Raw genomic sequence first — 87,700 nt, forward strand, 5'->3', positions numbered from 1 at the left:
GGTGCTGGCCGCCACCGTGGTGACCCACGGCGAGTTGTGCGCGACCGTGCTGGCCGCCGGGCCGCTGTTGCCGGCCGAGGTGGCGACGAAGACACCGGCGTTCGCGGCGTTGAGGAAGGCCAGCTCGACCGGGTCGACGAACGAGTTCCGGGACCCGGAGATCGAGTAGTTGATCACGTCGACGCCGTCCGCGACCGCGTCGTTGATCGCCGCCACCAGGTCGACGGTCGTGCCGCTGCCGCTGCCGCCCTGGTCCCACAGCGCCTTGTAGACGGCCAGCCGGGCGGCCGGCGCCATGCCGGACGCGTCGCCGATGTCCGCGCCGTCGATGGTGACGTCCACGCCGTGGTTGCCGACCGCGGTGCTGGCGGTGTGCGAGCCGTGCCCGTTGTGGTCCCGCGGTGACAGGAACTCCTCCGGGCTGTCCTCGTACATGCCGCCCTCGGTGTAGTACCGGGCGCCGATCAGCTTGTTGTTGCACTTCACGTTGTTCGCCGGGTTGGCGTCCGCGCCGGCCTGGCAGGTGCCGCGCCACTTCGCGTTGATGGCCCGCTGGTCCGGGCGGGGGCTGGGCAGCGCCGCGAACGACGGGTTCTCCGGCCAGACCCCGGTGTCGATGACACCGACGATGACGCCCAGGCCGGCCTTGGCGGAGCCGCCGAACTGCTTCTGCCACACGCCGTTGCGACCGGTCAGGCCGAGCATCTCCGGGGTCGAGACGGTGTCCGCCTTGTGCAGCGTGTTCTTGGACACCGCCAGCACGTCCGGGCTGCGGCGCAGCGTGTCGGCCTCGGCCGCGGACATCCGCGCCGCGTAGCCGCTGAACGCGACGTCGTACTCGTAGACGGTCTCGCCGGCGGTGACGCCGGCCCGCCGCTGCGACTTCTGCCGCTCGCCCCGCAGGTGGGTGCGGTACGCCTTGGCGGCGCTGCTCGCGAGGTCCACCTTTTCCCCGGCGCCGGGCCTGGTGGCCGGGATGCCCGACACACCGCCGGTGTACCCGGCGACCGGCGGCGCCACCAGCTGCACGATGTAGATGTCGGTGGCGGCGGCTGCGGGCCCCGGCGCGGCCACGGCCGGCCCGCTGCCGGTCAGCGCGAGCGCCAGCACCGTGGCGGCGGCTAATGGGGCGGAACGTTTAGCGAACACGGACATCCTCCGATGCGCGTACGGCGGTCACATCGGAGGCAGCCTATTCAAGGCATCGATAACCCGGAAGATGTCGCCCGGATCATCTGTCCCGGGTGAGGATAGGAAAATGCGTACGCTGACCGGAATTGTGACGGCCGGAGTCGAGCCCGGCTGCCTTCTGCTCGACGACTATCTGCTCGTCGGCGGCGACCGCGAGGTGATCCGGGCCGGCGCGCGGCTCGAGGTGACCGGCCGCGTCGTCCCCGACCTGATGACCACCTGCCAGCAGGGCACCCCGTTCGTGGTGGCATCGGCCCGGCCCGTCGCTGATTAGCCGGGCACTTCCGGGGTACATGCCGGTTGTCACTAATTCCGGGAGGTTTCCGATGGCGTTCGAGGACAAAGTCGACAACAAGGCCGAAGAGGTCGGCGGCAAGGTCAAGGAAGGCGTCGGCAAAGCCACCGACGACGAGCGTCTGGAGGGCGAGGGCAAGGCCGACCAGAGCAGCTCGAAGCTCAAGCAGGCCGGCGAGAACATCAAGGACGTCTTCAAGTCCTGACGCCGCATTCGCACGAACTGGAGCGGGCCACCGGGCCCGCTCCAGTTACGTCTTGTCGCTTCTCCGTGCACAAGCGACGATGACGTCATGGGTGATGACAGGCGACGCGGGTCGACCGGCACCTCCGACTCGCCGAGGGCGGGGGTGGACGTCGATGACGGGCCTCCGGGCGCCGGACGGAGCAGCTGGACCGTCGAGCCCTTTTCGGATGATTCGCCCCGTCCGCTGGTTTGATCCTGATCGGGAGCGGCCTGGTCCTGCCCGGGCTGTTTCTCTGCGCGTTCCAGTACGGCGCCGGCCGCCCGGACTGGCGGCTCGGTCTGCTCGTCATGGCGGTCACCCTCGCCGTTCTCCTGGTCGCGCCGATGCTGGTCGTTGCCGGCCTGGCGCGCCGCGGCCCGGACGCACCCCGCCTGACCCCGGAGCGTATCGCCGGGTTGAACCGTCGTGAGCTCCTCCGGGTGACCCGGGATCTCACGGCCGAGGTCGCGCGCCTGATGGGCATCTTCGACGAGGGCCGGCGGGCGGCCGAGTCGGCGGCGCATCCGCTGCTGGCCAGGGAGTTCGCGACGGCCGCCGAGCAGCTGAAGATCCCGCGGGGCGGCGGTGCCGTCGCCTGGGCGGTGCGGACGCAGGTGCAGGCTGTGCGGGCCCGCGCCACTCACCGCCGGCTGCGCCGCCGGCTGCGGGCCGCGCGTGTGGTGTACCGCCTCAACCTGCCGCTGAGCCGGGACGCGTCGATGAATTTCGCGGTCACCGCGGCGGCCGGCCGGATCGACCGGCCGGTGCCGGCACCATCACCGTCGTGACCATCCTGCTCACCGGCCGGCCGGCCGTTCCGCGCCGCAAATGAGATCAGATCCGGGTCGCGCGTTCCACGCGCAACGTGGAGGGAATCCCCGTCCTTCAGGGCGTGGAGGATGTCAATGAAGGTTGTCGACCCTGGCCTCCATGACGTGCATGGTCTCGACCGGGCGGAAGCCGAACCGGCGGTTGGTGGCGATCATGGCGTCGTTGCCGTCGGCGGTCCAGGAATGCAGGTGCCGTACGCCGGGGAAGTGGGCGGTGAGCTGGACGAGGTTGGCGGCCTTGAGGACGGCGCCGAGGCGGTGGCCGCGGTGGGCGCGCAGCACGAACGTGTCGTCCTGCTGGGCGTGCCGGCGGTCCGAGTTGACGAAGATCCGGGTGTAGCCGGCGGGCGTGCCGTCCGGTGCGTACAGCAGGGTCGTGACGATGCCCCAGCCGGCCGCGTCCAGCCGGTCGTCGCCGCTGAGCACCTGGGCTTCGGTGAAGACGGCCGGTTCGTGGTCGCGGTCGCCGATCGGCACATCCCGCTCCATCAGGGTGCGCATCGCGGCGAAACCGGCCGCCGGACCGGGCCGCACCGGGCCGGTCCAGGTCTCCAGCCGGAAGCCGGCGGGAGCGTCGGCGCGCACCGGTGCGGCGGGCAGGCCGAGCAGGTAGCGGCGCTCGGCCAGCTTGCTCTCGAAGCCGCGGGCCAGCGCGAACCGGCCGCCGGGGTGCCCGTCGAGGGTCAGGCCGAGGGGCACGTCGAGTTCGGCGGAGAGGACCCGGCGGTCGTGCGCGCGGGCGACGGCGACGGCGGTCTCGTACAGTGCGGCGCCGGCGCCGCGGCGGCGGTGCTCCGGTGCCACCGCCAGTTCCAGCTCGGCGGTGTGCGCGTTGGCGGTCCGGGGCAGGTTCACGATCAGGCCGCCCAGGCACCGGTCGCCGTCCCACGCGCCGAACGCCCGGCGGTCGACGTTGGCGTTGCCCGCCGCGGTGCGCAGCGAGGTCAGGGTGGACTCGGCGCCGGCCACGGTCGGCTGGTCGCGGCCGGCGACGCAGCCGTCGTGGAAGGCCGCGTACCAGGGGCCGGCTTCGGGGGCGTGGGGGTCGAGCACGCGTACCTGCATCCGGCCATTCTGCTCGTCAGCCCTGCCGCAGCAGCGCCGCCATCTCGGGGAGCTTGAAGAACTCGGCGGTCGCCACCGCGGAGGGGGTGCCGCCGTCCGGGTCGGCGCCCGCCGCGAGCAGCGCCCGCACCGTCCCGGCGTTCTGCCGGAAGACCGCGGCGGAGAGCGCCGACTGTCCGCGATCGTTGATCCGGCCGGGGTCGGCGCCGTGGTCCAGCAGGGCGGCCACGGTGCCGGCATGGTTGTGGTACGCCGCGAGGATCAGCAGCGTGTCGCCCTTGTCGTTGGTCAGGTTCACCGGCAGGCCGGCGGTGACGTGGCCGGCCAGTTCCTCGGTGGCACCGGCGCGAGCCAGGTCGAACATGCGATGGGCGTACGCGATCGCCTCGTCGTCCAGGCCGGTCACGTCAGCGGATCTCGTCGAAGGGCGTCACCGGCAGCGCCCGCTTGTGCCGGGTCGCGGTGTGCAGCGACTCGATCCGCGCCGCCACCTCGGGCGTGACGTCGGCGCCCTCGAGATAGTCGTCGATCTGCTGGTAGCTCACGCCGAGCGCCACCTCGTCGGGCAGGGCCGGGCGGTCGTCCTCCAGGTCGGCGGTCGGCACCTTCTGCCAGGTGCTCGCGGGGGCGCCCAGGTGCTGCAGGAGCGCGGCGCCCTGGCGCTTGGTCAGGCCGGTCAGCGGGGTGACGTCGACCCCGCCGTCGCCGTACTTGGTGAAGAACCCGGTCACCGCCTCGGCGGCGTGGTCGGTGCCGGCCACCAGCAGGTTGAGCTGCCCGGCGATCGCGTACTGGACCACCATGCGCTGGCGGGCCTTGATGTTGCCGCGGACGAAATCGCCGAGGTCGATCGGCACCTCGACCACCACGGCGTCCACGCTCGGCTGGACGTTCACGGTGACGACCCGGTCCGGCCCGATGAACTCGAGCGCGATCTGGGCGTCCTTCTCGTCGGCCTGCGTACCGTGCGGAAGGCGTACCGCAACGAATGTCGACGGCGCTCCCTCGGCCCGCAACTCCTCGGCCGCCAGCTGGCACAACCGGCCGGCCAGCGTGCTGTCCTGGCCGCCGCTGATGCCCAGCACATATCCCGCGGCCGGTGTCGAGCGCAGGTAGTCCTTGAGGAAACCGACCCGCCGCCGGATCTCCGCCGCGGGGTCGATGACCGGGGTGACGCCGAGCTCAGCGATGATCTGCCGTCGTAGGTTCGCCATGCCCGAACTTTACTGAACCGGACGGCCACCGCCCGCTGAAGTAGGCGTTCGCGCGGCGCCCGAACATCAGCGGCACCGCCACCCAGACGCAGAGCACGTGCAGCGTCCGGCTGACCGCGACGAGCGCGCCGGTCAGGTCGGCCCGCCGCGCCGCGTCGACCAGCGAGTTGCCGTCGAGCAGCCAGGTGACGGGGTCGATCACCAGCGACAGCGTCCCGACGACGCCCAGTCCGGCGGCCAGGACCCACCGGGCCCAGTTGCGCCCGGCCCGCATGCGCAGGGCGACGGCCACGACGACCGCGTAGACGGTCAGCCGCAGCGCCACCCCGGCGATGTCGGCGTCGTGCAGGAGCATCTCGGCGCAGCCGGCGGCGAGCGCGCCCATCCAGAGCAGGAAGGAGGTGTGGACCGTGACCGGGCTTCGGAAATGCGTGACAGTCATGCCCACGAGCATTCGCCGGCTGGTCCTGGCTCCCGGACCGGGGGTACGGCTAGCCCTACCCTTCGGCCAGCGCGGCGGCCAGGTCGTCGTAGGTCGGGGCGAGTTCGCGCAGCGTGTTTGCGGCGGCCGCGGTCCGGCCGGCCACCAGGTCGTACTGGAGGCTGCCGGCCAGCCGGGCCTGCCGGTCGGCGATCGCGGCGGCCCGGGTCAGGCCCAGCCCGGCGAGGGCGGTGGCCGCGTCGATCAGGCGGCGCACCCCGACCCGGATCGCGAAGTGGATCAGGTGCCCGTGCACCCGCGGTGCCAGGCCGCCGGCCACCATGGCGGCCAGCTGCTGCACGGCCGCGCCGCCGCCGATCGTGCCGGGCGGCACCGCCAGGTCGTCCCGGCCGCGCAGCCACCCGACCGCGCCGGGCAGCGCGGCCCGCAGCGCCTCCTCGGCGGTGACGTCCCGGACCCGGCGGAAGTCACTGCGCATGGCGTACGAGGCCCGCCGGTATGCGATGGTCTCGGCGCGCCAGGCGGGCAGGAAGTCGGCGACCGGCAGCGTCGCGTACGGGTGCCCGTGCGGGTCGTGGAACCGCACCATGTCGCCGTCCACCCCCAGGACCACCACGAAGTGGTCGGACTCGATCGGCCCGGTCATCCCCGGTATGTGGCGCAGCAGGCCGAACTCGACCGGACCGGCCAGCGCGGTGCCGGCCGAGCGCAGCATCGCCAGGGCCTCGTCGTCGCCGGGTGCACCCTGCCAGCGGCAGGTCCAGCCCAGCAGGGCGATCGCGTCGTCGACGCCGCGGTCGTCCCAGCCGTACGGGTCGAAGAACGGCAACTCTCCGCCGAGCAGGTGGAAGCCGAACGGCGAACCGGTCAGCACCTCGATCACCGACGGCGTGGGCGCGCCGGGGCCGAGCATCATCGCCACCGAGTTGGCGTAACAGTAGGGTCCGGAACCGATGTAGGGCTTCATCCGGCCACCCTCGGCGCTGACACGAGGGGAGGGTCAAGACAGGTCGTCGAGGATCTTTCCGAGCAGTTCCGCGGAGTCGTCCGGCTGGGCGGCCTGGATGATCAGTTCGCCGAACGCGCCGCTGTACGCGTCCACGTCGGACGGGCGTTCGAGGTAGACGGCACTCGTGAGGTGCTCGAGGTAGACGACGTCCGGCAGGTCCGGGTGCGGGAACCGCAGGACCGAGAACGCCCCGCCGGTGCCGGAGTGCCCGCCCGCCGTGAAAGGCAAAATCTGCAGGCGTACGCGATCATGCCCGGCGATCTCCCGGAGTGACCGGATCTGGTCGCGCAGGATGCGCTCGTTGCCGATCGGGCGGCGCAGCACGGCCTCGTCCAGCACCACCCAGAGCAGCGGCGCGTCCGGCCGGTCCAGGATCTGCCGGCGGGCGGCGCGCAGTTCGGCCCGCCGGCCGATCTCGCCGGGACCGTGGTTGCGGCCGAGTTCGATCACCGCCCGGGCGTAGCTCTCGGTCTGCAGCAGGCCGGGCACGAACTGCACCTCGTAGGTGCGGATCTGTTCGGCCGCGCCCTCCAGGTCCAGGTAGTTCTGGAACCAGTCGGGCAGGATGTCGGTGTACGCCTGCCACCAGCCCGGGGTGTTCGCCTCCTCGGCCAGCGCGACCAGGCGGGAGCGTTCCTCCTCGTCCTTCAGCCCGTACAGGCTGAGCAGGTCGACCACGTCGCGGGTCTTGAAGCTGACCCGGCCCAGCTCCATCCGGCTGATCTTGGACTCGGAGCCGCGGATCGCCCAGCCGGCGTTCGCCCGGGTGACGCCGGCCGCCTCGCGCAGCACCCGCAGCCGCGCGCCGAGCTGCACCCGGCGCACGGTCGGCCCGCCGCCGGGCGGCTGTGTCACGGTTGCTGCCCTGCCGGGGTCAGCGTTTCCGGCCGACCGCGGCGAACTGGGCGATCTCGTCGGCGGCGGCCGCGGCTGCGTCGGGGCGCCAGCGGGTGACCGGCACGACTCCCGGCTCGACCAGCTCGAGGCCGTCGAACAGCGCGGCCATCCGTTCCGGGCTGCGCAGGTGGTACTTCAGCGGGACGTTGTCGTTCCACAGCGCGAGATTGTCGGTGATCTCCTTGATCGTGTCCGCGCCGTCGTAAATGGCGAAGTAGCTGCCGGACGGCAGCCGGCTCAGGAACGCGTCGACGATGGCCTTGGCCTCGGCGTCGTCCTCGACGTGGCCGAGCACGCCCATCATCAGCAGCGCCACCGGCTGCGCGAAGTCGAGCGTCTTGCCGGCCCGCTCCAGGATCGCCTCCGGATCGTGCAGGTCGGCGTCGATGTACGTGGTGGTGCCCTGCGAGCTGCTGGTCAGCAGCGCCCGCGCGTGCGCCAGCACCAGCGGGTCGTTGTCCACATAGACGATCTTGGAGTCCGGCGCGATGCGCTGCGCCACCTCGTGCGTGTTGTCCGCGGTGGGCAGGCCGGTGCCGACGTCGAGGAACTGCCGGATCCCCACCTCACCCGCCAGAAAGGCAACGGCCCGGGTCAGGTACGCACGAGACAGCTGAGCGTACAGTCCGACGTGCGGAAACGCGGCCGTCACCTGGTCACCGACGGCCCGGTCGGCGGCAAAGTTGTCCTTGCCGCCGAGCCAGTAGTTCCAGATGCGAGCGGTATGCGGCGTATTGGTGTCCAACGCCGGGCCCTGCGTGGACTCCGACCCCAAGCTCTCCGTCACAACCCGTCCCTCACTCGACCCTGCGGTGGCCGCCAGCATAGCCCCGAAGCCACCGATGATCCATTGAAGACAGTCATCCGGGTGACTTTTGCCTCCCGCCCGGCGGTACGGCGCTCGTCCAGGCCCTTCGACGCGTCAGCTGCCGGCCAGCAGTTTTTCGCTCAGGCGGCAGCAGCACTCGCCTCGCTGCAGGCAGCTCACCGCCTGGTCCCGGCTGAACGCCTGGACGCCGGCCGCCGTCGTGCGGGCCGCCCGGGACGAGGATGCGCCGCTGTCGTAGACCACCTTGCCGTTCACCAGGGTGGTGCTCACCCGCAGGCCGGGCAGGTCGTGGGGGTCGGTGGTCAGCAGGTCGCCGTCCACTATGCAGACGTCGGCCACCCGGCCCTCGGTCAGGGTGCCCTTCCAGGTCTCGGCCCGGTCCTGCCACGCGGGGGTGCTCGTGTAGCTCTCCAGGGCCTCGCGCAACGTGATCCGCTCCGCCTTGCCGGCCACGGCGCCGCCGTCGAACTGGCCCTCGCGCAGCACCGCGCCGGACACGCCCTGCAGCCACGCCGGCGGGGTGACCGGCGCATCCGAGGCGCTGGACACTCGGACGCCCAGGTCCAGAGCCGTCCGGTAGGGCCACTGGTAGTCGACCCGGGCCGGACCGAGGTAGGGGTCGAGCGTACGGCCCAGAAGGTATTTGATCGTGGCATTCATGTTGGCGCCGATGTCGTTGCGCGCCATGGTGCGCAGGGTGCGGACCGGGGTCAGGTCGGCGTGGATCACGTAGTGGCGCAGGCCCGCGCGGCCCTTCGCGGCCAGGTAGCCGGCCACCACGGCGTCGATGGCGGCGTCGCCGGTGGCGTGGGTGCCGACCTGGAAGCCGTGCGCCGCGGCCTTCTTTATCAGGCGGTGCAGGACCGGGATCTCGGTCAGCGGTACGCCGTTCGAGCCGTCCACGTAGGGCTCGTGCAGCCAGGCCGTCTGCGCCGCGGTCGGAATGCCGTCGGCGATCAGTTTGATCTGGCTGACCCGCAGCCAGGCCGGGTCGACGATGCGGGGCGCGCGGAGTTCGGCCAGCACCTGGTCCAGTTCGGCGAGCGTGCGGCCGCCCCGCATCATGATGGTGAAGCGGAGCGGGAGTTCGCCGGCCCGGAACTTCTCCTCGTAGAGGGACAACTGGGCCAGGTCGATGCCGGGGTCGGTGACGCTGGTGATGCCGAGGGCGTGCATGCCGGCCACCGCGGCGTCCATGCCGGCCGAGAGGTCCGCGCGGCTCCACGGCGGGACCACCCCGGCGACCAATGCGGCGGCCGACTCGCGGAACACGCCGGTCGGCTCGCCGGCGGCGTCCTTCTCGATCACGCCGCCGGGTGGCGGAACGGTGTCCCTCGTGACGCCGGCCAGGCGCAGCACCGCGGAGTTGACCGCGACCGCGTGGCCGGAGAAGTCGCCCAGCAGCACGGGATGGTTGCCGGAGACGGCGTCGATGTCGTGGCGGTTCGGTGCGGCGCCGATCCGGTTGTCGTTCCAGCCGCCGCCGCGGACCCAGGCGTCGGGCTGCCCGGCGTCGTCGAAGTGGGCCACCGCCCGGGCGATCAACTGCTGCACCTCGGCGATCGTCGCGCCGTCGACCGGCCAGGACAGGGGTGGGACCGCGGTGCCGTAGGCGGCGAAGTGCACGTGGGAGTCGTTGATGCCGGGCAGCACGGTGCCGCCCGCGGCGTCGACGACCGTGGTGCCGCGGCCGGCCAGCCGGCTTATCTCGCGGTTGGTGCCGACCGCGACGATCCGGCCGTTTCGGACGGCCAGCGCCTGGGCTCGGCGGAACCGGCGGTCCATGGTGAGCACCTTGCCGTTGAGGACGACGGTGTCGGCCGTGCCGCGGGCGTGTGCCGCCCCGGGGATGCCGGTGGTGGCGAGTCCGGCCGCGGCGGCGGTGAGCACGCCACGGCGGCTGATTCGGTTGTTGATCATCAGATCCTCCCTACCGGGTTTATCATTCGTTCGTACCCGAATGACCCCGGTAAGCAGGGACAACAGTGCCGTGGAGGTCGATGGCGATGCCGCCGGAGTCAAGCCGCCGCGTGTTTTCCGGCTATCTCGGCGTGGAGCACGTCCGGGACGACGTGGTGCTGCGCTCGGCCGGGCCGCTGCCGGAACTGGTCTGGCAGGTGCGGCTCGGCGACGTGAAGTGCTGCCTGTTCGACGGCGCCGACGTGGACGTGTCGCCGCACCGGTGGGAGCCGGCCGGCGACGGCATGGTGGTCGGCTACATGGCCCGCGGCGTGGTGCTGGTGACCCAGGACCGGCAGACGGTCGAGGTGCGGGCCGGGCGGATCGTGCTGTACGACGGCGTCACCCGGTACCGGATCCGGTCGGCGGCGCGGCACCGTTTCCTGATCGCCCACGTCCGGGCTTCGGCGCTGCGGCTCCGCCGGGAGAGCCGGGACTCGCTGGTCGCCACCGACCTGTCCGGCTTCCCGGCGGCCACCGCCCTGGCCGGGATGCTCGGCGCACTGGCCGGATCGTCCGGCGAGCCGAACGCGGCGGCCGCGGCGCACCTCGGCGACGCCGTCGTGGCCTGCCTGCACGCCCTGGCCGCCGAGGTGCGCGGGGTCGGCGGCGACCGGTCGGCCGCGCTGTTCGCCGAACTGACCGGCTGGCTGGACGGCAACCTCGCCGATCCGGACCTGTCCGCCGAGCGCCTCGCGGCCGCGAAGTTCCTGTCCGCCCGCTACGTGCGCAAGGTCTTCGCCGACCACGACACGACCGTTTCGGCGTACGTGCGCACCCAGCGCCTGGAACGGATCCGGGACGACCTGCTCGCGCCGTGGAGCGTGCACCTGCCGGTCTCGGCCGTCGCGGCCCGCTGGGGCTTCCCGGACGCCAGCGTGTTTACCAGGGCGTTCACCAGGCAGTTCGGTGCGGCGCCGCAGCGGTTCCGGAGGGCCGCTCGATGACCGGATGCCGCGGCTGCCGGGGGTCGACGGTCTGGTGATAGGCGAGCAGGATCACTTCGCCGTCCGGGCCGCTGCGGGCCAGCCAGTGCGGCTGCGGTAGCGGCTGCCGGCAGATCTCGCACCACCAGCGCCAGGTCGCCTGCCGGTGGGCGGGCCACTCCCGGTGGAACAGCAGGCGCAGGTCCGGGACGACGCGGTCGGGCGCCCAGCGCATGGCGTCGGCGCCGACCGACATGTCGTCGAGCACGTGGTCGAACAGGTCCGGCACGTCTCGCATCCCCTGACTCTGCCGGATCAGCCCTTGACGGCTCCAGAGGTCATGCCCGCGACGATTTGGCGGTTGAAGAACAGGAACATGATCAGCGGCGGGATGGTGATCAGCAGGATGTTCATGAAGAGCAGGTTGTACTGCGTCGAATACGTGCTGGAGAAGTTGTAGAGCGTCAGCTGCACCGTCGCGTTCTGGTCGCCCGGCAGGAAGTACAGCGGGTTCACGAAGTCGTTGAAGACGAACACCGACTGCACCACCACCGACGTGATGATGACCGGGCGCAGCAGCGGCAGCACCACCCGGAAGAACAGGCGCATCGGCCCGGCGCCGTCGATGGTGGCCGCCTCGTCGAGTTCCCGGGGAATCGTCCCGATGAAGGCGCGGAACAACAGCACGCAGAACGACAGCCCGAAGGCCACCTCGATCAGGATCAGCCCGGGCATGGTCCGGAACAACCCCAGTTTCTGCAGCACCCAGATGGTCGGCACCACCGCGGGCGGGATGATCAGCCCGGACAGCACCAGGAAGTTGACCATGCCGGTCCACCAGCCGCGGCGGCGCTGCTGGACGAACGCCACCATGGCACCGAACACCACCATGAGCGCCACGCTGGTCACCGTCAGGATGGTGCTGTTGATGAACGCGATGATCAGCATGTAGTCGCGCGCCTGGACCACGTCGATGAAGTTCTCCACCATCCGGAACTGGGTGGGCCAGGAGAAGTCGAGCAGCGACGCCTGCTGCTGGGTCTTCAAGGCGGTCAGGAGAATGAAGGCGAACGGGACCAGGAACACCACGACCGAGAGCAGGATGGCGAGGGCGCTCAGCCAGTAGGACCGCCTCACATCTCCACCTCCTTGCGATTGAGGAAGCGCGACAGCGGCAGCACGATCGCGGTCACCACGACGAAGAGCACCACGTTCCCGGCCGTGGACAGGCCGTAGAAGCCGGCCTGGTACTGCTTGTAGATCACCGAGGCGATCACGTCCGAGGTGAAGCCGGGACCGCCGCGGGTCATCGCCCAGATCAGGTCGAACGAGCGCAGGCCGCCGATCAGCGACAGGATGACGACGGTGACCGTGGCGGGCCGGGCCAGCGGCAGCACGATGTTGCGGAAACCGGCCCAGGCGCCGGCGCCGTCGACCTTGGCGGCCTCGAAATATTCCTGCGGGATCGACACGATGCCGGCGATGTAGATCAGCGTGGCCAGGCCGACGCCCTTCCACACGTCGACCAGGGCGACCGACAGCAGCGCGTACGACGGATCCGTCAGCCAGCCCGGACCCTCGATGCCGAGCACCGCCAGCGACTGGTTGATCAGGCCCCGTTCCGGGTTCATCAGGATGGTGAAGGTCAGGCCGACGCCGATGGTGCTGACCAGGACCGGGAAGAAGACCACCGAGCGCAGGTAGCCGCGGGCCACGATCTGCGAGGTCAGCAGGATCGCCAGCAGCAGGCCGAGGACGACCTTGAGGCCGGACGTGACCACGGCGTACACCAGCGTGTGCCAGAGGCTGGAGACCAGCGCCGGCTCTCTGAAGAAGGTCACGTAGTTGTCGAAGCCGGTGAACTTCGAGTCGAAGATGCTCCACCGGGTGAGGCTGAAATAGAACGCGGTCAGCGTCGGCACGACGAAGAGCACGCCGTAGATCACGGCGGCCGGCAGGTAGAACCAGTTCGAGTACGGGCTCTTGGCCCGCACCCGGCCCGCGCCGGGCGCGCCGTCGCGCGTCCGGGCGGGCCGCTGTGCGGTGCTGGTGGCCACCTGACCTACCAGCCCTCGAGCCCGAGTTGCTGGGCCTGCTTCTTCACGTCCTCGTCGTACAGCTTGGCGCCGGCGTCCGCCTTACGGATGCCGGAACCGACCTCGACGCAGATCTGCTCGAGCGCCGGGCCCTTGACCGGGGAGAGGAACTCCAGGGCCAGGCTGGAGGCGCCCGAGTCGATGTAGGTCTGCATGTCCTTGACCGCCTGCGGCACCGACGGCGGCAGCGTGCAGCCCTTGACCGCGTACGGGCCGGTCGGCGGGGACGCGGCGGCCTGCGAGGCGCATCCCTCGGGACTGGCGACGAAGGCCAGGAACTTCTTGGCCGCGTCCAGCTTGGCGCCGGTCGTGGTGGACGGGATGTAGACGCCGCCGGAGCTCCACACCGTCAGGCCGTTCTTGGCCGCGTCGGTGCCGGGGATGGCGTACAGCCCGATCTTGTTCTCGGATCCGGGGTTGTCCACGATCAGCTGGCTGAGCAGCGCGGACAGGATCGGGTACTGCGCGCCCTTGCCCTCGGCCAGGTAGCGCAGGCCGTCGGTGAGCTTGGCCGAGGCGAAGTCCTTGTTGGCGTAGCCCGCGTCGTGGACTTCCTGGAGGTGCTGGAAACCGGCCAGGGCAGCGGGGGTGGTCGCGTACTTGGCCTGGTTTTTGGTGTATTTGTCGGCGAACTGCGCGTCGGCGGCCAGCACGTTGTGGAAATCGCCGAGGACGAACAGCTGCGACGTCCAGGTCTCGCCATACGTCTGGATCACCGGGTCGGTGCCGCCCGCCTTGATCTTGGCATTGTTCGCCATGAACTCGGCCCAGGTCTTCGGCACCTGCAGCCCGAGCTTGCTGAAGACGTCGCGGTTGTAGAGGATCGCGCCGGCCATGAAGTTGCCCATCGGCGCCGCGTAGACCTTGCCGTTCGCGGTGACCGTGGTGGCGAAGTTCTTGTCGAGCTGGCCGACCCACGCCTCCTCGCCGACCGCGACCAGGTTCTTCTCCGGCGCCAGGGCCTGGAACAGGGATCCGGTGTTGTACGCGAACAGGTCGGTCATGTCGCCGGTCGACAGCCGGGTCTTGACGATGTTGTCGCCGTCGGTGCCCTGCGGCCGGGTCTCCACGTTCACCGTGATGTTCGGGTTCTTCGCGGTGAAGTCCTTGACCATCTGGTTCGCCGTCTTCACCGTCTCCTGCTGGTTGTCCACCAGGAAGGACAGCGCCACCTTGCCGTCGCCCTCGTCGTCGCTGCTGCCCAGGCTGCCGGCGCTGCAGCCGGCCAGGGCCAGGCAACCCGTGGCCAGTAGGGCGGTCGCTATCTGCCGTGTTCTCATCGGTGACCTCCAGGGGAGAGAGGGGGATTGTTGATCAGCTCCTGCATCTGCTCGGCCGAACCCGGCACCCAGCCACCGGTGATCGACTCGACGAGTTCGGCGGCCGGCCGGTCCAGGAACGGCCGCAGCCGTCCGGCGAGCGTGGCCTCGTCCGCCTCGACGCCGGACTCCCGGGCCGCGTACACGACCCGGTCCCAGCTGGGTTCGTGGTCCATCAGCTGCCGGATCGTGGGCTCCGCGGGCATCAAGACCGGTTGGCCGTACGGGTCCGGCAGCGCCCATTCGTGCCGTCCGTGCCGGACCTCGATGTCCCGGTCGGTGCCGGGCAGCCGCACGGTCGCGGTGGCGCCGACCGGGATGACCGCCTCGACCCGCAGTTCGCCGCCGGCTCGCTGCCAGGAGACCGAGGTTTCGCCGTACGGGGTCAGATGCCGCGCCGCCGCCCGGGTGAGCCGGTGGTCCGGCAGCGGTCGCACCTCGACCAGCTGATATCCGGGCGAACCCGGGGCCAGCCCGGCGACCCGGCGGTGCATCCAGTCGGCCACCGCGCCGAACGCGTAGTGGTTGAACGAGGTCATCTCGCCCGGGTTGATCCGGCCGTCCGGCAGCATGCTGTCCCAGCGCTCCCAGACCGTGGTGGCACCCATCGTCACCGCGTACAGCCAGGACGGGCAGCCGGTCTGCAGCAGCAGCCGGTAGGCCAGGCCGGGCTCGCCCGCGTCGGTCAGCGCGTCGGTCATCAGCGGCGTGCCGACGAAGCCGGTGCTGATCCGGAACCCCGCTCCGCGCACCAGGTCGGCCAGCCGGGCGCCGGCGAGGCGGCGCTGCTCCGGGCCGGGCAGCAGGGCCCACTGCAGGGCCAGGGCGTACGCGGTGGGTGCGTCGCTGAGCACCCGGCCGCCCGGGGTCACGTACTCGCGGGCGAACGCGTCCCGGACCCGGGCGGCCAGGTCGCCGTAATGCCGGGCCTGGTCGGGATCGCCCGCCACCTCGGCGGCCAGCGCGACGATCTCGGCGGAGCGGGCCAGGTGGGCGGTGGCGAGCACGTCCGGGTCGGTCCGGGCGCCGAACGGGTTGTCCGGCGGCGCGGCCGGGTCGAGCCAGTCGCCGAACTGGAACCCGCCCGACCAGAGCAGCCCGTCGCCGGCCAGCGCGGCCATCCGGTCCACCCAGCCGCGCATGCTGGGCAGCTGGCGTTCCAGCAGGTCGCGGTCGCCGGTGCGCTGGTAGAGCACCCAGGGCACGATGGTGGCCGCGTCGCCCCAGGCCGCGGTGGCCGGTCCGGGCCGGCGGATCACGTCCGGGATCACGAACGGGACCGAGCCGTCCTTCTGCTGCTCGGCGGCCAGGTCGGCGAGCCAGTTGCCGAGGAAGCCGGCGCTGTCGAACAGGAAGCTCGCGGTGGGGGAGAAGACCTGGATGTCGCCGGTCCAGCCGAGCCGCTCGTCGCGCTGCGGGCAGTCGGTGGGCACGTCCACGAAGTTGCCGCGCATGCCCCACACGACGTTCTCGTGGAAGCGGTTGAGCAGCTCGTGCGACGAGTCGAACCAGCCGGTCCGGCGCAGGCCGGAGCCGACCACGACGGCCTCGATGTCGGCCGCGTCCAGCGCGGCCAGGCCACTGACCTCGGCGTACCGGAAACCATGGAAGGTCAGCTCGGGCTCCAGCTCGGTCGCCCCGGCGCCGGCCAGGATCCAGGTGTCGGTCGCTTTGGCGGTACGCAACGGGCGCACACCGAGTTCGCCGTCCTCGAGGACTTCGGCGTGCCGGACGGTCACCTGCTGGCCGGCGTGGCCGCCGCGCACCCGCAGCCGGACCCAGCCCACCAGGTTCTGCCCGAAATCGACCAGCGTGCGCCCGGACGGCGAGGTGGTCACCGACAGTGCGGGAAGCACCTCGGTGATCCGGACCGGCGGCCCGTCCGGGGCGACCAGCAGCGCGAGATCGGCGTCGACGACGTCCACAATGTCATCCTCGCCGCTTTCGTGCCGAAAGTCCGTCTGTTGGCCGTCGTAGAGGTCGTCGGCCACGATCGTGCTCTCCCGGGCGGTCCACGAGCCGTCGGTGTTGAGCACGTGCACGCCGCCGCCGGCCGTGGTGACCTCGAGCTGGGCCAGCGCGGCGAGCCGGTCGCCGTAGACGGCCCGCTGCTTCCGGAAGCCGAGCCGGCCGCGGTACCAGCCGTTGCCGAGCAGGATCTCGACCCGGTTGGGGCCGGGCCGCAGCAGCGCGGTCACGTCGTGCGTGCGGTAGCGCAGCCGGTGCCGGTAGGCGGTCCAGCCGGGGGCGAGTTGCTCGTCGCCGACCCGCTCGCCGTTGATCCGGGTGACGTGCAGGCCGTGCGCGGTGACGTACAGGCGGGCCTTGACGACCTCGCCGGGCAGGTCGACGGTGCCGGTCAGGATCGGCGCGGGGCGATCGAGGCCGCCGATCGTGCGCGGGCTGACGAAGCGGGCGGTCCAGTCGGCCGGCCCGAGCAGCCCGGCCTCGACCACGGCGGGTTCGCTCCACGGGCTCCAGGTGCCCGGGTCGCCGGCTCGTACCCGTACGGCCGCAGTCTCTCTGGCCGTGAGCGGCGCACCCGGCCAGGCCACCAGGACCTGCTCGCCGGAGGCGGCAGTGTGCACCTCCGCGATGCCGTCCCGGGTGATCTCGATTTCGTAGCGCGTCTGGCTGTAGTCCTCGGGCGCGGCCGGCACCTGCCACGAGATGCGCGGGGTCGCCGTGCCGATGCCCAGCACGGGCTGGTCGGCCGGATGGTGTTCGAAACGGAGGGCGGTCGGTGCGGCAAGCTCAGGCATGGCACTCCTGTGTGGTGACACTTCGCGTTTCACGGTGCTGAAACGATTCAACAACCGCTCCCAGGCGGGCTGATCACTTGTTTCGGCTTGATGGCGGGGACGTTTCGCCTGACCCGATCCTCTGTTCACCCGCAGGCCAGGACATAGCCCGCAGTGCACCGGAGGTAGCACGAAATTCACCTGGGGCCGTACGGTGTGGCGATGCCGGCCGACGACTACCCGGTCGCGTCGACGCGCACGCTGCTGCACATCGTCGACGGGTCGCTGGCGTTCGCGGGGCACTACCTGCACGAGGACGTGCACCCGATCCACACACACAGCTTCGTCGAGATCGCCCTGGTGATGGGCGGCGCCGGCGCCCAGCGCAGCCTGGCCGGCCGGCAGCAGCTGCGGGTCGGTGACGTGCTGCTGCTGCGGCCCGGTGTCTGGCACGGCTACGAGGACTGCCGCGCGCTCGACCTCTACAACTGCGTCTTCTCGCCGGAACTGCTGCGCCGCGAGCTGGCCTGGACCCGCGCCGACCCGTGGCTGGGTCACCTGCTGTGGACCGGCCCGTACGCCGCCCAGCGCCGCGGCATCCTCACCGGCCACGTGTCCGGCGACGCGTTAGCCGAGTGCGTCGAGCACCTGGACCGGCTGCACGACCTGCGGGCGCAGTCGGCCGAGACCCACCGCGGCGACCTGGTCGGCCGGCTGCTGCTGTTCCTGAGCTGCCTGGCCCGGGAGATCGCCGAACCCGGCGAGCGCTCCGACGCGACCCATCCGGCGGTGCTCGACGGCATGCGGATGATGGAGGAGAAGCCGGCCTACCACTGGACGCTCACCGAACTGGCCACCGAGTTGCACGTGGCGCCCGGCTATCTGGTGCGCCTGTTCAAGTCGGCCACCGGCCTGCCGCCGATGGCCTACCTGTCCCGACATCGCGTCGAACTGGCCGCGGCCCGTCTGCTGCACACCGACCAGCCGATCAACCGGATCGGGGAGTCCGTCGGCTGGCCCGACCAGAACTATTTCGCCCGCCGTTTCAAGTCCCACTACGGACTGTCCGCATCGACCTATCGCGAGCGGTTCACCAAACCGTTGCGCCGCTGAAACGTTGACGACCCCGACCCGCTCGCCTTACGTTGTGGTCCCGGCCACATTTTGGCCCCGGAGTGCGCCGTCCGGCACTTTCGTGGCGGCCGGGCGTAATTCGCATTCCCGCAGGTGAATAGCTGCCGGCGGCGGTGGCCTGCTTCCGCCACCGCCGCCGGGCCAGCCCGTGCGAGCATGTCGGTCATGACGACGGTGGGAATCGTGAGCCCCGGCCACATGGGCGCCGGCCTGGGATCGGCGCTGCGCGCGGGCGGGGCCCGGGTGGTGGCCACGGTCGACGGCCGGTCACCGCGCACCGCGCGCCTGGCCGAGGGTCTCGAACTGCTGCCCGATCTCACCGAGGTGGTGCGTGCGGCCGACGTCGTCCTGTCGGTGACCCCACCCGGCCAGGCGCAGCCCGCCGCGTCGGCGATCGCGGCGGCGGCCCGGGCGGCCGGCACCACTCCGGTGGTGGCCGACCTGAACGCGATCGCGCCGGAGACCATGGCCGAGGTGGCGCGGATCCTCGGCGGACTGCCGGTGGTGGACGGTTCCATCTCCGGCCCGCCGCCGCGTGGTCCGCGCCTGTCCGGTCCGCGCCTGTCCGGTCCGCGCCTGTCCGGTCCGCGCCTGTATCTGTCCGGCCCTTCCGCCGAGGTGGTCGCCGCGCTGCCGTGGGCCGGCCAGGTGGAGCCGATCGTGCTGGGCCCGTCCGTGGGCACGGCCAGCGCGCTGAAGATGTGCACGGCCGGCGTCTACAAGGGCCTGAACGCGCTGCTGACCCAGGCCATGCGAACCGCCGCCCGGCACGGCGTCCTGGACCAGGTGCTGGCCGACCTGGCCCGCAACGACCTGGACGGCTCAGCCGGCGTGGCCCGCGCGGCGACCAAGGCCCACCGCTTCGTCGACGAGATGAAGGAGATATCGGCCACCCAGGCCGGCGCGGGCCTGACCCCCACCCTGTTCGCCGCGCTCGCCGAGGTCTACGCCGAGATAGCCCGCACCGACCTGGCCACGGGCGACCCGGAGACCACCGGCAGCCTCCCACCTGCCGAGGTGGTCGCCCGGCTGTCCCGCCCGTGACCCTTCCGCGGGGCGGTCATGGGGTTTGCCCCGTCAGGTTGGCGCTGAGTTTGAGTTCGTTCTGCAGCACCAGGACTGCGCCGCCGTTCGCGGCTGCGTCGGAGCCGTTGATGGAGGGCACGACTCGCACCGGATGTGCCCGGCGGGCGAAGGTGCGTCGGTCTATCTCGTGCTGGATCACCGCCTGGTAGATCGAGCCTGCGACGGTGAAGCTCGGCCCAGCGAGCACGATCGTGTCCACGTCGAACAGGGTGGACATGGTGACGGCGGCATGACCGAGGTAGCGGGCTGACTGCTCGATCAGGCTCCGGGCGGCGGGTTCACCGGCGTTCGCGGCGGCCGCTATCCGGGCGAACTCGGTGAGGAAGTCACCACCCGTGGGGTCGAGTGCCAGCCGCTGGACCAGTCCGGGTATGGCGATTGCCCGTCTGACCACGGCGGAAGGTCCGGCGTAGTTTTCCAGACAGCCGACGTTGCCGCAGGTGCACTCGTCGCCGTTGACATCGATGGAGATGTGGCCGATTTCGACGCTGTTCGAGGAAGTGCCGCGGTATACCTCTCCGGCCACCACGACGCTGCCGCCGATCCCGGTGGCCATGTAGATGCAGCCGTATGTGCTGGTCGGGTCGACGGCGCCCAGCCAGTATTCGCCGATCGCGGCGGCGGCAGCGTCGTTGTCGAGCAGGACCGGCAGGCCGAGGATCTCCGCGAGCCGTCCCGCGATCGGGTAGTTGAGCCATGCCTCGGTCGGTTGCGGCGTCAACAGCGTCCCGGTGCGTCGATCCTGCGGGCCATAGCCGACCAGGCCGACGCCGAGGACCTTCGCGCGATCCACCGCCGTGGCGGCCAGCAAGGCTTCCACCTGGGCGGCCACCTGGGGTAGCGCCTGGTCCGGCGGCAATACTGCGGGTCCGTGGAACGACGTTCGGGCTACCTGCCGGCCGACCAGGTCGACCACCACGACGACGCAGGTATTGCGTTCCAGCTGAACGCCGACGCTGTAGCGGGCAGCAGGGTTGAGCTGGACGAGCGTGCGTGGCTTGCCGCCCCTCGAGGCGCCGGTGCCGGCCTCGACGACCAGGCCGTCATTCATGAGTTCCCGCACGACCTCGGAGATCGTGGCGCTGGTGAGTCCCGTCGCCGCCGCTAGCTCCACGCGGCTGCTGGCATGTGCGGCTCTGATCACGTCGAGAACCAGGCCACGTGTCTTGGCCCGGCTGGCCCAGATCGGGCTGGTCGCCACGTATCCTCCTCGATCCGGCACTTTGGCAGCCAACCTACTTGGTTCTCCACCCGTATCGGCACCGCGCCGCCAGGCATGTCCATTGACTTTCCTAACTTGCCTAACAAAGATGACGGAATCACTTCCGTCAATATCTGGGCCTGAGGACATGATGAAACGTCATAGAACGCTGTTCGCCGCTGGCGCAGCCGGCGTGCTGGCACTGGGGGGCGTGGCGGGGGCCACTCTGCCCGCAGCGGCGGCTGCCACCGGCTGCGCGGTCACCTACACGGTGCAGAGCCAATGGTCGAACGGTTTCACCGCGAACGTGGCCATCGCCAACCTCGGTTCGGCCGTTACCAGCTGGACGCTGACGTTCGACTTCCCGGACGCGGGCCAGACCGTCACCCAGGGGTGGAGCGCGACGTGGACGCAGTCCGGCGCGCGCGTCTCCGCCGCGAGCATGAGCTGGAACGGCTCGATGAACACCGGAGAGTCGACCACGATCGGGTTTGCCGGCGCGGTGAACGGCAGGAACCCGGTGCCTTCATCGTTCGCGCTCAACGGCACCGCGTGCACCGGCTCGGTGACCACGCCGACCACGAGCCCGACCACGGCCAGTCCGTCACCCACCGTCACCGTCCCGCCGGGCCCGGCCCCTGAGCTCCGGGTGTCCGGAAACAAAATCGTCACGGCGGCCGGGAAGCCCTACCGCCTGCTGGGCGTCTCGCGCTCCGGCAGCGAGTTCGCCTGCGTGCAGGGAAAGGGCCTGTGGGACTCCGGCCCGGTTGATCAGGCCTCCGTCGACGCGATGAAGACCTGGAACATCCACGCGGTCCGGATCCCCTTGAACGAGGAGTGCTGGCTCGGTGTCAACGGCACCCCCAGCGGCGCGGCCTACCAGGAGGGCATCAAGGATTACGTGGACTTGCTGGTCGCCAACGGCATCAATGTGATCCTGGACCTGCACTGGACCTGGGGCGCCTACGCCACCGGGCCGGACTGGCACTGCACGGACGAGCACGCGACCTGCCAGAAGCCAGTGCCGGACGCGCGGTACGCCCCGCAGTTCTGGACCGGTGTCGCCAACGTCTTCAAGGGCAACGACGCGGTGGTGTTCGACCTGTTCAACGAGCCGTACCCGGAGATCGCCAGCGACTGGAACAAGACCGTGGGCTGGCAGTGCCTGCGTGACGGGGGCACCTGCCCTGGCATCTCCTACGAGGTGGCCGGCATGCAGGACCTGGTCGACGCCGTCCGGGCGACCGGCGCGACCAACGTCCTGATGGTCGGTGGACTGGAATGGGCCAACGACATGCGTGAGTGGCTGGCCTATCAGCCGGCCGATCCGCTGAGCAACCTGGCCGCCTCGTGGCACGCGTACAGCTTCAACGCCTGCGCGAGCGAGTCGTGCTGGGACACCCAGATCGCTCCGCTCGCGCAGCAGCTGCCGATCGTTCTCGGCGAATTCGGCCAGGACAACTGCGGCTTCGACTACATGCAACGGTTGGCGGACTGGGCCGACGCGCACTCCATCAGCTATCTGGCCTGGACGTGGAGTCCGTGGGGCTGCAGCACCGGCGCCGTGTTGATCAAGGACTACAGCGGCACGCCCGAACCCGGCATCGGTGAGGGCTACAAGGCCCACCTGCTCACCCAGGACCCGTACGCCTGACGTCCGCCAGCACGTGATCATTTGACGCTGAAACTGGAAGGTAGAGATACGTTGGGTTCCACAGCACGGAAGATCGGGACCGCATTCCTTCTCGGCATGTTGGCGGTGTCCGGATCGATATACGGCGGGACGAGTTCGGCGTCGGCCGACGTGACGGCCCCACTGAATGCTTCTCAGCTTGTTGCGGACATGGGCGTCGGTTGGAATCTCGGCAACTCGCTGGAAGCCAACGCCGATGGAATCCCCAATGAAACCGCATGGGGCAATCCGATCGTCACCCAAGCTTTCATCGACAAGGTCAAGGCCGCTGGTTTCAAGACGATCCGCATACCGGTCGCCTACCTGGGGAACATCGGGCCGGGCCCGGATTACACGATCAGCTCCGCCTGGCTCAACAGGATCGAAGAGGTCGTCAGATACGCGTACAGCCGAGACATGTACGTACTGATCAACATGCATGCAGACGGATACAAAGCCGTCCCAGGTTCCTGGCTGATATGCGATGCCCCCGACCAGGCGACCATCAGGGACAAATATCAGAAGGTCTGGCGGCAGATAGCGACGAAGTTCCAAAGCTACGACGACCATCTGATCCTCGAATCGATGAACGAAAACTTTGACGGGCAGTTCGGCACTCCGACCCAGCCGTGCTACTCGAACATCAACACCTACAACCAGATCTTCGTCGACACCGTCCGGCAGACCGGCGGGAACAACAGTTCAAGGTGGCTGCTCACCCCGGGCTGGAACACGAACATCGATCACACCACAGGCAACTACGGCTACGTGCTCCCCACCGACCAATATCGGTCGCCCACCATCCCCAGCAACGAACAGCGGATCATGATATCCGTTCACTACTACGACCCATGGGACTTCTCCGGAACCGAGGACGGCACCATCACACAATGGGGGCCGAACGCGACCGACCCGGCAAAGACGTCGACCTGGGGGCAGGAAGATTTCCTGGACGGGCAGCTGAAGAAGATGTACGACACTTTCGTCGTGCGAGGTTACCCGGTGTTCGTCGGTGAATACGGATCGATCGACAAGACATCGTTCGACTCATCAAACAACAAGTACCGCGCGGACTTCGCACGAGCGGTGGTAGCCACCGCCAAGAAGTACGGCGCCGCTACCGCTTACTGGGATAACGGCTGGAACGGACAGTACGGCCACGGCCTGTTCAACCGAACCGCCGTCAGCGTGACCCAACAGGGCATCATCGACGCCATCATGAGCGCCAACCCGCCGTCCACCTCACCACCGACCACCGTGCCGCCGTCCACCTCACCACCGACCAGCCCGCCTGCGGGTACCCCCGGCTGCACCGCCACCATCTCCAGCAACGCCTGGACCGGAGGCTTCGTGACCACCGTCAAGGTGGCCGCCGGCACCGCGGCCATGAACAGCTGGACGACGTCCATCACCCTGCCCACCGGCACCGCCATCGCCAACTCCTGGAACGCCCAGGCCACCGGCACAAGCGGCACCGTCCACTTCGCCAACGCCTCATACAACGGCAGGATCCCCGCCGGAGGCACCACCGAATTCGGCTTCCAAGGCACCGGCACACCGCCCACCGGCGCGCCGGCCTGCACCGCCGGCTGACGCTCGGGACGCGTCCGGCCGCGGCGTGGGTCGAGGTGGCCCCGGCTGCGAATCTAGCGGCATTATGCGTGATCGTGCCGGGTGGCCAGTAGTGACCGCAGAGGCGGATCGAATGGGACGTGCGAGGGACGTCCTATGTCGACGGCGGTCGGTACTCTCGGCTCGAACAGGCACGTTCACCTCATGTGGGGAGATCATTGTGCGTCTTCGAACTGTGGTCCTGACCATCACGGCATTCGTGCTCGCCACCATCGCGGCCGTCCTCGCCGGCCCGGGCGCGGCCATGGCCGGTTACACCTGGTCCAACTGAGGCACGAGTAACCCACCGCCCACGTGGTGTTCGGGGCGGTGGGTTGCCCTCTGCTCAGGGCCCGGCATGGATCACGTGATCTTCGACGAAGGCGTACTCACCATCCTGGCCGATCTGGCCTGGACCCGGCTTGACCCGGCCATCGCGGAGTCCTCAAACATTGTCCGAGCGCCAAACGCGTTCGAACTCGGCGCCGGTGGGCCAGCCTTCATCGTCGGCCTCGAAATACCAGACGAACCGCCCCAAGCGTCGAACTCATCGCCTCGAGTCTCATCCCAGCGCCGACGATGGAACCGGGTTGGCACGACGGAGGGTACCGCCGTGCAGCATCCATCTGCCGCGATCGGATTGCAGGCCGTCCCTACTGTCACCCCGTGGATGTGGACTGGAACGCCGAACTCGTCGATCAGCTCGAGTGGCATTGGCAGCATCAGCTCCGCCCTCGGCTGGACGGGTTGACTGATGACGAGTACTACTGGCAGCCCGTGGCGGGCTGCTGGACGCTCAGCCGGCGCGGTCAGAGTTCCGCGCCGATGTCGATCGGCGTCGGTGACTTCACCTTGGATTATGCGGAGCAGCCCCATGGTCGTGAGCCGGTCACCACGATCGCATGGCGGCTGGCGCACATGATCGCCGTTTTCGGGCCGCCGAGCGTGCCGCACTTCGAAGGAACCCGGCTCGAACATCCGAGAGTCGCCTACTCGGGCACCGCTGACGGGGCACTGCGCCAGTTGGATGACGGATATGAAGCATGGATCCGCGATGTCCGCGGTCTCGGTTCAGCAGGACTGGCTGTGCGGCAAGGCGCTCTCTCGCCGCCGGAGTACGCGGACGCCCCGTTGGCGAAGCTCATCATGCATGTGCACCGCGAGGCCATTCATCACGGCGCTGAGGTATCACTGCTCCGAGACCTCTATCTCTGGAAAACAGACCGAGGTATTTCGCGGGCGCCAGTCCAGCCGTCCACCGCGAACTCGCCGACCGGACTTGCATCCACCCCCGACGCGACATGACTCTGCGTCACGGTCTAGACAACGAAGCCCTTCCGGACGTGCCGAGAACAGTGCACCCGATCATGCCAATGTAAGTACAGCCAATCATGCCGAGAACAGTGCACCGGATCCATCCTTCCCCAACGACACGAAATCAGAGCTGTATGTATCACACCTCATTGACGGCCTTTGTTATCCTGAAGTCTGTCCGACCTGAGAGGTTGATTTGAGCCTTGCTCTGAATGTCGCCGCTATTGTCATTTCTTTGTGCGCCGCCGCCTTTTCTGCTTTCTTCGGCCTGCGTCAATTACGGTCGATGCAGAGAGCCAACAGCACAACAGTGGCCATCGAGTTGCTAACCCGAGAGTGCCGCAGCAACGAATTTTTGGACAGTGAGGAATTTGTTCTCTACAAACTGTCGGGCAGCCCTCCCGACGACGGCGTCAACGGCTTGCCGCCTGAGCAGCGTCGTCACGTCAGCCGCATCGGCCTTTTCTTCAGCAGTCTCGGAGCATTGTCGGTCTTCGGTGGAATCGAGACCAGGATGATCGTCAGCCTGGTGCCAACCCGTGCCCGGCGCGCCTGGCTCGCGCTCGAGCCGTACATTATCGCGGAGCGGAGGTTAAGGTCGCCCACGTATCTTTCGTTCTTCGAGCATCTCGTCTGCCTGATTGCGGACGCCGACCCCGCCAAGCACCACGACGGCCTTGGTCTACGCAAGATGGGGTTACCATCCGTAGCACCGAAAACGGAATTCCTGAAAGCCTCATCGGATCCCGCCGATCCGTCGAGAGATCCCGAAAACGCGCGGAATGCAGCACATTAACCTGGCGCAGATCGCGCGATGCTCGACCGGCATAGCCGGTCCGGATCTGCCGCGTACACGTCACCGAGGACTGCGTCGATCTGTAGCGACGCTGCGAGCCACCGAATTGGTATGCCAATTCTTCCGAATTATCCGAATCGGAGCGGCAACTCGTAACGGCTGACGAGCGTTCGAATGCCGCCGTCGCTACGTTGACCAGGCGCACCCCCGACTTCGACATCACCACGGTGCTGGAAACCGGCACCCTCGTAGTAAGCGCGCAAACCGGCGTTGGTGGCCACACAGTCGAGCCGCAGCGCGATGGCATCGTGGGCACGGGCTTGAGCGGCAGTCCACGCCAGAATGGCGCGTCCGGCGCCGGCCGCCCACCGGTTCACCGCCATGCGGTGGACGTATCCGGCTTTCCCGGCGCGATCGGCCCACAGCTGATCAGCCCAGTCCAGCGTTACCGTGCCCGCCGTCCGACCGTCGATACGCACCAGCCAGGTTTCTCCACGTCCAAGGGATGGCTTCACCCACTCGGGATCGAATGCATCTGGCCATTGGCGGATCCCGGATCTCACTAGCCACGCCGCGGCCTCATCCGCAGCCGAGAACCGGAAGATCATCAGCATGTCGACAAACGGCCAAACCCGCAGCGCCGGACACTCCGAGTCGGGCGTCCGCGCCAGAATCACCGCCGCAGCGGGCAACGGCATGACCGTGTCACCTTCGGAATACTTGAACCGCCACCCGCGCGTGGCGATGAGATCCAGCAGATGCAGGGCGCGTCAGGCCGACGGCATTTCATTTCCGCGACACGCGCGCTGATGCGCGCCCATGGCGGATCGCGCTGGCTGTTGTTCAGGCGAGCTGGCGAGTTGCGACGTATGGGTCGTCGACCAACGCGGAGTTGCCGGGCAATGGTCCCGTCAGCCGGTGAACGCGGTCATCCGGATCGACACGAGAACGCCGGGCAGTTCGACGCCGAGCTTGGCGACGTAGCGTGATGGCGGTGTGCTGGGGAACCAGGTCGCGTACTCCTCGTTCATGCCCGCGAAGTCGGCCGGGTTGGCGAGGAGGACACCGACCTCGACAATGTCCTCCCATGCTGCGCCCGCTGCCCGGAGGACGGCGCGGCAGTTGGCCAGCGCCTGCCGTGTCTGTTCCTGGATCGTCGGTCCGGCGAGCTGACCGCGCCCTACCCGTCACGCTTCTTTGGTGAGGGCGGAGCGCGGTCAAGTTAGTCTTTGATGGAGTCGCGGCCACGCTGAACGAGCGGGGGGTCGGCCGGAAAGACCACTGAGGGGTCTTTGTCCTCGTAGTCGAATTGGTTCAGGAAGAAGCGCATCGCGTTGATGCGAGCCCGCTTCTTGTCGTTGCTCTTGATCGAGGTCCACGGGGCGTGATCGGTGTCCGTGTGCTCGATCATGGTTTCCTTGGCCGTGGTGTAGTCGTCCCATCGGTCAAGGGATTCGATGTCCATGGGTGAGAGTTTCCATCGGCGGACCGGATCGATTTGCCGGATCGCGAACCGGGTGCGCTGTTCGGACTGGGCGACCGAGAACCACAACTTGGTCAGGGAGAAGCCGCTTTCTATCAGCATGTTTTCGAACAGGGGTGCTTGCCGGAGGAAGATCTGGTAGTCGGGGTCGCTCACGAAGCCCATCACCCGCTCCACCCCGGCCCGGTTGTACCAGGACCGGTCGAAAAAAACGATTTCTCCCGCGGTGGGAAGTTGGGCGACGTACCGGTGGAAGTACCACTGGCCCAGTTCGGTCTCCGTCGGCTTCGTGAGGGCGACGACCCGAGCGGCACGGGGGTTGAGGTGTTCCATGAACCGCTTGATGGTGCCGCCTTTGCCGGCGGCGTCGCGACCCTCGAACAGGATCACGTGCTTGGTGCCGGTGTCCTGCACGCAGTTCTGGAATTTCAGCAGCTCGATCTGCAGCTCATATTTCTCCTGTTCGTAGAGGTCGCGATCGAGCCGCTCCTGGTAGGGGTAGTCCTCGCGCCAGGTCTCCACCGGGTTGCCCCCGGGGTCGATCAGGTCGGGGTCGGACAGGTGTTCGTCGTGCCGGACGCTGTAGCCGTCCTGCAACAGCTGTTCGAGGTACTCGCGGAAGCCTCCGGATATCACCCTTCGAGTATCGGCCCCACGTGCCGGCGCCGCTGGGGTCCGCGGCCATCGCCCGGATGCACTCGCGTCAACTTGAGGTGAACATCGGCCGTTGGCCGCGCCGTTGTGCTCCGGACCCTGGAGGTACGGCGCCGCTGCCGCGCCTCGGCACGGGAGCGGCGCCGTCGATGCGCAACTACGCCCGCACGCAGGTCGTTCCGGCGGCGTCTGCGGTCAGCGGGGGTGAAGCCGTGGGTGAGGTCTGCGCTGCCGTTGCGGAGCCGGAGCACAGATGGCCCGGGCCCGGTCTCGGTGAAACCGACAACGCGAAGCGCTTGAATGTAGGTGGGCAGGCGGAGTCGAGAACGTTGTATGCCGGTGAAGCCGCCGTTGATGACAGTGGTGATGAAGAATGTGAACGTTCGGCGAACGACCGAGTGCGCGGGAAGTGGGCGGGGCATCACCAACGCAAGTGGCACTACGACATTGCGAGGTGCGCGATGACCGAACCCGCCGGTGGTGGGCTTGTCGACCCCAAGATCGCCCTGCAACGCCAGGTCGAGACCCTGGCTCAGCGTTTTCCCGACGTGGATCACGATGAGCTGCGCGAACGCGTGCACGCGGCCTACGACAAACTCAAGGACGACGCGACTGTGGACTCGCACCTGGTCGCCATGACCGAGAAGCAAGTCACCGAGGACCTGCGCAGTAGCGGCGAGACCGTCCACGTCCGCAGCGACGACCGCACCTGAGGGGCACGGGCGGCAAGCCCGCGCTACGACCACCGGAGCGGACGATCCCTGCTCGGGATCGGTCCGCTGCGTGCCGGCTCAGGTAGTGCGGACCCTGACTCCTAGGGCCTCGTCGTAGAGGTCGGCTACCTGGAACAGTGATCGGACTTGACCGCGGATGGTTGCGCTTCCGACGTGCGATCCGAAGGCTACGGTGCCGTTGAACCAGGGTGCGCCGCTGTCGCCCGGCTGTGTGACGCCGTTCGTGGTCGCCACCAGCCGGCTGGATGTGCGACCGCCCTCGGTGATCGCTACGTCGAGTGCGAACACCGTGGTGGATTGCTCGGCGTTGGTGGTCCGTCCGTAGACGCGGACCGTCTCGTTCAGCGTGATGTTGCCGATCGGCTCGACGGCTGAGACGTCTCGGATTGTTGTGGGGCTGACGAAGAAGTCGTCGGGTTCCGGCACCGCGGTCGTGCCCCACTCCACGTCGCCCTGGCTGCCGATGTGCTGGACCTGCAGGGCGAGGTTGTGGGTGGTGCCGTCGTGGGTGATCTGGTTGACGCCGCAGTGCCCGGCAGTCGAGACGCCCGTCGTGCCGTTGGGATCAACCACCGACCATCCACTGGTGCACATGGGGGCGCCGGTGAGGAGGTTGCGCATTCCGCCGAACGCGGTGCTCTCCCGCTTGACGGCCGGCTCGTCGGTGACCGTCACCGCTACGCCATCGGGAAGCCTGACGGCGAGCGCGCCGCTGGTCGCGGGCAGGCCGGGCTTGGCGGTGACCGTGGCCCAGATGTCCGCACTCGCGATGTCCACCGCGGTGACGACCAGCGGGTAGCCCATCCGGACCAGCCGCTCGTGCACATCGGATGCGCGTTTGCGCAGTTCCGGCGCCGTGAACGGTTGCCTGTCCACGAGCCGCACACCGGCGGACGTTGCCAACATCCGCGCCTCGTCGGTGGCGGGCCCGGCAATCAGCAGGGTCGCGACGCCGTCCGGCTTCTCGCCGAGCATCCCGCCGACGATCGCTTCTTCGCCGTGCACCGCCGCGACCGCCTGCCGCACGCGGTCGAGTCGATCGGCTGCCTCCTGCTGGGTGCGGGCCTGCGCGATCGTCCAGCCTCTCGCTCCGGCGATCGCGGCCAGATCCGAGGAGACTGCGGCGGCCGCGTCCTCGAACCGCACCACCGAAGCGTGCGCCGGTGCAACCGTACCGAGTGGCGCCAGGACCGCCAGGGCCGAGCACGTCGCGACCAGGAGCCTGCTTCGACCGTTCATCAACTTCCTCCGTCGTGCGGAACGAGGTGGACAGCCGCGATTGTCGCATCGAAGTTGCTCGATGTCTGCCCGCGGGGCGTCAGAAGCGGTAGTGCAGAACGAAGCTCGCCATCCGGGACAACGTGGTGCTGTGCGAGATCAGCCGGTGGAACAGGCGCCAGTTCGCCGGGAAGTCGGCGACCTCGGGCTCGCGGCTGAGCACGATTTCCTTGACCAGCTTCAGTTTGGGGTGCCAGGACTCGGCCGCCCGGGCGTCGTCCATCCCGGGGAACCTGATCATCTTCGCGACCGATTTGGCGCCGAGCGCGTGCGTCGCCACCCAGACGGAGAACCGGGTGTAGGCGTTGAAGACCAGTTCGCCGCTGGGGAAGTGGTCGACGATCCGGTTCCACAGCGTCACCATTTCTTCCTCGTTGAGGAAGCCCATCAGGCCGTCAGCCACGATGATCACCGGCCGGTCGTTCGGGACGGCGTCGAGCCAGCCCGTGTCCCGCACGTCCGCGGCGATGACGTGCCCCTGGGAGGGCAGCGGGATCAGTTGCTTGCGGAAGGCGGTGACTGCGGGCAGGTCGACGTCGTACCACTCGACGCCGGCCGGGTCGCCCAGGCGGTTGAGCCTGGTGTCCAGCCCGGAACCCAGGTCGAGGCCGATCGCGTTCGGGTGACGGGCCAGGAAGTCCGCGGTCACCTGATCCAGCTTCTTGGCCCGCAGCGCCACGCTGAGCTTGAGGTTGGTGTCCATCTTGAGCTTGCTGTAGTCGTAGTTGAGCGTGCGCACTATCTCGTCGGCCGCGGCATCGCCGAGGATGGGGCGCGGTGAGCGGTTGTCGACGGCTCGGGCGGACAGCGTCAGCCACAAGCTTTCCTCGATGGGCGTCAAGGTCGGCAGGGTGATGGACATCGGATCGACCCCTCTGGTCGGCGGGTGGGACTTCGTGTGGTGTCGACAGCTTGGCCTCGCGACCGGGTGGAGAGCGTCAACCAGAGGATGGAGTACGGGGTGGAGCCCGCGCCGCGGATCAGTCCAGGAGCCCGAGCGCGCGGCCACGGGCGACTGCCTGTGTGCGGCTGTGGACGCCGAGCTTGACGTACACGTGAATTAAATGGGTCTTGATTGTGCTTTGCTCCACGAACAGGTCAGCTGCCATGGCGGCGTTGGAGCACCCGGCCGCGAGCAGCCGCAGCACCTCCAGTTCCCGTTCCGTCAAAGCATCCACGAGGCCGGACGACGCCGGAATTTCGCGCGGCGACGTGCGCAGGTCGGCCAGGAGCGCAGCCATCGGCTCGCCCTCGTCCAGGAACGGCCGGGTGACGCCCTCCGGGTCGGCCTGGGCGACCGCCTCGGCCAGCGACCCGAGCGCCCCCGGCCGATCGCCCCGGGCATCGGCGAGCATCGCCCGCAGGATCGCCACCCGGAGCCTGAGCCAGCCCACTCCGTGCTCCTCGGCGAGCCGCGCGGCAGCGTTCAGGTGCATTTTTGCTTGTTGCAGCAGGGCGATGTCGCCGGTGGCGCGGCCGTGCGCGACGAGGATCCGCGCCGGAGTGACGAACGCGGCCTCGACGGCGGCGGCGCCGAACCGGAACAGGTCCGGCGGCGCGGTCGGTCCGACCGGAGCGGCCAGGATCAGCGCGACGGCGGTGGCCGTGTCGCCGCGGGCCAACGCCACCCGCGCTTCGGCCGCCTCCAGCATCCGCACCACCATCACGAACGGCGAGGGCCGGACGAGCGGCCCGACGTCGGCGAGCACCGCGTCCGCCGCCTCGACGTCGCCCCGGGCCAGATGCAGGCGGACCAGCGGCAGGCTCGCAAGCAGGAGCAGGGGCGGCGCGTTCCCGAATTCGCGCAGGGCGGCGATGCCGTCGGTGGCCAGCGGCAGGGCTGCGGTCACGTCGTCCGCGTCGAGCCGAAGCTCGGCCAGCACCGTCCGCAACCGCCCGAGGATCGAGGGCACGACGTGCTCGCCGGCCCAGGCCAGGGCCGCCTGGCCGGTGTCGAGCGCCCCCCGGCGGGCACCCCGCAGGCTCAGGACGGTGACCTGTTGGGTGGCCGCCGTCAGGGTGCCCTGGACCAGGCCGGCCGCCCGGTCCACGGCCGCCGCGTCCGCGAACGCCCGTTCGGCGCGGTCCAGGTCTCCCAGGGCGAGCGCGGCCTGCCCCAGACTGACGCCGGCGATGCCGCGGTAGGCCATGTCGTCCGGCGCGAGGTCGGCCAACGCCCGCTCCGCCCAGTCGATCGCGCGGTGGGGCGCGGTGTCCGGCACGACGGTGGACAGATACGCGCGGGTGGCGGCGACCGCGCCGCGGACGGGCCCGCCGTCGGCGGCGTCCAGCGCGGACTCGGCCGCCTCGAGCCAGGCGGCGGCGGGGTTCAGTTCGACCCGGTGCACCAGAAGCCAGACCCGGGCGAGACAGAGCAACGGCCGAGCGCGTACGAGTGGCTCGCCCAGCTCGTCGAGCCAGCCCGCCAGCGTCCGGTGGATGCTCATCGTCGCGAACATTTTCGGGATCAGCGCCTCGATCCAGGTCGCGGCGTCCGCGGCGGCACCGCCGGCCAGCGCGTGCCCGATCGCCTCCGGCAGCAACCCTTCCCGGCCGCACCAGCCGGCGACCCGCCGATGCAGCGCGGCCACCGCATCCGCACCCTCCTCCCGGGCCAGACGGGCCCGCAGCGCGTCGGCGAACAGGTGGTGGTAGCGGTACCACACCCGTTCGTCGTCCAGCGGCACCAGGAACAGGTTGGCCCGCTCCAGGTCCTCAAGCGTCTCCTGGCTGTCGCCTCCGCCCTCGGCCAGCAGGGCATCGCACAGCGGGGCACACAGCCGGTCGAGCACGCTGGTCGTCAGCAGGAAACGTCGCGTCGCCGGCGGTTGCCGATCCAGCACCTCGGCCAGCAGATAATCGGCGACCAGCCGGTGCCCGCCGGTGAATGCCGCCGCGAACGCGGCCGCGTCGGGCCGGTCGCGCATTGCCAGCCCGGCCAGCTGTAGCCCGGCCGCCCATCCCTCGGTGCGGTCGACCAGCATCGCCACCTGCTCCTCGGGCAGGCGCAGGCCCAGACCCGTGTCCAGGAACGCGGCCGCCTCGTCGACGCTGAAGCCCAGGTCGGTCGCCCGCACCTCGGCGAGCTGACGGCGGGCGCGCAGCCGCGGCAGGGGCAGCGGCGGGTCCTCGCGACTGGCGATCACCAGGTGCAGCGCCGGCGGCAGGTGGTCGAGCAGGAACGCGATCGCCTCGTGCACGGCTGGGTCGCGTACGAGGTGATAGTCGTCCAGCACCAGCACGCCGGGAGCGGGCAGCCTCGCCACGTCGTTCACCAGCTCGGTGACCACGGCCTCGGGTCGCAGCGACGGCGCGTCGAGCCAGGCCAGAGCCTTACGTCCGCAGGTAGGCGCGATCGCCTGACAGGCGGCGACAAGGTAGCGCAGCACCTGGTTGACCGTCTGGTCACGCTCGTCGAGCGCGAGCCAGCCGACGGGACGGTCCACCTGGGCGAGCCAGGCGGCCAGAAGGCTGGTCTTGCCGGCGCCGGCCGGGGCCGAGAGCAGCGAGCACCGCGCCACCGCCAGCCCGGCGTTGAGGTGGGCGATCAAACGGGGACGCAGTACGAGGTCGGCCCTGGGCCGGGGAACGAACAGCTTGGTGGACAGCAGCATGACGCCGCCCCGGTCGGCCAGACCCGCCAGCTTCGCCGCCGCCTCGGCCAGCCGCTCCGGCGTGAGCTCGGCGGCCCGGCCCAGGTAGACCTTGTGCTTGCGGCCGGCGGCCGTGCGGTACGCGACCCAGTAGGCGCCGCCGCGCTGCCGGCGCTCCTTGCGTGCGGTGTACGCCCCGGCCGCCGACCGGAACGAGAACGAGCGGGCGGCGTCGTCGGCCAGCCAGGCGAACCACTCGGGTGAGCCCACGGCCAGGCCGGGCGCCCCGACGGTCGCGGTCCCCTGGAGCAGCCCGCCTACCACTGCGGGGATCCGCGCCATCCCGACCGCCCCGATCTGGCGAGTGAGTACCCAACGTACCCAACGGCCCGCAGCCGGTCGAGGGCATCGATCGAGCCGGCTCGAAGCTGATGATCCGCAGACACTGCGCGTGGCGGCGAGTGTGTTCAGCAGGTTCGATGTTTTGACCCGCGGCAAGCAAGGGCGCGGTCTCGATCGTTGCGATGGTCAGGAGGCGCGGACGGCGCGGTCTCGGCAGCGGTCCAGGACCACCAGTTTCAGTTGGTCACCGAAATTGCGGGCGATCGCGTTGCCGGACAGCCAGCATACGTTCCAGGCGGCCTTGACCGGGTCGGGGTCCAGCGCCCCGGCGATCGCCCGTACCGCGTTCACCTGGGTCAGGAACCGCTCGGCGGCTGGTGTGGACGAGGCGGCCAGGCGGTCGCGCAGCTCGGTGACCAGGGTTTCCAGCTCGGTGACCAGGCCGGGACGCGGAGCGGGAGGTGCGCCGGTCGCGAGTCCGGTGCGCAGGGTCGTCAGTGCCTCGGCCACCGGCGGGTGGTCGCCGGCGCCGGTGTGCACCGCCACCAGCTCGGCGGTCAGCACGGTCACCCGGGCCAGCGCGTCGGGGCCGGGGTGGTCGATGAGGTCGCGCAGTTCCGGGTCGGCCAGGGCGGGGTGGTCCTCCTGGCCCGCTGGCACGACGTGGTGGGACATTTTCTCGCCTTCCGGTCGGCTACCTTGATGCGATGGATCCGGTGCGGGCACTCGACGACAGCATTCTCGTCGAACGCCACCTGTTCGGGCTGATGGACCTCGACGTGGCGGGCACGCCTTCGCCGTGGCCGCGGGGGCCGATGCCGCCGGAGCTCGACGTGTGGGTGCAGGCCAACCGCATCGACCTGCGCAGCACGGGCGAGGATCACGAGGCGGCGGTACGCCTGGAAGCCTGGGACGCGCCGCCCGAGCCGCCCCGCGGTGACGACTGGAACGAGTGGACGGACGACGGCGAAACCGAGGTCGCGTTCACGTCCGCCGAGGTGCAGCTGTGGACCCTCACCAGCGGGCCGTCCGGGTCCGCGTTGGTGCTCGGGCCCCCGGCGTACATCTATGGGTTGAGGGTTTTCAGCCGCGGTCATGACGTGGTGGCCGAGCTGACCCACGACGGCTCGGACATTCCCGACGGCACCGAGCAGTACGTGTTGCAGTTCCGCCCGCTGCGCCCGATCTGAGCGCAGCGGGCGGACCGGGCATTACTCCGTGCCGTCACCGCAGTCGACGATCTCGTCGTCCGGCGGGACCGGCGTTCCGGTCGGCGGTGCGGGCGCGGACCCGGAGGCCCCGAATATCCGCACGTAGAACGGGTCGCTGTCGAGAATCCGGTCGTTGCCGTACCAGACGCCCAGCCGGCGGCCGGCCTCCTGGTTGTCGTAGGCGGGGATCGGTCGTACGGCGAAATGGTTCTTGTACTGCGCGCCGTCGTACTTGTACCGGGCGGCGCCCTCGTAGGTGCACGCGAACGCGTATTCGTCGCAGTCCTGGCCCAGGTCGGAGTATCCCGGCCACTGGCTGCGGCAGAACGCCGTCGCCTCGGCGCGGTTGGCCTTGCGCCGCGACTTGTCGTGGTAGAGCCGGTGCAGCGGGTCGGACGCCGACTCGCCGGCGAGCTGCTTGCCGGCCAGCAGCGGCTGGGTGTCGGCCGGGAAGTTCTGCGCGTTGTAGATGTTCCAGGCCGAGTAGCTGACCTCGCTGTCGGTGACCGAGTAGCTCAGCCACGGCATGGTGCGGTCGAAGATCGACCCTTCCTTGTACGGCAGGTAGGTGGCCGAGTCGAACCGCATCCCGCCCTCGGGCAGGTCGCCGCTGGCGTCGGTGAAGCCGGACAGGTCGACCTCGTAGTGCATCCGGAACACGCCGGTCGCCTTCTGCTCGCCCAGCGCCGGATCCGGTGCCGAGGCCGGCGACACCAGTTGCAGCTTCGCGACCGGGTCGGCGAGCCAGGACACGAACGACGAGTCCCGGCTGCTCGGCGACCCCGGCGCGCAGCCACCGGTCCCGCCGCCGGAACACCGGATCTCGACCTCGAAGTCGGAGCTGGTCCGCAGGAACACGCCGGTCGCGACCAGCCCGTCCAGGATGAAGTCGAAGTCGGCGGTGCGCTCGCCCTGCTTGCCGTACCCGATGGTCATGGCCGTGGCCGCGTAGGCACCGACCGGCCGGCAGCCCGGCGGGAACAGCGTGCACTCGATGGCGATGCCGCTGACCGCGGTCTTCTGGCAGTACGCGAAGTGGTTCTTGATCCAACCCTCGGTCCGGCTCGCGTTGCTGTTGTCCCGGCACTCCGACCGGGTGATGTAGTCATACGGGAACGTGGTCTGCGTGGTGATGTCGCCGGTGTCGGCGAACTTCTCACTCCGCGTGCCGTACTCGGCCGTCGGCTTGGTGCGCTGCGGCAGCGTGTCATCGCCCGGCGCCACGCCGAGCCGGTCCAGGTTGCCGTCCCGCAGCAGGGTCTCGACCATCCGCTTCGGGTTGTCCACCAGCGCCGGGTCGTCGGTCTGATAGGTGATGACCGTCCTGGTGACCTTGTTGTCACCGGGTGCCGGTGCCGCGCTGACCGGCGTGCCGGTGCTGAAGATCAGCCCGCCCCCGGCGGCCACCACGACCAATGCTCGTACGAATCTTTTTCCGTTGGTCCACACAGTTCTCTCCCCCGATTGTTCTGTGCTGGCACTTTCCGGAACGGAAATACGCACGGGGGCCGTCGACGGCATGCCAAAAGGACGGCAGGCAGAAGGAACGTGTTGCGGCGGATCCCCCGTGTCGCACGCTAACAGGTACGTACCCTAGCCAGGGTAATTGGTTCGGTCAATGCCAAAACGACCGTTAATTGTCGATCAAAGGCCTGGCCAGGGACTACGGGCAGGCCGGGGCGGCAAAGCCGGCGTGTGCGCCGCGGGTGAAACGGCAACCGAATTCCGGCGCCGCCACCACGCGCGGGTTGCGAATCGCGTCGCCGGGCGGGCGGTGGCCGGTTCTGATCCACTTCGTCAGGTCGTTGAAGCCCTCGATCAGCTCGGCCTGGGTGAATTCGCAATGGCCGTTGCCGCGAATGGCCCGGGAGACGAACAGCCGGGATTTTCCGTTGCGGGCGGCTCGTTCGGCGTACTCCTGCTCCATGGAAATGGGCACGAACAGGTCACCGATGGTGTGCAGGGAGAGGACCGGCACGCGCGGTGCACCGTCCACCCGCGGAATGCCGTTCAGGCCGCGGTCGGCGCGGGCGGTGCGGTGGACCCGGAGCACCTCGCGGTTGAGCCGCCACTCGGCCGCGGTCGGCAGCCACTGGTCGGTGCTGCGATAGAAGGTGTGCCGGTTGTCGGTGACGTTGCCGGGCGCGATGTTCGCGGTGCCGCCGCTGAGGCCGGGGTAGAGGCCGAACAGGAACGGCTGGCCGGTCAGCGGCGGGCCGGACGGCGCCGCGCTCCAGTAGGCGAACGCGCCGTCGAAGCCGGGCCGCTCGCCGCCGCTGCGCCGCTCCACGACGGCCGACCAGGTGCGACCGGCCGGGGTGAGCGGGCCGAGCGCCGGCTTTATCGTGGCCAGCTGGGCGGCGTACCGGGCCGGGTAGTCGGCGGCGGGGGAGAGCGGGAACTCGATGTCGACTCCGGCCAGCGCGGCCGCCGTCACGTTGGCGTCCAGGAAGTAGTCGAACAGTTCGGTGTCGCCCAGCACGCCGCAGTACGGCATGGCGCCGTCGAAGGCGCGCGGGTAGGTCTCGATCGCCACCGCGGTGACGTGCCCGCCCATCGACGCGCCGGACATGATCACCGAGCCGGCCGGGTGGCCGGTCACCTCGCGGAAGAGCCGGATCAGCGCGTACGAGTCGCGGACGCCCTGGCCCACGTCGTAGCCGTTGGTGGCGTAGCTGGAGGCGGCCCACGCGTAGCCCTCGGCGAGGTAGTGCGCGCGCAGTTCGGGGTTGCTCACGTACACCGTCGTGCCCTGGCCGCGGTAGCCGTGCGCGTACACCACCAGCTTGCCGTTCCAGCGCTGCGGCACCTCGATCCGGTACGCGGCACCGTCCCGGATGCCGGTGTAGGCGCGGGCGCCGTCGAGCGGGGTGAACGAGCAGTCCGGATCGGTGATCAGGTAACCGGGCTGAGTGGGGCTGGGTACCGGTGCCTCGCACAGCGCGGCTGCCTGTGCGGGTGCGGGCGCGGCGGCCAGCGAGACGACGAGAGCGAAAGCCGTGGCGGCGTACTTCCACCTGTTGGTCATGGAGTTACCTCCCGGTAACGATCCAACGACCGGGCATCGAGCGGTGTCAAGGGCCGGGCGGAGGAGCCGTGCTCGCCCGCTCGACCAGGATCGTCGGCACCAGGTCGGTGCCGGGCCCGGTGCGCTCGGCCCGGATCTTCGCCAGCAGGCCCTGTACGCAGCGGCGGCCCACCTCGGCGAAGTCCTGGTGCACCGTGGTCAGCGGCGGCAGGTAGGAGGCGGCGTCCGGGATGTCGTCGAAGCCGACCACGCTCACGTCCTCGGGCACCCGGCGGCCGCGCTCGTGCAGGGCGCGCAGCACGCCGAGCGCCATCTGGTCGTTGGCCGCGAAGATCGCGGTGCAGTCCGGCTCGGCGGCCAGCCGCAGGCCGGCCTCGTAGCCGGACGCGGCCGACCAGTCGCCGCGTTGGATCGGCGGCACCGGGCGGCCGGCCTCCTCGAGCACCTGCCGCCAGGCGAGGGCGCGGCGCTCGGACGAGAACGACTCGGCCGGGCCGGTCACGTGCCACACCGTTCGGTGGCCGAGGCCGAGCAGGTGCCGGACCGCCTGCCGGGCGCCGTCGGCCTGGTCGGTGTCGACCACCGGGTAGCGGTCGCCGGCGTCCGAGTCGACCACCACCACCTGCACGCCGGGCGGCAGCGTCAGGTTGGTGGCGTCCAGCAGGTGCACCTCCATGATCACCACGACCCCGTCCACGGCCAGCTCGCCGAGCCGGGTGAACGCGCCCAGCACGCCGTCCTGGGTGGGCGCCGCCACCGGGATCAGCGTGATCGCGTACCCCTCCAGCGCGGCCTGGGTGGCGATCGCCTCGACGGTCCGGCTGTTGCCGGTGGTGGACAGCGTGAACAGGATGACGCCGATGGTGCGGAACTCGCCGCGCTTGAGCGCCCGGGCCGCGCTGTTCGGCCGGTAGCCCAGCTCGCGCATGGCGTCCAGCACCTGCCGGCGGGTGGACTCGACCACGCCGGGATGGCCGGTGGAGACCCGGGACACGGTCTGCGACGAGACACCGGCGAGACGGGCCACGTCGGCCATCGAGACGCCGCGCGAGCGGCTCCTTGACGATCCCTGCACGCGGTGAAACTATCACCCCCGATGTTTACGTAAACATCGCACCGACGTGACGGCCATGTTTACGTAAACATCCGGAGGTTCGCGGGAGGTAACAGCATGGCAACACCACGCTCGGTGCGAGGGTGGCAGTTCGTCGCACCGTTCATGGTGGTCTTCGCGCTCGTGTTCCTGGCGCCGATCGGATATTCGATCTACCTGAGCCTGTACCGCAACCGGCTGGTCGGCGGCAACTCGTTCGTCGGGCTGGAGAACTACCAGCGGGCCCTGGAGGACGCCCAGTTCTGGGCGTCGTTCGGCCGGGTCGCGCTGTTCCTGGCGATCCAGGTGCCGATCATGCTGTTCCTCGCGCTGCTGGTGGCGCTCGCGATCGACAGCGGCCGGCTCTACGGCAAGGCGTTCTTCCGGGTCACGATCTTTCTGCCGTACGCGGTGCCGGCCGTGGTGGCCACGCTGATGTGGGGCTTCATGTACGGGCCGCGGTTCGGCCTGATCGGCAGCATCAACGACACGTTCGGCGTCACGCTGCCCGACCTGTTCGGCGCCCGGCTCGCCCTCGCCTCCATCGGCAACATCGTGACCTGGGAGTTCGTGGGCTACAACATGCTCATCTTCTATTCCGCGCTGCGGGTGGTGCCGCACGCGCTCTACGAGTCGGCGGCGATCGACGGCGCCGGCCAGTTCCGGATCATCCGCGCCATCAAGCTGCCGGCCATCCGCGGGGCGCTGGTGATCGCCACCATCTTCTCGGTGATCGGCAGCTTCCAGCTGTTCAACGAGCCGGCCATCCTGCGCCCGCTGGCCCGCAACACGATCACCACGGACTACACCCCCAACCTGTACGCCTACTCGCTGTCCTTCTCCGGCCAGCAGTACAACTACGCCGCCACCGTCGCGATCATCATGGGCGTCATCACCATGGTCATCGCGTACGTCGTGCAGCTGCGCGGAACCCGGGAGCGCTGATGACCACCCTGCTGCGGCGGCGCAGCGTCACGCTCACCCTGCTCACCGCGCTGATGGCGATCTACAGCCTGGTGCCGCTGGTCTGGCTGGTGATCAACGCGACCAAGACCCAGGACAGCCTGTTCTCATCGTTCGGGCTGTGGTTCGGCAACGACTTCGCGTTCTGGAGCAACATCCGCGAAACGCTCACCTACGACGACGGCGTGTTCCTGCGCTGGCTGGGCAACACGCTGCTGTACGTGGTGGCCGGCGCCGGCGGTGCCACGTTCCTGGCCACGCTGGCCGGGTACGGGCTGGCCAAGTTCGAGTTCACCGGCAAGCGGGCCGTGTTCGCCACCGTGATCGGCGCGGTCGCCGTTCCGGGCACCGCGCTGGCCGTACCCACCTTCCTGATGTTCAGCCGGATGGGCCTGACCAACACGCCGTGGTCGGTCATCATCCCGTCCCTGGTCTCGCCGTTCGGCCTCTACCTGATGTGGACGTTCTCGGCGCAGGCCGTGCCGGACGAGATGATCGAGGCGGCCCGGGTCGACGGGGCCGGCGAGTACCGCACGTTCTTCACCATCTCGGTGCCGCTGCTCGCTCCGGGCATCGTCACGGTCCTGCTCTTCACCATGGTCGCGACCTGGAACAACTACTTCCTGCCGCTGATCATGCTGAAGGACCCGGACTGGTATCCGCTGACCGTCGGGCTCAACTCCTGGAACGAGCAGGCCCAGACGGCGGGCGGCCAGGCCGTGTTCAACCTCGTCATCACCGGATCGCTGCTCACGATCGTGCCACTCCTCGCGGCGTTCCTTCTCCTCCAGCGCTACTGGCAGTCCGGTCTGGCCGCCGGCAGCGTCAAAGAATGAATTCCCCCCGAAAGGAACCCCTAGATGACCAGATTAGTCAGGCTGGCCGCCGCGGCGACCGCCGCCATGCTGGCGCTCACCGCCTGCGGTGGCGACGACGGTGACGACGGCGCCACCGGCGACACGGGCGGCGCGGCCGTCTCCGAGGCCGACGTCCAGGCCGCGCTCGACAAGGGCGGCAACCTCCTGGTCTGGGCCTGGGACAACACCATCAAGGACGTGGTGACCGGCTTCCAGGCCAAGTACCCGAAGGTCAAGGTCGAGCTGGTCAACGCCGGCACCGGCGACAAGCAGTACACCGCGGTGCAGAACGCGATCGCGGCCGGCAGCGGCGTGCCGGACGTGGCCCAGATCGAGTACTACGCGCTGCCCCAGTTCGCGCTCGCCAAGTCGGTCGCCAACCTGGGCGGGTACGGCGCCGGCGGCCTGCAGAGCACGTTCACGCCGGGCCCGTGGAACGCGGTGAACATCGGCGGCGGCACCTTCGGCCTGCCGATCGACTCGGGGCCGATGGCGCTGTTCTACAACAAGGAGGTCTTCGACAAGCACGGCATCCAGGTGCCGGCCACCTGGACCGAGTACGTCGAGGCCGCGCGCAAGCTGCACAAGGCCGACCCGAAGGCCTACATCACCGGCGACACCGGCGACGCGGGCTTCACCACCAGCATGATCTGGCAGGCCGGCGGCAAGCCGTACCAGGTCGACGGCACCAACGTGACGATCAACTTCGCCGACCCGGGCTCCACCAAGTTCGCCACCACCTGGCAGCCGATGATCACCGAGAAGCTGGTGGCGCCGATCCCGCCGTGGACCGACGAGTGGTTCAAGGCGCTGGCCGACGGCACCATCGCGAGCCTGCCCACCGGCGCCTGGATGCCCGGCAACCTGGCCTCGGGCGCGGCCGCCGCGTCCGGCAAGTGGCGGGTCGCGCCGATGCCGCAGTGGGAGGCCGGCGGCACCGCGAGTGCCGAGAACGGCGGCAGCTCGCTGGCTGTGCCGGAGAAGTCGGCCAACAAGGCGCTGGCGTACGCGTTCGTCAAGTACGCGGCCGTCGACGAGGGCAAGGACCTGCGGCTCAAGGCGGGCGCGTTCCCGGCCACGTCGGCCGACCTGTCCTCGCCCGCGTTCCTGGGCCAGGAGTTCCCGTACTTCGGCGGGCAGAAGGCCAACGAGATCTTCGCGAAGTCGGCGCAGGGCGTCGTGACCGGCTGGTCGTACCTGCCGTTCCAGGTCTACGCCAACAGCATCTTCAACGACACCGTGGGTAAGGCGTACGTCTCGCCGACGAGCCTCGCCGACGCGCTGAAGAGCTGGCAGGACCAGTCCGCCAAGTACGGCACCGAGCAGGGCTTCACCGTCAAGTGACACCGGAGGGGGCCCGTGCCGCCGGTGCGGGCCCCCTGCCAGGCAAGGAGTTTGTGTGAGTTCCCCCCGCTGGCTGCGCCGCACCGGCGCGCCCCGCCTCGAGTACGGCGCCGACTACAACCCCGAGCAGTGGCCGCGCGAGGTCTGGGACGACGACGTGCGCGCCATGCGCGAGGCCGGCGTCACCATCGTCTCGCTCGGCATCTTCTCCTGGGCGCGGCTCGAACCGGCCGACGGCGAGTTCGACTTCGGCTGGCTCGACGAGGCGATGGATCTGTTGCACGCCAACGGGATCCTGGTCGACCTGGCCACCGCGACCGCCTCGCCGCCGCCGTGGCTGACCGCCGCACACCCCGAGGTGCTGCCGATCGACCAGCAGGGGCGCACGGTCTGGCCGGGTGGCCGGCAGCACTGGCGCCCAACCTCCAAGATCTTTCGGCGGTACGCGCTGCGCCTGGTCCGCGAGTTGGGCACGCACTACGCGAACCACCCCGCGCTGGCGGCCTGGCACGTCAACAACGAACTGGGCTGTCACAACCTCTACGACTTCTCGGACGACGCCGCCGTCGCGTTCCGGGACTGGCTGCGCTCCCGGTACGCGACGCTGGACGCCCTCAACCACGCCTGGGGCACCGCGTTCTGGTCGCAGCACTACACGGCGTGGGAGCAGATCCTGCCGCCCCGGCTGGCCGCCACCCACCCCAACCCGACCCAGCAGCTCGACTTCAAGCGCTTCTCGTCGGACGTGCTCAAGGACCACCTCATCGCCGAACGGGAACTGCTGCGCGAGCTGACCCCCGAGGTGCCGGTCACCACCAACTTCATGGTCGTCGGCGAGACGAAGGGCATGAACTACGCCGACTGGGCCGCCGAGGTCGACTTCGTGGCCAACGACCACTACACGCACCCCGGCCCGCGGAGCCGCGACGAGCTGTCGTTCGCGGCCAACCGGGTCGGCAACCTGGCCGGCGGCGCGCCCTGGTTCCTGATGGAGCACTCCACCAGCGCCGTGAACTGGCAGCCGGTCAACGTCCCGAAGCGCCCCGGCGAGCTGGCCCGGGACTCGCTCACCCACGTGGCGCACGGAGCCGACGCGGTGTGCTTCTTCCAGTGGCGGCAGTCGCGGGCGGGCGCCGAGAAATACCACTCGGCGATGCTGCCGCACGCCGGGACCGGCAGCGCGCTGTTCCGGGCCGTGGTCTCGCTCGGCGAGCGGCTGCGCGACCTCGCTTTCGTGGCCGGCACGCACCGCACCCGGGCCCGGGCCGCGATCGTCTTCGACTGGGAGTCGTGGTGGGCGGCCGAGCAGGACTCGCACCCCACCGACCGGCTGCGCTACCAGCAGGAGGCGCTCGACTGGTACTCGGCGTTCCTGGACCTGGGCGTCCGGGTGGACGTGGTGCCGGCGTCGGCCCCGCTGGCGGAGTACGCGTTCGTCGCCGCGCCGATCCTGCACGTCGTGCCCGCCGCGCTGGCCGAGCGGCTGACCTCGTACGTGCACAATGGTGGTCACCTGGTCACCACCTACTTCAGCGGGATCGTCGACGAGAACGACCACGTCTGGCTGGGTGGCTACCCGGGCGCGCTGCGGGAACTGCTGGGCCTGCGGATCGAGGAGTTCGCGCCGCTGCTCGACGACGAGAGCGCCGCACTCGACAACGGCACCACCGGCACGCTGTGGACCGACCGGATCGACCTGACGTCCCCGGCCACCGAGGTGCTGGCCTCGTACAAGACCGGCGAGATGGCCGGCCGCCCGGCCGTGACGCGACACCCGGCGGGTGCCGGTTCGGCCGGTTACGTGTCGACCCGGCTGGGTCCGGCCGGTATAGCCGCGGTGCTCGGCGAGTTCCTGGATCGGGCCGCCGTGCGGAGTGAGCTTCCCCCTGATTTGCGGGGCAGGGTCGAGCTGACGGTACGTGACGGCATACGCTTCCTCCTCAACCGCACCGACGCGCCGGTCGACCTCACGTCGCTCGGCGCCGACGTGCCCGTGCTCGCCGCCAGGGCTGTGGCGGCGATCCGCGCCTGAACATTCGGCGCGCGACCCGGTGGCGTCCCTGCCCCGACGCCACCGGGTCAACCCCAACCTCGGGCTCAACCGCTCGGGTGCGGCCCGGGCGGCTGCCAGTCCGACCAGCGGGCCATCGAGCGGATCGACACCCGCGCCGGCGTGAGGCGGATCGCCGCGTTGCGCAGAGCGACCGCGACCGGGTTGCGCAACTGCTGCCCGACGCGGCCGACCTGACGGGCCGCGCGGGACCTGCGTGGTGCGCGGATGCCGCAGCCGGTCGTAGGTGGCCAGCCCGTCCGGCGTCCCGAGGGCGTGCGCCAGCACGACCGCGTCCTCGACGGCCTGACCGGCGCCCTGACCCAGGTTGGGCGTCATGGCGTGCGCCGCGTCTCCCAGCAGCGCCACCCTACCGGCCACGTACGACGGCGGCGGGGACGGCAGATACCAGATGTCGCCGGCCAGAATCCGCTCCGGCGCGGTGGCGGCCAGCAGGTCGGGGATGGGCGCGTGCCAGCCGCGCAGGGCGGGCGGGAGCGGCAACCGCGCGTCCGGGGGTGCGGTGATCGCGGCGTACCAGTAAACCTGCCCGGCGCCGATCGGGACCGTGCCGAACTCGGTGCCCCGGCCCCAGGTGATCGTGGCCGGCACCGGGCCGGGAAAGTCGGTGACCGCGCGCCACGCGGTGCTGCCGCTGTACGCCGGTGCGGGAGTGCCGGGCCAGAACGTCGCCCGGACCACGCTGTTGATGCCGTCGGCGCCGACCACCAGATCCGCGTCCAGGTCGCGCGGATCGTCGACGCGGCAACCGGTCCGGACCACGCCCGCGGGCAGCGCCGCGGCCAGGATGCGGTGCAGGGCGGCCCGGTGGATGCCGTGCGTGCCGTCGGCGACGTCGAGCCGGGACAGCCAGCGACCGCGGTCGGTGCGGATGCCGCCGGAGGACGCCTCGGCGCCGGCGGCCCGGACCGCGTCGCCGACGCCGAGTGTGTCGAGGGCGCGCATCGCGTTCGCCATCAGGGTGAGGCCGGCGCCGGACCCGCGCAGCGCCGGTGCCTGTTCCCGGACGGTGACCTGCCAGCCGGTGCGGACCAGCGCCAGCGCGGCGGTCAGCCCACCGATGCCGGCACCGACGATGATTGCGGTAGCCATGCACGTATTCTACAGATGTAGAAGAAGGGGGTCGAGTGCGCGACCGCACCGCGAGGATCGCCGCCCTGGCCGACGCCGCGATCGGGCTGCTCGCCGAGGAGGGCGCGCGCGGCCTCACCCACCGGGCCGTCGACGCGCGCGCCGCGATGCCGGCCGGCACCACCTCGGCGTACCTGCGAACCCGGCAGGCCCTGATCGAAGCGGTGGTGGACCGCCTGGCCGACCTGGACGGCGAGCCGGCCCCACCGGCGCCGGCGGATGACCTCGACGGGCTCGCGGCTGGGATCGCGGCGATGCTCGACCACCAGCTGAGCGAGGGGCGCACCCGGACGCTGGCCCGGTACGCGTGCCTGTTGGAGGCCACCTACCGGCCCGAGCTGCGGACGATCCTGGCGCACGGCGCGGCGTCCCGGGCCGCGGCGCGGCAGATGCTGGCGGCGGCCGGTGCCGCCGACGCCGCACGACGGGGCGACTACCTGGTCGCGTACCTGGACGGCTTGGTCTTTGATCGTCTCATCGGTGCCGGCGCGCTCACCGCGCCACCGCCGGGAACTGCGCAGTCAAAGGCTGATTTGACCGAGGCCGTACGCCTGGCGTTAAGTGCGGCGATGCGATGAAGCCCTACGATGCGCCCATGCGTCGCGTGTTCTCGGTGGTGTACTGGGCTTTCATCGGGCTCACGTGTCCGGTCTTCTTCTTCGGCGCCGTGGTCGTCTGGCTGGTGACGCTGCCGTTCGACCGGCGCCGGGTCGCGCTGCACCTGTACTCGTCGGCGTGGGCGGTCTTCTACGTCCACGTCAACCCGCTGTGGCGCCTGCGGATCACCGGCCGCGAGCGGCTGCCCTGGCACGGCCCCGCGGTTCTGGTCGCCAACCACGCCTCGCTGATCGACATCCTGGTGCTGTTCGGCCTGTTCCGCCCCTACAAGTGGGTGTCCAAGCAGGAGATCTTCAAGGTCCCGGTGATCGGCTGGAACATGCGGCTCAACGACTACGTGCCCCTGGTCCGCGGCAGCGGCGCCTCGGTCCGCCGGATGATGGAGCACTGCGACCGCCTGCTGGCGGCCGGCTCACCCGTGCTGATCTTCCCGGAGGGCCGCCGCAGCGCCGACGGCTCGCTGCAGGCGTTCAAGGACGGTGCCTTCGATCTGGCCGTACGCCACCACGTGCCGGTCTATCCGATCGTGGTGACCGGGACCGGGCGGGCGCTGCCCAAACACGGCCTGGTCCTCCGGGAACACGTCGATGTCCGGGTCACGGTGCTGCCGCCGCTCGACCCCGCCGCGTACGGCGACGTGCCGTCGCTGCGGGACGCGACCCGGCAGGCCGTCGCGGACCACCTCTGATGCGGATCGCCCACTTCTGCGACAGCCACGAGGGCCGCCCCGACGGCGTGTCCCGCTCGGCGGCCCTGACCGTCTCGTTGCTGCGGGCTGCCGGCCACGAGGTCGACCTGGTACACCCCGGCCCGCTGCTCACCCGTTCCGCCGAGGCCGGCCGGGTGCGCTCGATCCCGGTCCCGCGCCGTCAGGTCCGCGTCGCCCTGCCGTCCCCGCGCCCACCCCTGACCGGCCCGCCGTTGACCGGCCCACCCGACGTGATCCACGCGCACACCGTGGGCCCGATCGGCATGACCGGCTTCCGCCTGGCCGAACGCTGGCGGGTGCCACTGGTGATGACCTGGCACACCGACCTGCTCGCCTACGCGGATCACTTCCCGGAGATCCCCACCGGCGCCGCCTGGTGCGCGCGGCAACTGCGGCTGGGCTGGTCCGCCGCCGAGTTCCTGGAACTGACCCGCCCCGGCGCGGTCCGGCGGCACCGCCTGGCGGCGCTGGGCCAGGCCATGTTCGCCCGGCTGGCGGTGGCGATCGCCCCGTCGCCCAAGACCGCCGCGGGGTTCGCCGACTTCGCCCCGCTGCCGCCGGTGTGCGTCCTGCCCACCCCGGTCCTGCCGGTCGTTACCGTCCCGCTCGCCCGGCTCAAACGGCCCGGTGCCGTGGTGCTGTCGGTGGGCCGGGCCTCCGCCGAGAAGAACCCGGAGTTGCTGCTCCAGGCCTTCACCCACCTGCGCCGCACGGTGCCGGACGCCCGCCTGGTCATGCTCGGGGTCCGTCAGGCCCGGGCCGCCCTGTGCCGCCGCATAGCCGAACTCGACCTCGCAGCTTCCGTGGAGATGCTGCCCCCGGTCCCGCCGGGCGAGGTGACCGCCTACTACCGGGCGGCGGACGTGCTGGCGTTCTCCTCCACGACCGACACCCAGAGCCTGGTGCTGGCCGAGGCCGAGGCAACCGGCCTGCCGGTGGTGGCCGCCGACCCGCAGCTGGCCGAGCGTCCCGGCGGCGGCCCGCCCCGCCCCACCTGCCCACCGGAGCCGGCGGCCTTCGCCGCCGCCCTGCACCGCATGCTGACCGATGCCACCTTGCGCGCCGAGGTGATCGACGCGGGCCTGGCCGCCACCGCGGCGTATCCACCGGAGCTGTTCCTGTCCCGCCTGGTCGAGGTGTACGCGCGATCCCGCACGGCCGAACTCCCCGCCTGATCTGGCGCGCGCCGGGCGAGCGTTCGGCGGTATCTGTCGGTTGGCCGGGGCGGATGCGACGCTAGCGCGTCTCCGCGGGTTCGAGGAACTGGGCGGCCAGGTCGGGGGTCGCGCTCAGCGCGAACGTCAAGGCCTGGTCAACACCCATGTCGTACGCGTGATAGGCGCGCTCGCCCGCGGCGGTGGCGATGCCGACGTCGATCCGGTTGCCGCGGCGCTGGAACAGGGACTGCTGGAACGTCCAGCCGATCACCGCGCGGTCCTGGAGCGCGACCGTGGTGCGTGTCAGCGGGCCGCGCCGGACCACCAGGTACGGGCCGGTGCTGGCGTGCCCGAGCGCGCGGTAGGCGGCGACGGCCAGCGGCAACCCCAGCGGCAGCAGGGCGAACGGCAGTGGCACCGCCCAGTACGGCAGGGCGCCGCTGACCGCGAACAGCAGCAGCGCGCCGGCCAGCAGGGCCGGCCACCAGAGCGCCCAGCCGAGTCGCCGCACCAGGGCGCCGCGGGGATGACTGCGCAGCGGTGCCTCCAGCGGGCGGTGGCCGTCCGGCAGGATCCGCGCGGCCAGGTCGCGGGCCTCGGCCATCCTGATCCGGGGGAGCACCGTGCTGGTCGGGCTCTGGCCGCTGGTACCCAGGCCGGTCGTGATCACCTTGGTCTCGGTGAGGTGCAGCCAGCGCCACCACAGCGGTTCGGCGAACGCGATGCCGCGCATCCGCTCGTCGTCGCGGCTCACCGTCTGGGTGTTGATCAGGCCGCGCCTGGTGACCAGCGCGGTGGCCGGTGGCGTGCCCACGCGCACCAGCTGGAAGTTCCACCATTCCAGCAGGAAGGTGCCGGCTTTGAGGGCAATGCCGATCGGGTACGCGACCAGGACGGCGACGACCACGATCAGCGGCGACCAGTCGACCAGCCCGCGCCCGTAATCCAGCAGGTCGACCCCGAACGGGCGCAGGAACCAGTAGGCGCCGACGACCGGGCCGGCCACCACCAGCGGCGCCCACACGGTGATCACGTTCAGCGGAATCCAGTCCCGGCGCAGCCGCGCGATCACAGTCTCCGGCTCGGCGTGCTCGCTGTCCGCCTCGGTCCCGGTTTCGCCGGCGGTGCGGGTGGTGCCGTGCATGAGTTCCTGCTGGAGCCGTTCGGCGTGCCCGGTGTCCAAGGCATTGAGCTGGAACGACGACTGCGCCTCGCCGGATCCGATGTGCACCGTGCGCAGGCCGAGCAGCCGGGACAGGCCGCGCGCCGTGCTGTCCACGCTGCGGATCCGGTCGCGCCCCACGGTGCGGTGCTTGCGGGCCAGCCAGCCGGTGCGCATCTCGACCCGGTCCGGGGTGACCCGGTAGCGGGTGGTCTGCCAGCGCACCAGGTCGCCGAGCGAGCCGAGCAGCCCGAAGAACGAGCCGGCCACCAGCACCCACACCGGGCTGCCGTCGTTGAGCACCACCAGGCCCAGGTAGCCCGGCACCATCGCGACGAGCGCCCGCAGCAGCGCCAGATAGAAGGTGCGGACGCTGAGCCGCCGCCACGGAACCTCGGCGCTGGTCACGTGGCGTCACCGGGGTCGGCCGCGGTGACCTGGCGCAGGCGGTCCACGGTGTCCGCGGCCACCCGCGCGTCCAGCCCCTCGATGGTGATCTTGCCCTCCGAGGACGCCGTGGTGACCGTGATGGTGGCCAGCCCGAGCGCCTGCTGGAGCAGCCCGCGCTCGGTGTCGATGCTCTGGATCCGGGAGATCGGGACGATCTGCCATTTCCGGGTGAGCCAGCCCTCCAGCGAGTACACCGCGTCGTCGGTGGCCTCCCAGCGGTGCACCAGGTAACGCCAGGTCGGCATGACCGCGAGGTTGACCGCGTAGAGCACCCCGGCCACGACCAGCACCGGCCCGAGCCAGGGCCGGGTGACCTCGACGAACCCGTAGACCGCACCGAGCACACCGAGCACACCGATGCCCCAGAACAGCGTCTGCACCGTACGCCAGAGAATGAACCGACGATCCACCCGGTGCCGCGGCGGCCGAATACGCAACTCCACGACATCCATGCGGCCATGGTGACCCAACGCGGCAACCGGCACTCGGCTTTAATGACGCCATGCTCGGTAAAGCCGCCGCGGGTGTGGTCGCCGCGGGGCTGGTGCTCGCCTTTGTGGCGGCGCCCGACGCGGGCGGGCTCTGCTGGTACTTCACGATTCAGGTCTGTGCGGGGTATCTGCTGCTGGCGCCGTTCCGGGCGGCGTGGGCCGGGCCGGTGCGGACCGCGCTGGTGGTCTATCTGGTGGTGGCCGGGCTGGTGTTCGTGCTGGTGCTGGCCAACCCGTGGAACCCCTACTCGATGGCCGGCGACCCGGCGGCTCGCGGCACCGTGTCGGACCTGGGCAATCTGCTGCTGCACGTGGTCGCGCCGCCGCTCGCGCTGGCCGCGTGGTGGCGGGACCGGCCGGTGCTGCGCCACCGCGGGCGGCTGCTGCTTCTGCTGCCGGTTTATCCGCTGGGCTACCTCGCCGCGATCCTGCTGCGCGGCACCGAGTATCTTTACTCCTTCCTCGACGTCCCCGCGATCGGATACCCGGCCACGGTGCGCAACGCGGTGATGCTGGCCGCGGTGACCGTGGCGACCGGTCTCGTCGTCACCCGGGCCCGGCATTGACTTCGGTCACACCGCCGGGCGACTGTCCAATCGACGACAGTCACCGGTGTCCGGATTTAACCGCGCCGGGATTGGCGCCGACATCCGGTGGCCGGAGTCCGCTTAATAATGCCTTAAAGTCCAATTCGGACATTGGTACGGGGTGATCCAGATCTCGCCGGGGCTCCATGCTGGACGTCTGTAACACCTTGCGGGCGTCGAGTCGTATGGCCGTTCGGTGGAAGTCAGTTGCCGATGTGGACAGTCCGCACGCTGCGACGGGACAGGGTTAACGGCGCGGAAACAACACGCGACGGGGGCCGGTGGCGCCGGTAGCCGTCCATCGATATCCTGACCGCGGACTGCCGGACGGCCCCGTGTGTCGGTGTGGGGACAACGCCCGCGCGGATGCCCGGCCCGGCATCGGCCAAACCTGAATTTAAATCTACGTTCCCCGCGCGGGAGAGGCGAATAACCATTGTTCGGCATCGATATGAAATGGTTACGGCGCGGGGCGCGAGCCCTGTCCGCCGGAGTCTTCACGGCAGTCGTGCTGCTCTGCGTGCCCGGTGTGGCCCGAGCCGCCTTCATCCCGGAGCCCACCGTCGGCCGGGTGGCCTCGGCGGACCCCAGCGACCTCACCCCGCACGCCCGCGACGGTGAGGTGCGGGCGTTCGCCGAAGTGGGCAACACCGTCTACGTCGGAGGCACCTTCACGCAGATCCGCACCGGCGCCGACGGCACCTGGGCCGGCCGGCCCTACCTGTTCGCCTACGACCGCCTCACCGGCGCGGTCAGCAGCACCTTCGCGCCCACCCTGGACGGCGCGGTCAACGCGCTCGCGGTAAACGCCGCCGGCCAGCTGATCGTCGGCGGCGGATTCCGCAACGTCAACGGCGCGGAACGGCGCAACCTGGTCGCCCTCAACCCGGCCACCGGCGCGACCGTCGGCTCCTGGACCGGGCGGTCGGACGGCGGCGTGGTGCGCACGCTCAAGATCTCCGACGGTCACCTCTACGTCGGCGGCGCCTTCAACTGGCTCAACGGCGTGGAGCGGCGCGGCCTGGCCCGGGTGAGCGCGGCCACCGGGGCGATCGACTCCGGGTTCGTCATGCACGCCACCGCCGGCCGCAACAACGTGGCGCCGTACGTGTGGACGCTCGACGTCGCGCCGGACGGCCGCACGCTCGTCGTCGGTGGCAACTTCACCCTGGTGGACGGCGTGTCCCGCAACCAGATCGCGGTGATCGACGTGGCCGGAGACGGCGCCGCAACCCTCGCCGACTGGCAGACCTCGCGGTACGTCTCGCCGTGTGCCTCGCCGAACACGTTCACCCACTACGTGCAGGACGTCGACTTCTCCGACGACGGCAGCTACTTCATCGTCGGCAGCAACGGCGGCGGTGGCTGGCCCACGGCGTACTGCGACGCGCTGGTCCGTTTCGAGACCGGCACCCGCGGCACCGGGCTCAGCGCCACCTGGACCGACTTCACCGGCAACGACACGATCACGTCGGTCGAGGCGGCCGACGAGGTGATCTACACGGGCGGGCACTTCCGCTGGCTGAACAACCCCAACCGCAGCGACGCCGCCGGTCCGGGCGCGGTCGACCGGCTCGGCGTGGCCGCCGCCGACCCGAACAACGGCCTGCCGATCAACTGGAACCCGCGCCGCAGCGGTGCGCCGGCCGGCACCACCGCCTGGGGCTCCGCGGTCCCGGTCATCTGGCGGGGGTCCGACGGCATCTACATCGGACAGAACTCGGACGGCCTCGGCAACGAGTACCACGGCCGGTTCGCCATGTTCCCGATGTCCGGCGGGCGCACCATCCCGGTGGTCCGGCCGCCGGCCGAGCCGTCCGGCTACCTCTACTCCGGCGGCACGGCCGGCGAGCTCACCCGGACCGCCATCGCCGACGGTGCCCTCGGCGCGGCGACCGTGACGGCCCAGCCCAACTTCACCGGCACCGGGGTCGCCACCCGGGCCGGCGACAAGCTCTACTGGGACGTCGCCGGCGAGTTCGGCATCTCCAGCGTCGCCGGCAACGGTGCCATCGGCGCGCCGTGGCACGTCGGCTACAACGACTGGTTCAGCACGTCGGTGCTGACCGGCGCGTTCTATCTGAACGGGCGGCTGTACTACACCCGGTCCACCGGCAGCGGCCTGTACTACCGCTACTTCGAGCCGGACGGCTACATCGTCGGCGCCACCGAGTTCAGCCTGCCCACCACCGGGATGACCTGGTCCGCGGTGCGCGGCATGACCTGGGTGAACGGCGCGCTGGTGTACGGGTCGGCGGACGGCGCCCTGCGCACTGTCCCGTTCGACGCCACAGCGGCGGCCGGAGTCGCGGTCGACGGGGCGAACGTGGCCCAGCTCGACGCCGGTCCGTCCTGGACCAGTCGCACGCTGTTCTTCGCCGGTTCCTGATCCACCGACAGAGAGGGCTCGCCGCGTGACCGAGACGACGGTTCCCGGGACTCCCGCGGTGCCGGCACCGGGCCGGACGATTCCGTCCGGCCCGGCGGGGGCGGTCGTCCGCGAGGTCTTCCGGATCAAGCGGGCCTGGTACCGCCTGCGGTACCCGCGGCTCACGCTCGGCCGGGACGTGGAGATCCGCGGCCGGATCCGGCTGCGCCGCGGCGTGACCGTGGTGATCGGCGACCGGTGCCGGCTCAACAAGCTGGTCCGGTTCGCCGGGCCCGGTCACGTGCGGGTCGGCCCGGGCAGCCTGCTCAACGGATCGTGGATCGGCTGCTGGACCAGCGTGACGATCGGCGCCGGCAGCCTGCTCTCCGACTGCGAGATGGTCGACAACACGTTCCACAATCTCGACCCGGCCCGGCGGCACGAGCCGCCCGGCCCCAGCACCCGCGCCCCGATCACGGTCGGCGACAACGTCTGGATCGGGGCCGGTGCGCTGGTCCTCAAGGGCGTCACCATCGGCCGCGACTCGGTCGTCGGCGCGGCCACCGTGGTCCGCTCCGACGTACCGGAGCGGGTCGTGGTGATCGGCAATCCGCAACAGATCGTCAAGAGGTTCGATGACTGACCGCACCGCCGGCATGGACGGCACCGACGTCACGGGCGGACGCACCGTGACGCTCGCCGACATGCTCCGGATCCCGTTCCGGCGCTGGCCGTTCCCGCTGGCCGGGGCGCTGCTCGGGCTCCTGGCCGGTGTCGGCTACCTGCTGCTCCCGGCCAGTTACGAGGCCACCGCCGTGGTGGCGGTGCGGCCGGTCGTCACCGAACCGTTCAGCTATCCCGGCCCGGGCGCCGACCGGGTGGTCAACATGACGGTGGAGAACGGGCTGGCCACCGGCACCGACGTGGTCGCCGCGGTGGCCGGCGCGACCGGGCAGAGCGCCACCGACGCCCGGGCCGGGCTCACCGTGGAACTGCCGGTCGGCTCGCAGGTGCTGCGGTTCCGTTACCTGGCACCGGATTCCGGCGACGCGGTCGCCGGTGCGAACGCCGCCGCCACCGCGTACCTCACCCTCCGCAAGGACATCCACCAGCGGCAGCGCGATGCCATCGTGGCGTCCTACGACGCCAGCCTCAAGACGCTGGCCGCGGAGCGCGACGCGATCCGCCGCGGCCTGCCCACCAAGCTGCCCGCGAGCGGCGGCAACTCGGCCGCGGTCAGCGCGCAGCTCGACCGGCTCCGCGGCCTGGACGACCGGCTGGGCGAGCTGACCACCCGGCGGGCCGTGGCCGCCGCGGTCGACGTCACGCCCGGCACCGTCACCCGGGTGGCGGCGCCGCCGGTCAGCTCCAGCCACGACATGGGCCCGATCCTCGCGGCCACCGCGCTGCTCGGCGGCGCGTTGTTCGGCGCGGTGGCGGCGTTCGGCCGGGAGGCGCTGGACCGGCGGGTCCGGTCCGGTGTGGACGCCGTGGCCGCGACCCGGCTGCCGGTGCTCGCCGAGTTGCACGTCCCCCGGTTCCGGCCGGACCGCGAACGGCACGAGGCCGACGTGCGCTACCTGGCCCTGGCCCTGGTCGGTCAGCTCGGCCCGGTGCCGCACCGCCGCCTGGTGGTGTTCGGCCTGCGCACCGGCGACCGCACCGGCCACGTGGCGGTCGAGCTGGCCCGGTCCCTCGCCGAGCTGGGCAACACGGTGCGCTGGGAGGAGTTGTCCGCCGAGGCGGGGCCGGTACCCGACGGGTTGGTGCCCGCGGGTGGTCCGCCGGAGGTCGCCGACCTCGACCAGACACAGGAGATACGCAGCACCGGCCCGGTCCCGATCGTCGTGGGGCGCCCGAAGAAGCCCGCTCCGGAGAAACCCTCGCGGGCCCGTTCGCTGCCGGCCGGGGCCGGACGGATCTGGCTGGACCCGCCGCCGGAGCCGGACGAGACGATGATCACCGTGGTCCGGGCCGGCGCCGCCCAGACCGACGACCGGGGGGTGCGCGCCGCGCTCGAGGCCGCCGCGGTGCTGGTCGTCCGCCGCGACCAGACCCGGGTGCCGGAGCTGAGCCGGCTGGCCGACGTGCTGCGCCTGACCGGAGCCCGGGTGCTCGGCGTGGTGCTGGTGAGCGGGCATGACTGACCGACCGGCGCTCGGCCCGGCCGCCCTGCCCTGGTGGCCGCTGGCGCTGGCCTTCGGCGGCACGCCGCTGCTCTGGCTCACCGGCGGGTTCTACCTCGGCTGGCCGCTGCTCGGGCTGGTGCTGGCGGTGCTGCTGCTGGCCCGCGACGGCCGGACGCAACTGCCCGCGGGCACCGGTCTCTGGCTGGTCTTCTGCGCCCTGGTGACGCTGTCCTTCAGCCGGCTCGGCGGTGGCGGCGAGGCGCTGGTCGCGGTGCTGCGGCTGGCGTTCTACCTGACCGCGTTCCTGATCGGCCTGTACGTCTACACCGCGCTGCGCGAGGGCCAGTCCTGGGAGCGGGTCTTCCGGCCGCTCTGCCTGTTCTGGCTGGGCATCGTGGCACTCGGCTGGTTCGGTGTGGTCGCACCCCGGCTGAGCGCGGTCAGCCCGCTCGAGGTCGTGCTGCCCGGCGGCCTGACCTCCAGTTCCTTCATCAACGACCTGGTGCACCTGCGCACCGCCGAGTTCAACGACCGTTCGCTCACCCCGGTCTACCGTCCGGCCGCGCCGTTCGCGTACACGAACACCTGGGGCAGCACCTGGGCCCTGCTGGTGCCGTGCGTCGCCGCGTACCTCTTCTCGGTGCGCGCCGGGCGGCTGCGGCCGGTGCTGCTCGCCTCCCTGGTGCTGTCGCTGCCGCCGGCGTTCCTCACCCTCAACCGCGGCATGTTCGTCAGCCTCGGCGCGGGCCTGGCCGTCCTGGCCCTGCGCGGGGTGGTCCGCCGGCAGTTCAAGGTCCTGGCCGCGCTGGTCGCCGGTGCCGCGCTGGTCGGGCTCACCACCGTGGTCATCCCGGTCGGCCGGCTGATCGCCGACCGCACCAGCAGCAGCGACACCACCGTCGACCGGCTCGGCCTCTACCAGCAGGCGCTGCTGCTGGCGCGGGAGGCGCCGCTGCTCGGTTACGGCGGTCCGGTCGACCTGGACACCACCACGGCCGCCGCGCCGGTCGGCACCCAGGGACAGTTCTGGCAGGTGCTGGTCTCGCACGGGATTCCGGCGCTGGTGGTGTTCCTCGGCTGGTTCCTGGTGGTGGCCCGCCGTTCCGGCCGCGCCGTCTCGCCGGCCGGGCAGTGGCTGGCCACCGTGCCGGTGATCGCCGCCGTGCAGGTGCCGTTCTACGGCCTGACCTTCCACAACCTTTCCGTGCTCTGGTACGCGGCCGGCCTCGCCATGGCGGCGGTCGACGGCCCGGTCCGGCGCCCGGCGGCGCTGCCGGTGCCCGCGCGGGTGCCGGCCGGAGCGGCCCGATGAGCGCCGGCGTCGCCGAGCGGCGGCAGAGCGCCCGCAGCGGGCTGATCGGCCTGGCCGGCGCCGCGGTGAGCGGCCTGTTCGGCTTCCTGCTGGCGGTCGTGGTGGCCCGCGGTTTCGGCCCGGCCGGCTCGGGTGCCATCTTCACGGCCATCGGCCTGCTCACCGTCGCCGGTGCGGTCTGCTGCCTGGGCGCCGACACCGGGCTGGTGTGGGCGCTGCCCCGGCGGCCTTCCCGCCCGGCCGGACTGCTCACCGTCGCGCTCGCCCCGGCGCTGACGGCCGCCCTGGTCGCGGCCGTCACCGGGTGGACGGTCGCGGACGACCTGGCCCGGGTGCTGCTGCCCGAGGCCGGCGACGGCACCCGGCTGGTGACCGTGGCGACGGTGGCCGTGCCCGCCGTGGTGGTGATGACGATCCTGCTCGCCGCGGTCCGCGCCACCCGGCCGATCGGGTCGTACGCCGCGGTCCAGTTCGCGCTGCTGCCGATCGGGCGGCCGGTACTGGTCGGCGCGGTGGCGCTGACCGCCGGCGGCGTGGTGCTGGCGATGGCCGGCTGGGTGCTGCCGGTGCTGCTGGCGATCGTCGTCTGCCTGTTCCTGCTCCGCCGGCCACTCGGCCTCGCGGCCGGCGGTGCGCTGCGCCCGGCCGCCGGCGACTGGCCGGCGTTCTGGTCGTACGCCCTGCCGCGGGCCGGCTCGGCCGCGATCGACCAGGGCAGCATGTGGGTCGGCGTCCTGCTGACCGCGGCCCTGGCCACCCAGGCCGACGCGGGGGTCTTCGGCGGCGTCGGCCGATATGTGCTGGCCGGCCAGCTCGCCCTGCAGGGGCTGCGGGTCGCGATCGCGCCGCAGCTGTCCCGGTTGCTCGGCGCCGGCCGGGCCGCCGAGGCGGCCGCGGTCCACCGCCAGACCACGGTGCTCGCGATCGCCCTGTCCTGGCCGGTCTATCTGCTGCTCGGCCTGTTCGCGCCGGCGTTCCTCGGCCTGTTCGGCGGCGAGTTCGTCGCCGGCACCGCCGCGATGACCGTGCTGGCCGTGGCCATGCTGGTCAACGTCGGGCTCGGCACCGTGCAGACGGTGCTGCTGATGAGCGGCCGCAGCCGTGCGCACCTGCTGGCCACCACCGCCGGGTTGTGCTGCACGCTGGCGGCCGGCTTCTGGTGGATCCCGGCCGGCGGGGTGACCGGCGCCGCGGCGGCCTGGGCGACCGGCATCGTGGTCGAGAACGTGCTGGCCGCCGTGGCCGCCCGCCGGGTCATCGGCGCCGCGGTGCTCAGCGGCGCGGCGGTGCGCACCGCCGCTGTCACCGCCGCCGGTGTGGGCCTGGCCGGGGCGATCGCGATCCTGCTCGCCGGGCGGGGCACGGCCGGGCTGTTCCTCGCGCTGGGCCTGCTGGCCGCGGCCGTCGCCGTGGCGCTGACCAGGCGCGGCGTCCGCGATCTGATCCGCAGGCAGGTCGCCCTGGTGCGGCCGCAGCCGCAGCAAGCTGGCGGGCCGGTCACCCCGGCCCCGGACAATCAGGGGGAAGTCGCGTGACGACACTACGGGACCGGGCCAACCAGTTCGCGCCGCACGCCTGGCGGGAGCGGGCGAAGCAGGGCCTGGTGCGGTACGGCGAACGGACCAGCGATCGCCGGTCGCTGCCCGACTTCCTCGTCATCGGGACGAAGCGCGGCGGCACCACGTCACTGTGGAACTACCTCGTCCAGCATCCGCTCGTGCCCCGGCTCTTTCCGGCCTGGAACACCAAGACCTCGCACTACTTCGAGGAGAACTGGCACCGGGGCGAGCAGTGGTACCGCTCGCACTTCCCGACCGACCGGCGCCGGCAGGCCCTGGAACGGCGGCACGGCGCCCCGCCCCGGGCCGGCGAGGCCGCGCCGCTCTACATGTTCCACCCGCTGGCGCCCGGCCGGGTGCACCAGCTCATGCCGCAGGTCCGCCTCATCACCCTGCTGCGCGACCCGGTCGAGCGCGCGTACTCGCACTGGAAGGAGCGCCGCACCGAGGGCAGGGAGCCGCTCGGTTTCGCCGAGGCGCTGGCCGCCGAGGCGGAGCGCACCGCGGGGGAGCGGGACCGGCTGATCGCCGACCCCGACCTGTTCAGCGAGCCGTACGACTGGCACACCTACCGGGCGCGCGGCCGCTACCTCGAGCACCTGGAACCGTGGCTCGGGCTGTTCCCGCGGGAGCAGATGCTGTTCTTGCCGAGCGAGACGCTCTACCGCGACCCGGCCGGCAGCTACGCCGAGGTGCTCCGGTTCCTCGGCCTGCCGCCGCACGACCTGGGCCGGTACGAGGTCTACAACGACCGCAAGTCGTCCCCGATGAACCCGGAAGTCCGGGCCGAACTCGTCGACTACTACCGGCCGCACAACGAGGCCCTGTCCCGCCGGCTCGGGATGAGCTTCGACTGGGCAGGCGCCGGATGAGCCGCACCGCGGAACCGGCGCTGGACGCCGGCGACCCACGCACCCGCACCGACGGTCTCGGCTGGGTGACCCGGGCGCTGTTCGCCGACCCGCGGCTGCGGGTCACGATCGGCCGCGCGGCCGGGCCCGGGGTGCTGTCCTGGGCGATCGTGCCCTCTGTGGAGCGGGCCCGGTTCCTGGTGCCGCTGGGCAACCGGCACGCCGCGGCCGGGTCGATGCTGGCATACAACGCGCTGCGGCCACCGGCGACCCGGGCCGTGCGCGCGGTGATCGGTGCGTTCGCCCGGGCGGGCGCGGTCGAGGCGCTGCCCTTCCCGACGCTGTCGGTGCTGGCGCCGCCGGAGGGCGCGCCGCACACGCCGATCGGCCATCTGCGGGCGGTGCTGGACGAGCCGTCCCTGATCGCGGCGATCGGGGTGCGTCCGCCCGACCCCAACCGCAAGCCCACGCTCCAGCTGTTCGGCGGCGACGGCCGCCCGGCCGGTTACGCGAAGATCGGCTGGAACCCGGCGACCCGCGACCTGGTGCGCGCCGAGTTCGCGGCGCTGCGCGCGCTGCCGGACGATCCGGGCGGCGCCTACCCGGTCCTGCCGCAACCCCGCTACCAGGGGGAGTGGGGCGACCAGGTGATCGGGGTGACCGCCCCGCTGCCCCCGGCGGTCCGCCGGCTGGCCGACCCGGACCGGCCGCGGGTGGCCGCGATGCTGGCGTTCGCGCGTCGTGGCGGCACACCCGGCGAGCGCCGGCCGCTGGCCGCGTCCCCGTTCATCGAGCGGCTGCGGGCCGAGGCGGCGACCGTCGACGGGCCGGAGGGCGCCGCCATCCGGTCGGCGGTGGACGGCCTGGCCGGCCGGGCCGGTGCCGTCGAGGCCGAGTTCGGTGACTGGCACGGCGACTGGGTCCCGTGGAATCTCGGTGAGCTGACCGGCCGCGACGGCACCCGCCTGGTGGCGTGGGACCTCGAGCACGGCGCGGCCGGTGTGCCGGTCGGGTTCGACCTGGCGCACCAGGCGTTCAACACGGCGCTGGTGGTCGGCGGGCAGTCCGCGGCCGAGGCGGCCGGCCGGGCCGGGGCCGCTCTGCTGCGGCACGGCGCCGAACTGGGCCTGGCACCAGGGGCTCCCGGACCGGTCCGGGACGCGTACCTCGCCGAGATGTGGCTCCGCACCCGCCGGATGGCCGCCGGCGGTGCCGGCTGGAACACCGATCTGCATCCCGCACTGTTGGAGGTGTTGCATCAACCGGGAAATTGATCGCAAGCACGGGGGTGAACACCGGCATTTCTCTGGGCCATTTCCTATATAAATGGTCTGCTAAATCGGAGATGGGCGTGGGCTGAAGTGCTCTTATTGAAGTCTCGGGCACGATCTTCGGCATCGATTCCGGCCATTCGAAGCGGACTCGAAAGTGTGAGAAATGCTATTGATGCCGATCGCTTCAGCGGTAACGGCGGCGAGTTAGGTTATCCGTGCCGTTCAATACAGGGCCGCCAATTACCTGTGTGGAGGAATACGTATGGCTGACCCACCGCTGCTTTTCGTCGCGTCCAGCGGCGGGCATCTCGCCCAGCTGCTGGCGCTCGAACCGTGGTATCGGGCGCGGGCGCGGCAGTGGGTCAGCTTCGACACCCCGGACGCCGTCTCGCTGCTGCGCGGCGAGACGGTGACCTGGGCGCACCACCCCACCACCCGCAACCTGACCAACCTGCTGCGCAACTTCGTGCTGGCCGCGCGGATGGTCCGCCGCAGCCGCACCGGCGCGCTGCTGACCACCGGCGCCGGCGTCGCCGTGCCGTTCGTCGTGATGGCCTGGCTGCTGCGCATCCCGACCGTCTACATCGAGGTGTACGACCGCATCGACACGCCGACGCTCACCGCCCGGCTGTGCCGCCCGCTGCTGTCCGCGATGCTCGTGCAGTGGGAGGAACAGCGGCGCTTCTACCCCGAGGCGACCGTGGTGGGCAAGCTCATTTGACATCATTCCCGTCCTGACTGCCCCCGTTCGAGAGGACTCTCGCTGAGGTCTTACGTCGCCTCCACAAGCAATCACGGAGAGCTCCTCCGCGAGCCCAGCGAAAGCTGGCCCGGAAGCTGGTCCCGGAACACGGTCACCGTGGACGGTGCCGCGCCGTCTGGCAGCGGCCGCGACCACACGATGTCCAAGGGTTCGGCCGGCAACGCCATGTTGTAGACCAGCCGGACACATTCGAACGTCCGGGCAAGCTCAGCGGCCTGCTCGGAGTTCGGGTAGAAGCGGTACTTGAACGCCCGCTTCATAAGCCCGGGCACAGTCCGCAGTTAGCTGGCCGACGAGCGAGCGTGACGCGCGGGTGAAGCCCGCCGTGACAGTGAATCGGCACTCCCGGACTCGCCCCGCAGCGATTCCGTTTCCTGCCCGGCCCGATGGCCGGGGCATCCACGGAGGGATTTGATGACAGCGGACGTCCTGGTTTCGGTGGGCACCGACGTGCACCGCTTCGACCGGCTGATGGACTGGATCGAGACCTGGTACGCGGCCCTGGCCGACCGCCCCTCGCTGCTCCTGCAGCACGGGCGCAGCCGGGCACCCGCCATCCCGGGCGCGGTGCCGTTCCTCGACCACGACGCGCTGGGTGCGGCCATGGCCGGTGCCCGCGTCGTGGTGACGCACGGCGGTCCGGCCAGCATCACCGAGGCGCGCCGGCACGGGCACCTCCCGGTGGTGGTCGCCCGCGATCCGGCGTACGGCGAGCATGTCGACGACCACCAGATGCTGTTCACCGCCCGGATGGCCGGCGCCGGCCTGATCCGGCTCTGCACCACCGCCGGCGAGCTCACCGACGCGCTCAGCGAGGGCCTGGCCCGGTCCGGTGCGGCCGGCGACCGGGGCACCGGTGACGCGGCCGAGGCCCGTGCCGCCGCCGTCGCCGCGGTCGGCCGGATCGTCGACGACCTGGTGGCGTCGCGCCGGCAGCGCGGATCGCGGTGGAGCCGATGAACGCGGTCACCGCCGTCATCCCCACCCGGGACCGGCCGGAACTGTTGCGCCGCGCGATCGACGCGGTGCTGGCGCAGGACCACCCGGCGGCCATCGAGGTCCTGGTGGTCTACGACCGGTCCGAGCCGGACGAGTCGCTCAACCGCGCCGGTGACCAGCGTTCCGTGCGGGTGCTCGTCAACGACCGCAGCCCCGGGCTGGCGGGCGCCCGCAACACCGGGATCCTGGCCGCCTCGGGCGACCTCATCGGCTTCTGCGACGACGACGACGAGTGGCTGCCTGGCCGGCTCAGTGCCCAGGTGGCGGCGCTGGAGAGCAGCGGCGCGCACTTCGCCTGCTGCGGCATCCGGGTGCGCTACGAGCAGGACGAGTTCGACCGGGTGCTCGACCTCGACACGGTCACCCTGCCGGCGCTGCTGCGCGACCGGATGACCGAGCTGCACCCGTCCACGTTCCTCATCCGGGCCGCGGCCCTGCGCGACGGCATCGGGCTGGTCGACGAGGAGATCCCGGGCAGCTACGCCGAGGACTACGAGTTCCTGCTGCGGGCCGCGCGGCACGCACCGCTGGTGAATGTCCGCGAACCGGGCACCCTGGTGCGCTGGCACCGCAGCTCGTACTTCGCCCAGCGCTGGCAGATGATCTCCGAGGCGCTGCGCTGGCTGCTCGACCGCTATCCCGAGTTCGCCGGCGAGCCGGCCGGGCTGGCCCGCGTCGCCGGTCAGATCGCCTTCGCCGAGGCGGCGCAGGGCCATTCCCGCGCTGCGGTGCACTGGGCCCGGCGCACGCTCGCCGGCAACCGCCGGGAACCCCGCGCGTACCTGGCCATGGCGGTTGCCTGCCGCCTGGTCCGGCCGGACACCATTGTCCGCACCCTGCACAAGCGCGGTCGCGGCATCTGAGCCGGGGCCTCGGAAAGGCCCCGTACCTCCGAGAGGTACGGGGCCTTCCGGCTTGGCTCAGTAGGCGCCGCTGGCCCGCAGCACCGCGGACCCGGTACGCATCAGGATGATCAGGTCGAGGGTCAGCGTCCAGTTCTCCACGTAGCGCAGGTCGAGCCGCATGGCCTCCTCCCACGGCAGGTCCGACCGGCCGGAGACCTGCCACAGGCCGGTCAGCCCGGGCCGGACCACGAGCCGGCGGCGCATGTCCGACGGGTACGCCGCCACCTCGGCCGGCAGCGGCGGCCGCGGCCCGACCAGCGACATCTCCCCGCGCAGCACGTTTACCAGCTGCGGCAGCTCGTCGAGGGAGTAGCGGCGCAGCACCCGGCCGACCCGGCTGATCCGCGGGTCCTGCCGCACCTTGAAGAGCACCCCGTCGTGCTCGTTGCGGGCGTGCAACCCGGCCAGCAGGTCTTCGGCGTCGCCCCGCATCGTGCGGAACTTGTAGATGCCGAACAGCTCGCCGTGCCGCCCGACCCGGGTCTGCCGGAACAGCACCGGGCCGGGCGCCTTCCGGTCCAGCTTGATGGCCAGCGCGCAGGCCGCCAGTACCGGCGCGAGCAGCAGCAGGCCGAGCCCGGCGCTCAGCCGGTCGAACAGGCCCTTGACCAGCCACCGCGGCCCGGTCAGCCGGGGATGTTCGACGTGCAGCATCGGCAGGCCGTCCACCGGCCGGATGGTGGTGCGGTCGCCGGCCACCTCGACCAGCGCGCTGGCCACCACCAGCTCGATCTCGTGCGCCTCGAGCTGCCAGCCGAGACGGCGCATGCGCGGGCCGTCCAGCTCGGGGCAGGCCAGCACGATCACGGTGTCGGCGCCGGCCCGGCGGGCCGTCTCGGCCGCCCGGTCGAGTCCCTCCACGACCGGCACGGTACGCAGCTGCGGCGGTAGCTCGTCGAACTGCGGCAGGCAGGCGGCCACCACTTCGAGGCCGTGGTACCGCTCGTGGCGCAGCTGGCCGGTGAGGCCGGCGACCGACGCGGCGTGGCCCACCACCAGCACCCGCCGCAGGCAGCGGCCGCGGGCCCAGGAGCGGTGCAGCAGGAACCGGTTGAGGTAGCGGCCGAGCAGGCCGAGCACGGTGGTCAGCGGAATCGTGATGGTGACGTAGCCGCGGGCGACTCCGGTGTCGGTCGCGTACGCCACGAAGGCGATGATCGCGGTCAGCGCGAGGGCGGCACGCAGCAGCCGCTGGTACTCCTCGTTGCCGACGTAGAGGAAGCGGGCGTCGTACGCGTGGTTGAGCATCAGCGCGGTCACCCAGACCAGCGGCAGTGCGCAGCTGATCAGCGCGTACGACCAGCCGTCGATGGCCAGGTCGCCGCCGAACCGGATCTGCATGGCGAGCAGCGCGGCAAGCAGCGAGACGACGACATCGGTGAGGATCACGGCGTAGAGATAATGTCGCTGCCACACCGGCCGCGTCGAGGTGACGGGGATGACCGGCATGGTGGTGAGCGCAGTGGTCGGCGAGTGGTTCATGGCCTTCTGGCGCCCTTTCGCTGGGTAGCACAGTGGACCGGGTGTTCCGCCCCGGTCGGTGCCGCCAAAGAAGGGCCGCCAAGCCACTCTGGACAGTGCGAGCCTACCAACTGCCGGTAAATCTCGCGTTACCCAAAGGTTCAGCCGCGTTTCCACACTCGTACATAGTCGACCTGGAAGTCCGCCGGCAGCCGGGTCGCCGCGTCCGGATCACCCAGCCAGCCGCCGACCTGGAAGTTCAGCCGGAGGTGGAACGGCCGGCTGAACGCCTTGTCGAACCACGGCGTGGTGGACCGGTCGCGCTGCCAGACCAGCTTGCCGTCGATGTACCAGCGCAGCACGCCGGGCTCCCACTCGGTGGTGTAGGTGTGGAAGCCGTCCGCCGGGTACCCGCTCGGGAACTCGTAGCGGTGGTCCTGCTTGACCGGCGTGTAGTCGAGGAAGATGGCCTGGGTCGCGGCCTTGTAGTACTTCGCGCCGCCGGGCAGCTCCATCACGTCGATCTCGCCCACGCCGCCGTCGTCCGGCCGCAGCCAGAAGGCCGGCCACAGGCCCGTCGAGTTGTCCGGCCCGGTCGGCGTCTTGGCCCGCACCTCGAACCGGCCGTAGGTGAAGGACGCGCGGCCCTGGGTGGTCAGGTAGGCGGTGGAGTAGTCGCGGGTCTCCTTGCCGCAGGTCTCGGTCTCCTTGCGGACCCGCAGCGTCACCATGCCGCCCTTGACGAAGACGTTGTCGCCGTCGGCGGTGATGCAGGCCAGATCGTAGTCGACCATGGTGTTGTCCTTGGCCTGCCACTTGGCCTTGTCGAGCTGGCTGCCGTCGAACTCGTCGGACCAGGTGAGCTGCCATCCGTCCGGTTTGGGCTGGGCGACGGTCGGGCTTGCCGTGACGGTCCGGGTCGGCGTGGCCGGGACCGACGGGGATGCGGACGAGGGCGCCGGCTTGGTGGTCGGGGTGACGACCGGGGCCGCGCTGCTCGGCGCCGGCTGGGCGCTGGTCGCGGACGGGCCGGGCTTCTCCGCGACGTCGCGGTAGGAGAGCACCAGCTGCGGGCGGATCGAGGTGTTCTTATTCTCCCGGGAGGCCCAGTAGACCCGGCTGGCCAGCCCGGTCTGCCGCACGGTGAAGGTGTACGTGCCGTTGGCCTGGACCGCCGCGGAGACGTCCCAGGTGTTGTAACCCTTGCTGACCGCGGCCGCGCTGCTCAGCGCGCCGCCCACGGACGCCCGGGCGGCGACCACGCCGGTGCCCGCCGCGGCGCCGCCCGCGTGCACGGTGGTCGCCGTGGCGAACTTGTCCCAGGAGAACAGCCGCATGGTGGCCGTGACGCCGGTGGCGCCGGCCGGCAGCCCCTCGACGTCGAAGCTCAGCACGGCGTCGCGCCACCCCTGCGGGTTGCCGTCACACACCGCCGGGCAGGTGGCGAGCGTCGTCTTGGCGCCGTTGTCGCCGTCCTGCAGCACCTGCGTCGTCGTGGTGTCGGTCGCGGCGGCGAAGGTCAGCTCGGCCTTGTCGTCCGCCAGCAACGGCAGCGCGGTCCCGAGCGCTGCCGTCACCGCGACCACGGTCACCAGTAGAACAATGTTGCGTCTGGTACGGCGCACGCGATCGATCCCCTTCAGTTCACCCGGAGTTCAGGACCTTACCGCCCGGCATTCCATGATCACCGTCCGGTGTGTACTCCTTAAGGTGAGGTTAATCATCCGGCGTCGGTGTGGCGTTGAGCGATTAACGTCGAGCCATGTTGACCCGACGCAGCATGCTTCGTCTGATCACCGTGGGCCCGGTGGCGACGGCGGTCGCCGGTCCCGCCGCGGCCGCCGCGGCCGCGCCCACGGCGTACCGGCTGGACCTCCCGGAACCCACCGGCCCGCACCCCATCGGCACCGTCGAGGTGCACCTCGTGGACCGGGGCCGCCCGGACCCGTGGGGGCTCGGCGACGTCCGCGAACTGATGGTCAGTATCTGGTACCCGGCGTCGCCGGTGGGGCCGCGGGCCCGGTACGCCCCGCCGCGGGCCGGCGCCGCTCTGGCCGACGAGGTCGCCACCGCCCTCGGTCTCCCGGCCGGTTCGATCGACTACCCCGGCACGGTCACCCACGCGCGAGCCGGCGCGCCCGCCGTGGGGCGGCACCCCGTGATCCTGTACTCGCCGGGAGGCGGCACCTCCCGGATCCTCGGCACCAACCACGTCGAGGATCTGGCCAGCCGCGGCTACGTCGTGGTGACCATCGACCACACCGGCGAGGCCCCCGTCGAGTTCCCCGGCGGCCGGGTCACGCCCGTCCAGCGCCCGACCGACTACCGCCAGGTGATCGGTGTCCGGGTCGACGACACCCGCTTCGTGCTGGGCCGCCTCAGCCGCCTCCCCCAGGCCCGCGCGATGGACCTGCGCCGGATCGGCATGTTCGGCTACAGCGCCGGCGGCTTCACCGCCGCGGAGACGATGCTGGTCGACCGCCGCATCGACGCCGGCGTCAACCTGGACGGCACGATGCAGTACGACTTCCCCGTCGGCGAACTCGGCGACTCCGCCCGGCTCGGGCTGAACCGGCCCTTCGTGCTCTTCGGCGCCGCGGGCCACGACCACCGGCCAGAACCGGGCAACCCGCTGAACGACCCGTCGTGGACCAGCTTCTGGGAGCACCAGCGAGCCTGGAAACTCGACCTGAGCATCCCGGACGGCACCCACGGCGCCTTCGCCGACTACCAGTTCTCGGTGCCCGCGATCGCCGCCGCCTTCGACCTGCCGCCCGCAACCGTCGCCGAGGTGCTCGGCACGGTCGACCCGGCCGGCAGCGTGCGAGCCCAGCGCGCGTACCTCGGCGCCTTCTTCGACCAGTTCCTCCGCGGCCGCCCCCAGCCCCTGCTGCGCGGCCCGTCGCCCCGCCATCCCGAGGTGGTGTTCACCCGCTGAACCGCAACCGGCTTCCGGATCTCAGCGCAGCGCCGCTGCCAGGTCGGCCGCGGCCTCGAAGGCTGGTGCCGCCCGGCTGGTCTGGTCCGCGTCGAGCGCGATGTGCTCCGCACGGGTCAGCATGTCCGTTGCGGTCCGCGGGTCGTTGAGCACCATCGCCAACTCGGCGCGGTACACCAGGACCTCCACGTGGGTGACGGGGTCGTCGTCGGCTCGCGGGCGGGCCAGCGCGCTGTCGAGGATGCGGGCGGCCTGGCGCGCGTCGCCCTTGGAGTCGGCCAGCACGGTGGCCGTCGCCAGCACTTTGGTCAGTCGTCCCTCGGAGCTGGGCGGTGCCGGCGCCGGCGTTGCGGCGGGGTTCTGGAAGACGCGGATCCAGTTGCCGCCGGGGTCGACGATGCTGAAGCCGCGCACCCCGTCGGCGTTCTTCCGGGGCCTCGGCCGGGTCATCCTCGGCATCCCGGAGACCAGGACCTTGCCGTACGCGGCCCGCATGCCGGCGGCGAAAGCCCGGTGCAGTCCCGCGATGTCCGGCGTGAGCACGATGCAGGAGCCGTAGGACTGCTCGGGGTCGAATCCGGCGATCTCGAAGAACTGCAGGTTCAGGTCCTCACGTTTCAGTCCCACGCAGGCGTAGGGCTTGCGCTGCTGGTACGTGGTGCTGAAGCCGAGAGCTCCGTAGAAGGTGACGATGTCGTCAATCGACGCGCAGGGCAGCAGGGGAACGGTCACCTCGTTGGTCATGGCTCTTTCCTAGGCGTCACGGACGGGTCGCCGCACATGGAAACAGCCGATCATCGCCTCGCGCCATCCGATCGGCCGATGCTGCCGGCGGGACGGACGAAGGGTCAGTGCGGGTTGCGCAGCGACATCGCCTTCTGCCGGCCGAACGCGGTGAAGAACTTGTCGCGGAACTCGTCCATCCGCCAGACCGGGGCGGTGGGGGACGGCTTCAGGCCGGCCTCCCAGTTCCAGCCGGCGATCCGGTCGAGCACCGCCTCGTCGTGGGCGATGATGGTGACCGGGATGTCGTGGCTGGCGCCGGTGCCGACGATGATGGGCAGCGGCTGGTGGTCGCCGAACATGACCAGGACCAGGTTCTCGTCGCCGTACTTCGCGGCCCAGGAGAGCAGGCTGTCGACCGAGTAACCGACCGATTTCGCGTACTCCTGCCGGGTTTTCTCGGGGTTGCCCCACAGCTTGGACCGGGACTCGCCGCGCTTGGCCATCGGGGCGAAGACGCGGCCGTCGCCGATCCGGTCCCAGTCGACCATGGCCGGGACCGGGGTCCACGGCTCGTGGCTCGAGGTGAGCGTGACCTCGGCCATCACCGGGCCGTGCGCCTTGCCGTAGACCTCGCGCTGGAAGGTCGCCAGCGTGTACTGGTCGGGCATCCGGGACCAGCCGAAGCGCGGGCCGCGGTAGCCCATGTTGCGCGAGTCGTACACCGTCTCGTAGCCGTAGAACGACGCCTCCGGCCAGGCCACCGTGTTGCCCGGCTCGACGCCGACGGTCTGCCAGCCGGCGTTCTGGAACGCCTTGGTGATGGTGAGCCGGTCGCTCGCGGTCACCTGGCGGTACCGCTGCTGGCTGTTGATCCACAGGCCGGACTGGAACGCCGCGTGCGCGAGCCAGCTGCCGCCGCCGAACGTGGACGAGGTCAGGAAGCCGCTCCTGGCGGTGAACCCGGCCGCGGCCAGCTTCTTCTCGTTCGCCGCCAGCACCGGGCCGACGACCGCGTTCATCTGCGGGTCCTCGATCGCGGTGCGGCCGTAGCTCTCCACCACGCCGATGATCACGTCTTTGCCCTGGAGCCCGGCGACCAGTTGGTTGGCCGGCACGTTCCGGAACGGGTCGTTGCGGGCCGCCTCGGCGAACCGGCGCTGGTCGCGCAGCGCCTCCGGAATCTGCTTGACGGTGGTCTTGAGCAGCACCGCCGCGGTGTCCGAGGCGACCGGGTTGTCGGGGAACAGCGTGACGCCGCTGAGCGACAGCGCGAGCCAGACCGCGCTGAGCCCGATCAGCGCGCGCCGGGCCGGGCCGGCGAACCGGACGGTGACCCGGGACAGCCGCCGCACCGCGAGCACGGCCAGCGTCACCACCACGACGCCGAGCACGATCACACCCACCACCGCGGCGTTGGCGGTGGCCCGGCCGTCGGTCTCGCTCAGCGCGTTGTAGCCGTCGCCGAGCAGCGGCCAGTCCAGGACCGGGTTGAACCGGCGGCCCAGCACCGTACGGAATCCCATGTTGAAGAGCTTGAGCACCGCCACGAAGCCGAGCCCCAGCCCGAACAGCCAGGTCATCGGCCGGCGCCAGCGGGGGGAGAGGGCGATCAGCACGGCGGCGCCGAGGATGCCCTCGAGCGGCACCCGCAGGAACGCGCCGGGCACCCAGGTGCCGGTCTTGACCCGGGCCACCGCGTCCGGCACCACCAGGACGAGGTAGACCAGGACGGCGGCGAGTGCGGTCAGCCCCCAGCCGGCGAACCGACGCCACCGGGGCCGGGCCGGCCGACTGATGACGGTTTCGGCGGGTCCACCCTCGGTGACGGCGAGGGGGGATCGGTCGATGAGCGTCAAAATCGGCAGTCCTCCGGGTCGAGGGCGGCGCGTGCCACCGCACTCTCATACGAGGCCCGGCCTCGGACGGTTCATCGATCGAAGTGATCCAGCCCCGGAAGCCCCCTAAAAGGGGAACTCGCGCCGGCTGTCCCGCATGGTGATCCACTGGAGTTCAGTGAAGTCCTCGTCGGCGAACTGGAGGCCGAACCGGCCCCAGCCGCTGTCCTTGAGGCCGCCGAACGGCATGTGCGGCTCGTCGTTGACCGTCTGGTCGTTGACGTGCACGATGCCGACCTCCAGGCGGCGGGCCAGGTCGAGGGCGCGGTACGGGTCGGCCGAGATGATCCCGGCGGTCAGCCCGTACCGGGACGCGTTGGCCCGCCGGATCGCCTCCTCCGGCCCGTCCACCGTCTCGAGCAGCGCCACCGGCCCGAACGTCTCCTCGGACGCGATCTCGGCGTCGGCCGGGATGTCGGTGAGCACGGTCGGCGGATAGCAGGGCGGCTGGGCCGTGCCGCCGGTCAGCAGCCGGGCGCCGAGCGACACCGCCTCGTCCACCCGGCGGCCGATCAGGCTCAGCGCCCACTCGTTGATCAGCGGGCCGACCACGGTGCCCGGGTCGCGCGGGTCGCCGACCGGCAGCCGGGACACCTTGGCGATGAAGCGTTCGGTGAACTCCTCGGCGACCGGCCGGTCGACCAGGATCCGGCGTACGCACATGCAGATCTCGCCCTGGTGCACGAAGGCGCCGTAGGTGGCCGCGTCGACCGCCAGGCCGAGGTCGGCGTCGGCCAGCACGATCAGCGCGTTGTGGCCGCTGAGCTGCAGCACCGGCCGTTTCAGGTAACGCGCCGCGAGCTCGGCGAGCCGCCGGCCGGTGACCGTCGAGCCGGTGAAGCTGATCCGCCGGACCAGGGGATGGGTGACGAGTTCTTCGGCGATCATGCCGGCGTCGCCGGGCGCGTGTGTGACGACGTTCAACGCCCCGGGCGGCAGCCCGGCCTCGGCGAACACCTCGGCCCACAGCGTGCCGCCGGTGATCGGCGACTCCTCGCTGGGCTTGAGCACCACGGTGTTGCCGAGCGCGAGCGGGCCCACCACGGCCCGCCCGGCCAGGCTCAGCGCCGCGTTCCAGGGCGCGATGGCGGCGACCACCCCGACCGGCCGGCGCACCGCGAGCGCGCGCGAGCCGGGCAGGTCGGTGGGCAGGATCTGGCCGGTCGGCGCGTGCGCCAGCCCGGCCGCCCCGCGCAGCATGGTGAGGCAGAAGTTGAACTGCACCCCGCCGAAGTACGGTCCGCAGCCGGTCTCGGCGGCCAGCAGGCCGAGCACCTCGTCGCGGCGCCGGGCGAGCGCGTCGGCGGCCCGGATGAACAGCACCTGCCGGTCGCTCGGCGGCAGCGCGGCCCAGCCCGGGAACGCGGCGTGCGCGGCCTCGATCGCCAGCCGGGCATCCTCGCCGTCGCCGGACGCGACCTCGGTGAGGGCCGCGCCGGTCCACGGGTCGTAGTTCGGATGGAACCGGCCGCTGATCGAGCCGACCCGCTCGCCGCCGATGGCGTGCAGCACCTTATCGATCATGACTGCATGCTATCGAGCGGGCCGTAACGAGTAGCCGACCGGTAGTAACCGGAACGGCAGCCGGTCGTCGGCGAGGCTCCACAGCCCGCGCGGCAGGAACAGCGCGAACGCGATGGCCACCGCGCCCAGGCCGATCAGGTACCAGGCGCCGAACTGGGCGAACCAGTCCTGCAGCAGGAAGAACAGCACCGCGCCCAGGATCGGCCCCTCGTACGTGCCGATCCCGCCGACCAGGACCATGAACAGCATGTAGGCCGACCACTGCACCCCGAAGATCGACTGCGGCTGGATGAACAGCGTGTTGGCCAGGGTGAGCGCACCGGCCGCGCCGCAGCCGAAGCCGGCCAGCACGAACAGCACGAACTTCAGCGGGCCGACCCGGACCCCGAGCGAGGCGGCGGCCTCCTCGTCGTCGCGGATCGCCTGGATGGCCGCGCCGCTGCGCCGGCGCAGCAGCAGGAAGACCAGGAGCAGCAGGAGGAGGGTGAAGGCCAAGGTCAACCAATAGGTGTACGCGCGGCGCCAGTCCGGTGCGAACGCGTTGAGGCCGCGCAGCGACACGCCGGTGCCGCCGCCGAGGTCCTCGTCCAGCGCGATGAGCAGGGCCAGCGCCTCGGCGACGACCCAGGTGCCGACCGCGAACTGGCCACCGCGCAGCCGCAGCAGCAGCGGGGCCAGCGCCACCGCCAGCACGGCCGAGGCGATCGAGGCCAGCACCACGGCCAGATAGGGGTGCACGTCGCGCTGGGCCAGGAACACCGTCCCGTACGCGCCGAACCCGATGAACGCCTGCTGGCCCACGGAGACCAGCCCGCCGTAGCCGGCCAGCACGTTCCACATCACGGCCATGATGATCAGCGTGCACAGCGTGGTGAGCTGCTGCACCACGTCGGTCCGGAAGAGAAAAGGCACGGCAAAAAGCGCGATTCCGAACGCGACCAGCCCGGTCGACGCCACCCGGGTGGCCCGCCCCGAACGCTGCACGGTCCACTGATCCGTCATGCGGTGCGTCCTTCCCGGCGGTAGCTGAACAGAGACCGGCCGCGCGGGCTGGCCAGCACGATGAGGAAGACCAGGTGGCCGGCCAGGATCGAGTACTGCGGGTCGATGGTGGCGCCGATGGTCTGCGCCACGCCCAGCACCATGCCGCCCCAGAGCGTGCCCCACAGCGAGCCCAGGCCGCCGATCACCACCGCCTCGAACGCGAAGATCAGCTGGGTCGGGCCGCTGGACGCGTCGAAGGTGGACCGGATCGCCAGGAACACCCCGGCCAGGGTCGCGGTGGCCACGGCGATCGCGGTGGCCCGGGCGTACACCGACTGGGCCGGCACGCCGACCAGCGCGGCGGTGTCCGCGTCCTGCGCGGTGGCCCGCATCTCCCGGCCGAACGCGGTGCGGCGCAGGGCCAGCTGCAGGCCGCCGAGCACCAGCACGGCCACCGCGAGGATCAGCACGCCCAGGTACGAGACCGAGAGCTGGTCGGTGATCCGCCAGCTGCCGGTGGCGATCCCGCCGGCCGCGCCGCCGAGCGAGCGCACGTCCGGCGAGTAGCCCTCCAGCAGCGCGTTCTGGATGACGATGGCCAGCCCGAACGTGGTCAGCAGCGGGGTCAGCGCGCCGCCGCGCAGGCTGCGGGCCAGCACCGTCCGGTGCAGCAGATAGCCGACCACGAGCATGGCCGGCAGGGCCGGCACCAGCGCCCAGAACGGGGACAGGCCGGCCTGCGTGCTCAGCGTCCACACCAGGAACGCACCGAGCACGGCCAGGTCGCCGTGCGCCAGGTTGATGATCCGCATAACCCCGAAGATCAGCGAGAGGCCGCAGGCGAACAGCGCGTACAGGCCGCCTAGGAAGATGCCCTGCAGGATGGCGTTCAGCAGGTTCACGACGGCCTCGCAAACCCGAAGTAGGCGGTGACCACCTCGTCGCGGGTCACCGCCGCGGTCTTGCGGTCCAGCACGATGCTGCCCTCCAGCAGGCAGATCACCCGGTCGGCGACGGCCAGGGCCCGGTTCAGGTCCTGTTCCACCAGCAGCACGGTGGCGTCGCGGTCGCGGAGCACGGTCAGGTTGGCGTACACCTCGTCGACGGCCTTGGGGGACAGGCCCAGCGAGACCTCGTCGATGAGCAGCAGCCGCGGGTTGGTCATCAGCGCCCGGGCGATCGCGGTGGCCTGCTGCTGGCCGCCGGAGAGCCGGGCCGCGAGCCGGCCGCGCAACGGGCGCAGCACCGGGAACGCGTCCAGCACGGTCTCGAGATTCCACGGGCCGGGCCGGGCGCGGCGGCCGGCGACCAGCAGGTTCTCCTCGACCGTCAGCTCGCCGAACAGCTTGCGGCCCTCGGGGACCAGGGCGATGCCGCGGCGCACCCGCTCGTGCGCCGGCACCCCGGCCAGGTCGGCTCCGTCGTACGAGACCATGCCCTCGGCCGGCGGATGTGCCCCCGCGACCGTGCGCAGCAGCGTGGTCTTGCCGGCGCCGTTGGCGCCGATCAGCGCCACCACCTCGCCCTCGGCCACCGCGAACGAGACGCCGCGCACGGCGTGCAGCAGGCCGTGCCGGGAACCGAGGCCGTCCACCGCGAGCAGGCTCATCCGGTTGCCTTTCCGAGGTACGCGTCGATCACGACGGCGTCGCCGAGCACCGCCTGCGGTTCCCCGTCGGCGATCACCCGGCCGGTGTCCATGCAGACCAGCCGCTCCACCACCTGCACCAGGACGTGCACGATGTGCTCGATCCAGACGATCGCGGTGCCGCCGGCCCGGACCTGCTTGATCGCGGTGACCAACTCGGCCGCCTCGGCGTCGGTGAGGCCCGCCCCGATCTCGTCGAGCAGCACCACGTCCGGGCCGGTGGCCAGGCAGCGGGCCAGTTCCAGGCGCTTGCGGTGCAGCAGGCCGAGGCTCTCGGCACGGCGGTTGGCCAGCCCGGCCAGCCCGCATTCGTCGAGCACCTCGATGCAGCGCCGGTGCGCCGCGGCGCCGGACAGCCCGGCGCCGTATGCCGCCGCGACCACCACGTTCTCCAGCACGGTCATCCCGCCGAACGGGCGCGGCACCTGGAACGCCCGGCCCACGCCCATCCGGCAGCGCTGGTCGGGCCGGGTGCGGGTGATGTCGCGCCCGCGGAACGACACCGTCCCGGCCGACGGGCGCACCGCGCCGGCCAGGACGTTGAGCAGCGTCGTCTTTCCGGCCCCGTTCGGGCCGACGATGCCGACCGCCTCGCCCGCGGAGACCGTGAAGTCGACACCCTGCAACACCTGCAGGTCGCCGTAGCGCATGCCGAGCCCGCGGCCGTCCAGAATGACCGTCATCGGTACGGCAGCAGTTTCGCGGCGACCGGCACGTTGGGGTCGGAGGAGTTCTCCACCTGGACGAACTCGACCTGGTAGCGGCTGTCCGTCGACTTGATCCACTGGCCGCCGAGGATCGGCGCGGTCACCACGTTGGCGTTCGGGCCCTTGCCGAACTCCAGCTTGCCGACCGGGGTGTCGATGCTCAGCGACCCGATCGCCTTGGCCACGCCCGCCTTGTCCTTGGGGTCGGCGACGGCCTGGAACGCCGCGGCGGCCACGTCGAACAGCGCGAGGCTCGGCCCGAGCTGCTGGTTCCACTGCTTGCCGGCGGCCTGGTAGCCGTCGCCGAGCGCCTTGCTGTCGACGCCGGTCAGCGACGACTTGTACGGCCACCACGGCGCCCAGTAGGCACCGCCCGCGATGTTCAGGCCGATCGGACCGAGCGCCTCGATCTGCGACGGGAACAGCCCGGTCTTGGCAACCTGGCAGATCTTCGGCTGATATCCCTGCTGGGCGGCCTGCCGCCAGAACGTGGCGAAGTCCGGCGGGATCGGGAAGGTATTGAAGATCTCGCAGTTCTCCCGCTTGAACAGGGCGATCTGCGCCGAGTAGTCGTTGGTGCCGCTGGTGTAGGCGCCCGGGTCCACGATGGTGTAGCCGGACTTGGTCAGCAGCGGGCCGAGCGCGGCCCGGATGGCGTTGCCGTCCGAGTCGTTCGGCCACATGACACCGACCTTCTTGTTCGTCGGCACCTGCGGCCACTCGTGGGTGTACATGTTGTGGAACTGCTCGACGCCGAAGCAGAAGTGGTAGGTGAACTTGTAGGCGTTCTTCTCCTCCGGCTTGGCGCCGCGGCCGAAGTACCAGGCCTGCCAGGGCACCACGGTGGAGACGCACGGCACGCCGGCCGCCTCGCACGCGTCGGAGACCGGGTTGACCGTCTCGGGGGTGGACGTGGTGAGCATCAGGTCGACCGCGTCGCCGTTGATCAGGTCGTTGGCGACCTGCGCGGAGCGCTGCGGGTTGGACTGGCTGTCCCGGTCGAGGATCTGCACCTCGTACTGGGTGCCGCCGATCGAGAGCCCACCGGCGAGTGCCTTCTTGGCCAGATCCAGGACGTAGGCGTCGGGTTCGCCGAAGCCGGCCGCGGCACCGGTCCGCGGGCTGACGAAGCCGATCTTGAGGACGGGTTTGCTGGTGTTGCCGGAACTCTCCTCGCTGCCCAGGCCGCCGCACGCGGTCAGCAGCGGCGCGGTGGCGGTCAGGGAGATGCCGATGCCGGTCGCGCGGAGCAGGTCGCGCCGGGTGATGCCCGATTGGCTGACATTCATGGGAAGCCTCCTGGCGAGGACTGGTGCCGAGGAAGGTAGGAGTCGCCTCTCGGGGCCGTCAACGGCTTGTTCGAATATCCGGAACTCGTGTTGATAGAGTGCGACACCATGGCCGACGCATCCGGGTCCTTCTCCCAGTCCCTCGAGCGTGGGCTGCGGATTCTCACCGAGTTCGCGGAGAACGGGCCGGTGCTGGGCATCGCCGAGCTGTCCCGCGCGGTCGACCTCAACCGCAGCACCACCCACCGCTACGTGGCCACGCTGACCGCGCTCGGCTTCCTCCAGCAGGACCCGGACACCCGCAAGTACTCGCTCGGCCCGCGGGTGGTCGACCTCGGGTTCGCCGCGATCAGCTCGATGGAGATCACCGGGGTGGCCGCCGGATACCTCCAGGTGCTCTCCGACGAGACCGGATGCGCGGCCAGCATGGCGGTGCTCGACGGCGCCGACATCGTCTACGTCGAGCGGCGCCGCAGCCGGCGCACCGCGGGCCTGGCCGTCGACCTCAACCTGCACGTCGGGTCCCGGCTGCCGGCCTACTGCACGTCGATGGGCAAGGTGCTGCTGGCCTACCGCGACCCGGTGGCGCTGCGCCCGCTGCTCGACCGGATGGACCTGGCCCGCCGCGGCCCCAAGACCATCACGGTGCGGGAACAGCTGGTCACCGCGCTGGCCAAGGTGCGCCAGGCCGGCGTCGCGGTGAACGACGAGGAACTCGCCCCCGGGCTGCGCTCGATCGCCGCCCCGGTGCGCGACCGCTCCGGCCAGGTGGTCGCCGCGATCAACGTGGCCGTCCACCTGACCACCTGGACCACCTCGGTCGAGTCGGTGATCAGCCGGCTGTCCGGGCCGCTGCTGCGGTGCGCCGCGGACATCTCGCACCAGCTGGGATATCGACCCCGGTCCTGATGTTCGAACTGTTGAAACAGCGTGTTGATTGCTGGGAAATCTCGGCCTAGGTTGGGCGCACCCCGCCCGACGCTCGGAGGCCCTGATGGCTCTTCTCGACAGCAACCGCTGGCACGACCTGATCTTCGACGGTGGCTCCTGGCGGCCCGGCAGCGGCGCGTCCATCGACGTGATCGAACCGGCCACCGGCGAGGCCCTGGGCCAGGTCACCCTGGCCACCCCCGACGACGTGACCCGCGCCGCCAAGGTGGCCGCCGAGGCGCAGCGGGAGTGGGCCGCGGCGCCGCACTTCCACCGGGCCGCGGTGCTGCGCAGGGCCGCCGCGCTCTGGGCCGAGCATGCCGAGGAGATCTCCTGGTGGAACATCCGCGAGGTCGGCGCGATCCCCGGGATGGCCGGGTTCGCGGTGCACGTGGCCGAGCAGGAGTGCTGGGAGGCGGCGGCGCTGCCCAGCCGCCCGTACGGCGAACTGGTGCCCTCCGGCGACCCCCGGCTGTCGATGACCCGCCGCTACCCGGCCGGGGTGGTCGGCGTGATCGCACCGTTCAACGTGCCGATCATCCTGGCCATCCGCTCGGTCGCGCCGGCACTGGCGCTCGGCAACGCCGTACTGCTCAAGCCCGATCCCCGGACGGCGGTGACCGGCGGTCTGGTGCTGGCCCGCATCTTCCAGGAGGCCGGCCTGCCGGACGGGCTGCTCCAGGTGCTGCCCGGTGCCGCCGACGTGGGCGAGGCCATGGTCTCCGACCCGCGGGTGCCGGTCATCTCGTTCACCGGTTCCACCGAGGCCGGCCGCCGGGTCGGCGCGCTGGCCGGCAGCCACCTCAAGCGGGCCCACCTCGAGCTGGGCGGCAACTCGGCGCTGATCGTGCTGGACGACGCCGACCTGGACGCCGCGGTCGGGCTGGCCGCCTGGGGCAGCTGGTTCCACCAGGGACAGATCTGCATGACCACCGGCCGGCACCTGGTGCACGAGCGCATCTACGACGAGTTCGTCGAGCGGCTGGCGGACAAGGCGGCCAAGCTGCCGGTCGGCGACCCGGCCCGGGAGCAGGTAGCGCTCGGCCCGATCATCGACGAGGGCCAGCGCGACAAGATCCACGACATCGTCACGGCCAGCGTCGGCGACGGCGTGCGGCTGGCCGCCGGCGGCGAGTTCGACCGGCTGTTCTACCGGCCCACCGTGCTGGCCGGGGTCGGCGCCACCACGCCGGCGTTCGCCCGCGAGATCTTCGGCCCGGTCGCCCCGGTGGCCCGCTTCGGCACCGTCGACGAGGCGGTTGCGCTGGCCACCACCAGCGAGTACGGCCTGTCCCTGGGCATCGTCACCCGGGACGCGATGCGCGGCGTCGAACTGGCCGACCGCATCCCCACCGGCATCGTGCACATCAACGACCAGACCGTGAACGACGAGGCGAACGCCCCGTTCGGCGGCACCGGCGCCTCGGGCACCGGCTCCCGCTTCGGCGGCGCACAGGCCAACATCGAGGCGTTCACCGAGACCCGCTGGGTGACCGTCCGCAGCCAGGCCGCGACCTACCCGTTCTGAGAGGCGCGCAGCGCGGCCCGGGAGCTGATGTCGGCCTGGCGGGTAGGTTCGGGGATCCGGAAACCGGCGCTCAGGCGTACCGCCAGATCGGTGCAGTCGGCTAGGGCGATGCGGTGGCCGGCGGACACGAAGACCGGCTTGGTGTGGTCGCGGGTGCGCACCCGGCGGCCCACGACCTCGCCCCGGTCGGTCAGGTCGGACCAGGCGCCGCGGTGTGCGGCCGGCTCCGGGCCGGTGCCCACGAATGCGGTCTTGGCCACGCCGAACGCCGGCACGTCGAGCAGCACGCCGAGGTGGCAGGCCAGGCCGAAGCGGCGCGGGTGGGCCACCCCGTAACCGTCGCAGATGAGCAGGGGCGGTGGCTGGCTGAGCCGGTCGATCGCGGCCAGCAGCAACGGGACCTCCCGGAAGGCGAGCAGGCCCGGTACGTACGGGAAAGTGACCTCGCCGGCCGCCGTGGCGACCTCGAGCACCGCCCGGCTGGACACCTCGACCAGCACCGCGGCGGCCACCGCGCGGTCCGAGCCGGTGTCGTAGGTGACGTCCAGGCCGACCACGGTCCCGGGCAGCGGGCCGCGGCCGGCCGGCAGCACCAGCCGGGTGCGCAACTCGTCCTGCACCCGCTCGGCCTCGTCCGGTCGCATGGCGGACAGGGTAGCCATCCCGCCCGCGGGAGAGGGCAACTGGTATGAGCCGAAAGCATCGATATATGTCACTTGATGGTTAGAGTCGCGTGGCAGGGACCCCACCCGAGGTTCCCCCACCTCAGGAGGCAACATGCTTCTACGACGCTGGGCCGCGGCGTTCATTGCCGTCGCCGCCCTCGCCGGAGTGCAGGTCGCGAGCGCCACCCCCGCCTCGGCCGCACCGCGCATCCTGTACTACGACGCGAGCCAGGCTCAGGAATTCCAGGCCGCGGTCGCCCAGGGCGCGCAGATCTGGAACAGCCGGGCCACCAACGTCCAGCTCCAGCCGGTGCCGGCCGGTCGCACCCCCAACATCCGGGTGTACGCGGACAACGGCTGGCCGCGGGCGCAGACCACGTCGCTCGGCAACGGCCGCTGGTACATGGGCCGCCAGGCAGTCAACCAGGGTTACTACGTGCCGCGGATCGCCGCCCACGAGTTCGGTCACCTGCTCGGCCTGCCGGACCGCCGTACCGGTCTGTGCGCCGACCTGATGTCCGGCAGCAGCGCGCCGGTGTCCTGCCAGAACGCGTACCCGAACGCCACCGAGACCAACACGGTGAACCGCAACTTCGCCAGCGCCGCGACGGCCGCGCCGACCACCTACGTGTGGCAGCCGTCGCTGGTCGCGCCGTAGGACTTTCCGGTCAAGAGGGGGTGGATCGCCGTCGCGCTCTGGGGCGCGGCGGCGATCACCTCCCCCCGCTGATCGCCCAGTACGGCGCCGGCGTCACCACCGCGCAGATCGGGCGCACCGGCAGCCCCGGCGACCGGGCCGTCAAGCCGGACCGGCGGCTGCTCATCGACCTGCTGGTGAGCGGGGCCGTGCAACCGTCGACAGTGTCTTGACCGGGCGCCGGCGCGCCGCGGCGACCGCCGTGCCGACGATCGCGCCGAGGGTGGCCAGGGCCATGTCCCGGTGCGCGTCCCACATGTCGCCCTGCTGGCCGTTGTAGGCCTCGGCCGCGCCGGCGCCCAGCGTCATCGCGATCGCCCATTCGAACAGTTCGTAGAACGCGCTGGTGGACAGCACGATCTCGACCGCGGCGAGGGCCGCCGGGCGGGTCCGCCAGCCGCGCCAGTCGCACAGGGCGCGGAAGATCACCGGACCGAAGACCAGGCCGTACGCGAGGTGCACGAGCCGGTCGAAGTGGTTGCGCTGCCAGCCGAACATCTCGGACAGGCGGAACCCGAACACCGCGCCGGTCCAGTCGTCGTAGGGCACGAACGAGTAGATCCAGCGTGCCGCGATCGTGTGCAACGTCAGGAACACGACAATCAGGAGGAACGACGAATAGGGCAGCGGCCGGCGCCGCTGCAGGACGAGCAGCGCGACCACGCCCACGGCGGTGAGCGAATGGTGCAACGCCTGCTCCACCGGGTACTCCGGGCGCACCCACGTAGCGGCCATCACCAGCAGGAACGCGAGCAGCGTCCGGCGGTGCGCCCGCGGCAGCCAACTGTCCATCCGCCGTATTCAACGCAGCCCTGATCACAGCGCCGTCGCGGTGGCGTCTCGGGTGTGCTCCGGCGTGTTTGTGAAGAATTTCCTCGCCGAGCGGCCGCGATTTCTTGTACCGCCGTGTGATCATGCTCCGCATACGTCGACCGAGGCGGTGGAGGAGTTCCGGTGGGCATGACGTCGCTGGTGTCCGCGGTGCGGTCACAGGTGCTGGGACTGGTCGCGCGCCGGTTCAACGGGGGAGCGGGACCGTACGCCGGCCTGTCGCTCCTGCCTGACAAGATCCTCTTGCCGTTGCACCGGACCGGCCTCGACCCGGTGCCGGAGATGGACCAGCGCCTGGCCGAGCAGCCGGTGAGCCGGATGCCGCTGCCCTTCGGGATGCGGGCCTGGCTGGTCGCCGGCTACGAGCCGGTCCGGCAGGTGCTGGGCAGCGTGGACGGCTACAGCAACGACTTCGGCAAGTTCGCCGGCCGGGTCGGCATCAACGTGGCGGTCGAGCCGGGCGGACTCGGGTTCGCCGACCCGCCGGTGCACACCCGGCTGCGCAAGATGCTCACCCCGGAGTTCACCATGCGGCGGCTGGCCCGGCTGCAGCCGCGGATCGAGGCGATCGTCGGCGGCCGGCTGGACGCGATGGCCCAGGCCGGCGGCACCGCCGACCTGTGGCACGACTTCGCGCTGCCGATCCCCGCACTGACCATCTGCGAGCTGCTCGGCGTCCCGTACGCCGACCGCGACTACTTCCAGAAGCTGAGCACCGCCCGGTTCGACCTGGCCGAGGGCGGCGGCCCGGCGCTGGACGCGGTCGGCGAGTCGCTCGACTACCTGGGCGGGCTGATCGAGCAGCAGCGCCGCGAGCCGGGCGACGGGCTGCTCGGGTCGCTGATCCGGGCGCACGGCAGCGACATCGACGACCGGGAGCTGGCCGGGCTGGCCGACGGGGTGCTGACCGGCGGCCTGGAGACCAGCGCCAGCATGCTGGCCCTCGGCGCGCTGCTGCTGATGACCGACGAGAGCCTGGGCGCCCGGATGCGGGCCGGCGACGGCGTCGACAGGATGGTCGAGGAGCTGCTGCGCTACCTGACCGTGGTGCAGGTGGCGTTCCCCCGGGTGGCGGTCCGCGACGTCCGGGTGGGCGACGCCGACATCCGGGCCGGCGACGTGGTGATCTGCTCGCTGAGCGGCGCCGACCGGGACAGCCCGATGGGCGTCCGGCCGCACCGGGTCGACCCGGACCGGGCGGCGGCCCGCTCGCACATGGCGTTCGGCTACGGCATCCACCGCTGCATCGGCGCGGAACTGGCCCGGATGGAGCTGCGCACCGCGTACCCGGCCCTGGTCCGGCGGTTCCCGGCGATGCGGCCCGCGGTGCCGCCGGCCGAGCTCAACTTCCGCCGGGCCTCGATCGTGTTCGGCCTGGACGCGCTTCCCGTCGAGCTGGGCGAATAGGCCGAGCCGCCCGGCAGAAACCGGGCGGCTCGATTCGCTACTTGCTGATGCGTACGTTGAAAATGGGGTTTTTGGCGAGGTTGCGGAAGGCGGCCAGGCTGGACGGCGAGCTGTCGATGCTGATGTCCCGGTCGCCGAACAGGTCCTTCTTGGTGTCGAAGTAGACGATCGCCTTGACCGCCGGGCGCTTGGCCAGCTCGGGCAGCACGCTGTTGAACTGCGCCGCCTTGTCGACGACCTGTCCGACCCGGTGGTAGGCGCCCCACTCGGCCACCATCAGCGGCTTGCCCGGGTGCTTGGTGGTCGCCCAGCTGTAGAACGCCTCGCCGCCCTTGGCCCGCCGGTCCAGCAGGTCACCGAACAGGCCGTGGTGGTAGTAGCCCGGCTCGGCGCTGACGTACGAGTCCAGGCCGATCCAGTCCACCACGTCGTTGCCCGGGTAGAGGTCCTTCCACCAGCTCCGGCCCATCCACTTCTCGTTGCCCATGTAGGCCATGACGCTCACCGCGTTGGTGACGCCCTGGGCGCGCAGCCGCTTGGTGACGTAGCGGTACGAGGCGGCGAAGTCCTTGGCCGTCATGCCGGAACCGGCCTCCGGGCGTACGTCGTCCTCGGGCTCGTGGTTGAGCACCAGGAAGAACTTCTCCGGGAAGGTGGCCTTCACCCGGGCGGCGAACGCGTCGATCCGCGCGTTGTGCTTGCCGGCCGCGACGGCGGCCCAGGTCGTGCCGTACTCGACCCGCCAGTTCAGCAGCAGCACGCGCGGCTTGGCCGGGTCCCGGGTCATCGCGATCTCGGCGGCGGTCGGGAACTTCTCGTCGCCCTTGTGGTAGGTGTGGAAGATCGTCGCCGTCCGGCCGCTGAGCTGCTCCCAGTTGCGGTGCTCCAGGTCGCGCGGCTTGCCGGTGAAGCCACCCGCCGCGACCCCCCACAGCACGTTGCAGGTCGGAACCAGCTTGGCGCCGGTGACGCAGGCCCGCTTGGCCGGAGCCGTCGGGGCGGTGGCGGCGTGGGCCGCCATCGGACCGGCGAGTGCGACGCCGACGCCGGCGACCAGGGCGGCCAGCGAAGTCACGGACTTGCGAAACATGAGCGATCTCCCCCGCGTTGTCCGGCCGTGTTGTCGGCCGGGCATGGGAAGAGATTCCGGGGCCGGCGGTGCACGCCCGGTGCCCGCGCGGGTGCGTCCCGGTTGCGGTGCGAAGACCCCTGGTCGATCGGGTCCTGCGATCGGCGGGGGAGGGTTCCGGTTGAGTGTTCCGGTCCCTCTCTCCGGCGTTTCCCGCCCGCGCCTCCGGGGTTCCGGCGCAGCGGCGGCCGGTCAGCCCAGGCCGAACACGTGGCCCAGGCCGGTCACCTCGACGGCCTTGCGGACCGGCGGGGACGGCTCGGCCAGGGTCAGTGTGACCCCGTGCGCGGCGGCGCTGTTGCGGGCGCTCACCAGGGCGCCCAGGCCGTACGAGTCGATGAAGTCGAGGCGGCTGACGTCCACCCGCAGGTAACGGCAGCCGCCGGCGCCGGCCGTGGCGGCCAGGCTGTCGCGCACCTCGTCGGCGCGGTCGATGTCGAGCTCACCGGACAGCGCGGCGACCACCAGGCCGTCCGGGTCGGCTGGCTCGTACGAGATGGTGGGGTCGTTCGCCATTGCAGGAATGCTACCCGCGCCCTGATCAAGTGACACTTCCCGCGACGCGGCGAAAGTGGCGCGGGGCGGATGACCGCGCCGGCGGACCGATCCGGTATGGTCGTGGCAACGCGGACGTAGCGCAGCTGGTAGCGCATCACCTTGCCAAGGTGAGGGTCGCGGGTTCGAATCCCGTCGTCCGCTCTTTGACTCCCCTCGGAGGACGCACGGTGCGCACCCCACTCACCGAGCTGCTCGGCATCAACCACCCGATCGTGGGCTTCAACCGTTCCCCCGGCGTGGTCGCCGCGGTCACCAACGCCGGCGGTATCGGCGTGCTGGCCGCGTCCATGTACACCCCGGCGGAACTCGACGCCCAGCTCACCTGGATCGAGGAGCAGGTCGGCGGCCGCCCGTACGGCGTGGATCTGCTGGTGCCGGAGAAGTTCGCCCCCGGCGACCCGGACGACCTGATCGCCAGCCTGCGCGCCCAGATCCCGGCCGAGCACCTGGCGTTCGTCCGCGACCTGCTGGCGAAATACGACATCCCGCCGGCCCCCGGCGCGGTGCTGCACGACGAGATCCTCGCCGCCTTCAACCCGGCCGGCGCCGCGGAACTGCTCGACGTCGCGTTCCAGCACCGCATCTCGCTGGTGGCGAACGCGCTCGGCACCCCACCGCCCGACCTGGTGGCGCGCGGCAAGGCGGCCGGCGTGGTGGTGGCGGCCCTGGTCGGCCAGGCGAAACACGCCCAGCGCCAGATCGAGGCCGGCGTCGACCTGCTGATCGCCCAGGGCACCGAGGCGGGCGGCCACACCGGCACGATCGCCACCATGGTGCTCACCCCCGAGATCGTCGACCTGGCCGGCGACCGCCCGGTGCTGGCCGCCGGCGGCATCGCCACCGGCCGCCAGATGGCCGCCGCCCTGGCCCTGGGCGCCGCCGGCGTGTGGTGCGGCTCGGTGTGGCTGTCCAGCGCCGAAGACATCGCCAACCAGGCCATCAAGCAGAAGTTCCTGTCCGCCACCAGCAACGACACGCTCCGCTCACCGACCCGCACCGGCAAGCCGGCCCGCCAGCTGCGCAGCGCCTGGCACGACGAGTGGGCCGCCACCGGCAGCCCCGGCCCGCTGCCCATGCCGCTGCAGCCCATGCTGGTCGACGAGGCCTGGCAACGCATCGACGCGGCGGCCGAGGCGGGCCACCCGGGCGGCGTGGCCCTGGAGTCGTTCTTCGTGGGCCAGGTGGTCGGCTCATTCCAGAACATCCGCCCGGCAGGCGACATCACCCGGGAAATGGCCGCCGACTGCGAACGCACGATCCGAGCGCTGGCCGGCGGCCTCGGGCCCACATGATCGACCCGCGGACGCCGGTGATCGTCGGCGTGGGGCAGGCCGCGGAGCGGCTCGACGACCCCGGGTACCTGCGCCGGTCCGCCGTCGAGCTGGCGGCTGCGGCGGCCCGGGAGGCGCTGGCCGACACCGGGGGTGATCCGGGTGCGGTGGCGGCCGCGGTGGGGACTGTCGCGGGCGTGCGGCAGTTCGAGATCTCGGTGCCGGGGGCCGAGGTGCCGCTGGGGCGGTCCGACAACTTTCCGCGTTCGGTGGCCGGGCGGATCGGTGCCCGGCCCGGGCGGGCGGTGCTCGAGGTGACCGGCGGGCAGGCGCCGCAGCATCTGGTCAACGAGTTCGCGGCGGCGATCGCGGCGGGGGAGTGCGGCGCGGTGCTGCTCTGCGGGGCGGAGGCGATCTCGACCGCCGAGCGGTTCACGAACGCCGACGACCGGCCGGACTTCACCGAGCACGTCGGCGGGCAGCTGGAGGATCGCGGGTTCGGGCTGGACGGCATGTTTTCGATGTCGCTGCTCGCCCACGGGGCGACCGAGATGACCAGCCAATATGCGCTGCTGGAGAACGCCCGCCGGGCCCGGCTCGGCCTGTCCCGGGAAGCGTACGCCGACGCGATGGGCCGCCTGTTCGCCCCGTTCACCCGGGTGGCGGCGGCGAACCCGTACGCGGCCGCTCCGATCGAGCGCGACGCCGTGGAACTGGCCACGCCCAGCGCGGCGAACCGTCCGATCGCCGACCCGTACACCCGGTACCTGGTCTCCCGCGACAAGGTCAACCAGGGCGCCGCGGTGCTGCTCATGCCGGTCGCCGAGGCCCGCCGGCTGGCCCTCCCCGAGGACCGCTGGATCTTCCTGGCCGGCCATGCCGACCTGCGCGAACGCGACCTCATGGACCGCGCCGACCTGTCCACGTCACCGGCCGCGGTACTGGCCGCCCGGCACGCCCTCGAGGTCGCCGGCATCACCGCGGCCGACCTGGCGACGATCGACCTGTACAGCTGCTTCCCGATCCCGGTCTGGACGGTCGCCGGCGCGCTGGGCCTGGCCCACGACGATCCGCGCGGACTGACGGTGACCGGCGGCCTGCCCTTCTTCGGCGGCGCCGGCAACAACTACTCGATGCATGCGATCGCCGAGACCGCTCAGCGCCTGCGGCGTACCCCTGGATCTTGGGGTTTTGTCGGCGCGAATGGCGGAGCCATGAGCAAATACTCCGCGGGCGTCTACCGGAGCGGCCCACACGAATGGGCGGCCGACGAGAGCGCGAGCCTGCAGGCAGCGCTGGACGCGCGAGAGGCGCCCGGCGAGGTCGAGGAGGCTTCCGGCTGGGCGACAATCGAGACATTCACCGTCAAGCACGGACGGGACGGCCGCCGCTCCGGCATCGTGATCGGCCGGCTGGAGGCGGACGGCCGGCGGTTCCTGGCGCGCGGGCCGGGCGACTTCCTGAGCGAGGGGTCGCCGTTCGGCCGGCGGGTGCAGGTGCGCTGGACCGGCCTGCGCAACGAGGTCACCCTTTGCTGAAGTGGCAACGTTCGTTGCCCAGCCGGCGGCCAGGTCGGCATCGTCGAGGCATGGAGAACAACTACGAGGTGATCGTGATCGGCGGCGGGGCTGCCGGTCTCAGCGGGGCCCTGATGCTGGCCCGGTCGCGGCGGTCGGTGCTGGTGATCGACGCGGGTGCGCCGCGCAACGCGCCCGCCGACGGGGTGCACGGCCTGCTCGGCCGCGAGGGCATGCCGCCGCTGGAACTGGTCGAGCGGGGCCGGGCCGAGGTGCGTGGTTACGGTGGCGAGGTCGAGCAGGGCTCGGTGATTGATGCGGTACGTGACGGCGACCAGTTTGCGGTGACCTTGGGTGACGGCCGTACGGTTCGCGCGCGCCGGCTGCTGGTGACCACCGGGCTGGTCGACGAGATCCCGGACGTGCCCGGTTTGCGCGAGCGGTGGGGGCGGGACGTGGTGCACTGCCCGTACTGCCACGGCTGGGAGATCCGCGACCAGGCCATCGGAGTGCTGGCCAGCGGCCCGATGTCGGTGCACCAGACCCTGCTGTTCCATCAGCTGAGCCGGGACGTGACGCTGTTCCTGAACGGCCGCCCGCACCCGGAAGGCGACGAGGCGAGGCAGTTGGCGGCCCTGGGCGTGCGCATCGTCGAGGATCCGGTGGCGGCCATCGAGGTCACTCAGGGTCAGATCTCGGGTGTACGCTTGGTGAGCGGGACGGTCGTGCCGCGACAGGCGGTGGCGGTGGCCTCGCGGATGGTGGCGCGGGCCGGCTTCCTGACCTCGCTGGGCCTGAAGCCGGTGGATCACCCGTCCGGCATGGGCGAACACATCCCGGCCGACGCCACCGGCCGCACCGAGGTGCCCGGGGTGTGGGCGGCGGGCAACGTGACGGATCTGTCGGCCCAGGTGGGTTCCGCTGCGGCTGCGGGGGCCTTCGCGGGCGCGCAGATCAACTTCGACCTGGTGGCCGAGGACGCCCGGGCCGCGGCGGCCGCGATGACGTCCTAGGTCGGGTTGCGCC

Annotated in this window: 80 protein-coding genes, 1 tRNA gene and 1 pseudogene (1 of these 82 cut by a window edge); 39 read left to right on the plus strand and 43 right to left on the minus strand. The window is 71.1% G+C overall.

All coding sequences use genetic code 11. The features are described 5' to 3' along the window. Nucleotides 1–1,149, minus strand: the start of a protein-coding gene (locus Ari01nite_RS29820; protein ID WP_239163139.1) for a S8 family peptidase. Its footprint begins 1,836 nt before the window's first position; 1,149 of the gene's 2,985 nt are visible here — the first part of the coding sequence; the start codon lies at nt 1,147–1,149; the stop codon falls past the left edge of the window. On the opposite strand from Ari01nite_RS29820, the gene Ari01nite_RS51715 reads away from it, so the two are divergent. The 3 genes from Ari01nite_RS51715 to Ari01nite_RS29835 all read left to right on the plus strand — a co-directional run bounded on the left by Ari01nite_RS51715 (nt 1,037) and on the right by Ari01nite_RS29835 (nt 2,500). Further along, nucleotides 1,037–1,465, plus strand: coding sequence for a hypothetical protein (locus Ari01nite_RS51715; RefSeq protein ID WP_438872242.1), 429 nt, complete (start codon nt 1,037–1,039; stop codon nt 1,463–1,465). The genes Ari01nite_RS29820 and Ari01nite_RS51715 overlap by 113 nt on opposite strands. A gap of 52 nt (nt 1,466–1,517) precedes the next feature. Then, the gene (locus Ari01nite_RS29830) at nt 1,518–1,691 is read left to right on the plus strand and encodes a CsbD family protein (protein WP_203785537.1); all 174 of its coding nucleotides are present in this window, start codon (nt 1,518–1,520) and stop codon (nt 1,689–1,691) included. Nucleotides 1,692–1,921: 230 nt separating this feature from the next. After that, nucleotides 1,922–2,500 carry a hypothetical protein gene (locus Ari01nite_RS29835; protein WP_203785538.1) on the plus strand — a complete coding sequence of 193 codons (579 nt, stop codon included), beginning with the start codon at nt 1,922–1,924 and terminating at the stop codon, nt 2,498–2,500. Nucleotides 2,501–2,614: 114 nt separating this feature from the next. Here Ari01nite_RS29835 and Ari01nite_RS29840 read toward each other — a convergent pair whose 3' ends face one another. From Ari01nite_RS29840 to Ari01nite_RS29875, 8 genes are all read right to left on the minus strand, one after another. Then, nucleotides 2,615–3,607, minus strand: coding sequence for a GNAT family N-acetyltransferase (locus tag Ari01nite_RS29840; protein ID WP_203785539.1), 993 nt, complete (start codon nt 3,605–3,607; stop codon nt 2,615–2,617). Nucleotides 3,608–3,623: 16 nt separating this feature from the next. Continuing rightward, nucleotides 3,624–3,971: an ankyrin repeat domain-containing protein gene (locus Ari01nite_RS29845; protein WP_203785614.1), complete on the minus strand. Its 348-nt coding sequence runs from the start codon at nt 3,969–3,971 to the stop codon at nt 3,624–3,626. Between the two features lie 43 nt (nt 3,972–4,014). Next, entirely contained in the window at nt 4,015–4,821 is an 807-nt protein-coding gene (nadE, locus tag Ari01nite_RS29850) for an NAD(+) synthase (RefSeq protein WP_203785540.1), read from the minus strand. After that, nucleotides 4,790–5,263 (minus strand): hypothetical protein, encoded by a 474-nt coding sequence (locus tag Ari01nite_RS29855; protein WP_203785541.1) that lies wholly within the window; start codon nt 5,261–5,263, stop codon nt 4,790–4,792. Before Ari01nite_RS29855 ends, nadE begins: the two co-directional genes overlap by 32 nt. 55 nt (nt 5,264–5,318) lie before the next feature. Then, complete coding sequence (locus Ari01nite_RS29860; protein WP_203785542.1) at nt 5,319–6,230, minus strand: YobF C-terminal domain-containing protein; 912 nt, start codon at nt 6,228–6,230, stop codon at nt 5,319–5,321. A 33-nt stretch (nt 6,231–6,263) separates the two neighbouring features. Continuing rightward, nucleotides 6,264–7,127 (minus strand): Sco1979 family transcriptional regulator, encoded by an 864-nt coding sequence (locus Ari01nite_RS29865; protein ID WP_239163141.1) that lies wholly within the window; start codon nt 7,125–7,127, stop codon nt 6,264–6,266. A gap of 19 nt (nt 7,128–7,146) precedes the next feature. Then, nucleotides 7,147–7,956: an SAM-dependent methyltransferase gene (locus Ari01nite_RS29870; protein ID WP_239163142.1), complete on the minus strand. Its 810-nt coding sequence runs from the start codon at nt 7,954–7,956 to the stop codon at nt 7,147–7,149. A gap of 135 nt (nt 7,957–8,091) precedes the next feature. Next, nucleotides 8,092–9,918 carry an amidohydrolase gene (locus Ari01nite_RS29875; RefSeq protein WP_203785544.1) on the minus strand — a complete coding sequence of 609 codons (1,827 nt, stop codon included), beginning with the start codon at nt 9,916–9,918 and terminating at the stop codon, nt 8,092–8,094. Nucleotides 9,919–10,028: 110 nt separating this feature from the next. On the opposite strand from Ari01nite_RS29875, the gene Ari01nite_RS29880 reads away from it, so the two are divergent. Beyond that, entirely contained in the window at nt 10,029–10,904 is an 876-nt protein-coding gene (locus Ari01nite_RS29880; RefSeq protein WP_203785545.1) for an AraC family transcriptional regulator, read from the plus strand. On the opposite strand, the gene Ari01nite_RS29885 is transcribed toward Ari01nite_RS29880, so the two are convergent. From Ari01nite_RS29885 to Ari01nite_RS29905, 5 genes are read right to left on the minus strand one after another with little or no spacing between them, the layout of a single operon-like run. Further along, the gene (locus Ari01nite_RS29885; protein WP_203785546.1) at nt 10,852–11,181 is read right to left on the minus strand and encodes a hypothetical protein; all 330 of its coding nucleotides are present in this window, start codon (nt 11,179–11,181) and stop codon (nt 10,852–10,854) included. The genes Ari01nite_RS29880 and Ari01nite_RS29885 overlap by 53 nt on opposite strands. Before the next feature lie 17 nt (nt 11,182–11,198). Next, nucleotides 11,199–12,020, minus strand: coding sequence for a carbohydrate ABC transporter permease (locus Ari01nite_RS29890; protein WP_203785547.1), 822 nt, complete (start codon nt 12,018–12,020; stop codon nt 11,199–11,201). Further along, on the minus strand, nt 12,017–12,940 hold the full coding sequence (locus tag Ari01nite_RS29895; protein ID WP_203785548.1) for a carbohydrate ABC transporter permease: 924 nt from the start codon (nt 12,938–12,940) through the stop codon (nt 12,017–12,019). Before Ari01nite_RS29895 ends, Ari01nite_RS29890 begins: the two co-directional genes overlap by 4 nt. A gap of 5 nt (nt 12,941–12,945) precedes the next feature. Further along, entirely contained in the window at nt 12,946–14,259 is a 1,314-nt protein-coding gene (locus tag Ari01nite_RS29900; protein ID WP_203785549.1) for an ABC transporter substrate-binding protein, read from the minus strand. Further along, nucleotides 14,256–17,060 (minus strand): alpha-L-rhamnosidase, encoded by a 2,805-nt coding sequence (locus Ari01nite_RS29905; protein WP_203785550.1) that lies wholly within the window; start codon nt 17,058–17,060, stop codon nt 14,256–14,258. The genes Ari01nite_RS29900 and Ari01nite_RS29905 overlap by 4 nt, the downstream gene beginning before the upstream one ends. A 201-nt stretch (nt 17,061–17,261) precedes the next feature. Between Ari01nite_RS29905 and Ari01nite_RS29910 the strand changes: the two genes are divergently transcribed. Continuing rightward, nucleotides 17,262–18,152 (plus strand): AraC family transcriptional regulator, encoded by an 891-nt coding sequence (locus Ari01nite_RS29910; protein ID WP_203785551.1) that lies wholly within the window; start codon nt 17,262–17,264, stop codon nt 18,150–18,152. A gap of 186 nt (nt 18,153–18,338) precedes the next feature. Next, nucleotides 18,339–19,217: an NAD(P)-dependent oxidoreductase gene (locus tag Ari01nite_RS29915; protein WP_203785552.1), complete on the plus strand. Its 879-nt coding sequence runs from the start codon at nt 18,339–18,341 to the stop codon at nt 19,215–19,217. 16 nt (nt 19,218–19,233) lie between these two features. Here Ari01nite_RS29915 and Ari01nite_RS29920 read toward each other — a convergent pair whose 3' ends face one another. Then, complete coding sequence (locus tag Ari01nite_RS29920) at nt 19,234–20,610, minus strand: ROK family transcriptional regulator (RefSeq protein ID WP_203785553.1); 1,377 nt, start codon at nt 20,608–20,610, stop codon at nt 19,234–19,236. Between the two features lie 43 nt (nt 20,611–20,653). On the opposite strand from Ari01nite_RS29920, the gene Ari01nite_RS29925 reads away from it, so the two are divergent. From Ari01nite_RS29925 to Ari01nite_RS29940, 4 genes are all read left to right on the plus strand, one after another. Continuing rightward, nucleotides 20,654–22,114: a cellulase family glycosylhydrolase gene (locus Ari01nite_RS29925; protein ID WP_307837795.1), complete on the plus strand. Its 1,461-nt coding sequence runs from the start codon at nt 20,654–20,656 to the stop codon at nt 22,112–22,114. A 21-nt stretch (nt 22,115–22,135) separates the two neighbouring features. Beyond that, on the plus strand, nt 22,136–23,725 hold the full coding sequence (locus Ari01nite_RS29930; RefSeq protein WP_239163143.1) for a cellulase family glycosylhydrolase: 1,590 nt from the start codon (nt 22,136–22,138) through the stop codon (nt 23,723–23,725). A 684-nt stretch (nt 23,726–24,409) separates the two neighbouring features. Further along, the gene (locus tag Ari01nite_RS29935) at nt 24,410–25,048 is read left to right on the plus strand and encodes a DinB family protein (RefSeq protein WP_239163144.1); all 639 of its coding nucleotides are present in this window, start codon (nt 24,410–24,412) and stop codon (nt 25,046–25,048) included. A gap of 205 nt (nt 25,049–25,253) precedes the next feature. Further along, nucleotides 25,254–25,853 (plus strand): DUF4760 domain-containing protein, encoded by a 600-nt coding sequence (locus tag Ari01nite_RS29940; protein ID WP_203785556.1) that lies wholly within the window; start codon nt 25,254–25,256, stop codon nt 25,851–25,853. A gap of 128 nt (nt 25,854–25,981) precedes the next feature. Here the strand turns inward: Ari01nite_RS29940 and Ari01nite_RS29945 are convergent, their stop codons facing one another. The 3 genes from Ari01nite_RS29945 to ppk2 form a co-directional block, all read right to left on the minus strand. Continuing rightward, nucleotides 25,982–26,551, minus strand: a complete 570-nt coding sequence (locus tag Ari01nite_RS29945; RefSeq protein WP_203785557.1) for a GNAT family N-acetyltransferase — start codon at nt 26,549–26,551, stop codon at nt 25,982–25,984. A 213-nt stretch (nt 26,552–26,764) separates the two neighbouring features. Then, nucleotides 26,765–27,007, minus strand: a complete 243-nt coding sequence (locus Ari01nite_RS29950; RefSeq protein ID WP_203785617.1) for a RidA family protein — start codon at nt 27,005–27,007, stop codon at nt 26,765–26,767. A gap of 68 nt (nt 27,008–27,075) precedes the next feature. Further along, nucleotides 27,076–27,972, minus strand: coding sequence for a polyphosphate kinase 2 (gene ppk2, locus Ari01nite_RS29955; RefSeq protein WP_203785558.1), 897 nt, complete (start codon nt 27,970–27,972; stop codon nt 27,076–27,078). 167 nt (nt 27,973–28,139) lie between these two features. Here ppk2 and Ari01nite_RS29960 point away from each other — a divergent pair, with 167 nt between their 5' ends. Next, the gene (locus Ari01nite_RS29960) at nt 28,140–28,703 is read left to right on the plus strand and encodes a three-helix bundle dimerization domain-containing protein (RefSeq protein WP_203785559.1); all 564 of its coding nucleotides are present in this window, start codon (nt 28,140–28,142) and stop codon (nt 28,701–28,703) included. A gap of 78 nt (nt 28,704–28,781) precedes the next feature. Here the strand turns inward: Ari01nite_RS29960 and Ari01nite_RS29965 are convergent, their stop codons facing one another. The 4 genes from Ari01nite_RS29965 to Ari01nite_RS29980 all read right to left on the minus strand — a co-directional run bounded on the left by Ari01nite_RS29965 (nt 28,782) and on the right by Ari01nite_RS29980 (nt 34,612). Further along, the gene (locus tag Ari01nite_RS29965) at nt 28,782–29,963 is read right to left on the minus strand and encodes a chymotrypsin family serine protease (RefSeq protein ID WP_203785560.1); all 1,182 of its coding nucleotides are present in this window, start codon (nt 29,961–29,963) and stop codon (nt 28,782–28,784) included. A 79-nt stretch (nt 29,964–30,042) separates the two neighbouring features. Beyond that, nucleotides 30,043–30,864, minus strand: a complete 822-nt coding sequence (locus Ari01nite_RS29970) for a class I SAM-dependent methyltransferase (RefSeq protein ID WP_203785561.1) — start codon at nt 30,862–30,864, stop codon at nt 30,043–30,045. Between the two features lie 118 nt (nt 30,865–30,982). After that, nucleotides 30,983–33,937, minus strand: coding sequence for a winged helix-turn-helix domain-containing protein (locus Ari01nite_RS29975; protein ID WP_203785562.1), 2,955 nt, complete (start codon nt 33,935–33,937; stop codon nt 30,983–30,985). Nucleotides 33,938–34,123: 186 nt separating this feature from the next. Beyond that, nucleotides 34,124–34,612 carry a hypothetical protein gene (locus Ari01nite_RS29980; RefSeq protein ID WP_203785563.1) on the minus strand — a complete coding sequence of 163 codons (489 nt, stop codon included), beginning with the start codon at nt 34,610–34,612 and terminating at the stop codon, nt 34,124–34,126. Nucleotides 34,613–34,644: 32 nt separating this feature from the next. On the opposite strand from Ari01nite_RS29980, the gene Ari01nite_RS29985 reads away from it, so the two are divergent. Beyond that, nucleotides 34,645–35,127 (plus strand): hypothetical protein, encoded by a 483-nt coding sequence (locus Ari01nite_RS29985; protein ID WP_203785564.1) that lies wholly within the window; start codon nt 34,645–34,647, stop codon nt 35,125–35,127. A 21-nt stretch (nt 35,128–35,148) separates the two neighbouring features. Here the strand turns inward: Ari01nite_RS29985 and Ari01nite_RS29990 are convergent, their stop codons facing one another. From Ari01nite_RS29990 to Ari01nite_RS30000, 3 genes are all read right to left on the minus strand, one after another. After that, on the minus strand, nt 35,149–36,597 hold the full coding sequence (locus Ari01nite_RS29990) for a NucA/NucB deoxyribonuclease domain-containing protein (RefSeq protein WP_203785565.1): 1,449 nt from the start codon (nt 36,595–36,597) through the stop codon (nt 35,149–35,151). A gap of 214 nt (nt 36,598–36,811) precedes the next feature. Further along, nucleotides 36,812–38,176, minus strand: coding sequence for an alpha/beta hydrolase family protein (locus tag Ari01nite_RS29995; RefSeq protein WP_203785566.1), 1,365 nt, complete (start codon nt 38,174–38,176; stop codon nt 36,812–36,814). 46 nt (nt 38,177–38,222) lie between these two features. Next, nucleotides 38,223–39,251, minus strand: a complete 1,029-nt coding sequence (locus Ari01nite_RS30000) for a LacI family DNA-binding transcriptional regulator (RefSeq protein ID WP_239163145.1) — start codon at nt 39,249–39,251, stop codon at nt 38,223–38,225. Nucleotides 39,252–39,347: 96 nt separating this feature from the next. Here Ari01nite_RS30000 and Ari01nite_RS30005 point away from each other — a divergent pair, with 96 nt between their 5' ends. From Ari01nite_RS30005 to Ari01nite_RS30020, 4 genes are read left to right on the plus strand one after another with little or no spacing between them, the layout of a single operon-like run. Then, complete coding sequence (locus Ari01nite_RS30005; protein ID WP_203785567.1) at nt 39,348–40,214, plus strand: carbohydrate ABC transporter permease; 867 nt, start codon at nt 39,348–39,350, stop codon at nt 40,212–40,214. Beyond that, a complete protein-coding gene (locus tag Ari01nite_RS30010) occupies nt 40,214–41,068 on the plus strand; it encodes a carbohydrate ABC transporter permease (RefSeq protein WP_203785568.1) in 855 nt (284 codons plus the stop codon). The genes Ari01nite_RS30005 and Ari01nite_RS30010 overlap by 1 nt, the downstream gene beginning before the upstream one ends. Before the next feature lie 24 nt (nt 41,069–41,092). Then, nucleotides 41,093–42,433 (plus strand): ABC transporter substrate-binding protein, encoded by a 1,341-nt coding sequence (locus Ari01nite_RS30015; RefSeq protein ID WP_203785569.1) that lies wholly within the window; start codon nt 41,093–41,095, stop codon nt 42,431–42,433. A 55-nt stretch (nt 42,434–42,488) separates the two neighbouring features. Further along, complete coding sequence (locus tag Ari01nite_RS30020) at nt 42,489–44,465, plus strand: beta-galactosidase (RefSeq protein WP_203785570.1); 1,977 nt, start codon at nt 42,489–42,491, stop codon at nt 44,463–44,465. A 288-nt stretch (nt 44,466–44,753) separates the two neighbouring features. Here the strand turns inward: Ari01nite_RS30020 and Ari01nite_RS30025 are convergent. After that, nucleotides 44,754–45,596 (minus strand): annotated as a pseudogene (locus Ari01nite_RS30025) (FAD-dependent monooxygenase); the annotation flags it as partial. 35 nt (nt 45,597–45,631) lie between these two features. Here Ari01nite_RS30025 and Ari01nite_RS30030 point away from each other — a divergent pair. From Ari01nite_RS30030 to Ari01nite_RS30040, 3 genes are read left to right on the plus strand one after another with little or no spacing between them, the layout of a single operon-like run. Further along, entirely contained in the window at nt 45,632–46,213 is a 582-nt protein-coding gene (locus Ari01nite_RS30030) for a TetR/AcrR family transcriptional regulator (protein ID WP_239163146.1), read from the plus strand. Nucleotides 46,214–46,230: 17 nt separating this feature from the next. Continuing rightward, on the plus strand, nt 46,231–46,941 hold the full coding sequence (locus Ari01nite_RS30035; protein WP_203785571.1) for a lysophospholipid acyltransferase family protein: 711 nt from the start codon (nt 46,231–46,233) through the stop codon (nt 46,939–46,941). Further along, nucleotides 46,941–48,137, plus strand: coding sequence for a glycosyltransferase (locus Ari01nite_RS30040; protein ID WP_203785572.1), 1,197 nt, complete (start codon nt 46,941–46,943; stop codon nt 48,135–48,137). The genes Ari01nite_RS30035 and Ari01nite_RS30040 overlap by 1 nt, the downstream gene beginning before the upstream one ends. A 61-nt stretch (nt 48,138–48,198) precedes the next feature. On the opposite strand, the gene Ari01nite_RS30045 is transcribed toward Ari01nite_RS30040, so the two are convergent. Together Ari01nite_RS30045 and Ari01nite_RS30050 are read right to left on the minus strand one after the other, a co-directional pair. Continuing rightward, nucleotides 48,199–49,689, minus strand: coding sequence for a PH domain-containing protein (locus Ari01nite_RS30045; RefSeq protein WP_203785573.1), 1,491 nt, complete (start codon nt 49,687–49,689; stop codon nt 48,199–48,201). Then, entirely contained in the window at nt 49,686–50,183 is a 498-nt protein-coding gene (locus Ari01nite_RS30050) for a PH domain-containing protein (RefSeq protein WP_203785574.1), read from the minus strand. The genes Ari01nite_RS30045 and Ari01nite_RS30050 overlap by 4 nt, the downstream gene beginning before the upstream one ends. Before the next feature lie 50 nt (nt 50,184–50,233). On the opposite strand from Ari01nite_RS30050, the gene Ari01nite_RS30055 reads away from it, so the two are divergent. The 9 genes from Ari01nite_RS30055 (at nt 50,234) to Ari01nite_RS30095 (ending at nt 61,023) form a co-directional block, all read left to right on the plus strand. After that, on the plus strand, nt 50,234–50,788 hold the full coding sequence (locus Ari01nite_RS30055) for a Pr6Pr family membrane protein (protein WP_203785575.1): 555 nt from the start codon (nt 50,234–50,236) through the stop codon (nt 50,786–50,788). Nucleotides 50,789–51,260: 472 nt separating this feature from the next. Then, on the plus strand, nt 51,261–53,198 hold the full coding sequence (locus Ari01nite_RS30060; RefSeq protein WP_203785576.1) for a delta-60 repeat domain-containing protein: 1,938 nt from the start codon (nt 51,261–51,263) through the stop codon (nt 53,196–53,198). A 79-nt stretch (nt 53,199–53,277) separates the two neighbouring features. Beyond that, the gene (locus Ari01nite_RS30065; protein WP_239163152.1) at nt 53,278–53,820 is read left to right on the plus strand and encodes an acyltransferase; all 543 of its coding nucleotides are present in this window, start codon (nt 53,278–53,280) and stop codon (nt 53,818–53,820) included. After that, nucleotides 53,813–55,324, plus strand: coding sequence for a GumC domain-containing protein (locus Ari01nite_RS30070; protein ID WP_203785577.1), 1,512 nt, complete (start codon nt 53,813–53,815; stop codon nt 55,322–55,324). Before Ari01nite_RS30065 ends, Ari01nite_RS30070 begins: the two co-directional genes overlap by 8 nt. Next, entirely contained in the window at nt 55,317–56,618 is a 1,302-nt protein-coding gene (locus Ari01nite_RS30075; RefSeq protein ID WP_203785578.1) for an O-antigen ligase family protein, read from the plus strand. Before Ari01nite_RS30070 ends, Ari01nite_RS30075 begins: the two co-directional genes overlap by 8 nt. Next, a complete protein-coding gene (locus Ari01nite_RS30080) occupies nt 56,615–58,153 on the plus strand; it encodes a lipopolysaccharide biosynthesis protein (RefSeq protein ID WP_203785579.1) in 1,539 nt (512 codons plus the stop codon). Before Ari01nite_RS30075 ends, Ari01nite_RS30080 begins: the two co-directional genes overlap by 4 nt. Further along, complete coding sequence (locus Ari01nite_RS30085; protein WP_203785580.1) at nt 58,150–59,049, plus strand: sulfotransferase domain-containing protein; 900 nt, start codon at nt 58,150–58,152, stop codon at nt 59,047–59,049. The genes Ari01nite_RS30080 and Ari01nite_RS30085 overlap by 4 nt, the downstream gene beginning before the upstream one ends. Then, nucleotides 59,046–60,302, plus strand: a complete 1,257-nt coding sequence (locus Ari01nite_RS30090) for a hypothetical protein (protein ID WP_203785581.1) — start codon at nt 59,046–59,048, stop codon at nt 60,300–60,302. The genes Ari01nite_RS30085 and Ari01nite_RS30090 overlap by 4 nt, the downstream gene beginning before the upstream one ends. 262 nt (nt 60,303–60,564) lie before the next feature. Continuing rightward, nucleotides 60,565–61,023 carry a glycosyltransferase family protein gene (locus tag Ari01nite_RS30095; protein ID WP_203785582.1) on the plus strand — a complete coding sequence of 153 codons (459 nt, stop codon included), beginning with the start codon at nt 60,565–60,567 and terminating at the stop codon, nt 61,021–61,023. A 71-nt stretch (nt 61,024–61,094) separates the two neighbouring features. On the opposite strand, the gene Ari01nite_RS30100 is transcribed toward Ari01nite_RS30095, so the two are convergent. Next, on the minus strand, nt 61,095–61,325 hold the full coding sequence (locus Ari01nite_RS30100; RefSeq protein WP_203785583.1) for a helix-turn-helix domain-containing protein: 231 nt from the start codon (nt 61,323–61,325) through the stop codon (nt 61,095–61,097). A 154-nt stretch (nt 61,326–61,479) separates the two neighbouring features. Between Ari01nite_RS30100 and Ari01nite_RS30105 the strand changes: the two genes are divergently transcribed. Together Ari01nite_RS30105 and Ari01nite_RS30110 are read left to right on the plus strand one after the other, a co-directional pair. Beyond that, a complete protein-coding gene (locus Ari01nite_RS30105) occupies nt 61,480–62,025 on the plus strand; it encodes a glycosyltransferase (protein WP_203785584.1) in 546 nt (181 codons plus the stop codon). After that, nucleotides 62,022–62,927 (plus strand): glycosyltransferase family 2 protein, encoded by a 906-nt coding sequence (locus Ari01nite_RS30110; protein ID WP_203785585.1) that lies wholly within the window; start codon nt 62,022–62,024, stop codon nt 62,925–62,927. The genes Ari01nite_RS30105 and Ari01nite_RS30110 overlap by 4 nt, the downstream gene beginning before the upstream one ends. Before the next feature lie 57 nt (nt 62,928–62,984). Here Ari01nite_RS30110 and Ari01nite_RS30115 read toward each other — a convergent pair whose 3' ends face one another. Then, nucleotides 62,985–64,451 (minus strand): sugar transferase, encoded by a 1,467-nt coding sequence (locus Ari01nite_RS30115; RefSeq protein ID WP_203785586.1) that lies wholly within the window; start codon nt 64,449–64,451, stop codon nt 62,985–62,987. 140 nt (nt 64,452–64,591) lie between these two features. Beyond that, nucleotides 64,592–66,055: a glycoside hydrolase family 16 protein gene (locus Ari01nite_RS30120; protein ID WP_203785587.1), complete on the minus strand. Its 1,464-nt coding sequence runs from the start codon at nt 66,053–66,055 to the stop codon at nt 64,592–64,594. Nucleotides 66,056–66,192: 137 nt separating this feature from the next. Between Ari01nite_RS30120 and Ari01nite_RS30125 the strand changes: the two genes are divergently transcribed. Further along, entirely contained in the window at nt 66,193–67,368 is a 1,176-nt protein-coding gene (locus tag Ari01nite_RS30125) for an alpha/beta hydrolase family protein (RefSeq protein ID WP_203785588.1), read from the plus strand. A gap of 21 nt (nt 67,369–67,389) precedes the next feature. Here Ari01nite_RS30125 and Ari01nite_RS30130 read toward each other — a convergent pair whose 3' ends face one another. The 8 genes from Ari01nite_RS30130 to Ari01nite_RS30165 form a co-directional block, all read right to left on the minus strand. After that, nucleotides 67,390–68,112: a DUF8817 family protein gene (locus tag Ari01nite_RS30130; RefSeq protein WP_203785589.1), complete on the minus strand. Its 723-nt coding sequence runs from the start codon at nt 68,110–68,112 to the stop codon at nt 67,390–67,392. Between the two features lie 104 nt (nt 68,113–68,216). Then, nucleotides 68,217–69,950 carry an alkaline phosphatase family protein gene (locus Ari01nite_RS30135; RefSeq protein ID WP_239163147.1) on the minus strand — a complete coding sequence of 578 codons (1,734 nt, stop codon included), beginning with the start codon at nt 69,948–69,950 and terminating at the stop codon, nt 68,217–68,219. A 105-nt stretch (nt 69,951–70,055) separates the two neighbouring features. After that, nucleotides 70,056–71,513 carry an aldehyde dehydrogenase family protein gene (locus Ari01nite_RS30140; RefSeq protein WP_203785590.1) on the minus strand — a complete coding sequence of 486 codons (1,458 nt, stop codon included), beginning with the start codon at nt 71,511–71,513 and terminating at the stop codon, nt 70,056–70,058. Between the two features lie 9 nt (nt 71,514–71,522). After that, nucleotides 71,523–72,515 carry a branched-chain amino acid ABC transporter permease gene (locus tag Ari01nite_RS30145; protein ID WP_203785591.1) on the minus strand — a complete coding sequence of 331 codons (993 nt, stop codon included), beginning with the start codon at nt 72,513–72,515 and terminating at the stop codon, nt 71,523–71,525. Next, nucleotides 72,512–73,399 (minus strand): branched-chain amino acid ABC transporter permease, encoded by an 888-nt coding sequence (locus tag Ari01nite_RS30150; RefSeq protein WP_203785592.1) that lies wholly within the window; start codon nt 73,397–73,399, stop codon nt 72,512–72,514. Before Ari01nite_RS30150 ends, Ari01nite_RS30145 begins: the two co-directional genes overlap by 4 nt. Next, entirely contained in the window at nt 73,396–74,106 is a 711-nt protein-coding gene (locus Ari01nite_RS30155) for an ABC transporter ATP-binding protein (RefSeq protein WP_203785593.1), read from the minus strand. The genes Ari01nite_RS30150 and Ari01nite_RS30155 overlap by 4 nt, the downstream gene beginning before the upstream one ends. After that, nucleotides 74,103–74,828 (minus strand): ABC transporter ATP-binding protein, encoded by a 726-nt coding sequence (locus Ari01nite_RS30160; RefSeq protein ID WP_203785594.1) that lies wholly within the window; start codon nt 74,826–74,828, stop codon nt 74,103–74,105. The genes Ari01nite_RS30155 and Ari01nite_RS30160 overlap by 4 nt, the downstream gene beginning before the upstream one ends. After that, nucleotides 74,825–76,141 (minus strand): ABC transporter substrate-binding protein, encoded by a 1,317-nt coding sequence (locus tag Ari01nite_RS30165; protein ID WP_203785595.1) that lies wholly within the window; start codon nt 76,139–76,141, stop codon nt 74,825–74,827. The genes Ari01nite_RS30160 and Ari01nite_RS30165 overlap by 4 nt, the downstream gene beginning before the upstream one ends. A gap of 108 nt (nt 76,142–76,249) precedes the next feature. Here Ari01nite_RS30165 and Ari01nite_RS30170 point away from each other — a divergent pair, with 108 nt between their 5' ends. Further along, complete coding sequence (locus Ari01nite_RS30170; RefSeq protein WP_203785596.1) at nt 76,250–77,050, plus strand: IclR family transcriptional regulator; 801 nt, start codon at nt 76,250–76,252, stop codon at nt 77,048–77,050. A gap of 85 nt (nt 77,051–77,135) precedes the next feature. Further along, nucleotides 77,136–78,599, plus strand: coding sequence for a benzaldehyde dehydrogenase (locus Ari01nite_RS30175; protein ID WP_203785597.1), 1,464 nt, complete (start codon nt 77,136–77,138; stop codon nt 78,597–78,599). On the opposite strand, the gene Ari01nite_RS30180 is transcribed toward Ari01nite_RS30175, so the two are convergent. Beyond that, the gene (locus tag Ari01nite_RS30180; RefSeq protein WP_438872244.1) at nt 78,587–79,243 is read right to left on the minus strand and encodes an endonuclease V; all 657 of its coding nucleotides are present in this window, start codon (nt 79,241–79,243) and stop codon (nt 78,587–78,589) included. The genes Ari01nite_RS30175 and Ari01nite_RS30180 overlap by 13 nt on opposite strands. A 133-nt stretch (nt 79,244–79,376) precedes the next feature. On the opposite strand from Ari01nite_RS30180, the gene Ari01nite_RS30185 reads away from it, so the two are divergent. Then, nucleotides 79,377–79,922: a snapalysin family zinc-dependent metalloprotease gene (locus Ari01nite_RS30185; RefSeq protein ID WP_203785598.1), complete on the plus strand. Its 546-nt coding sequence runs from the start codon at nt 79,377–79,379 to the stop codon at nt 79,920–79,922. A 162-nt stretch (nt 79,923–80,084) separates the two neighbouring features. Here the strand turns inward: Ari01nite_RS30185 and Ari01nite_RS30190 are convergent, their stop codons facing one another. Continuing rightward, the gene (locus Ari01nite_RS30190; protein WP_203785599.1) at nt 80,085–80,753 is read right to left on the minus strand and encodes a DUF2238 domain-containing protein; all 669 of its coding nucleotides are present in this window, start codon (nt 80,751–80,753) and stop codon (nt 80,085–80,087) included. Between the two features lie 168 nt (nt 80,754–80,921). Between Ari01nite_RS30190 and Ari01nite_RS30195 the strand changes: the two genes are divergently transcribed. Further along, the gene (locus tag Ari01nite_RS30195) at nt 80,922–82,199 is read left to right on the plus strand and encodes a cytochrome P450 (RefSeq protein WP_203785600.1); all 1,278 of its coding nucleotides are present in this window, start codon (nt 80,922–80,924) and stop codon (nt 82,197–82,199) included. A 37-nt stretch (nt 82,200–82,236) separates the two neighbouring features. Here the strand turns inward: Ari01nite_RS30195 and Ari01nite_RS30200 are convergent, their stop codons facing one another. Further along, the gene (locus Ari01nite_RS30200) at nt 82,237–83,289 is read right to left on the minus strand and encodes a glycoside hydrolase family 26 protein (RefSeq protein ID WP_203785601.1); all 1,053 of its coding nucleotides are present in this window, start codon (nt 83,287–83,289) and stop codon (nt 82,237–82,239) included. A 231-nt stretch (nt 83,290–83,520) separates the two neighbouring features. Continuing rightward, the gene (locus Ari01nite_RS30205; protein ID WP_203785602.1) at nt 83,521–83,844 is read right to left on the minus strand and encodes an STAS domain-containing protein; all 324 of its coding nucleotides are present in this window, start codon (nt 83,842–83,844) and stop codon (nt 83,521–83,523) included. A 110-nt stretch (nt 83,845–83,954) separates the two neighbouring features. On the opposite strand from Ari01nite_RS30205, the gene Ari01nite_RS30210 reads away from it, so the two are divergent. The 4 genes from Ari01nite_RS30210 (at nt 83,955) to Ari01nite_RS30225 (ending at nt 87,687) form a co-directional block, all read left to right on the plus strand. Next, a tRNA-Gly gene (locus tag Ari01nite_RS30210) sits at nt 83,955–84,027 on the plus strand. Between the two features lie 26 nt (nt 84,028–84,053). Further along, the gene (locus tag Ari01nite_RS30215) at nt 84,054–85,178 is read left to right on the plus strand and encodes an NAD(P)H-dependent flavin oxidoreductase (RefSeq protein ID WP_203785603.1); all 1,125 of its coding nucleotides are present in this window, start codon (nt 84,054–84,056) and stop codon (nt 85,176–85,178) included. Then, nucleotides 85,175–86,695 carry an acetyl-CoA acetyltransferase gene (locus Ari01nite_RS30220; RefSeq protein WP_203785604.1) on the plus strand — a complete coding sequence of 507 codons (1,521 nt, stop codon included), beginning with the start codon at nt 85,175–85,177 and terminating at the stop codon, nt 86,693–86,695. Before Ari01nite_RS30215 ends, Ari01nite_RS30220 begins: the two co-directional genes overlap by 4 nt. A gap of 50 nt (nt 86,696–86,745) precedes the next feature. Continuing rightward, nucleotides 86,746–87,687, plus strand: a complete 942-nt coding sequence (locus Ari01nite_RS30225) for an NAD(P)/FAD-dependent oxidoreductase (protein WP_203785605.1) — start codon at nt 86,746–86,748, stop codon at nt 87,685–87,687. Nucleotides 87,688–87,700: the final 13 nt, after the last annotated feature.

The organism is Paractinoplanes rishiriensis, from assembly GCF_016862375.1.
Classification (GTDB): Bacteria; Actinomycetota; Actinomycetes; order Mycobacteriales; family Micromonosporaceae; genus Actinoplanes; species Actinoplanes rishiriensis.

What these genes read in the sequence shown, in the direction of transcription:
- Ari01nite_RS30205 (WP_203785602.1), bottom strand. Translation starts at nt 83,844, where the DNA reads ATGGCGAACGACCCCACCATCTCGTACGAGCCAGCCGACCCGGACGGC.
- Ari01nite_RS30015 (WP_203785569.1), top strand. Translation starts at nt 41,093, where the DNA reads ATGACCAGATTAGTCAGGCTGGCCGCCGCGGCGACCGCCGCCATGCTG.
- Ari01nite_RS30125 (WP_203785588.1), top strand. Translation starts at nt 66,193, where the DNA reads ATGTTGACCCGACGCAGCATGCTTCGTCTGATCACCGTGGGCCCGGTG.
- Ari01nite_RS29985 (WP_203785564.1), top strand. Translation starts at nt 34,645, where the DNA reads ATGGATCCGGTGCGGGCACTCGACGACAGCATTCTCGTCGAACGCCAC.
- nadE (WP_203785540.1), bottom strand. Translation starts at nt 4,821, where the DNA reads ATGGCGAACCTACGACGGCAGATCATCGCTGAGCTCGGCGTCACCCCG.
- Ari01nite_RS30100 (WP_203785583.1), bottom strand. Translation starts at nt 61,325, where the DNA reads ATGAAGCGGGCGTTCAAGTACCGCTTCTACCCGAACTCCGAGCAGGCC.
- Ari01nite_RS29965 (WP_203785560.1), bottom strand. Translation starts at nt 29,963, where the DNA reads ATGAACGGTCGAAGCAGGCTCCTGGTCGCGACGTGCTCGGCCCTGGCG.
- Ari01nite_RS30165 (WP_203785595.1), bottom strand. Translation starts at nt 76,141, where the DNA reads ATGAATGTCAGCCAATCGGGCATCACCCGGCGCGACCTGCTCCGCGCG.
- Ari01nite_RS30115 (WP_203785586.1), bottom strand. Translation starts at nt 64,451, where the DNA reads ATGAACCACTCGCCGACCACTGCGCTCACCACCATGCCGGTCATCCCC.
- Ari01nite_RS30160 (WP_203785594.1), bottom strand. Translation starts at nt 74,828, where the DNA reads ATGACGGTCATTCTGGACGGCCGCGGGCTCGGCATGCGCTACGGCGAC.
- Ari01nite_RS30010 (WP_203785568.1), top strand. Translation starts at nt 40,214, where the DNA reads ATGACCACCCTGCTGCGGCGGCGCAGCGTCACGCTCACCCTGCTCACC.
- Ari01nite_RS29920 (WP_203785553.1), bottom strand. Translation starts at nt 20,610, where the DNA reads ATGTCCTCAGGCCCAGATATTGACGGAAGTGATTCCGTCATCTTTGTT.
- Ari01nite_RS30180 (WP_438872244.1), bottom strand. Translation starts at nt 79,243, where the DNA reads ATGCGACCGGACGAGGCCGAGCGGGTGCAGGACGAGTTGCGCACCCGG.
- Ari01nite_RS30060 (WP_203785576.1), top strand. Translation starts at nt 51,261, where the DNA reads ATGAAATGGTTACGGCGCGGGGCGCGAGCCCTGTCCGCCGGAGTCTTC.
- Ari01nite_RS30170 (WP_203785596.1), top strand. Translation starts at nt 76,250, where the DNA reads ATGGCCGACGCATCCGGGTCCTTCTCCCAGTCCCTCGAGCGTGGGCTG.
- Ari01nite_RS30140 (WP_203785590.1), bottom strand. Translation starts at nt 71,513, where the DNA reads ATGATCGATAAGGTGCTGCACGCCATCGGCGGCGAGCGGGTCGGCTCG.
- Ari01nite_RS29860 (WP_203785542.1), bottom strand. Translation starts at nt 6,230, where the DNA reads ATGAAGCCCTACATCGGTTCCGGACCCTACTGTTACGCCAACTCGGTG.
- Ari01nite_RS30035 (WP_203785571.1), top strand. Translation starts at nt 46,231, where the DNA reads ATGCGTCGCGTGTTCTCGGTGGTGTACTGGGCTTTCATCGGGCTCACG.
- Ari01nite_RS30075 (WP_203785578.1), top strand. Translation starts at nt 55,317, where the DNA reads ATGACTGACCGACCGGCGCTCGGCCCGGCCGCCCTGCCCTGGTGGCCG.
- Ari01nite_RS29840 (WP_203785539.1), bottom strand. Translation starts at nt 3,607, where the DNA reads ATGCAGGTACGCGTGCTCGACCCCCACGCCCCCGAAGCCGGCCCCTGG.
- Ari01nite_RS29970 (WP_203785561.1), bottom strand. Translation starts at nt 30,864, where the DNA reads ATGTCCATCACCCTGCCGACCTTGACGCCCATCGAGGAAAGCTTGTGG.
- Ari01nite_RS30105 (WP_203785584.1), top strand. Translation starts at nt 61,480, where the DNA reads ATGACAGCGGACGTCCTGGTTTCGGTGGGCACCGACGTGCACCGCTTC.
- Ari01nite_RS29875 (WP_203785544.1), bottom strand. Translation starts at nt 9,918, where the DNA reads ATGATCAACAACCGAATCAGCCGCCGTGGCGTGCTCACCGCCGCCGCG.
- Ari01nite_RS30185 (WP_203785598.1), top strand. Translation starts at nt 79,377, where the DNA reads ATGCTTCTACGACGCTGGGCCGCGGCGTTCATTGCCGTCGCCGCCCTC.
- Ari01nite_RS30070 (WP_203785577.1), top strand. Translation starts at nt 53,813, where the DNA reads ATGACTGACCGCACCGCCGGCATGGACGGCACCGACGTCACGGGCGGA.
- Ari01nite_RS30040 (WP_203785572.1), top strand. Translation starts at nt 46,941, where the DNA reads ATGCGGATCGCCCACTTCTGCGACAGCCACGAGGGCCGCCCCGACGGC.
- Ari01nite_RS29980 (WP_203785563.1), bottom strand. Translation starts at nt 34,612, where the DNA reads ATGTCCCACCACGTCGTGCCAGCGGGCCAGGAGGACCACCCCGCCCTG.
- Ari01nite_RS30080 (WP_203785579.1), top strand. Translation starts at nt 56,615, where the DNA reads ATGAGCGCCGGCGTCGCCGAGCGGCGGCAGAGCGCCCGCAGCGGGCTG.
- Ari01nite_RS29945 (WP_203785557.1), bottom strand. Translation starts at nt 26,551, where the DNA reads ATGCCGTTGCCCGCTGCGGCGGTGATTCTGGCGCGGACGCCCGACTCG.
- Ari01nite_RS29855 (WP_203785541.1), bottom strand. Translation starts at nt 5,263, where the DNA reads ATGACTGTCACGCATTTCCGAAGCCCGGTCACGGTCCACACCTCCTTC.
- Ari01nite_RS30225 (WP_203785605.1), top strand. Translation starts at nt 86,746, where the DNA reads ATGGAGAACAACTACGAGGTGATCGTGATCGGCGGCGGGGCTGCCGGT.
- Ari01nite_RS30200 (WP_203785601.1), bottom strand. Translation starts at nt 83,289, where the DNA reads ATGTTTCGCAAGTCCGTGACTTCGCTGGCCGCCCTGGTCGCCGGCGTC.
- Ari01nite_RS29845 (WP_203785614.1), bottom strand. Translation starts at nt 3,971, where the DNA reads ATGTTCGACCTGGCTCGCGCCGGTGCCACCGAGGAACTGGCCGGCCAC.
- Ari01nite_RS30130 (WP_203785589.1), bottom strand. Translation starts at nt 68,112, where the DNA reads ATGACCAACGAGGTGACCGTTCCCCTGCTGCCCTGCGCGTCGATTGAC.
- Ari01nite_RS30095 (WP_203785582.1), top strand. Translation starts at nt 60,565, where the DNA reads ATGGCTGACCCACCGCTGCTTTTCGTCGCGTCCAGCGGCGGGCATCTC.
- Ari01nite_RS29885 (WP_203785546.1), bottom strand. Translation starts at nt 11,181, where the DNA reads ATGCGAGACGTGCCGGACCTGTTCGACCACGTGCTCGACGACATGTCG.
- Ari01nite_RS29830 (WP_203785537.1), top strand. Translation starts at nt 1,518, where the DNA reads ATGGCGTTCGAGGACAAAGTCGACAACAAGGCCGAAGAGGTCGGCGGC.
- Ari01nite_RS30110 (WP_203785585.1), top strand. Translation starts at nt 62,022, where the DNA reads ATGAACGCGGTCACCGCCGTCATCCCCACCCGGGACCGGCCGGAACTG.
- Ari01nite_RS30005 (WP_203785567.1), top strand. Translation starts at nt 39,348, where the DNA reads ATGGCAACACCACGCTCGGTGCGAGGGTGGCAGTTCGTCGCACCGTTC.
- Ari01nite_RS30155 (WP_203785593.1), bottom strand. Translation starts at nt 74,106, where the DNA reads ATGAGCCTGCTCGCGGTGGACGGCCTCGGTTCCCGGCACGGCCTGCTG.
- Ari01nite_RS29960 (WP_203785559.1), top strand. Translation starts at nt 28,140, where the DNA reads ATGCGCAACTACGCCCGCACGCAGGTCGTTCCGGCGGCGTCTGCGGTC.
- Ari01nite_RS30190 (WP_203785599.1), bottom strand. Translation starts at nt 80,753, where the DNA reads ATGGACAGTTGGCTGCCGCGGGCGCACCGCCGGACGCTGCTCGCGTTC.
- Ari01nite_RS30055 (WP_203785575.1), top strand. Translation starts at nt 50,234, where the DNA reads ATGCTCGGTAAAGCCGCCGCGGGTGTGGTCGCCGCGGGGCTGGTGCTC.
- Ari01nite_RS30195 (WP_203785600.1), top strand. Translation starts at nt 80,922, where the DNA reads ATGACGTCGCTGGTGTCCGCGGTGCGGTCACAGGTGCTGGGACTGGTC.
- Ari01nite_RS30145 (WP_203785591.1), bottom strand. Translation starts at nt 72,515, where the DNA reads ATGACGGATCAGTGGACCGTGCAGCGTTCGGGGCGGGCCACCCGGGTG.
- Ari01nite_RS29910 (WP_203785551.1), top strand. Translation starts at nt 17,262, where the DNA reads ATGCCGGCCGACGACTACCCGGTCGCGTCGACGCGCACGCTGCTGCAC.
- Ari01nite_RS29900 (WP_203785549.1), bottom strand. Translation starts at nt 14,259, where the DNA reads ATGAGAACACGGCAGATAGCGACCGCCCTACTGGCCACGGGTTGCCTG.
- Ari01nite_RS29975 (WP_203785562.1), bottom strand. Translation starts at nt 33,937, where the DNA reads ATGGCGCGGATCCCCGCAGTGGTAGGCGGGCTGCTCCAGGGGACCGCG.
- Ari01nite_RS30175 (WP_203785597.1), top strand. Translation starts at nt 77,136, where the DNA reads ATGGCTCTTCTCGACAGCAACCGCTGGCACGACCTGATCTTCGACGGT.
- Ari01nite_RS29915 (WP_203785552.1), top strand. Translation starts at nt 18,339, where the DNA reads ATGACGACGGTGGGAATCGTGAGCCCCGGCCACATGGGCGCCGGCCTG.
- Ari01nite_RS51715 (WP_438872242.1), top strand. Translation starts at nt 1,037, where the DNA reads ATGTCGGTGGCGGCGGCTGCGGGCCCCGGCGCGGCCACGGCCGGCCCG.
- Ari01nite_RS30220 (WP_203785604.1), top strand. Translation starts at nt 85,175, where the DNA reads ATGATCGACCCGCGGACGCCGGTGATCGTCGGCGTGGGGCAGGCCGCG.
- Ari01nite_RS30090 (WP_203785581.1), top strand. Translation starts at nt 59,046, where the DNA reads ATGAGCCGCACCGCGGAACCGGCGCTGGACGCCGGCGACCCACGCACC.
- Ari01nite_RS29905 (WP_203785550.1), bottom strand. Translation starts at nt 17,060, where the DNA reads ATGCCTGAGCTTGCCGCACCGACCGCCCTCCGTTTCGAACACCATCCG.
- Ari01nite_RS30050 (WP_203785574.1), bottom strand. Translation starts at nt 50,183, where the DNA reads ATGGATGTCGTGGAGTTGCGTATTCGGCCGCCGCGGCACCGGGTGGAT.
- Ari01nite_RS29995 (WP_203785566.1), bottom strand. Translation starts at nt 38,176, where the DNA reads ATGACCAACAGGTGGAAGTACGCCGCCACGGCTTTCGCTCTCGTCGTC.